This is a genomic window from Streptomyces sp. NPDC059917 (assembly GCF_042730635.1).
Taxonomy (GTDB): Bacteria; Actinomycetota; Actinomycetes; order Streptomycetales; family Streptomycetaceae; genus Streptomyces.
Genome location: NZ_JBHWLC010000016.1, coordinates 1 through 113,640, shown reverse-complemented (window position 1 = coordinate 113,640; position 113,640 = coordinate 1). Strand labels below are relative to the sequence as shown.

The following is a 113,640-nucleotide window of genomic DNA, read 5'->3' as shown; positions in this document are numbered from 1 at the left end:
CACCGCCCCGCTGCTCGACGTCTGCGGTCGCTTCGGCGTCAGCGACAACACCTGGGCGCTGCACCTGCTGGGACTCCAGCGCGAGTTGCCCACCACCTCCTACGTCTCCCTCACCGACGCGCTGCCCATGCTGCGCGCCGTCAAGGACGAGCGCGAGCTGGCCCGGCTGGCGGCGGCGGGCGCCGCGGCCGACGCCGCCTACGCCCGGATCCTCGGAGTCCGCTTCGCCGGGCGCACGGAGACCGAGGTCGCCGCGGACCTGGCCGCGCTGCTGCGCGAGTACGGCCACTCCCAGGTGGACTTCACCGTGGTCGGCTCCGGGCCCAACGGCGCCAACCCGCACCACGAGGCGGGCCCGCGGGTGATCGAACACGGCGACATGGTGGTGCTCGACTTCGGCGGCCTCAAGCACGGCTACGGCTCCGACATCTCCCGCACCGTCCACGTCGGCGAGCCGACGGCCGAGGAGCAGCGCGTGCACGACATCGTCCGGGAGGCCCAGCGGACCGCCGTCGAGGCGGTCCGCCCCGGCATCGCCTGCCAGGACGTGGACCGGGCGGCCCGCGCCGTGATCACCGAGTTCGGCTACGGCGAGCGGTTCATCCACCGCACCGGCCACGGCATCGGCGTCACCACGCACGAACCGCCCTACATGATCGAGGGCGAGGAGCGGCCCCTGGTCCCGGGCATGTGCTTCTCGGTCGAGCCCGGCATCTACCTCCCGGGCCGCTTCGGCGTCCGGATCGAGGACATCGTGACGGTCACCGAGGACGGCGGGCGCAGCTTCAACGCCGCCCCGCGCGAACTCGCCGTCGTCGAGTAGCGCCCGCGGCCCGGGTACGTCGCCGACCCGGCCCGGTCAGATCGTGACCGGGCCGTGGGCGGTGGCGAACTCGACGGAGACCAGGCCCGCTTCCTCGTCCTCGACCCAGGTCACGTCGATCTGGTCGAGGGGGTGGTCGGCCGGTTCGCCGAGGAATTCGGCGATGGAGGCGGCGTCACCGGCGATGGAGACCCCGTGGATGGTGCTGGAGGTGCGCGGGTCGGCGCTCGGGCGCTGCTCGGTGGGGGCCATCCACTGCAGGAAGTAGGGCAGCTGCGGGTCCTCCATCAGCTCCAGCAGGCCGATCTGCTTCCACCTCAGGTCGAACCCGTCGGGGCGGACCCGGTGGCCCTCGGTCGAGGTGCGGCCGAGGCGGGCCTCGACCGGGGCGATGTCGTCGACGGAGACCACCCAACCGAGCCAGCCGCCGCCCTCGGCGGCGCGGCGCGCGACGGCCTGGCCGAAGGGCGCGCGGTCGGCGGCGGGGTGGTCGAGCGTGGTGACGACCTCGACGTAGGTGCCGCCGCTCAGCGGGAGGACGAAGTTGCGCGTACCGAACCGCGGGTGCACGCCCCCGTCGACGAAGCCGGCGCCGAGGGCCGATCCGATCCACTGAACGGTCGAGACGAAGCTGTCGCGGGCCACCGCATAGGACACATGATCAAGTCGCACCGCGCCATCATCACCCGACCGCCCCCACACGTCCCGACGCCACGCCCGACGCCCCGGCCGCGTCCGCCGCGGATTCGGCCGCGCGGCGGACCGATCCTCGCCGACCCGGCCGGGCGGCCCCGCTCACGGGCCCAGCACGGCCGCCGACTCGCCCGCGAGGTGGAGGCGGCCGTCCGGACCCGGGTGCTCCAGCGGCTCCCACGAGGCCAACACCCGTACGCCGTTGCGGCCCAGCGCGATCGTCACCGGCTCGGCGGACAGGTTGACCGCGACCCGGACGTCCCCGCGCCGGAAGGTCACCCAGCGGCGCTCCTCGTCGCAGGCCACCCGGACCGCCGCCAGATCGGGATCCCGCAGGTCGGGCAGGGTCCGGCGGAGCGCGATCAGCGTCCGGTACCACTCCAGCAGCCGGGCGTGCGCGGCCGCCCGCGGCTCGGCCCAGTCCAGGCAGGACCGCTCCCGGGTCGCCGGATCCTGCGGATCCGGGATCTCCTCGGCCTTCCAGCCGTGCGCCGCGAACTCCCGGCGGCGGCCGGTGCGCACGGCCTGCGCGAGCTCCGGGTCCGGATGGTCGGTGAAGTACTGCCAGGGGGTCCCCGCCCCCCACTCCTCGCCCATGAACACCATCGGTACGAACGGCCCCGTCAGCGCCAGGGTCGCGGCGCAGGCCAGCAGCCCGGGGGAGAGGGACGCGGCGAGCCGGTCGCCGAGCGCCCGGTTCCCGACCTGGTCGTGGGTCTGGGAGTACCCGAGGAAGCGGTGCGCGGGGGTACGGCGCCGGTCCACCGGGCGGCCGTGGGTGCGGCCCCGGAAGGAGGACCAGGTGCCGTCGTGGAAGAAGGCCCGGGTCATGGTCTTGGCCAGCGCGCCGAGCGGGGCGTCGGCGAAGTCGGCGTAGTAGCCCTGGGACTCGCCGGTCAGTGCACAGTGCAGGGCGTGGTGGAAGTCGTCGTTCCACTGCGCGGTGAGGCCGAGGCCGCCGGCCGTGCGCGGGGTCGTCGTCCGTGGATCGCACTGGTCCGACTCGGCGATCAGGAACAGCGGCCGCGCGGTCTCGACGCCGAAGGCGTCGACGGCCGCCGCCAGTTCCTCCAGGAAGGTCAGCGCCCGACCGTCGGCCAGCGCGTGCACGGCGTCCAGGCGCAGCCCGTCGATCCGGTAGTCCCGCAGCCAGCCGAGCGCGCTGCCGATCAGGTACGCGCGCACCTCGTCGGAGCCGGGCGCGTCCAGATTGACCGCCGCGCCCCACGGGGTGTGGTGCGTGTCGGTGAAGTACGGGCCGAAGGCCGGGAGGTGGTTCCCGGAGGGGCCGAGGTGGTTGTGCACCACGTCCAGCACCACCCCGAGCCCGGCGACGTGCGCCGCCTCCACGAAGCGGGCGAGCCCGGCCGGGCCGCCGTACGGCTCGTGCACGGCCCACGGCGCGACCCCGTCGTAGCCCCAGCCGTGCCGCCCCGGGAAGGAACAGACGGGCATCAGCTCCACGTGCGTGACGCCGAGGGCGGCCAGGTGGGGCAGGCGGGCCGCGGCCGCGTCGAAGGTGCCCTCGGGGGTGAAGGTGCCGATGTGCAGCTCGTACAGGACGGCGTCCTGGAGGGAGGTGCGGGGCGCGGGGGCGGGCACCTCGGGGAAGAGCGCCTCGACGTCGACCACGGCCGAGAGCCCGTCCGGGGCGTCGGCGGCGGGGTCCAGGAGGAACCCGTACCGGTCCCCGTCGGCGGCGGGGGCCTCCACGCGCCACCAGCCCGCCCGCTCCGGATCGGGCGCCATGTTCCGCGTGCTGTCGTTCAGCCGCAGACCCACCTGTCCTGCCTGTGGTGCCCACACCTCGAACTGCATGGACGGTCCCCTCGTCTCGGGCGGCAACCGGCATCCGTGCCACGCCGGCGTCTCGACCCGGCCCATCATCGCGGGCCGGACGCGGGAGTTCTGGACACTTGGTGCACGACGGGCCGACAATCACCCTGTGACGTCCAGTTTCGAGTTCCCCGCCTATCCGGTGCCCCGGGTCTCCGACGCGGAGCGCGAGCGCGCGCTCGGCCGGCTGCGGGACGGCGCGGCGGACGGCAGGCTCTCGCACGACACCTTCGTGCGCCGGATGGAACTGGCGCTGGTCGCGCGCCGCTCCGAAGAGCTGGCCGCCCTCACGGCCGACCTCGGCGCGCGCGGCCCGAACGCGCTGGAAAGCCCCCTGACGCAGCGTCTGTTCGGCTGGGTCGGCAAGGTCTCGGCGGTCAGCTCCGGCGTGCGGCGCGCCTGGGCCGCGGAGAAGCTGCCGAAGCTGCTGCTCCCGCCGCACGGCGGCCTCGGGCAGGCGCTGACCATCGGTCGGGACCCCGGCAGCGGCCTGCGCCTCGTCCACGAGACGGTCTCCCGCCACCACGCCGAGCTCAGCCTGCGGGGCGGCCTGTGGGTGCTGCGGGACCTCGGCTCCACCAACGGCACCACGGTCAACGGCCAGCGCGTCACCGGCGCCGCCGTGGTCCGCGCCGGCGACCAGGTCGGCTTCGGCACCATGCAGTACCGGCTGTCGGCGAACTAGCGGCGAACTAGCGACGGCTCGCGACCGCTCGCGGCGGGCCGTGGGACCGGGGGTTACACGTCCGATTCCTGCCAGCCCGCGCCGGGGGCGGGGCCGAGACTGGAGCCATGACGACGACCTACACCCCCCTGCCCGTCCCGCCCGCCGCCCTGCGGGAGCTGCGGGTCACCGATGACGCCGGGCGGCCCGTGCGGCCGTTCACCGCGCACGCGGACGGGACGCCGATCGACTGCGTGGGCAGCCCGCTGCGCTGCTGCCTGCGGGGGATCGAAGCCGGTGAGCGGGTCGCCCTCGTCTCCTACGCGCCGCTGCGCCGCTGGGCGGCGGACACCGGGGCCCGGCCCGGGGCCTACGACGAGGTGGGGCCCGTCTTCATCCACGCCGAACCGTGCGCCGGACCGGCGGAGGGCCGCGAGTACCCGTTCGCGCGTGCGGGGGCCCTGCGCACCGTGCGGCGCTACGACGCCGCCGGACACATCGTCGGCGGCCGCCTCTTCGAGGTCCCGGACGACGCCGGGGCCGGGTTCGACCGGGTCCTCGGGGAGGCGTTCGCCGAGCCCGAGGTGGCACTGGTGCACGTACGGGCCCTGGAGTACGGCTGCTTCCAGTTCGAGGTCCGTCGCCCGTAGGCAGGCCCGGTGCCTGGACCCCGCGCGCGCGGCGCCGCGGGCCGGACCGCAGGATGGCGCCATGGATTCCATGGACCAACGGCCCGCGGTGCGCCCGGCGCGCCCCGAAGACCTTCCGCGCGTGGTGGAACTCATCCACGAGCACGTCGCCTACGAACGCTCCGCCCCCCGGCCGCCCGACCTGGCCGAGCGGCTCGGCCCGCTGCTCTTCCCCGGGGGCGACGCACCGGCGCCCCCGCTGTGGGTGCTGATCGCCGAGGACCCGACGGGGCGGGCCGTCGGATACGCCGCCTGCTCCCGGGAGTTCGCCTTCTGGGACGCGGCCCACTACCTGCACATGGACTGCCTCTACCTCGCCGAGGGCGCGCGCGGCCACGGCCTGGGCGCGGCCCTGATGGCCGCCGTCGCCGCCCTCGCCGCCGACCTCGGCCTCGACCAGGTCCAGTGGCAGACCCCCGACTGGAACGAGGGCGCCGTCCGGTTCTACGACCGCCTCGGCGCCACGGGCACGCCCAAGCGCCGGTACGGCTGGCCCGTCCCGGCCGCCGCGGACGCGGACCGGGCGGAGGTCACCCCCCGGTAGGGGGCGGACCGGCCGCCAGGAGGCGCTCGTACGTCGCCAGTACGGTGCGGGTCTGGTGCTCGACCTGGGTGGCCACCGGCACCCAGCGCGGCTGGAACCGGGCCGCGAAGGCCTCGCACCAGCCCGTCACCAGCCGCTCCAGCGCGGTCGCCGCCGGGTGCCCGGCCGCGCACAGCACCCGCAGCAGCATCGCGGCCGCCCGCAGCGCGAGACGCCGGGCGAAGGCGTCGATGCTCCCGATGTAGGCGGCCGTCGCCTCCGGCGGCGCGGAGCCGGCGGACCACTCCGCGGCGATCTGCGGGATCAGCGCGAGCGTCCAGTCCACCGCCCGCAGCAGCGGCCCCGACGCCGGGTCCCCGGCAGGCAGTTGGCCGCGCGCCCCCGCGAGCACCCGGGCCACCTGCTCGGCGTCCGCGGTGAGCCGCCGGGCCAGCGACCGCAGGGCGCGCCGCGGATCGGGGTGCGGGGCCGGATCGTCCACCAGGTCGCTGGCCCACATGGGGACCTCGACGATCGCGGTCGTCCCGTCGTAGGCATGGGCGTGGTACCAGGTGCTCAGCCGGGTGTCCTCCGGGTGGAACACCCCGGGGGCGTCGCTGTCCGGCGCGGGCATCACGAAGATCCCGGGCCCCGGCGAGGGCCAGCCCGCCGCGTCCGAGGCGCCGGTCTCCACCGGGATCCGCAGCTCGGCGGCCGACTTGGCGAACGGTTCGGCGAGCCCCGGTATGTCCCGGGTGAGCTGGACCCAGCTGCCGCCGAGGTCCGTCGCGTGCAGGGACACCTGGAGCACCGGACGCAGCTCGTCGATCAGCGCGGTGAGGGCCAGGGTCTCGGGCGGCAGCCGGTCCGGAGGCAGTAAGGACGGCGCCCACTCGGGCTGTTCGGGGCCGGGCGGGCGGAAGAAGTTGCGGTGGTAGTCCAGGATCGAGCGCGGGTGCGGGGTGCGGTGCAGGGCCGCGCCGTCCGGGTCGGCGCAGAGCAGGAAGTGCCAGCCGCACCCGGCGCGCAGGCCCGGGGCGTCCAGGACGCGGCGGGCGAGCGCGAGGGCGGTCGGCCCGCCGACGGGTTCGTTGGCGTGGGCCCCGGCCACGACCAGGACGTTGCGGCGCGGCGCGGCGTCCGGACCGGAGCCGGGGCCGGGGCCGGGCGGGGTGGCGGGCGACTGGACGGAGAGCAGCCACAGCGGGCGCCCGCCCCGGGAGGTTCCGGTACGGCGGAGCCGGACCAGCCGGGGGTGCGCGTCGGCCAGCGCGCGGGCCGCCAGGGCGAGTTCCTGCGGTGTGGGGTAGCACATGTCTCGGAGGAGGGTCACGGTCAAGCTCTGCCCGCCTGACGTGCGCCCCTACCGCACCGGAGGCTCCGGGTTGGCGCCCGCCGCCGCCACGGCGGCCCCCGCGCCCGGCTACTGCTGGTGCAGGCCGCGCCCGGCCAGGGTCAGGAAGACCTCGCCGACCGCCTCCGAGAGCGTCGGGTGGGCGTGCACGTGCCGGGCCACGTCGGCCGGTTCGGCGTCCCATCCCACGATCAGCTGGCTCTCCGCGATCATCTCCGACACGTGCGGCCCGACCAGGTGCACCCCGAGCACCCGCCCGCCGCGCTCGGCGACCACCTTCACCATCCCGCCCTGCCCGTGCACCATGCCCTTCGCCACGGCCGTCAGCGGCATCGAGTTGACCACCACGTCGTAGGACCGCTCCCGCGCCTGCGCCTCGGTCAGCCCGACCGCGGCCGTCTGCGGGGCCGAGTAGGTCACCCGCGGCACCGCCGCGTAGTCCACCGGCGCCGAGGCCACCCCGGCCAGGGTCTCCGCGACCAGCAACCCCTCCGCGAACGAGGCGTGCGCGAGCCCGAGCGACGGGGGCGGCAGCAGGTCGCCGACCACGTGGATGCCCGGGACCGCGGTCTCCAGCCGCGACCAGTCGGCGGGCGCGACGAACCCCCGCTCGTCCACGGCCAGTCCGGCCGCCTCCAGGCCCAACCCGTCCGTCACCGGCACCCGGCCGACCGCGACGAGCAGCCGCTCCGCGGCGATCGCGCGCAGCTCGCCGCGCGCGGTGCGCACGGTGGCCGTCACCCCGCTGCCGTCCGGGGCGCGCACCGCCCCCTCCAGCCGGGCCCCCGTCAGCACGTCGATCCCGCGCTTCTTCAGCCCCCGGGTCAGGTGCCGCGACACGTCCACGTCCTCCAGCGGGACGAGCCGGTCGGCCGCTTCGACCAGGGTGACGTCCGCGCCCATCGACCGGTGGAAGGAGGCGTACTCCACCCCGATCGCCCCGCCGCCCAGCACCAGCACCGACCCGGGCAGTCCGGGGGCGAAGAGCGCGTCGTCACTGGTCACCACCGTCGTGCCGTCCGGCTCCAGGCCCGGCAGGATCCGCGGCCGCGAGCCGGTGGCGAGCACGATCCCGCGGGTGGCGGTGAACTCCCGGCCGTCCTCGGTACGGACCGACCGCGGGCCGGTCAGCCGCGCCCCGCTGCGCACGACGGTGACCCCGGCGTGGCCCAGGTGGCCCTCGACGCCCTTGTGGTTGCGGCCGACGATGTCGTCGCGGGTGGCGGTCAGCGCGGACCAGTCCACCGAGTCCAGGGTCGCCTTCACCCCCCACCGCTCGCGGGCCTCGGCGATCCCGTCGACGAGTTCGGCGGCGTGCAGCATCGCCTTGCTGGGGATGCAGCCGCGATGGAGGCAGGTACCGCCGACCTTGTCCCGCTCCGCCAGGACGACCTTCAGGCCGAGGGCCGCGGCGCGCAGGGCGGTGCCGTACCCGCCGGTGCCGCCGCCTATCACGATCACGTCGGTCACGGTCACGTCGATCACGTCTGTGTTCATGGGGCAAGCCTGCGCGGCGGGGCCGGGGCGGGTCCAAGGCAATGATCTTGTCGGACCCATGCACGTCCTGCATGACACATGATGGCTGGTCATGAGCCTGCGCCAGATGGAGTACTTCCTCGCCGTCGTGGAGGAGTCCTCCTTCACCCGGGCCGCGGAGGTCCTGTACGTCACCCAGCCCGCCCTGTCCCACCAGGTCAAGGCGTTGGAGCGGTCGCTCGGGGGAGACCTGCTGGAACGGATGCCGCGGGGCGTGCGGCTCACGGCGATGGGGCGCGCCTTCCTGCCGCACGCCCAACTGGCCGTGCGCAGCGCCCGGCTGGCCGAGCGCGCCGCCCGCGCCGCCGCCGGGGCGAACGGCGGCGAGCTGCACGTGGCCACCCTGCACGCCCTGGCCGTCGGCCTGCTGCCCGGCGTGGTCGCCCGCTGGCGCGCGCTGCATCCCGGGGTCGGGCTGGTGCTGCGCGAGTACGCCTGCACCGACGCCCTGGAGGAGCAGCTGGAGCGCGGCGCCGCCGACCTCGCCGTGGGGCCGGAGCCGCAGGGCTGGAGCGGTCCGGTGCTCCCGGCGGGCCGGGAGGAGATCGTCCTGGTCGCGGCCTTCGACGACCCGCTCGCGGGGCGCGCCTCGGTCCGGCTGGCCGAACTCGCCGACCGCGACTGGATCCGGTGCGCGATGGAACCGCGCGTCGAGGGCGAGCCCTTCCTGGACCTGGTGTGCGGCCGGGCGGGGTTCACCCCGCGCAGCGTGCTCCACACGGAACACACCTCCACCGCCGTCCGGATGGCCGCCGCGGGCATCGGCGTCGTCGCGGCCCCCGCGCACCTGGTCCGCGGCGCGATCGGCGAGGACTGCGTCCTGCTCCCGGTCGACCCGCCGTGGCACCGCCCCCTGGCGGTCTTCTCCCGCCAGCCCCTCACCGGCGCGGCCCGCTCCTTCGCCACCCTCCTGACGCCCCCGCCCGGCTAGGCCGTCTCTTTCGGATCTTGCCGGGCCCGCGGCGTCTGGCACCGCGCCTGGCCGCACTGCCGGGGCGACCGAGTACGTCCAGTACACGAGCGCCCCGGCAGCACGGCCATGCACGGCACCAGACGCCGCGGGCTCGACCGACAAGATCCGAAAGAGACGACCTAGGCCACCGCCTGCGGATCCTCGCGGGTCCCCGACCGGCCCTCCGGGGGCGCCGCACACCCGGCTCGGTGGGACCGGGGGGAGCCGTGGGCTAGGGTGCGCCGAACCGGGGTGAGGGGGGATCGCGTTGGAGCGGCGCAGGGTGCTCGGGATCGGTGCGGGGCTCGGAGCGGGGGCGGGCGCCGTGTGGGCGTGGCGGGCCTTCGGCGGGCGGGAGGACGCCGGGGGCGGGGCGAAGTGGCACACCGACAGCGCCCCCGTCGAGGCGGCGTTCCCGGAGCTGGGCCCGCTCACCGACGCCGAGTGGGTGAGCAGCCGGGACAACGAGCGCGACCTGCCGTCACCGGAACTCAGCATCTCGGGCTTCGCCCGGCTGGCCCCGGGCAGGCTCGCCGAGCTGACGGCGGCCCACGCCTTCGTCCCCGAGGCGCCGACCGGCGGCTTCACCTCGTGGTTCGAGAAGCCGCTGGCCGGTCGGGGGCCGCAGCACCCGCGGTGGATCCGGATCCCCGGGCTCGACCGCGACGGCGGCGGCTCCTCCACCCGCCTGTGGTTCGACCGCGGCAGCGACACCGTCCGCTTCACGGCGCTCAACCCGTACGGCTAGGCCCCCTCCGGGGTCGCCTCGCTCTCCCCCGGAGGGCAGGTCGGGGACCGGCAGGATCCGCAGGAGGCGGCCTAAGGCGCCGCCGGCGGTTCGCGGACCAGGACCGTCACCGGGCCCGCCGACAGCAGGTGTGCGAGGGGGACCCGGCCGGTCAGGGGTGCGCGTCCGGGGTCCAGGACCGGGGTCCAGGCGCCCGGGGGCAGCGGCAGCAGGGCGTCGCCCCAGCCGCCCGCGACGTCGAGCAGGTGCGGCAGCCGGGTGACCGCGACCAGCAGCTCCGGGGAGCGGGTGTAGGCCAGGCAGTGCTCCGCCGCCGGGCCCTCGGCCGCCAGCGGGGCGTAGCCGACGAAGAGCTCCGGGCGCTCCCGCCGCAGCCGCAGCAGGGTGGTCGTCAGCGCCCGCTTCGCCGCGCCGGAGCCGGACCGCGCGGGGCCGGGGAAGGCCACCGGGCGGCGGTTGTCCGGGTCCACCAGGGTGCGGCACTCGTCCTCGCCGCCCTGGTAGAGCTCCGGCACGCCCGGCATGGTCAGGTGCAGCGCGGTCATCGCCAGGATCCCGTCCCCGGCCGCCGCCGAGACGTCCGGCAGGGCCGCCGGGCCGGGCAGGTGACCCGCGAGGGTCGCCTCGTACGCGGGGTCCGGGTCGGTCCAACTGGTGTGCAGGGCGCTCTCCTTGGCGGCCTTGAGCAGGGCCGCGGCGAGCCGCTCGGTGCGCTGCGGCGCGTCCCCCAGGCCCAGGGCGCTCTGGAAGGCCGTCCACGCCTGGCGCGGGTCCGGCGCCCCGGCGAGCAGGGGCATCAGGTCGGGGCGCTGGGAGAGCACCGCGATCCGCGCCCGGACGTCCGCGCTGCGCTTGGTGTCGTGCGTGGACAGCACCGTGCCGGAACCGGGCCAGTGCCGCTCCAGATGGGCGCAGTACGCGTGGAACTCCTCCGGGAGGACCGCCGGTCGGCCCGGGTCGCCGCCCACCTCCGTCGCCGACAGCAGCGGGGCGTAGCGGTAGAAGGCCCGGTCCTCCAGGGACTTGGCGCGCAGCGCGGCCGAGGTCTGGGCGAAGCGCGCCGCGAAGGCGGCGTCGGACAGCAGCAGTGCGCGCACCGCCGCGACGGCCTCCGGGGCGGCGGCCGACTCCGGCGGGTCGACGAGGCCGGGCAGGTCGTCCCGCCCCGGGTAGGTCCGGTAGACGGGACAGGCGACGAGGAGTTCCCGTACGGCCCGCGCCAGAGGGGGCCCGGCGCGCCGCACCAGGGTGGCCAGTTCGGCCGCCAGGTCCTGCGTGAGCACCTCGCGGGTGGCGTCCTCGGCCGTCCTCGCCCAGTCGGGCGCGCCGGTGGAGTTCCGGTAGCGGGCGGCGAGTTCGGCGGCCCCGGTGCCGCAGGTCAGTACCCCGTCCACCTGCCGCAGGGCGTCGTAGCCGGTGGTGCCGGCCACCGGCCAGTCCCGCGGCAGCCGTTCCCCGTGCGCCAGGATCTTCTCCACCACGATCCACGCTCCGGGACCCGCCGCGGCCCGCAGTCGGCGCAGGTAGCCCGCTGGGTCCGCGAGCCCGTCCACGTGGTCGATCCGCAGCCCGTCGGCGACCCCGTCGGCGAGCAGTTCCAGGAGCTTGCCGTGCGTGGCGGCGAACACCTCGGGATCCTCCACCCGCACCCCGATCAGATCGGAGATGGTGAAGAAGCGGCGGTAGTTGAGCCCGGTGCGGGCCTCGCGCCAGTGCGCCGGCCGGTACCACTGGGCCGCGAGCAGCTCGGCGGTGGGGAGCGCCCGCGTACCGGCCCGCAGCGGGAAGCGGTGGTCCCCGACGTGGAGCAGGTCGCCCGCCACCCGGACGTCGGCCGGATCCAACGGCCCGGCCAGCACCGGCAGCAGCAGCTGCCCGTCGTTCACCTCCCAGTCGATGTCGAACCAGCGCGCGTACGGCGATCCGGGACCTTCCCGGAGCACCTCCCACAGGGGGTGGTTGAGTTCTAAGGCCGCCGGGACCGCCATGTGGTTCGGGACGATGTCCAGGACCAGGCCGAGGCCGTGCGCGCGGGCCGTGCGGGCGAGCGCGCGCAGCCCCTCCTCGCCGCCCAGCTCGGCCCGGACCCGGGTGTGGTCGACGACGTCGTAGCCGTGGGAGGAGCCGGGCACCGCCTCCAGCACCGGGGACAGGTGCAGGTGCGAGACCCCGAGCGAGGCGAGGTACGCGGTGGCGGAGGCGGCCGCCGCGAAGGGGAATTCCGGGCTCAGCTGGAGGCGGTAGGTGGCGGTCGGGCGCGGGGTGGCTGGCTGCGGGCTCATGAGAACGTACGTACCCAGCCTGCCGGATTCCGTGCCATGACCCAATGCATCCGGGTGACTGCGCCGGGTTAACGTTCGTCGGGTGTTTGGAACCGTCGACACCTATCGAAAAGTCATCGCCCTCACCGGGCCCCTCCTGCCCGTCATATCCTTCTTCGCCCGACTCCCCGTCGCGATGTCGCAGTTCGGGAGCGTCCTGCTGGTCGTCCAGACCAGCGGCTCCCTGGCCACCGCCGGCATCGTCGGCGGCTCGCTCTCCGCCGGCCAGGTGGTGTGCGGCCCCCTGCTGGGCCGACTGGCCGACCGCCACGGACAGCGGCCGGTCGTGCTGGCCGCCGCCGCCGTCAACGCCCTCGCCACCGGCGCACTGGTCGCCGGGGCCCTCGCCGGCCTCGATACGGTCCCGCTCGCCGCGATCGGAGCCGTCACCGGGGCCTCCATCCCCCTGATCGGACCGCTCGCCCGGACCCGCTCCGTGGCCCTCGCGCACCGCGCCGGGGCCGACGAGGGCGTGATCGGCGCGGTCCACTCCCTCGAAGGCACCCTGGACGAGGTGTCGTTCGTCTTCGGCCCGGCCCTCGTCGGGCTCGCCGTCCTCGTCGCGCACCCGGCCGTCGCCCTCGCGGGCGCGGCCGTCCTCGTCGTCGCCTTCGGCAGTGCCTACGCCCTCCACCCGACCGCCTCCGTCACGGCCGGGTCGCCGGCGCCCACCGGCGCCGCGAAGGCCGCCCGCCCCCGCCACCCCGGGATCGTGCACGCGGTCCGGGGCTCGCTCGCCCTCCAGGGCGCCATGTTCGGGGCCTGCCAGGCCGGCATCGCCTCCCTCACCGACCGCCTCGGCGCCCCCGGCCAGGCCGGGATCGTCTACGCGGCGATGGGCGTGGTCAGCGCGGTCGTCGGCCTCGCCCTCGGCGCGCTGCCCGCCCGCTTCGGGCTGCGGCTGCGCTGGCGGACGGCCACCGGCGCCGCCCTCCTGCTCTCGGCCCCGCTGCTGTTCGTCGACAGCCTCTGGAGCCTGTACGCCGTCGTCACCGTCCTCGGCGCGGCCTACGCCCCCCACCTGATCACCGCCTTCGCGCTGACCGAGCGGGCGGTGGCCCCGGACCGGCTCGCCGAGTCGATGGCCTTCGCCGCCAGCTCCCTGGTCGCCGGGCAGGCCGTGGCGCTCGCCGTCTCCGGACGGCTCGCCGAGTGGTACGGGCCCGCCGGAGCCTTCGCGGTCGCCGTGGGCGCGGCCGCGCTGTGCCTGGTCCTCGCCCTCCTCGCCCGGGTGCCCGCCGCCCGCACGCACCCGGCCGCGGCGGACGGCGGGGCGCCCGCCGGACCCGCCGCCGCCGTGTCCGCGGCCCCGCGGGACGCCTACGCCGGGCGCTGAAGCACCACCAGGCTCCGCCCCGTCAGCGCCACCCGGTCGCCGGCCGCGTACTGCGGTCCGGTGCCGGGTGGCAGTACGTCCGCCCGCGCCGTGTCCACCACCAGCCGCCACTGCGCGCCGTGTCCCACCGGGATCGTGAAGTCCTGGGACTCCGCGCCCGCGTTGAACATCAGGAGGAACGAGTCGTCGGTGATCCGCTCGCCGCGGGTGCCCGGCTCGGAGATCGCCTCCCCGTTGAGGAACACCGCCAGGGCCTTCGCGTGCTGCGCCTGCCAGTCGCGCGCCCGCATCGGCTCGCCGTGCGGGGTGAACCAGGCGATGTCCGACAGCTCGTCGTCGGTCCCCTCGACCGGCCGGCCGTGGAAGAAGCGGCGCCGCCGGAACACCGGGTGGTCGCGCCGCAGCCACACCATCTGCCGGGTGAACTCCAGCAGGGTCGGCGCCGGCTTGCCCGGCTCCGGCCAGATCAGCCAGGACAGCTCGTTGTCCTGGCAGTAGGCGTTGTTGTTGCCGCCCTGGCTCCGGGCGAACTCGTCGCCGTGACTCAGCATCGGCACGCCCTGCGACAGCATCAGCGTCGCCACGAAGTTGCGCATCTGGCGGGCGCGCAGCTCCAGGACCTCCTCGTCCTCGGTGTCCCCCTCGACCCCGCAGTTCCAGGACCGGTTGTGGCTCTCGCCGTCCCGGTTCCCCTCCCGGTTGGCCTCGTTGTGCTTGTCGTTGTAGGAGACCAGGTCGTGCAGGGTGAAGCCGTCGTGGCAGGTGGCGAAGTTGATCGAGGCGAGCGGGCGCCGCCCGTCGTCCTGGTACAGGTCCGAGGAGCCGGTCAGCCGTCCCGCGAACTCGGCCAGCGTGCGCGGCTGGCCGCGCCACAGGTCCCGCACGGTGTCGCGGTACTTGCCGTTCCACTCGGTCCACAGCGGCGGGAAGTTGCCCACCTGGTAGCCGCCCTCGCCCAGGTCCCAGGGCTCGGCGATCAGCTTCACCTGGCTGACCACCGGATCCTGCTGGACGAGGTCGAAGAAGGAGGAGAGCCGGTCCACCTCGTGGAACTGGCGGGCCAGGGTCGCCGCCAGGTCGAAGCGGAAGCCGTCCACGTGCATCTCGGTCACCCAGTAGCGCAGCGAGTCCATGATCAGCTGGAGGACGTGCGGGGACCGCATGAGCAGCGAGTTCCCCGTGCCGGTGGTGTCCGTGTAGTAGCGGGCGTCCTCCCCGAGCCGGTAGTAGGACGCGTTGTCCAGGCCCCGGAAGGACAGGGTCGGCCCGAGGTGGTTGCCCTCGGCCGTGTGGTTGTAGACCACGTCGAGGATGACCTCGATGCCCGCCTCGTGCAGGGCCCGGACCGCCGATTTGAACTCCAGCACCTGCTGGCCCCGGTCTCCGGAGGCGTAGGCGTTGTGCGGGGCGAAGAACCCGATGGTGTTGTAGCCCCAGTAGTTGCTGAGCCCGTCGTTGAAGAGCCGGTGGTCGTTGACCGACTGGTGCACCGGCATCAGTTCGAGCGCCGTCACCCCGAGCTTGGTCAGATGGCCGATCACCGCCGGATGGGCGAGGGCGGCGTACGTACCGCGCAGTTCCTCGGGCAGGTCGGGGTGACGCATGGTCAGCCCCTTGACGTGCGCCTCGTACAGCACGGTGTGGTGGTACTCGGTGCGCGGCGGCCGGTCGTTGGCCCAGTCGAAGTACGGGTTCACCACCACCGAGGTCATCGTGCGCGGCGCGGAGTCCAGGTCGTTGCGCGAGTCGGGCCGGCCGAAGTGGTAGCCGTACACCTGCTCGCCCCAGTCGACCGACCCGCTGATGGCCCGCGCGTACGGGTCCAGCAGCAGCTTGGCCGGGTTGCAGCGCTGCCCGCGCTCGGGCTCGTACGGTCCGTGCACCCGGAAGCCGTAGCGCTGACCCGGCATCACCCCGGGCAGGTAGGCGTGGCGGACGAAGGCGTCCGTCTCGCGCAGCTCGACGGCGGTCTCCGAGCCGTCGTCGTGGAGGAGGCACAGTTCGATGCGCCGTGCGGCTTCGGAGTAGACCGCGAAATTGGTGCCCGCCCCGTCGTACGTGGCACCCAGGGGGTACGCCTGTCCTGGCCAGACCTGCATAGATGCGACTCTTCCAATCTGATCCGGCGTCGGACTACGTCCCCCAGATCTTCCCCGAAAGAGCGGAGGTACGCGGGGACTTGGGATGGTCCTACCGGGTGAAGGCGTAGAGCCGATATGCGGGTCAGTGGACTATGCGCGCATCGGATAATGGGTCAACGGCGGGCCGTTGTAAGGGCCATCCGGCTGCACCGGGCCGCGCGCCCGGGATACCCTTCCTTGATCGTTGGAGGCGGGGGCCAGGAGCGGGAGGCGGTGCGCGGGTGGGCTCGGGAGGTCTGGAGCTTCCCCCTGGTGACAGCGGTCACGAGGGCGGTCCGGCGGACACCCCGGGAGGTGTACCCGGCGCGGTGGCCGGGACGGTCTTCCTGGCGGGTCCGACGGAGACCGGAAGTGCGGGAAGTGCCCGGACCGGGGTGGAGCTGGACTGGGGCGCGGACGCGTGGAGCGAGGTCCGCACCAGGGCCCAGCGCGCCGGCCGGGCGTACATCTGGCTCAATCTGATCGAACAGCGGCTGCGGGCCGTGGTCGGGGCGGTGCTCCGGCCGATCTACGAGCCCGTGCACGGCCAGGACGACTGGGTGGTCGCGGCCGCCGGGCCCGCCGGGCAGGAGTGGGTGCAGCGGGCGGTCGCCGTCCGCGAGGTCAGCCGCCGCAAGGGCTACCTGCTGGACTCGGCCGACGACAACGTGCTGAGCTTCCTGACCCTGCCGCAGCTGCGGGAGCTGATGGTCCAGCACTGGCCCTGCTTCGAGCCGTACTTCGACGACCGGCGCGAGATCGAGCAGGCCCTGGACGAGCTGGAGGTCACGCGCAACGTGGTCTCCCGCAACCGCGCCCTGTCGCGCCCGGTGCTCGAACAGGCCGAGCGGGCCTCGGCGCGGCTGCTCGACGTCCTGGGCGGCGGCGCGGGCAGCCCCTCGGCCGACCGGCTGCCGATCGACGCCGTCGAGGACCTGGTCGGCGACCGGTACGCGGACGTCATCTCGGTCCACCCCGACCGGGTGCGGCTGCAGCGCCAGCTCCCGGCGGAGGACCTCTTCGGCGGCGCCCGCCGCCTCGACGCCATCGGCATAGGCCTGAACCTGCTCGTCCAGAACTACTCGGGGCGAAGACTCGTCCGGCTCACCGAGGCGGGCTGCCGGGTGCGGCTGCTGTTCCTCAATCCGGCGAGCAGCGCGGTCAAGCGGCGCGAGCGGGAGCTGGGGCTGCGCAAGGGGGAGTTGAGCCGCTCGGTGGAGATGAACATCCTCCACGTGCGGCGGGTCAGGGCGGGGCTGCGGGACCCCTCCCGCTTCGAGATCCACGTCTTCGACGAGACCCCGCGCTTCACGGCCTACCTGGTGGAGGGGGAGTCCTCGGGCATCGCGGTGGTCCAGTCGTACCTGCGCCGGGCCCGCGGGATGGAGGCGCCGGTCCTGGTGCTGCGCGGGGGCGGCCGGGGGGTGCCGCGCGACGCGGACCACGGCCTCTTCACGACCTACCGGGAGGAATTCGAATCGGTGTGGGAGGACTCCCGGCCGGTGTCGTGAGCGCGGGCGGAGCCGGCGCGGGGCGGGAGCGGGGTGGGCGCGGGTCGGGCGCGGGTCGGGGCGGGCCGGGTCGTCGGTCCGTCCGGTCGCCGGTCCGTCCGGCCGCCGTGCTGGCAGGATGGCGGCATGGAACGTGTGCAAGGCATCGGTGGACACTTCATGCGGGCCGCGGACCCGGCGGCCCTGGGCGCGTGGTACCGCGACTGCCTGGGTCTGGACGCGGACGAGAACGGCCTGTGGCGCCAGGAACCCGGGCCGACGGTCTTCGCGACCTTCGAGTCCGGGACCGAGTACTTCGGCTCCCGCACCCAGCAGAGCATGATCAACTTTCGGGTCCGCGACCTGGACGCCATGCTCGCGCAGTTGCGCGCGAAGGGGGCGGACGTGGCGGACGGGACCCAGGACATGGCGGGCGTCGGCCGCTTCGGCTGGGTCACCGATCCCGAGGGCAACCGGGTGGAACTGTGGCAGCCCGCATGAGCCGCCCGCCCGCCTGAGTCGCCGCGCCGATCACCCCGGGGGCCGGACTGTCAGTGCCGCGTGACAGGCTGAAAGCCGTTGACCGGATGTGTACGGGGGAGGGGCGCGTGATGGGGGACCGGCACGACAGCTGGATCAGTGGGCCGTTGGTGGCCTTCGACCTGGAGACGACGGGAACCGACGTCGAGACCGACCGCATCGTCACGGCCGCCGTGGTGCGGTTGGAGGAGGACGGAGCCGTCTCGGGGGAGCGGACCTGGCTCCTCGACCCCGGAGTGGCGATACCGGAGCAGGCGTCGGCCATCCACGGCATCTCGACGGAGCACGCCCGCGCGCACGGCGCGCCGGCCGCCGCCGCGATCGACGAGATCGCGCGGGCCGTCGCCGAGGGGCTGGGCCGGGGGACGCCACTGGTCGTGATGAACGCCCGCTACGACCTCTCGCTGTTGGACCGGGAGTGCCGGCGGTACGGGGTGGAGTCGGTGAGCGAGCGGCTCGGCGGGGTGCCCGCGCCCGTCATCGATCCGCTGGTGATCGACAAGCACGTCGACAAGTACCGCAAGGGCAAGCGGGCGCTGCACGCGCTGTGCGCGCACTACGGGGTGCCGCTCCTCGACGCGCACGACGCGCGGGCGGACGCCGTGGCGGCCGCCCGGGTCGTGCGGCGCATGGGGGAGAAGCACCGGCCCGTCGGGGTCATGCCGCTGGCGGACCTCCAGGACCTCCAGGTGCGCGCGGCGGCCGAGCAGTCGGTCTCCCTCCAGGCGTACCTGCGGCGCACCGCGGACCCGACCGCCGTGGTGGAGCCCGCCTGGCCGCTCATCCCCCGCGGGCCGCAGGACGAGGACGCGCTCAGCCGTTAGGGAGCCCGGCCCCCGTCACGCCGTGGGTCTCAGCCCGGTCAGGACGGGGCGGTGGTCGCTGCCCAGGTCGGGCAGGACACGGGTGGTCGTGGCCGCCAGGCCGCGCAGCAGCACGTGGTCGATCCGGACCACGGGCAGGGCGGCCGGCCAGGTGAAGCCGAAGCCCCGGCCCGCCTGGTCCTGCGCCGCTTCGAGGTGCCGGGCGAGGGGCGCCAAGCCCCGGTCGGCCAGGCTGCCGTTGAGGTCGCCGAGCATCAGCACGCGCGGGGCCGGATCCCGCGCCACGCGGTCGGCCAGCGCCGCCGCGGCCGCGTCGCGGGGCCCGACGGTGAAGCCCTCGGTCGCCCGGACCCGTACGGAGGGCAGGCGCACCGCGTACACGGCGGTGTCACCGCCGGGGGCGGCGACGACGGCCCGGATCGCGTGCGGCCAGGGGCCGCCCAGATCCATCGCCTCGACCTCGCGCAGCGGATGGCGCGACCACAACCCGAGCGTGTTGCGGGTGGTGTGGTGGGGGTAGGCCTCGGCCAGCGCCTTCTCGTAGGCGGGGACGGCCGATACGGGAACCTTCTCCAGGGCGACGAGATCGGCGCCGGTGGCGATCACCTCCCGGGCCACGGCCTGCGGCGCGGTGCGGGCCCCGCCGACGTTGAAGGACAGGGCCTCGAAGGCACTGGGCCCCGTCCGGGGCGGCGCCGTCAGGGCGGGCACGAAGAGGTGGCACCAGGCCACCAGGGGCACCAGCGCCGCGGCCACCGCCACCTTGGTGCCGCGCGCCGCGGCGCCGAGGAGGAGCACGGCTATCGCGACGCCGAACCAGGGCAGGACCGTCTCGACGAGGCTGCCGAGGTTGCCCGGGCGGTCGGGCAGCAGCCGGGGGAAGAACAGTGCCGTGGCGAGCAGCAGCGCCGGGACGGCGATGCGTGCGGTGTGGCGGGGGCGGCCCCCGGAGCGCTCCCGCCGTGTGCTGCGGGTCATGGACGATCACTTTCGCTCGGCGGACGCGGGATCGGATGCGAACCCGGCGCCTCGGGTGGGTGGACACGGCGACGCCCGAACCGCCACCGGGGCGGGGAAGGGTCCCCATTGACCCTGGTCCCAGGCGCTCGCCATGCGAATGTCGACCGAGATCTTCAGCTGGTCTTCAGCAATTTCCCGAATGTCTTTCCATTTCCTTGTCCGGCCCGCGGATCCCCCCATTGATTTCGCGTGATTTCGCGGAGCGGCGCCACCTTCCGCGGTGGTGGGCACCTGCTGGGCGCGACGGGGTGCGCGAAGAGCGCGGGTACGCGGAAGCCGCCGGCGGCCCCGGACCCGTACGAGGAGAAGCGGCCGCGGGGGAAGGCCACTTCCCCCGCGGGACGTCATCGCGGTGCGTCGAGCGGGATCGGTGGCGCATACGCCTCGGGGCTACTGCCACTGGGCACGCTGATCACCTCCCGCGGATTCGGACGCGCTGCGTGCCGCGTCTCCGTCACCGTAAACGAAAGACAATGCGAAAACAAAGCCGATGGAATTGAATATCGACCGGGCGGTCAGAAGGGGTACCAGCGGACCTCGGTATCGCCGTCGCGCAGCGAGGCGACCCGGCGGCGGAATTCCGCCAGCGCCTTCGGGTTGGTCGGGGCGTGTTGGGAGACCCAGGCGCAGCTCGCCGTCTCCCGCGCCCCGCGCAGCAGCGCGCAGCCGTCCCAGGCGCGCACGTCCCAGCCGTACGCCGTCACGAAGGCGTCGTAGGACTCCTCGGGCAGGCCGTACCGGTCGCGGGAGAGGGCCATCACCACCAGGTCGTGCTCCCGCAGGTCCAGGGCGAAGGTCTCCAGGTCGACCAGGACCGGTCCGTCCGGGCCCACGTGGACGTTGCGCGGCAGCGCGTCCCCGTGGATCGGCCCCGGGGGCAGGTGCGGGACGAGGGCGGCGACCTCGCTCGCGAAGCCGTCGCGGCGGGCGCGCAGGTAGGCCGCGTCCCGCGGGTCGATCGCGTCACCGGCCAGCCGCAGCCACCGTTCCACCCCGCCCAGCAGGTCCCGGCGGGAGAGGTCGAAGGGCGGCGCCGCCACGGCGTGCACCCGGCGCAGCAGGGCGGCCAGATCGGCCGGACCGGCCGGACGCACCGGCTCCGGGAGGCGGTGCCACAGGGTCACCGGGTGGCCGTCCACCAGCCGCGGTGCCGGCTCGGCCGCCCGTACCGCGGCGATCCCGACCTCGGCGAGCCAGCCCGCCACCGCCAACTCGCGCTCCGCCCGGGCCACGAGCGCGGGATCCCGGCGGCCGACCTTCACCACCAGGTCGCCGTCCGCGAACACCGCGTTCTCGCCCAGGGCGAGCAGCTCGGCCTTCCGGCCGAGGCCCGCCGCCGTCAGTAGGTCCCTGGCCCGTGCCTCGTCCATGCCGCTCCGCCGCTCTTCCCGTTCGGTCCGCACCGTCGTGAACGGGCCAAGTCTCGCATCCCGCCGTGCGGTGCCGTGACGCGCCATCAGGGGCCGCGCCCGCCGGTGCGGCGGGCCGCCCCGCCGCACCCCGCGCTGTCGGTGGCCGCCCCTATCGTTCGGGGATGAGCACACGGACGTACGCCGCCCTGCTGCGCGGCATCAATGTCGGCGGGCACAAGAAGGTCCCGATGGCCGAGCTCCGCCAGGTCCTGGCGGAGCTCGGCCACACCGGTGTCCAGACCTACCTGCAGAGCGGCAACGCCGTCTTCACCACTGACCGGACCGGCCCCGGCGCGGGGGCCGACGCGCTCGCCCGGGAGCTGGAGGCGGCCATCGAGGACCACTTCGGCTTCCGCGTCCCCTGCCTCCTGGTCGACGGGGCCCACCTGCGGGCCGTGGCCGCCGCCTGCCCCTTCCCCGCGGCCACGCTGGAGGGCAAGCAGCTGCACGTCACCTTCCTGTCCGGGCCGCCCGCCGCGGAGCGCTTCGAGGCGCTCGACGAGGACGCGTTCCTCCCGGAGGAGTTCCGGCTCGGCGACCGGGTGATCTACCTCTACGCCCCGGAGGGCCTCGGCCGCTCCAAGCTGGCCGAGGCGCTGGCCCGCCCGGCGCTGGTCAAGGGCCTGGACGTGACCACCCGCAACTGGAACACCGTCGCCAAGCTCGTCGAACTCACGGCGGAGCGCCCCTGACCGAGGGGCCCGGTCCGGCGCCACCGGGTGCGGGCCGCCGCGTGCGGCTACGGGTGCGGACCGTCCCCGGTGATCACTTCGTCCACCGAGCCCTCGACCGTGACGGACCGTTCCCCCCGGGCCCGGGACCCGGTGGCCGGGGTCCCGGCCGCCGGGTCGGGCGCGGGCGCGGGCGGGGCTGCGGGCGGCTGTTGAGGTGGGACCCGGTCGCCGGTGACGATGCGGCCCGCGTTCCCGCCGACGGCCACCGAGCGGGCACCGTCCGCGACGAGGCGGGGAGGGGGGACGGCGGCGGGGGGCGGCGGTTGCGGGGGGCGCAGGAGCGCGACGAGGGAGACGACCAGACCGGCCAGGCCGACGACGAATCCGCACACGCTCGCGAGCTTGTCGGCCGTCTCCAGGTCGCCCGTGATCACGAGTGCGCCGAGGCCCGCGGCCGTCACGGCGCCCAGCACCGCGACGCCCACCCACACGATGGTCCTCGTACGACTCGTCATGCGGGCCATCCTTCCACCGGACCCCCGCGCGCGCGGGACTTGCGCGGAATCGGATCCGTGCCCCCCGGCTCCCGACTACCGTGCGGGAAGCGTCGCCCGTACCGTCTGGAGGCCCCTTGACCGGGAACCGGGAGCCCGATCCGACCCCCCGCCGCTTCCGGTGGGGGGCGAAGGCGCCGAGCGCGGCGGAACCCGCCGCGCCGCCCCCGGACCCGGCGCGGGCGCAGGCCGAGCGGGCCGTCGCGGTGGCCGGGAACGCACACGAGGTGATCACCGGCGACGGCAACACGGTCATCCGGCTCACCACGGTCCACCACGGAGCGCCGCACCCCGGTCCGCACCCCGGCCCCACGGCCGAGCCGCCCTCCGAACGGGCCGTGGAACAGGCGGTGTCGCACTACGCGCGCCGGTTCGCCGAGGAGTACGGCGGCCTCGACCTGGAGGTCCTGACGCCCCGCAGGGAAGAGCACCTCGCGGTGGCGCTGGGCGAGGTGTTCGTGGCGCCCTCCGTGCGCGCGGACCCGCCCCCGCTGGAGCTGCCGAGGGAACTGCGCAGACGACTGGCCCTGTCCGGAGAGCTTCCGGCGGAGGACCTCCTGCCGCCCGGCGTGGACCCGGCGGACTTCGCACTGCTGCGCGACTCCTACCTGGAACGCCCCGAAGAGCCGGTGCTCGACGTCCTGGCCGGCCCCTCGGGCGGGCGGACCGTGCTCCTGGGCGATCCGGGGGCGGGCAAGTCCACCCTGGTGCGCCACCTGGTCCTCGCCCTGACCGGCGCCGGGAGCGCCGACGCTCCCGGGGCGCTGGCTGGCCGGGTCCCCCTCGTGGTGGAGCTGCGCCGGTACGCCGAGGACCCGTGGCGCCACGGCGACTTCGAGGAGTTCCTCGACCGGCAGCACCGGGCCTTCGGACTCTGCGTCCCCGGGCCCGTACGGGAACGACTGCTGTCCGAGGGGCGGGCCCTCGTGGTCTTCGACGGGTTGGACGAGTTGTTCGACCCCAAGGTGCGGGAGGAGACCGCCCGGCGCATCGCCGCGTTCGCGGCGCACCGGCCCTCGGCCCGGATCGTGGTGACCTCACGGATCATCGGCTACCGGCGCGCTCCCCTGGAGCGCGCGGGCTTCTCGCACTTCACCCTCCAGGACCTGGACGAGGAGCGGATCGAGGAGTTCGTCACCCGCTGGTACCTGCACGCCTGCCCGGACGATCCGGCGCGGGCCGCGGAACTGACGGAGCGGATCCTCCTCGCGGGCGCGGCGGACCCGGGACCGCTGCGGGAGGTGGCGGGCAACCCGCTGCTGCTGACGATCCTCGTGATCATCGGAGCCCGCGGTCCGCTGCCGGGCACCCGCAGGGGCGTGTACGAGCGCGCCGTCGAGGTGCTCGTCGAACAGTGGGACCGCGCCGCCAAGTTGCTCGGATCGACCGCACCGGCTCCCGCCGCGCGGGTGCTGGACGCGCTGGGTCCGGCCGATCGCCTGGCCCTGCTGCGCGTCTTGGCCCGTTCGTTGCAGGAGGGCGCCGCGGGGGTCGCCGGGAACCACATCCGGGCGCGCGATCTCGAACGGGTCTTCCGCGACCGCCTCGCCGGTGAGTACGGACTGGCGCCCCTGGACGCCGTGGCCGCTGCCCGGGGCATGGTCACGCAGCTGCACGAGCGCAACTTCATCCTCTCCCGCTACGGCGGCGACGTCTACGGCTTCGTCCACCGGGCCTTCCTCGAGCACTTGGCGGCGGCGGACATCGCCCACCGCTACCGGGAGGAAGGGGAGTGGACGCCCGAGGAGCTGGTCGAGCGGGTCGTGGCCGTCCGGGCCGACGATCCCGCCTGGCACGAGGTACTGGTCCTGCTCATCGGACAGTTGGACGTCACGGCGGCGACGGCGGCCGTCGACCACCTCCTGGACCTGCACGCCCGGCGCACGGACCCGGCCGACACGGGCCATGCCCTGACGGCGCTGCGGGCCCTGGCCGAGACCGGTGGGCGCGGGGTGGCCGCGGACCGCGGCGCCGCGGTCGTCGACGCCGTGACCGAGGCCCTGGACGTCCGGGGGTCCAAGGGCGGGTGGCTGCTCGCCGACGCGGCCTCCGCACTGACCTCCTTCGAGCGGTACTCGGCGGTCCGGGACCGGTTCCTGCGCTGGTACCGGCTGAGCGGCCAGTTCTCCGTGAGCGACGAGCCGGCCTGGCTGCTCGCCTTCTACCTGCGGCTCGACGAGGACGAACTGGCCCTCCTGGCCCACGGCAGCCACTACGGGGTCGACCGGGCGGTCCTCCTCTACGCACGCGGCCGCCGCCGCCCGGACGAGGGGGTCCGCGCGGCGGTCCTGCGCGAAGCCACGGGGGACGCGAACGGCCGGGGCGCCACCGAGGCCATCAGGGTGCTCGGCGAGCTGTGGCCGGACCGCGAGGACGTCCGGGCCTTCCTGAGCGACGGCGCGACCGGGGCGCCCGACCGCCACCGCCGCACCGCGGCCCTGGAAGCCCTGGCCGCGGGCCGACCCGACGACGAAGCCGTCCGCCGACTGGTCATGAGCGCCGCGGTGCACGACCCCCACCTGTTCGTCCGCAGCGACGCCCTGAGGCTCCTGGGCCGGCGCTGGGCCGACGACCAGGAGGTCCGCGCGCTGCTCGTCCGACGGGCCGGTGAGGAGGAGCCCGAGGAGAACACCCGGAGCGTGGCGCTCAAGGTGCTCGGGAGGCAGGTGCGCGAGCATCCCGACGCCCTCGCCTTCCTCCTGCGGTGCGCCGCCGACGAAGGGGATCCGGAGCGGTGCCGCGCGGCCGCGTTCTGGCTGGCCGATCAGCTGCCGGGCCATCGCGACGTGCGCGAGTTCCTGATCCGGCGGGCCGCCGAAGCCACGGACCCCGCCGTGTGCGCCGATGCCCTGACGGCGCTGGGTCGACAGGCGCCCGGCCACACCACCGTCGGTGCGGTGCTCCTGCGCGCCGCCGCGGCTCCTGCCCGGCCGCGGGCCCAGGTGGCCGCGCTGGGCGAGTTGGGCAACCACTGGGCCGGTCACGCAGGGGTCATGGAATGCGTCCTGGGGCGCGCCGACGGGGACCCCGACCCCGTGGTGCGCGTCGCCGCGCTGGGGGTCGTGGAGCGATGCTACGCGGGGCGCGAGGAGGCCCTGGAGGTCCTGCTGCGCTGCGCGGCCCCGGCCACCGAGCGGGCGGGGGCCGTGCCCGAAGCGGTCCGGGAGAAGGCCCTGGGCGTCCTGGCCGACCAGTGGGCCGCCCGGCCCGAGGTCCGCGACCTGCTCCTCGGGGCCTGTGCGCGGCGGCGCGACCCCTACCCCCACGCCGCCGTGCTCCGCGCGCTGGCGGTGCACTGGTCCGAGCGGCGGGACGTGCGCGAGCTGCTGCTCGCCGCCGCCGAGCACACGGACCGCGTCACCGCCTCGACGGCGCTGGACGTCCTGGGGAAGGACTGGCCCGACCACGCGGACGTGCGCGCCGCGGTGATGCGCGTGGCGGACCGCGACGGCGCCTGGATCGAGGGCAGTGCGGCCGTGAAACTGCTGACCGAGCGGTGGACGGACCGCCCGGACGTCGGTCCCTTCGTCCTCGGCATCGCGGCGGACCCCGCGCACCGGTACCAGGGCACGGCCCTGGAGGTCCTGGGCCGCTGCTGGGTCCATCGGGACGACGTCCGCGAGGTACTGGCGCGGGCGGCCGGCGGGAACTGCTCCGACGAGGTCCGCGGCGACGTCGTCCGGGCGCTGGGGCGGCGCTGGGTCGGGCATCCGGACGTCCGGGCGGTCCTGCGCCGGTGCGCCGGGACCGACCCGCTGCCCGACGTCAGGTTCGCGGCGCTGCGCTGGTGGGTGGTCCGGGCCCCCGACGACGAGGGGGAGGCGCTCGTCGCCGAGCGGGCCGTCGCGGAGCCCGATCCCGAGGTGCGGCGCCAGGTGCTCGGCATGCTCGCCCTGGGCTGGCCGGCGAGCCCGCGGGCCCGCGCCGTCCTGCGCGCCGGTGCCCGCGACGACGCGGACGAGCGGACGCGGGCGCATGCGCGCCGACTGCTCGGGCCGCCCCTGGCCCACGGCCCCGACGCGTGAGCGCGCGGTCGGCCCGGGAGGGGTGACACGCGCTAGGGCGTGTTTCGAAAGTATCGCCTGGCTCGCGACGCCTGGTACCGCGCCTCGCGGCGTTGTCGGAACGCCCGATTACGTCCAGTAGGCGGGCGATCCTCCGCCTTGCGATGCACGGCACCAGACGCCGCGAGCCGCGCCCTTCGGGCGCCCGGCGCTACTTTCGAAACACGCCCTAGGGGGCCAGTGCGTCCAGCAGGGCCAGCTCCGCCGGGGACAGGGTGATCGCGGCCGCGGCCAGGTTCTCCGCCAGGTGTACGGGCGAGCCCGTGCCCGGTGTCGGGCACAGCACCGGCGAGTGGTGCAGCAGCCAGGCCAGGGCGATCTGTCCGGGCCCGGCTCCGTGCGCGGCGGCCACCGCCGCCAGCGCCGCCGACCCGTCGCGGGTCAGCGCGCCGCTGCCCAGCGGGTAGTAGGGCAGGAAGGCGATCCCCTCGGCCTCGCACAGCGCGAGCACCGGCGCGGCCGAACGGTCCATCAGGTGGAAGGCGTTCTGGACGGAGGCCACCGCCTCCGTCTCCAGGGCCTGCGCCAACTGGTCGGCGCCCACGCTGTCGAGGCCGATGTGCCGGATCTTGCCCTCCGCGCGCAACTGCCCCAGCACGCCCAGCTGTTCCGCCTCCGGCAGCGCGGGATCGAAGCGGTGCAGCTGGTACAGGTCGATCCGGTCCACCCGCAGCCGCCGCAGGCTCGCCTCGCACGCCGCCCGCAGCTGCTCCGGGCGGCCCGCCACGTGCCACTCGTCGGGGCCGGTGCGCACCACCCCGCCCTTGGTCGCGATCACCAGGCCGTCCGCGTACGGGTACAGGGCCTCCGCGATCAGCTCCTCGGCCAGATCGGGGCCGTAGTTGTCGGCGGTGTCGATGAGCCCGACCCCGCCCTCCACCGCCGCGCGCAGCAGCTCCCGCGCCCGCTCCCGGTCCCCGCGCGGTCCCCAGTACCCGGGACCGACCAGGCCCCCCGTCCCGAAGCCGAGCCGGCGCACCGACAGGTCCCCGCCCAGACCGAACACCGTGTCCACCATGCCCTGACGGTAACCCAGGCGCGGCCGTGTGCCAGGCTCGTCCCATGCGTTACATCATCATCGGCGCGGGCGCGATCGGCGCCACCATCGGCGGACGACTGGCGGAGGCCGGTGGCGAGGTCGTCCTCGTCGCCCGCGGCCCGCACGCGGACGCCCTGCGGACGGACGGCCTGCGGCTCACCACCGCCGACGGCACCCGCACCCACCGGCTGCCCGTGGTCACCGGGCCGCAGGAGCTCGGCGAGCTGCGCCCCGACGACGTCCTGCTGCTGTCCGTCAAGACCCAGGACGCCCTCGCCGCGCTCGACGCGTGGGGCGACGCGGAGGTCGCCGGGGGCGGCACCGCGGCCCAGCGCCTCGCGCTGGTCTGCGCGCAGAACGGCGTGGAGGGCGAGCGCCTCGCGCTGCGCCGCTTCGACCGGGTCTACGGCCTGTGCGTGTGGCTGCCCGCCAGCTTCCTGGAACCGGGCGCGGTCTCGGCGCTGGGCAGCCCGCACACCGGGATCCTGCACCTGGGCCGGGCCGTGGGCGGCGCGGACGCGCGGGCCCGGCGGATCGGCGCCGACCTGGCGGGCGCCGGGTTCGAGGCGGTGGTCACCGAGGACGTGATGCGCTGGAAGTACGCGAAGCTGCTGGGCAACCTCGGCAACGCGATCCAGGCCACCACCGGCCCCGAACCGGACCCCGCCAAGGGCGCCCTGCTGCTGCGGGCGATCCGCGAGGCCAAGGCCGCCTTCGCCGCGGCCGGGATCGCCTACGCCCCGGAGGCCGAGGAGTCGGCGGCGCGCGAGGGCAAGGCCGTGCAGCCGCCCGGGGTGCGCGGCGGCTCGTCCTGGCAGAGCCTGCGCCGGGGCACGGGCAGCATCGAGGCGGACTACCTCAACGGGGAGGTGTCCCTGCTGGGGCGGCTGCACGCGGTCCCGACGCCCGTCAACGACGTGCTGCGGCGCGCGGCCAACATCTTCGCCCGCGAGGGCCTGCCCCCGGGCTCGATGACCATCGGGGACCTCACCGCGCTGGCCGACGAGGCCGAGGCCCGCGGATGAGCCGGTACGTCCTGTTCGACGTCGACGGCACGCTGATCGACGCGATCGACAACCAGCGGCGCGTCTGGGCCACCTGGGCCGAGCACTACGGACTGGACCCGGCCGAGACGTACCGGGTCGCGCTGCGCACCCGCCCGACGGAGACCTTCGCGGAGCTCGCGCCGGACCGGGACCCGGCGGCCTGCCTGGCCCTGCTGCACGCGCTGGAGGACGAGGACGTACGGACCGGGGCCTACGGCGCCTTCGAGGGCGCGGCGGAGCTGTTGGGCGCGCTGGCGCCGGGTTCCTGGGCGCTGGTGACCTCGAACTACGCGCACCGGGTGCGCGGCCGCTTCGAGCGGACCGGGCTTCCCGTGCCCGAGGTCCTGGTGGACGCGGCCGCGGTCGCCGAGGGCAAGCCCTCGCCGGTCCCCTACCTGCGGGCCGCGGAGCTGCTGGGGGCGGACCTCCGGGACTGCCTGGTCATCGAGGACGCCCCGTCGGGCGTGCGGTCGGGCCTCGCCGCCGGGATGACGGTCTGGGGGGTCAACACCCCGGCCCCGGTGGAGGGCGTGCACCGGCACTTCGTCCGCCTCGCGGACGCGGCCCCGCAGGTCCTCGACTTCGTGCGCGGCGCGGCTCAGGCCGACAGCGCGGGGAGCGCCGGGAGCAGGGCGGGCGCCGCCGCGTCGTAGCGGCGCAGCAGCAGCCGGGCCACTTCGGGGGCGTCGCCGAGCACGTCGGCCACCAGGTCCGCCCCGGCCGCGGCGGCGCCCGCCGCGATGCGGTCCGGGAGCCGGCCGGGGGCCAGGACGTACGGGGCCACCACGACCCGGCGGACGCCCTCGGCGCGCAGCGCCCGTACGGCGTCCTCGGTGCGCGGCAACGCCGCGGAGGCGAACGCAGGCCGCACGGCACACCAACCGGTGCGCCGCCACTCCCGCGCGGTTTCAGCGATCACTGCGATCGCCTCCGGGTCTGAGGAACCGGCGGACGCGAGCACCACGCCGGTGGTCGAACGGTCGGCCGGGTCCAGGCCGGCCTCCGCCAGCCGGCGCTCCAGGGCGCCGGTCAGCAGGGGCGAGGGACCGAGGACGTCGGCCACCCGCAGGGACAGTCCGGGCAGCGTGGCCCGGGAGCGCTCCAGCACCGCGGGGACGTCCGCCTTCGCGTGGAAGGCGCGGGTCAGCAGCAGCGGGAGGGCGACGACGTCCCGCACGCCGTCCGCGTACAGGGCCGAGAGGACCTGGGGCACGGACGGGGCGTTGAAGTCGAGGAACGCCGTCTCCACCCGCAGCCCCGGCCGCAGCGCCCGCACCCGCCCGGTGAGGGCGTGCACGGTCGCCGCGTGCCGCGGATCGCGGCTGCCGTGGGCGATGACCAGCAGAACGGGGGGCACGGCGCGGTCAGCTCTTGACCAGCAGGCCGCGGGTGCGCAGCACCCAGCGCTCCAGCGGGCTGAAGATGATCAGGTCGATCGCGATGCCCACCAGCAGGATCAGGATGATCGCGAGGAACACCCCGGGCATGTCGATGTTGTTGCGGCCGTTCTCCAGCAACTGGCCCAGGCCCAGGCCGAGGTCGGGCGAGGAGGCGATGATCTCGGCGGCCATCAGCGAGCGCCAGGAGAAGGCCCAGCCCTGCTTGAGACCGGCGAGGTAGCCGGGCAGCGCGGCCGGCATGACCACGTGCCAGGTGCCCTTGAGACCGGTGGCGCCCAGCGTGCGCCCGGCCCGCAGGAACAGCGGCGGGATCTGGTCGTGGCCCGCGACGAGGCCGTTGGCGATCGAGGGGACCGCGCCGAGCAGGATCACCGCGAACATCATCGAGTCGTTCAGGCCGAGCCAGATGACCGCGGGCGGCACCCAGGCCACCGACGGCAGGGACTGCAGGCCCTGGAGGATCGGGCCGATCGCGGCGCGCACGAACTTCACCCGGGCGACCAGCAGGCCGAGCGGGGTGCCGATGGCCAGGGCCAGCAGGAAGCCGAGCAGGCCGCGGGAGACGCTGGTCCAGATGACCTCCAGCAGCGTCCCCTTGAGCCACATGGCGGTCAGGCCGTCCCACACCGCGGACGGCGAGGGCAGCTTGGTCTCGTCGGCGACGTGCGTGGAGACCAGGATCTGCCACACGGCGAGGACCAGGCCGACGGCGATGACCGGCGGCAGGACCTTCTTGACGAGGACCTCGCGGACCGGGGTGCGGTGGGTCTGGACCGCGTCGAGCGCGTCCAGTCCGGCCTCCAGGCCGGCCAGGTCGTCGCTCGTGGGCTTGGCCGCGGCCTTCTCCGTGATGTCAGTGCTGGCCATGGCGGCGGATCTCCCCACGCAGGTGTTCAGTGATCTCGACGGACAGTTCCGCCACGTCCGGGTCCTCGATGCGGCGCGGCTGCGGAATGCCGACGGTCCATTCCTTGGCGACCCGGCCGGGCCGCGAGGAGAGCAGGACCACGCGCTGCGCGAGCCGGACCGCCTCGCGGACGTTGTGCGTCACGAAGATGACGGAGAGGTTGCCCGCGGCGGAGCCGCTGGTGTTCGCCGTCGCCCAGATGCGGGTCAGTTCGTTGTGCAGCACGTCGCGGGTGATGGCGTCCAGCGCCGCGAACGGCTCGTCCATCAGCAGCAGGCGGCTGTCCTGGGCGAGCGCCCGGGCGAGCGCCACGCGCTGGCGCATGCCGCCCGACAGCTCGTGGACGCGCTTGCCGTAGGCACCGCCGAGGCGGACCAGCTCCAGCAGCCGCTCCGCCTCCGGACGGCGCTCGGCCTTGGCCACCCCGCGCAGCCGCAGGGCGAGTTCGATGTTCTTGCCCGCGGTGAGCCACGGGAAGAGGGCGTGCTCCTGGAACATCAGGGCGGGCCGCCCGCCGGGGGTCTCGATCGACCCCGCGGACGGGGCGTCCAGCCCCGCGACCAGGTTGAGCAGGGTGGACTTGCCGCACCCCGAAGCCCCCAGGATGGTGACGAACTCGCCGGGTGCGACATCGAGGCTGATGTCGTCCAGCACGAGCTGCGAACCGGCCGGGCCGGAGAAGGACTTCGAGACGTGCTCGATCCGTGCGGCGTGCGTCGTCGACGCCGTCGCTGCGGTGCCCTCGGCAGCCTTGGCGAGCGTGGTGGCCATGGTCGTCACCTCCTGGGGATCAACTGCGCTGACGGATTACTTGGCGCCGAGACCGGCGTCGGAGACCTCGGGCTTGCCCGCGGCCTTGAGCACCTTGTTCAGGAGCGACAGGTCGTAGATGCCGGCGAGGTCGGGCTGCTCGATGAGCTTGGCCTTGACCGCCCAGTCGGACTCCGTCTTCAGCGTGCTCGCCAGCGGGTCGTCGGTGACCAGGATGCTCGGCCACGCCGGGTCGATGACCTTGGCCTCCAGCTCCTTGCCGCTCAGGGTCTTGAGGGCCGCGTTCGCGGACGCCTTCGCCTTGTCCTGGTTGGCGTTGATCCACTCGTTCGTCTTGACGGTGCCGCGCAGCACGGCCTCGACGACGTCCGCGTGCTCCTTGAGGAACTTCTGCGACACGATGATGTTCGTGATCACGAACTTCTTGTCGGGCCACAGGCTGGTCTCGTCCAGGAGGACGGAACCGCCGTCGGAGACGAGCTTGGAGGCCGTCGGCTCCGGCACCCAGGCGCCGTCGATGGAGCCCTGCTTGAAGGCGTCCGGGGTGACCTTGTTGTCCGTGCGGACGACGGAGACGTCGCCCTTGCCGGACTCCGGGTCGACCTTCCAGCCCTTCTCGGAGATCCAGTTGAGGAACGCGACGTCCTGCGTGTTCCCCTTCTGCGGGGTGGCGATCTTCTTGCCCTTGAGGTCGTCCAGGGTCTTGATCTTGTCCGGGTTCACGACCAGCTTGACGCCGCCGGAGGCGGAGCCGGAGATGATCCGCAGGTTCGAGCCCTTGGACTTCACGTAGCCGTTGATCGACGGGGAGGGGCCGATGAAGCCGATGTCGAGAGAGCCACCGTTGAGGGCTTCGATCTCGGACGGGCCGGCGTTGAAGGTCTGCGGCTTGATCGTGGTCGAGCCCAGCTCCTTGGCGATCAGCCCCTCCTGGATGCCGACGAGCGCCGTGGCGTGCGTCAGGTTCGGGAAGTAGCCGATGCGGACCTCGGAGGCCGAGAGCTTCTTCGCGTCGGCCGGGGCCGCGCTCGCCTTCGTGTCCGCGGGCTTGTCCTTCGCGGCCTCGGAGCCGTAGCCGCAGGAGGCGAGCGCCCCGATCAGCAGGGGCAGGGCGGCAGCGGCGACGACGCCGCGGCGAACGGTCTTACGGGTGGTACCGGTGGCAGGCACGGGAGGTGTTCCTCTCGTCGCGTCGTGGTCTCACGACGCGCGTCTTCGTCTATGGAGCAGGGTCGGGTACAACTCGTGGGGGGTGTGGGCGCGCATGCGGTGCGCGTACGTCATCACGCACATCGCGCCACCCCTCCCTGGCCGCTGCCGAGGGCGCCGCTGCCCACGCGGCCGCCCTCCTTCGCGAAGGTCGAGTAGATGTCGGTCTTCGGCATGCTCAGAAGTCCCACCCTTCCTCATCAGCGGGGGCCTGGTCGGCGGTCTCGGGCCGGGAGGCGAAGGCCGCCCCCGCCATGCCCGCCGCCAGTGTGGTTCCGTCGGCCGGGTCGATCAGCAGGAAGGACCCGGTACGGCGCGAGTCGGCGTAGGCGTCGAGCGCGAGCGGCTCGGCGGTGCGCACGACCACGCGGCCGATGTCGTTGGCCACCAGCCGCCCGGGCTCCGGGTGCTGGGACAGGTCGTCCAGGGTCAGCCGCGAGGGGATCTCCTTGACGATCGCCTTGACCGTGCGCGTGGTGTGCTTGAGCAGCACCCGGGCGCCCACGGACAGCGGCTGGTCGGCCACGTGGCAGACCGTCGCCTCGACGTCCTGCGTCGGGGCCGGGGCGCTCGCGCTCGGCGCGATCAGGTCGCCGCGCGAGATGTCGATGTCGTCCGCGAGCCGCAGGGTCACCGACTGCGGGGCCCACGCGATGTCGACGCTCTCGCCGAGCGCGTCGATCCCCTCGATGGTGCTCGTACGGCCCGACGGCAGGACGGTGACGGCCTCGCCGACGCGCAGCACGCCGGAGGCGATCTGGCCCGCGTAGCCGCGGTAGTCGGGGTGCTCGGCGCTCTGCGGGCGGATCACGTACTGCACCGGGAAGCGGGCCGGGCAGGCGGTGAGGTCGTGGCTGACCGGGACCGTCTCCAGGTGCTCCAGCACGGTGGGGCCGCCGTACCAGTCCATGTTCGCGGAGGGCTCCACGACGTTGTCCCCGGCCAGTGCGGAGATCGGGATCGCGGTGATCTCCGGGACGCCCAGGTCCGAGGCGTAGGCGGTGAACTCCTCCGCGATCGCCGCGAAGACCTTCTCCTCGTAGCCCACCAGGTCCATCTTGTTGACGGCCAGGACCACGTGCGGCACCCGCAGCAGCGCGGCGACGGCCGCGTGCCGGCGGGTCTGCTCGATCACGCCGTTGCGGGCGTCGACCAGCACCACGGCCAGGTCGGCCGTGGAGGCGCCGGTGACCATGTTCCGGGTGTACTGCACGTGCCCGGGGGTGTCGGCGAGGATGAACCGGCGGCGCGCGGTGGCGAAGTACCGGTACGCGACGTCGATGGTGATGCCCTGCTCCCGCTCGGCCCGCAGGCCGTCGGTGAGCAGCGCGAGGTCGGGGGTGTCCTGGCCGCGCTGGGCGGAGACCGCTTCGACGGCCTCCAGCTGGTCGGTCAGGATCGACTTGGAGTCGTGCAGCAGGCGTCCGACCAGGGTGGACTTGCCGTCGTCGACGGATCCGGCGGTCGCGAAGCGCAGCAGGGTGGTGGCCGACAGGTCGGCCAGCGGTTCGGTGGTGGCGGTCATCTCTAGAAGTACCCTTCGCGCTTGCGGTCTTCCATCGCGGCCTCGGACATCTTGTCGTCGGCGCGGGTGGCGCCCCGCTCGGTGAGCCGGGAGGCGGCGATCTCGGCGATCACGGCGTCCAGCGTGGTGGCGTCGGAGTCGACGGCGCCGGTGCAGGACATGTCACCGACGGTGCGGTAGCGGATCAGCCGCGTCTCGGGCTCCTCGCCCTCCTTCGGGCCGCCCCACTCGCCCGCGGTCAGCCACATGCCGTGCCGCTGGAACACCTCGCGCTCGTGGGCGAAGTAGATGCCCGGCAGCTCGATGCCCTCGCGGGCGATGTACTGCCACACGTCCAGCTCGGTCCAGTTGGAGAGCGGGAAGACGCGCACGTGCTCGCCGGGCGCGTGGCGACCGTTGTACAGGTTCCACAGCTCGGGGCGCTGGCGGCGCGGGTCCCACTGGGAGAACTCGTCGCGCAGGCTGAACACCCGCTCCTTGGCGCGGGCCTTCTCCTCGTCGCGGCGACCGCCGCCGAAGACCGCGTCGAAGCGCAGCCGCTGGATCGCCTCGGTGAGCGGGAGGGTCTGCAGCGGGTTGCGGGTGCCGTCGGGGCGCTCGCGCAGCTTCCCCGCGTCGATGTAGTCCTGTACGGACGCCACGTGCAGGCGCAGTCCGTGCTCGGCCACCGTGCGGTCGCGGTACTCCAGCACCTCGGGGAAGTTGTGACCCGTGTCGACGTGCAGCAGCGTGAAGGGGACCGGCGCGGGCGCGAACGCCTTGAGCGCCAGGTGCAGCATGACGATGGAGTCCTTGCCCCCGGAGAACAGGACCACCGGCTTCTCGAACTCGCCCGCCACCTCGCGGAAGATGTGCACCGCCTCGGATTCGAGGGCGTCCAGGTGGGACAGCGCGTAGGGCGCGTCGGCCTCGGTGTGGACGTGGGCGACCTTGGTGGTCATGCCAGACCCCTCTCGTTGAGCAGCGCGAACAGTGCCGCCGCGGACTCCTGCACCGACTGGGTGTGCGACTCGATCCGCAGGTCCGGGGCCGCGGGGGCCTCGTACGGGTCGTCCACACCGGTCAGGCCGGAGATCTCGCCCGCCGCCTGCTTGGCGTACAGGCCCTTCACGTCGCGCTCCGAGCAGACCTCGACCGGAGTGGCCACGTGGACCTCCAGGTAGGTCGTCCCCTCGGCGGCGTGCCGCTTGCGGACGGCCTCGCGGCTGTCCTCGAACGGGGCGATGACCGGGACCAGCGCCTTCACGCCGTTGCTCGCGAGCAGTTCGGCGACGAAGCCGATCCGCTGCACGTTGGTGTGCCGGTCCTCGCGGGTGAAGCCCAGCCCGGCGGAGAGGAACTCGCGGATCTCGTCCCCGTCGAGCACCTCCACCCGGTGGCCCTCGCCGCGCAGCCGCTCGGCCAGCGCGTACGCGATGGTCGTCTTGCCCGCGCTCGGCAGCCCGGTCAGCCACACGGTGGCGCCCTGGTCGCTCACGCTCATCTGTTCGTTCTCCGTCGGTTCCGTACGGTTCGTGGACTCGCTCATCAGCCGTGCAGCCCGCATTCGGTCTTGCCGAGCCCGGCCCAGCGGCCGGACCGGGCGTCCTCGCCCTCCGCCACCCGTCGGGTGCACGGCGCGCAGCCCACGGAGGCGTAGCCGTCCATCAGCAGCGGGTTGGTCAGGACCCCGTGCTCGGCGACGTACGCCTCGACGTCCTCCTGGGTCCAGCGGGCGATGGGGGAGACCTTGACCTTCCGCCGCTTCTCGTCCCAGCCGACCACCGGGGTGTTCGCCCGGGTCGGGGACTCGTCGCGGCGCAGGCCGGTCGCCCACGCGTCGTACGCCGTCAGGCCCTCTTCCAGCGGCTTGACCTTGCGCAGCGCGCAGCACAGGTCCGGGTCCCGGTCGTGCAGCTTCGGGCCGTACTCGGCGTCCTGTTCGGCGACGCTCCGGCGCGGGGTGAGCGTGATGACCTTGACGTCCATCACGGCCTCGACCGCGTCGCGGGTGCCGATGGTCTCCTCGAAGTGGTAGCCGGTGTCGAGGAAGACCACGTCCACGCCGGGGCGCACCCGGGAGGCGAGGTGGGCGACCACCGCGTCCTCCATCGAGGAGGTCACGGCGAACCTGGGGCCGAAGGTGTCGGCCGCCCAGCGCATGATGTCCAGCGCGGAGGCGTCCTCCAGGTCACGGCCCGCCTGCTCGGCCAGCTCCTTGAGATCGCAGGTACGGCTCTCCTGAGCGGTCGTCATATCTCTTCCCCTCCAGCGGTGTCGGACTGAAGTCCGCGGGCCAGCAGCCCGAGGTACTTCAGCTGGAAGGCTCGATTGCAGGACCTGCATTCCCAGGCGCCGTGACCCTGTTCGTTGGGGAACAGGTCCTCGTCGCCGCAGTACGGGCAGTGGAAGGGCGCGGCGCGCTCGCTCATGCCAGGCTCTTCTCGTCGGCGCGCGCGACCCAGGCGGCGAAGCGCTCGCCGTCCTCGCGCTGCTCCTCGAAGCGCGTGACGACCCGCTCGACGTAGTCGGGCAGACCGTCCGCGGTGACCTTGAGGCCGCGGACCTTGCGGCCGAAGCCGGCCTCCAGGCCCAGGGCGCCGCCGAGGTGCACCTGGTAGCCCTCGACCTGGTTGCCGTCGTCGTCCAGGACCAGCTGGCCCTTGAGACCGATGTCCGCCACCTGGATGCGGGCGCAGGCGTTGGGGCAGCCGTTGATGTTGATGGTGATCGGCTCGGCGAAGTCCGGCAGGCGGCGCTCCAGCTCGTCGATCAGCGAGGCGCCGCGCGCCTTCGTCTCGACGATGGCCAGCTTGCAGAACTCGATGCCGGTGCAGGCCATCGTGCCGCGGCGGAAGGGGGACGGCTTGACCCGCAGGTCCAGCGCCTCCAGGGCGGCGACGAGGGAGTTCACCTGGTCCGCCTCGATGTCGAGCACGACCATCTTCTGCTCGGCGGTGGTGCGCAGCCGACCCGAACCGTGCCGCTCGGCCACGTCCGCGATCTTGGTGAGGGTGGCGCCGTCGACGCGGCCGACCCGGGGGGCGAAGCCGACGTAGAAGCGGCCGTCCTGCTGCTCGTGCACGCCGACGTGGTCGCGCCACTGGCCGGTGGGCTGCGCGGGGGCGGGGCCGTCGGTCAGCTTCCGCTTCAGGTACTCGTCCTCCAGGACCTGGCGGAACTTGGCCTGGCCCCAGTCGGCGACGAGGAACTTCAGGCGGGCGCGGTTGCGCAGCCGGCGGTAGCCGTAGTCGCGGAAGATCGAGATGACGCCCTCGTAGACGTCCGGGACCTCGTCCAGCGAGACCCAGGTGCCCAGGCGGACGCCCAGCTTGGGGTTGGTGGAGAGGCCGCCGCCGACCCAGACGTCGAAGCCGGGGCCGTGCTCGGGGTGGTTCACGCCGACGAAGGCGATGTCGTTGATCTCGTGCGCCACGTCGAGCAGCGGCGAGCCGGAGACGGCCGACTTGAACTTGCGGGGCAGGTTGGAGAAGTCCTTGTTGCCCACGATCCGGCGGTAGATCTCGTCGATGGCGGGCGTGCCGTCGATGATCTCGTCCTTGGCGATGCCGGCGACCGGCGAGCCGAGGATGACGCGGGGGCAGTCGCCGCAGGCCTCGGTGGTGGAGAGGCCGACGGCCTCCAGCCGCCGCCAGATCTCCGGGACGTCCTCGATGCGGATCCAGTGGTACTGCACGTTCTGCCGGTCGGTGAGGTCGGCGGTGCCCCGGGCGAACTCCTGCGAGATCTCGCCGATCACGCGCAGCTGCTCGGTGGTGAGGCGGCCGCCGTCGATGCGGACGCGCAGCATGAAGTACTTGTCGTCCAGCTCCTCCGGCTCCAGGATCGCGGTCTTGCCGCCGTCGATCCCGGGCTTGCGCTGGGTGTAGAGGCCCCACCAGCGCATCCGGCCGCGCAGGTCGTTGGGGTCGATCGAGTCGAAGCCCCGCTTGGAGTAGATCGTCTCGATGCGTGTCCGCACGTTGAGACCGTCGTCGTCCTTCTTGAACTGCTCGTTGCCGTTCAGGGGCGTGTGGTGACCGACGGCCCACTGACCTTCGCCGCGGTGGCGTCCGGTCTTGCGGCGCGCGGCTGCGGGGGCGGCTGCGGGCGTTTCTGGGGTGGCGGCCATGGCGGTACGTCCTTCTGTGGCGGCTCGAAGCAAGGGCGGGCGGAGCGACGGTGCCCACGGCTTCGACCTGCGGTGATGCGCGGCAGTGCGCTGACAGGTGTGGCGGATCGCGCCCCCTTCGCCGGTGGGCGGGGGGCGTTCTTCGGCCTGCGGGGGCTTGCGGAATCGACGCGTCCGCGGGGCGGCGGCGACGAGGTGCGGCGGTGGCTGGTTCCGTCAGCGCGCCGGACAGATGGCGCTGGACATGCGGCCGAGGTCGACGTGCCGCCGACTCACCAAGGCAATTCCAGCTCCATTCATGGCGGAAGCGTGTCATGGCCCGATTGGAGGAGTCCACTACTGTCCACCATCCGGACGAAAGCGTCCCGCATCTTGGGACCGTGTGGCCCGAGTCACCTCCTGAGCCCCTCGCGCCCCACCTCCGGGGTGGCTGGATGGGGCGGGGCCGGAGGCCGATTCAGCCTCGCCGGCGGGGCTGAATCGGCCCCATCAAGCCCCGCCGGCGATTGAGGCGCGCCCGGAGGGGAGGTGGGCGGGTGGTCCCCGCCAGGGGTTACGCTCCGGGCCACGGGCCGGGGGTCGGGGTGTCGGCCTTGGGTTCCGTCTCCGTGTGGAAGAGCCGGAAGCCGCGCCGCCGGTAGTTGTCCATCGCCGTCGGCCCGTCCTGGCTACAGGTGTGCAGCCAGACCCGCTTCGTCTCCGCCCGCTCCGGCCACCGCGACGCGAGGTCCCACGCCCGGGCCACGCCCACCGACAGCAGGTGCCCACCGATCCGCCGCCCCCGGAAGTCCGGCAGCAGCCCGAAGTACACGATCTCCACCACGCCATCGTCCTGCGGGTCGAACTCCACGTACCCCGCGGGCGTCCCCCGGTCGTAGGCCACCCAGGTCTCCACCCCCGGGCGCTCCAACTGGCGCACCCACTCCTCCCGGGTCAGCGACAGCCGGTCCGTCCAGTGGATGTCACCGCCGACCGAGGCGTACAGGAAGCGGCTGAACTCGGGCGAAGGGACCTCCGCACGCGAGATCGTGATCTCGGAACCTGGAACGGCCGCCGGAACGAGGTCGTCCGGCGAGGTCATCTCCAGGGACCAGGTGGTGAGGGTGAGGATGCTCATGCAGGTCAGGGAATCACATCCCGCAATCGCGCCGCCCGCTCCGTCCGCTCCGTCCGCTCCGTCCGCGCCCTGAGCACCGCCGGCGCGCTCGAATGCGGCAGGAGGTCGGCGGGCCGCTCCGGCCGGACCACCTCCACCTCCACGTCCTCCGCGAACCGGTACGGCCGGTGCGTCAGCACCCCGGCCAGGTGGCGCCGTACCCGCGAGAGCTCGGCCCGCACCGTCACCGTCCGCGTCGCGTCCCCGAACAGCTCCAGCGCCAGCTCCGCCGCCGTGCGCCCCCGCGGGCTCTCCGCCAGCAGGAACAGCAGCTCCGCGTGGCGCGGGCTCAGCTCCTGGGTCCAGCTGCCCGCCGCCCCGAACACGGTCGCCGACCAGGTCCGCGCCCGGCTCAGGTCCAGCACCACCCGGCCCGCCGCCGCGCCCGTACGGACCTCCTCGATCCGCAGCAGCCAGCCGCCCGGCAACGGCTCCACCGCGCAGTGGCCCAGCTGCGGGACCCAGTACCGCCCCGGCCCGAAGGCCTTGGGCAGCGGCACCCGGTCGACCGGGGCCAGCCCGGTCACCGCCGCCGTCCAGCCGTGCGGGTCCACGGCCAGCGCCCGCCCCGGCAGCCGCGCCAGCAGCGGGGCCGCCACCGACCGCAGCCGCTCCAGGGACTCCAGGTGGCGGATCCGCAGCTCCCGCTCGGCGAGCCGGGCCACCGAGGCCACCCAGGTCAAGGTGGCCGGATGCATCGTGGCCAGCGGCCCGCTGACGTCCACCACGCCCAGCAGCTGCCCGTCGCGCGGATCGTGCACGGGCGCCCCCGCGCAGGTCCAGTCGTGGTGACTGGAGACGAAGTGCTCCGCCGAGAAGACCTGCACCGGCCGCCGCGTGACCAGGGCCGTGCCGACCCCGTTGGTCCCGACCACCGCCTCGTCCCAGTCCGCGCCCACCCCGAACCCGAGCCGGTCCGCCCGGCGCAGGATCGAGGAGGCGCCCTCGCGCCACAGCAACCGCCCGTCCGCGTCGGCGATCACCATGATGTGCAGCACCTCGTCCAGGTTGGGGAGCAGCCCCTCGCGCAACACCGGCAGCAGCGCCCGCAGCGGCGACACCTGGCGCCGTTCCTCCGTCTCGGCCGCCGACAGCATCCGCGAGCGGGTGTCCCGTTCCGGGTGCACCCCGCCGGCCATCATCCGCCGCCAGGACTCGGCGATCTCGGGGCGCGGCGCCGCCGGCGGCCGGTCCCCCGCGAGCGCGGCCGCCCGTACGCCCTTGAGCAGCCGGGCCGCGTCCCGCGCGTCCATCGCGGCGAGCCGCGCCACGTCGACCGCGGTACCCGCGCCACCTGCAGTGGTTGCCACCGGATCCTCCTGAATGAACCGGACCGTGCGTTGTGGATTGCCCATCGGACTCACAGGTTGCAACGGTCTGCAACTCTCGCCAAGCCCCGGTCGCCCGATCGAAACTGTGCGTCACGCCGACAGGCGGCGTGAAGGCTCCTCCTCGGGGCTGACCCGGAGCAGGTGTGGTGCCGAGTCGGCGCGGCGCCACCCTGCTGCCGGCAGACGGGCCCGGGTCCGGGCTCGGAGCGGTTTGGGGACCTCTCCTAACCCGTGATCCGCGCCCGTTCGACCACCGCACCCAGGTCCAGGCTGTGCGGCAGCGTCCCGAAGGCCGTCCCCCAGTCCCGGCCGAGCCGCGAGGCGCAGAAGGCGTCGGCGACCGCGGGCGGGGCCCAGCGCACCAGCAGCGAACCCTGGAGCACCAGCGCCATCCGCTCCACCACGCGCCGGGCCCGCGCCTCGATCCCCGCCAGGTCGGCCAGCTCCGTCAGCAGGTCCTTCACGGCCGCGTCCAGCCGGTGGTCGGCCCCCCGCGCGAGGCCCACCTCCTGGAGGAAGGCGTTCAGGGCCTGCGGCTCGCGCTGGAGCGCCCGCAGCACGTCCAGCGCCTGTACGTTGCCCGAGCCCTCCCAGATCGAGTTCAGCGGGGACTCCCGCAGCAGCCGGGGCAGCCCGGACTCCTCGACGTACCCGTTGCCGCCCAGGCACTCCAGCGCCTCCGCGACGGCGGGGGTGCAGCGCTTGGTCACCCAGTACTTCGCCGTGGGCACGGCGATGCGCAGGAAGGCGCGCTCCTGGTCGGTGCCCGCGTCGTAGGCGGCCGCCAGCCGCAGCGTCAGCACGGTGGCCGCCTCCGACTCGACGGCCAGGTCGGCCAGCACGTTGCGCATCAGCGGCTGGTCGATCAGCTTCGCGCCGAAGGCGGAGCGGTGCTCGGTGTGGTGCACGGCCTGCGTCAACGCCTGCCGGATCAGCGAGGCCGACCCGATCACGCAGTCGAGCCGGGTCGCGGCGACCATCTCGATGATGGTGCGCACCCCGCGGCCCTCCTCGCCCACCCGGCGGGCCCAGGTCCCGTCGAACTCCACCTCGCTCGACGCGTTCGACCTGTTGCCGAGCTTGTCCTTCAGCCGCTGGATCGCGAAGACGTTGCGGGTGCCGTCCGCCAGCACCCGCGGCACCAGGAAGCAGGTCAGCCCGCCCGGGGCCTGTGCCAGGACGAGGAAGCCGTCGCACATCGGGGCCGAGCAGAACCACTTGTGCCCGGTCAGCAGGTACTCGCCCGAAGCGTCCAGCGCCACCGCCCGCGTGGTGTTCGCGCGCACGTCGCTGCCGCCCTGCTTCTCGGTCATCCCCATGCCGAAGAGGACGCCCGACTTCTGCCCGGCCGGGCGCAGCCCCTGGTCGTAGACGTGCGAGGTGAGCCGCGGCTCCCACTCGGCCGCCAGCTCCGGATCCGTGCGCAGCGCGGGCACCGCCGCGTGGGTCATGGAGACCGGACAGCCGTGGCCCGCCTCGGCCTGGGACCAGACGAAGAAGCCGGCGGCGCGCCGCAGGTGCCCCGCCTCGCGCCCCCAGGCGTCGGTCAGCCCGCTCGTCACCGCGTGCCCGAGCAGCCGGTGCCAGGAGGGGTGGAAGTCCACCTCGTCGATCCGGTTGCCGTACCGGTCATGTGTGCGGAGCTTCGGCGGGTTCTCATTGGCCTGGGCGCCCCACTCCTGGGCCTGCGCGGAGCCCGCGGCGCGCCCGAGTTCGGTGAGTTCTTCCCTTGCGCGCGGGAGGAGTTCGGGGTCGAGGTGCCGTTCCACCCCCTCGGTGAGGGCGCGGTCGCCGCCGTAGACGTCGTGCCCGACCAGGGGCGGTGCCTGGTTGCTGACTGTGTGGGTGGTGGCTGCCATGCCGATACGGTAAGGAGGTGCAGCCAGCAAAAGAAACACCCGAGCGGCCTCCGGGTCGGCTCCACCGGGCCCGGGCCCTTTATCGCAACGTGTCCAAGCGCAAGATGTCCTGGCTGCTGCTCAAGGACACGGTCAACTCGTGCATCGAGTACCGGATCCTGGGGCTCGCGGCCGAAGCGGCGTTCTTCACGCTGCTCTCGCTGCCGCCGCTCTTCCTCGGCCTGCTCGGGCTCGTCGGCTACGTGGACGGCTGGAGCGGCACCACCTCGGTGCAGAGCATCGAGGAGAACATCCTGCGGGCGGTCGGCACCGTGCTCTCCGACCGGGGCGTCAACGACATCGCGAAACCGATGCTGGACGACGTGACCCGCCAGGCCCGCCCCGACCTCATCTCGCTCGGCTTCGCCTTCGCCCTGTGGTCGGGCTCGCGCGCCGTCAACGTCTTCGTCGACACCATCACGGTCATGTACGGCCTCGACGGCCAGCGCGGCATCGTCAAGACCCGGCTGCTGGCCTTCGTGCTGTACGTCGTCGCCCTGCTCGTCGGCTCCGTCGTGCTGCCGCTGCTGGTGGTGGGCCCGGACGCGGTGGTGCGGTGGGTGCCGGGGGGCACGGAAGTGGTGGCGGTCCTGTACTGGCCGACCGTCACCCTGCTGTCCATCGTCTTCCTGACCACGCTCTACCACGTCTCGGTGCCGGTGCGCTCGCCGTGGATCGAGGACGTGCCGGGCGCGCTGATCGCGCTGGCCATGTGGGTGCTGGGCTCGTTCCTGCTGCGGATCTACCTGACGAACACGGTGGAGGGGCCGACCATCTACGGCTCGCTGGCCGCGCCCGTCGCCGTCCTGCTCTGGATCGGGATCTCGGCCTTCGCCGTCCTGGTGGGCGCCGCCGTCAACGCGGCGATCGACCGCGTCTGGCCGTCGGTGGCGACCGCGGCGGCCCGCGAGGCCAACGAGCGGGTGCGGGAGGCCGAGGCGGCCCAGCTGGTCGCCCGGGCGGCCGCCTGGCGGGCCCTGGCCGAGGGCGAGTCGGAGGACGACGAGGACGCGGGGATGCCCTCGGAGTTCCCCGAGCGCTGGTCCAAGTTCCTCCCGCCCGAGGACTACTCCTCCCGGCTGCGCAAGCACTGAACCCCACCGACCCCGCGCACCCGGCGGGGTCGGTGGGGTCCGTGGGGTCCGTGGGGTCCGTACGGTGCTACGCGTTCGCGGCGAAGAGCGAGACCGCGCCGCCGTCCGGGTCCAGCACGATGGCGTAGCGCTGGCCCCAGAAGGCGTCCCAGGGCTCCCGGTGCGCCGTACCGCCGCCGGTCGTGGACAGCTCTGCGTACAGCGCGTCGACCTCGGCGGGGGAGTCGCACAGGAAGGCCAGCCCGACCCGGTCCGCGCCCGGTTCGGGACGCTTCCACTCCGGGTCGAAGGAGCGGATGACCTCCACCGTGTCCCATCCGATCCGCAGGCCCCCGGGGAGGCCGGCCTCGACGTGCGGTTCCTTGTCCGCCTCGGCCGGGACGTCCAGCCCGAGGCGGCGGTAGAAGGCGAGCGAGGCGGCCATGTCGGAAACGACCAGGCCGATCATGTCGAGTCGTGGCGTCATGCCGACCACCCTAGAACCCTTTGTACGGGACCGCCGCGCCTTGGATCAGTGCCCGGCGCCGCCGCCCCGGCAGCCGCAGCCGCGGGCGGCGGCGCGCGGCAGCCCGTCGGTGAACTCGCTCTGCGAGAAGACCGCGAGGACGGTGGCGTCGTCGGTCCCCTCGTTGACCAGGGTGATCTCCTTGCCGGCGGGCAGCATGGCGAAGCCGCCCGGCGCCACGGTCTGCGCACCGCAGCCGCAGGAGGCCACGACGGCGCCGCTGATCCCGGTCAGCAGCAGCTCCGACGCGCCGTGCGCGTGCGCCGGTACGGTCCCGCCCGCGGGCACCTGGATCCGTACGGCGGCCAGCGCGCGGAAGGGGCCGCCCGCCGGGTCGAGCCGCAGCGCGGGGCCGCTGCCGGGGGTGGTGTCGAGGGCGGTGTCGATGGTCATTGCGAACATGGTGTTCCTTCTGTCGCTCGTGTGGTCGGGGAGGGGTCGGGGGAGGGGCAGTGGTCGGAGGTCGTGGCGGGGGTGCGGGGGCGCAGCAGCGCGGCGCACGGGCCGGGCCCGACGGCGGGTCGGAGTTCCACCGCGGTGTCCGTGGCTTCCAACAGCCCCTCCAGCACCCCCTCGTGGACCGCGCACACCACTTCGGGATGGGTGTGCACCAACCAGCCGTACGGGCAGTGGAGCAGCAACCGCCGGGCGTCGCCCGGCTCCCGGTGGGGCCGGAAGCCCAGGCGCGCCGTCAGCGCGAAGACCCGCTCCGCGGCGGGCGCCGCGGGCCGGTCCGCGGCGAGCCGCCGCCCCCACGCCCGTCCGGCGGACCGGGGCCCGGCGCGGTCCCCGGCGGCCGTCTTCGCGACCGCCTCGGCCAGGGCGTCCGCCAGGTCGCGGTAGACCTCGCAGCGGTCCTCGCCGCCGGATCCCGTGGCGGCGTACCGCAGGCGCGGCCGGCCCCGCCGCCGCTCCGGGCCCCGGAAAGGGGCGGAGGTCACCAGCCCCGCCTTGCCGAGCACCGCCAGGTGGTGGCGCACGGTGGCGGTGGAGAGGCCGGTGGCGGCGGTGAGTTCGGGGACGCTCGCCAGCGTGCCGTCGGCCTCGCGCAGCAACGCCAGCAAGCGGCGCCGCGAGGGGGCGGCCAAGGCGTGCTCGGCAGCGGTCATGCTCCGAATTTAAACGGCGCGGATCACCGGAAATACCGCGAAAGGTCCCCTCGGAGGGGGCCGAAGAGCCCGAGAACCGGGCGGGCGGAAGAGCCCGGAAAAACAGTTGGCGCGCCGACGCGGGCGCGCGATACCGTGAGCTCGTTCACGCCGAGTGGACCGGAACCGCCGCGTGCGGATCCGTATTTCACAGGAGGTGAGTCCATTGATGACGGTCGTTGCGCAGGGCACTGCCCGCACCCAGCAGCTCATCAATCTCATTCCTGTGGTCTCCGGCTGACCTTCACCTCATCCTCCGCGCGCGGTGCGCGCGTTCTGCCGGGGCCACCCTGTGAAGGGTTCCCCTTGACTTCCTCTGCCTTCCCGCAGATCGCTTCGCTCCAGCTTCCGCTCCCGCACGCCCTCGCCCCGTTCGGCTGGGACGACGCCTGGGCCACCGCATTCGCTCCGTACGCCGAGCAGGGCCTCGTGCCCGGCCGGGTCGTCCGCGTCGACCGCGGCCAGTGCGACGTCATGACCGCGGACGGGATCGTCCGCGCCGACACCGCCTTCGTCACCCCGCACGACCCGCTGCGGGTCATCTGCACCGGTGACTGGGCCGCCGTCGAGGCGGTCGGCTCCCCCCGTTACGTCAAGGCGTACCTGCCGCGCCGGACCGCCTTCGTACGGTCCACCTCGTCCCAGCGCTCCGAGGGCCAGATCCTCGCGGCCAACGTCGACCACGCGATCATCGCGGTCTCGCTCGCCGTCGAGCTCGACCTCGGCCGCATCGAACGCTTCCTCGCCCTCGCCTGGGAGTCCGGCGCGCAGCCGCTGGTCGTGCTGACCAAGGCGGACCTGGTGCCCGACCCGGTCACCCTGGCCCATCTCGTCCAGGACGTGGAGACCGCGGCTCCGGGCGTCGAGGTGCTCACCGTCTCCTCCCTCACCGGGGAGGGCACGGACGTCCTCACCGCGGTCGTCGGCTCCGGGACCAGCGTGCTGCTGGGCATCTCGGGCGCCGGCAAGTCCACCCTGGCCAACGCGCTGCTCGGCGAGGAGGTCATGGCGGTCCAGGCCGCCCGCGAGGTCGACGGCAAGGGCCGGCACACCACCACCACCCGCAACCTGCTCGCCCTGCCGGGCGGCGGGGTCCTGATCGACACCCCGGGGCTGCGCGGGGTCGGCCTCTTCGACGCGGAGGTGGGCGTCGGCCAGGTGTTCTCCGAGATCGAGGGGTTCGCCGCCGAGTGCCGTTTCCACGACTGCGCCCACGAGGCGGAGCCGGGGTGCGCGGTGCAGCGTGCGGTGGCGGAGGGCGCGCTTCCCGAGCGGCGGCTGGAGAGCTACCGCAAGCTCCTGCGGGAGAACCAGCGGATCGTGGCCAAGACCGATGCCAGGCTCCGTTCGGAGATCCGGCGCGACTGGCGGATGAAGTCCGCCGAGGGCCGTGCCAACCATGCCGCGAAGCGGGGCGGCCGCGCCTGACCCGTGGCGCCCGGTGCCGCCCGGGTGCCCCCCGACCCACCCTCCGGGGGCGCCTCAATCGCCGGCGGGGCTGGATCTGGCCCCGCCGGTACTTGGCGTCCGCCCTCCGGGGGCGCCTCAAACGCCGGCGGGGCTGGATCTGGGTCCGGGTGCCGAGAACGCCGGGTGGGGCGAGGTTTCAGCCTCGCCGGCGTTTGAGGCGCCCCCGGAGGGGCTCTGGGGACCGGCTACGGCTACGGCCGCGTGCTCACCAGGTCGTCCACCACCAGCGACAGCCGCGGGTTGCCCTGGAGGTTGCGCCACTTCACAGCCCGCGCCGCCGACCACATCGGGCTCGCGCCCCAGGGCGTCAGCCGCCCGTCGCCACCACTCCCAGCCACGCCCCCGTCACCAGCAGGCACGCGAACAGCTCCACCAGCACGCTCGTGCCGACCGCCCGCATCACCGCCCGCAGCGAGGTCACCGCCTCGCCGTGGCCGCCCAGGCGGCGGCGCTCGCACAGGTAGATGCCGCCCATGAAGCCCGGTACCGCGCCCAGCACGGGGACCAGGACGAAGCCGAGGAGGGCGCCCGCACCGGCGTACACCGCCATCCGGCGGGTGACGCCCACGCCCCGCAGTCTTCGTGGCGGCAGCTGCCACTTCACCACCTGCACCACCAGCAGCAGCGCCGTCGCCGAGACCAGCAGGGACCACGCGGGCGCCGTCCGCTCGTGCATGGCCCACCACAGCAGGCCGGCCCAGACCAGCAGCGTCCCCGGGACACCCGGCACCAGCACCCCGAGCACCCCGAGCAGCAGCACCAGGCCCACCAGGAGCAGCTGAGGCAGATCCATCTGATCAGCGTGACCGACCCGGGGCTATCGGGCCACCCAGCCCCGTTCGTACGCGTGCCAGCCGAGCTGCATCCGGGTCGTGACCCCGGCGGCCTCCATCAGGCCCTTCACCCGCCGCTGGACCGTCCGCAGCCCCAGTTCCAGGTGCTTGGCCACGCTCGCGTCGGTCATCCCCACCAGCAGCAGCGAGAGGATCTCCAGGTCCGTGGCGTCGGGGCCGCCGTCCGCCTCGTCGACCGTGCCGCCCGCCCCCAGCCGCAGCGGCAGCGCCTCGCGCCACACCGCCTCGAAGAGCCCCATCAGGGATTCCAGCAGCCCCGACGCGTGCACGACCAGCGCCGCGGGCTCCGCCGTCCGGGCCGTCAGCGGCACCATCGCCAGGCTCCGGTCCGCGATCACCAGCTTCGTCGGCACCTCGTCCGTCGCCCGGACCCGCTCGCCGCGGCCCAGCGCCGTCGAGGCCTCCCGCAGCCCCCTCGGCAGGGTCAGCACCTCGCGCTCGATCACCACGCGGTAGTCCACCCCGCGCACGCTGGCGTGCTCCTCCGCCTCGTTCTCCGTGCCCGTCATCACCTGCGGCCGCCCGGTCACCAGGGCGCACACCTCCTGCGTCGCGCCCAGCTGGAGCTGGACGAAGCGGTGCGCCACCGCGCTCGCCCCCGTGACCACCTCGACCAGGTCGTGGACGGCCGGTTCCGCCGCCTCCACCCGGTACTCCTCGGCCAGCAGCGCCGCCGCCAGTTCGGCCTGTTCCAGCTCGTGCCGCTGCTGGGTCAGCAGCGCCCCCAGCGCCACCCCGGGCGGCGCGGCCACCCAGCGGCCGGGCCGGGCCGAGGACTGCGCGGCCAGCCCCTGGCGCTCCAGGTGCCGCAGCGCCCGCTCCGTCTGCGGCACCGGCAGGGTCAGCCGGTGCGCGAGGTCGGGGACCTCCGCCGCTCCCAGCGCCACCAGCACGCGGTACGCCGACTCCTGGCCCTCGTCCAGGCCTATCGCACCCAGCAACCCGTCCACCCACTCTCCACCCGGTCCGCGGACACCCGCTCGTGGCGGGAAGCGGCCACGGCACAAACCCGCCGTGGACATCATCACCGCACCCCCTGCCGCTCTGCCAAGGTGACGCCACCGCAGCACCAACATCCGCTGGCCAGAAGCCATTTACGCGGCAGCTTTGCCGTGCAATGCGACCGTTGGCCGGAATTCACCTGGGGAGAGCGATGCGCCCGATATCGCGCACGGCGCTGGGAGCGGCCACCGCGGCCGTCCTGGCCGTCACTGCCGTCGGAACCTCGGCGGCGCAGCCGAGCGACGGCGGGCCGGCGAAGAGACCACTGACCGGGAGCGCGGCGGCGGCCCGCCAGAGCGCCGGGGCGGCGACCGTCACGCTGGTCACCGGCGACAAGATCCTGGTGTCCACGGACGCCGCGGGCCGCACCGCGGCCACCGCGCTGCCGCGCGAGGACGGCTCCCAGCCGCTCGTGCAGACCCGGCAGTCCGGCAAGGACGTCTACGTCTACCCCGAGAGCGCGGTCAAGGCGCTCGCGGCGGGCACGGTCGACGCGGAACTCTTCAACGTCACCGGCCTGATCCGGCAGGGCTACGACGACGCGCACGCCAAGAAGCTGCCCCTGATCGCGGTCTACGAAGGCCTGGACACGGCCCGCAGCGCCCCGGTCGCCCCGCGCGGCGCCGAGCGCTCGCTCGTCCTCGGCTCGATCGGCGCGGTCGCCCTCTCGGCCGACAAGGCGCAGGCGGCCACCTTCTGGTCGGACGTCACCGCCAAGGCCGCCGCCCGCACGCGCGGCGCGGGCGGCCTGAAGAAGCTGTGGCTGGACGGCAAGGTCCAGACGAACCTGGAGCGTTCGACCAAGCAGGTGGGCGCCACCGCCGCCTGGGCCGCCGGATACGACGGCAAGGGCACCAAGGTCGCCGTCCTCGACACGGGCGTGGACCTCGACCACCCCGACCTCAAGGGCCGGATCGTCGAGTCGAAGAACTTCACCGACTCCGACACCGACGCCGACCGCCAGGGCCACGGCACCCACACCACCTCCACCGTCGGCGGCTCCGGAGCCGCCAGCGGCGGCGCCAAGAAGGGCGTCGCGCCCGGCGCCGGGCTGCTCAGCGGCAAGGTCCTCAACGACTCCGGGTACGGCCAGGACTCCTGGATCATCGCGGGCATGGAATGGGCCGTCGAGAGCAAGGCCGACGTCGTCTCCATGAGCCTGGGCGACCCCTCCCAGACCGCCTGCGACGACCCGATGAGCGCCGCCGCCGAGAAGCTCGCCCAGAACAGCGGCACCCTCTTCGTCATCGCCGCGGGCAACAGCGGCCCCGGCGACAACACCGTCTCCTCGCCCGGTTGCGCGCCGAGCGTGCTGACCGTCGGCGCCGTCGACCGCGACGACAGCACCGCCTCCTTCTCCAGCCGCGGACCGGCCGGCCTCCAGCACACCCTCAAGCCGGAGATCGCCGCCCCCGGCGTCGACATCTCCGCCGCCAACATGGGCGGCCGCGGGGTGTACGCCTACCAGTCCATGTCCGGCACCTCGATGGCCACCCCGCACGTCGCGGGCGCCGCGGCCATCGTCAAGCAGCGCCACCCCGACTGGACCTCCCAGCAGATCAAGGCCGCGCTCGTCGGCTCCGCCGAGACCGCGATCCCGGGCGACGTCCGGGAGACCGGCGGCGGCCGGCTCGACGTGAAGCGGGCCATCGACACCGCCGTCACCTCCGCCCCCGCCGTACAGGGCGGCGCGTACAACTGGCCGCAGGACCGCAGCGACCGGAGCACCGTGGAGGTCCCGTACACCAACGCGGGCAAGACGCCGGTCACCCTCCGACTCGGCATCGAGCACCTCGCCGGCAACGACGGCTCGGCCGTCCGCAGCCAGGTCGCCCGCCTCGACCGGACCGCGGTGACCGTCCCCGCCGGAGCCACCGTCAAGGTGCCCCTCGCCCTCGACCCCGCGGCGCGCCTGGAGCGCGCCCAGTACGGCGACGTCACCGGCCGGGTGGTCGCCACCGGCCCCGGCGGCCTGCGGGTCTCGACCCCCTTCTCGCTGTACGTGGAGCCGGAGACCGTCACCCTGCGCGTCAAGCTCCTCGACCGTTCGGGCAGGCCCGCGGCCGGGCCGTCCTCGCTCGACGTCATCGGCACCGACGACGCCAGCGGTGAGCGCCGCTTCAACGACGGCTCCGCCGACCAGATCTACCGGCTGCGCCCGGGCTCGTACTTCCTCTCCTCCTTCGTCGCCACCCCGGACGCCGGGAGCACCGGCGACAACCCGATGGTCGACTCCCTCACCTACCTCGGCCGCCCGCAGGTCGAGGTGAAGAAGGACACCACGGTCGTCCTGGACGCCCGCACCGCCGGGCGCCTGGCGATCGACGCCGACCGGCCCACCGAGACCCGCGCCGCCACCCTCGCCTTCGCCCGCGACTGGGACCCGAACTGGCTGCACGCCGGCACCGCCATGGGCGGTCGCACCATCCGCGGGTTCTACGCCTCCGTCGAAGGCCGCGCCTCCGAGGGCGGCTTCGAGTTCGGCAGCTACTGGCGCCAGGCCGCGCCCCTGCTCGCCGAACTGAAGGTGGCCGGCGGCCCGACCCTGCACCCCATCACCGCCTCCACCGGCAGCGACAACCTCGACGGCCGGGGCAGCGCCCCGCTCGTCGACGCCGGCAACGGCACCCCCGAGGAGTTGGCCGCGGCCGGTGCCAAGGGCGCGATCGTGCTGGTGAAGACCGCTGACGGCTCGCTCTACGACCTCGCGAACAACGCGAAGGCGGCCGGCGCCAAGGCCGTCCTCGCCCACCGCGACGCCCCCGGCCGCTGGGTCGGCTTCAACGGCTACACCGGCGGCTCGCTGCCCGCGCTGTCCCTCGAGAGCGGCGAGGCGAAGGCCCTGCTGGCGCGGCTCGCGCGGGGCAAGGTCGCGCTGAGCTGGACGGGCACCGCGAAGAGCCCGTACGTCTACAACCTCGCCCAGATCGAGCAGGGTCCCCTGCGGGGCGAGCGGACCTACCGGGTGCGCGACCGCGACCTCGGGACCGTCCGGGCCGGCTACCGCGCGATGGGCGCCGCCTCCGCCTACATGGACCTGACCGCTGCCCACCGGCCGGGCGGGACCGCCGTCTCCTTCGGTTCCCTGGACACCGTCGCGGTCCCGGGGGAGCGCACCGAGTACTACAGCGCCGGGGACACGGCCTGGGACCACGCGGTCTCCAGCAGCTTCCCCTGGGGCGAGCTGATGACCGACCAGCAGCGGACCTACACCAAGGGCGCCCAGCGCTCCGAGAGCTGGTACGACGGGGTCATCGGCCCGGTCGGCGTGCGGGACACGAGCGGCAAGCCGGTGCTGGCCGCCGAGCGGCAGGGCAACCTGATCGGCTTCTCCTCCGCCATGTGGGGCGACAGCGGGCACTACGCGCTGCCGGGCTCCTTCGGTGACATCGGGGGCCTGACCCTGAAGCGGGACGGGGTGGAGCTCGGCTCCAGCTGGTACCCGAACGCCGGTGTCTTCGAGGTCCCGGCCGAGCCGGGCGCCTACGAGCTGACCCAGACCCTGGAGAAGATCGGCGGCCCGGCCCGGGACTGGCAGCGCTCGCAGGGCGTGCGGACCACCTGGTCCTTCCGCTCCGCGCTCGACGCCTCGGCGTACTCGACCCCGCTGCCGATCCTGTTCCCGGCGCTGACCCTGCCCGAGGACGGCCTCAAGACCGTCGCCGCACGGGGCGGACAGCGCATCGGGATCGCCGTCACCGGGCACGCGGGCTACGCGCCCGGCGCCCTCAAGAGCGTCAAGCTGTCCTACTCCTACGACAACGAGCACTGGTCCGCGGCCGCGGTGGCCGAGCAGGGCGGCCGCCGGAGCGCGGTCGTGGACCACACCGGCGCGAGCGGCAGGCCGGTCTCGCTGCGGATCGAGCTGACCGACGCGAAGGGCGCCACCGTCACCCAGATGGTCGGACGCGCGTACGACGTCCGCTAGTCCGTTCGTCGTCACGGGCCCCTTTCGGCGCGTTCCGCGTTTTCCCCCGCCCCGGGCGGCCGACACTAGGGGCATGAGTCAGCAGGGGGACGCGGACGACTGGTGGCAGAAGCTGTACGAGGACCCGGCCGGGCCGGAGCCGGGATCCGGCGGCCCCGGCTGCGGCCCCGTACCGGCCGATCCCGCCGACACGCTCGACAGCCGGTTCAGCTCGGCGTCGGTGCTGGTGCGGGACGTGGAGCCGGAGCCGGAGGCGGTGGCAGCACCCCTCGCGGCGCTACCGGCGCAGGCGGTGCCCGCGGCGGAGCGTGCGGCCCCCACCGGGTACGCGCTCGGGGACGTGGCGGTGCCGCCCGCGCCCCCGGAGCCCCCGCCCCCGCCGTCCGTGGCGCCGCCCGTGCTGCCGGAGCCGCGCCGGGCCGAACCGCGGCACGCGGATCCGCGCCGCCCCGCCGCGCAGCCGCCGAGCGCCGTCGCACCGCCCGCCGCGGAGCCCGCGCAGCGCCCCGAGGTGCGCCATCTGGGGGACCGGGCGCCGACGTACGCGGCCGAACCGGGCCCCCTGCCCGTGGCGGACCCGGCGGCCCTCCACGCCCTCGTGCCCGACACCGTGCTGGAAGGCGCCCGGCACGGGACCTACACCCTGCGGGCCGCCTCCGTGCGCGGGGACTCCGCCCGCTTCCGCGGCGAGAGCCGCCGCGACGTCCTGCTCACGGCCCGCTTCGGCGGCGGGGACGACGCGCTGGTGCTGATCGCCCTCGCGGGCGGGGACCGCGCGGCGCCCGGCGCCCAGGACGCCGCCGCCGAGGTCTGCCACTGGGTGGCCGCGGCCGTCGGCCGCAGCCAGGGCCGCCTCGGCGACGACATCCGGGCCGGTCGGCGCGACGCGCTGCGCTCGGGGCTGCAACGGCTCACCGACCGCGGGTACGGGCGGCTGCGGGCCCGCGCCGCCGAGCTCGGGCTGCCCGACGAGGAGTACACGGCCGGGCTGCGCGCGCTGCTCCTGCCGGTGGACCCCGAGTGCCGGACCAGGGTCTGCTTCGGCGCGGGGACGGGCGGGCTGTTCCGGCTGCGGGAGGGGTTGTGGCAGGACCTGGAACCGGTGGGGACCACCCTCCCGACGGTCGCGGCGCTGCCCGCCCCGGCCGCGCCCGCGGGCCAGGGCGTCCCGGGCGGCTTCCGCTTCCGCGCCACCGTGGCCCGGCCGGGGGACACCCTGCTGCTGTGTTCCGGCGGGCTCGCCGAACCGATGCGCGAGGAGGCGGCCCTGCCCGCCGAGCTGGCCGCCCGCTGGGCCGGGCAGGACCCGCCGGGCCTCGCGGCCTTCCTCGCGGACACCCAGCTCCGGCTCAAGGGGTACGCGGACGACCGCACCGCCGCCGCGGTCTGGGAGGCGTAACCGGCCCGGCCGTGCGTGGATGGGAGGCGCACACCGCACACCGCACGTCCGGCATCGCCGGACCGGAAGGGGCGCCCCTCCATGGCCAAGCAGAACGTGGCGGAGCAGTTCGTCGACATCCTCGTGCGCGCCGGGGTGCGCCGGATGTACGGGGTCGTCGGGGACAGCCTCAACCCGGTCGTCGACGCCATCCGGCGCACCGGTGACATCGAGTGGATCCAGGTCCGCCACGAGGAGACGGCCGCCTTCGCGGCCGGTGCCGAGGCCCAGATCACCGGGCGGCTCGCCGCCTGCGCGGGCTCCTGCGGCCCCGGCAACCTCCACCTGATCAACGGGCTCTACGACGCCCACCGCTCGATGGCTCCGGTCCTGGCCCTGGCCTCGCACATCCCCTCCAGCGAGATCGGCCTCGGCTACTTCCAGGAGACCCACCCCGACCAGCTCTTCCGCGAGTGCAGCCACTACAGCGAGCTGATCTCCAACCCGAAGCAGATGCCCCGGCTCCTGCAGAGCGCCGTCCAGCACGCCATCGGCCGCGGCGGGGTCAGCGTGGTCGCCCTGCCCGGGGACATCGCCTCGCTGCCCGCCCCGGAGAAGTCGGTGGAGCACGCGCTGGTGACCACCCGGCCGACGGTCCGACCCGGTGACGGGGAGATCGACGCGCTGGTCCGGATGATCGACGGAGCCGACAAGGTCACCCTCTTCTGCGGCAGCGGCACGGCCGGGGCGCACGCCGAGGTGATGGAGTTCGCGGGCCGGATCAAGTCACCGGTCGGGCACGCCCTGCGCGGCAAGGAATGGATCCAGTACGACAATCCCTACGACGTCGGCATGAGCGGGCTGCTCGGCTACGGCGCGGCCTACGAGGCCACCCACGAGTGCGACCTGCTGATCCTGCTCGGCACGGACTTCCCCTACAACGCTTTCCTGCCCGACGACGTCAAGATCGTCCAGGTGGACGTGCGGCCCGAACACCTCGGCCGCCGCTCGAAGTTGGACCTCGCGGTCTGGGGCGACGTACGCGAGACGCTGCGCTGCCTGAACGCCCGGGTCAAGGCCAAGACGGACCGCCGCTTCCTGGACCGGATGCTGAAGAAGCACGCGGACGCCCTGGAGGGCGTGGTCAAGGCGTACACGCGGAAGGTGGAGAAGCACACCCCGATCCATCCCGAGTACGTGGCCGCCGTCCTGGACGAACTCGCCGACGAGGACGCGGTGTTCACCGTGGACACGGGCATGTGCAACGTGTGGGCCGCGCGCTACCTCTCGCCGAACGGGAAGCGGCGCATCATCGGATCCTTCAGCCACGGCTCGATGGCCAATGCCCTCCCGCAGGCCATCGGAGCGCAGTTCGTCGACCGCGGCCGCCAGGTCGTCTCCATGTCGGGCGACGGCGGATTCTCGATGCTGATGGGGGACTTCCTCACGCTGGTGCAGTACGACCTCCCCGTCAAGGTCGTCCTCTTCAACAACTCCTCCCTGGGCATGGTCGAGTTGGAGATGCTCGTGTCCGGCCTGCCTTCGTACGGAACGACGAACCACAACCCGGACTTCGCCGCGATCGCCCGCGCGGCGGGGGCCTACGGCGTCCGGGTGGAGAAGCCCAAGCAGCTCGCCGGGGCCCTGCGGGACGCGTTCCGGCACAAGGGACCGGCCCTGGTCGACGTGGTGACCGACCCCAACGCCCTGTCGATCCCGCCGAAGATCAGCGCCGAGATGGTGACCGGCTTCGCCCTGTCCGCCAGCAAGATCGTGCTCGACGGCGGCGTCGGCCGGATGCTCCAGATGGCCCGCTCCAACCTCCGCAACGTGCCCAGGTCTTGAGCCCGAAAGGGGCGGCCGCGTGCCTTCCCGCCGTGGAGGAGTGGCCGCCCGCGGGAATGGGCACGATGCACAGCGACAGGGGGTGTCGTGAGCGGAAGCACGGGCGAGCACGAGAAGACCGTCGAGATCATCGGCCTTCGGATGAAGGAGTACGAATCCCTGCGGTCCGAAGTGGTCCAGAGGATCGGGGCCCGGCAACAACTGGCCGGATACGCCGGCGCGGCCACCGCCATCGCGGCTACGCTGGGCAGCGGCCTCGGGATCTGGCGGATCGCCGTGGTCGCGCTCGTGCTCCTGATCGCCTACCTGTACCTGCGGGACAGCAACGACGGCATCCAGCGGCTGGGCAAGCACCTGCGGTCCGTCGAGGACGACGTGAACGAACTGGCCCGCCGCGTGTACGGGCGCGATGTCCTCACGTGGGAGTCCGGTCGGCAGGCCGAACGCAACGGTGAGAAGAAGTTCTGGAAGGCCCTCGGGCGCTTCGGCGGCTGGCACCGCGACGAACCGCAGCCGCGGGTACCCGACCCGCGCGCCGAATCCGAAGACTAGAACGACGCTCGAACCGCGCGTCGAAGCGGCCGGGCCGGGTGGTCCCCGCCGCTCGAAACCGCGTCCCCGCCCGCGCGGCGGCCGTGCCTATCATGCTGCCCATGAGCCAGTTGCTGAGCCTGGAAACCCCGGACCACGCGCGCCCGGTGCGGCTTCGAACGGAGCGGGGGGTCTTCGCCGCCCTGGACGTTCCGGCCGCCGAGCACGCCCGCCCGCGGGGGACGGCCCTGCTCGTACCCGGCTTCATGGGCAGCAAGGAGGACTTCCTCCCCCTGCTGGCGGACCTGAGCGCCGACGGCGTACGCGTCGTGGCCATGGACGGCCGGGGCCAGTACGAGAGCGCCGACGCCTCGCCGGAGCCCTCGTACTCCCGGGACGACCTGGCCGGCGATCTGGTGGCCGTCACGCGTTGCCTGGACGCGGGTCCGGTCCACCTGCTGGGTCATTCGTACGGGGGAAGTCTCGCCCGCGCGGCGGTCATCGCCACGCAAGGGGACCCCTCCCTCTGGGCGTCGGTGACCCTGATGAACTTCGGTCCCGGCGTCGTCTCCCCCTGGCAGCGAGAACGCCTGCACCTGCTGCTCTCCGTCGTGGAATCGATGTCCCTCGCCGAGATCTGGCCGTTCGTGCGGAGCAAGGACGACGCGGCGCCCGAGGACGTCGAACGCTTCCTGGAGCGGCGGTGGATGAGCAACGACCCGCGCCATCTGGCGGCGCTCGCGCGGCAGATGCTGGACGAGACGGACACCACGGCCGACCTCGCCCGCACCTCCGTACCCGTGTCGGTGATCTCCGGTACCCCCGACGAGACCTGGGACCCGGCCGGGGTGGAGCGGATGGCCCGTCGGCTCGGCGCCACCTTCGTCCGGATCGAGGGGGGCGGACATTCCCCCAACGTGCACAAGCCCGCCGAAGTGGCGTCCGCCCTGCTCGACTTCTGGCCCGCCCGGCGCGGCGCGGCGGTGCCGTCCGTTTCGGGTGGCTAGTGCCGTGGCCGGAGGAGGGGTCAGCGGGCGGTGGCGAGGGCCGAGACGTCCACCTTGTACGGGGCGAAGTCGGCGTTGTTCTTGCAGCCCAGCTCCTCCCAGGTGCTGACCTTGGTGACCGGGTCGGTGCGGGTCAGGCGGAACTTGCAGGCGCCCTTGATGTACTGGCCCTTCACCCCGCCGGGGAAGTCGACCTCCTTGTTCCACAGGTACGGCGAGTTGTAGTTGTTCAGCCGCGCCGTGGCGTTCACGTCGATGCCGCCGGGGGCGTAGATCTCGTAGACCCAACCCGTCTTCTCCGCGCCGTAGGTGGCGAACTTCTGCGCCACCCACTTCTCGCAACTCGTGCTCAGGTGGGCGCTGCTCTGCCCGCCGCCCTTGACGATGTACTCGGCGAGGGGCGTCAACTGGCTGCCGCGCGGGGTGAAACCGGTGCGGAAGATCTCCTCGACGCCCTCCCGCGTGTCACCGCGCCACAGGACGTTGGTGTCGCTGCGCCACTGCCAGCGCTCGCCGTCCGCACCCGCCGCGACGTCGCGGCCGATGGAGCTGTCGGTCGTCGTGCGGTACCAGTCCCAGGGGCGGTAGTCGACGGTGGGCCCGCAGGGCATGGTCAACTCGTCGGCGAGCGCGCCGGGGGCGCCGGGGGCGGCGACGGCCGGTGTGATGGAGACGACGGAGACGAGGGAGAAGGCGGCGAGGAACCGGATTGCGCTCTGCAGCATGGTGGGGCCCATCGGTCGATCAACGTGACGGGCCCCTTTATAGGCGCGCTCGCGGCGCCCGAACGGGACGGAGCTGCCGGTTCCACCCGCACGGGTGGAACAGTCGTACCGCCTAAAGGATTCGCCTCCGGGACGCGCGGGACGCGCGGGACGGCCGGGGCGGAGAGCGGTGTGTTCACCGCGGATACGGGCATGTGCAATCCGGGGGTCGCGCGCTATCTTTCCTCGAACGGCGCTGACGGCGTCAAGTGGTCCCGGTGTCGGGCGACGGCGGTTTCTCGATGCCGAGGGGAGATTTACTCCCCCCGGTGCAGTACGACCTCCCCGTCGAAGTGGTCCTGTTCGACAGGTCGTCCTCGGGCATGGTCGAGCGGGAGATGTTGATTTCCGGCCGCCTTCGTACGGAACGACGAATCACCGTCCGGACCGCGCCGCGAGCGCCCCGGCGGCGGGGGAGCGGCGGGGCGCACGCGTGTCGGGCGCGCGGTGCCGAGCAGCTCACCGGGGCTCCGGGGGCGGATTCCGGCACGAGGGGCCTGCTCCGGTGGACGGGGCGACCGTCTCCGGCGCCCTGTCGGTTCCACCGAGGACCCGTACCGAAATGGTCACCGCTCTCGCACGTTCCGCCGGAAAGATCGCGTGCACCGGCGGGATCCGCCGGCTGATCCGGGTGGCTCGATCCAACCTCCTCAAGGTGCCGCGGAGTCGAGCTGGAAGGAGTGCGGATTCCCCCGGTGGGAAGAAGCCCTTCCGTAGGCCTGTTCGAGAGGGACTTCGGGATACGGAGGGCTGTCGCCGTGCGGGTGGGGGCGAACACCGGAAAGCTGTCGAGAAGAGGACGGCCCGAACCTCGGGAACCGTCGTCCACGGGCGACGGGAACGCGGGCGACACGCTGTGGATATCCCGCCGCGTGCGCCGGGCGGACCTGAAGGCGGTGGGCGAAGTGCGCAGGGCGTTACGGGAACTGCTCCGGCACCGCTGCCGGGGCGACGCGGCCGATGTGGCCGAACTGCTCACGACCGAACTCGTGACCAATGCCCTCGTCCACACCGATCAGGGGGCCGAGGTCTTCGCGGGCCTCACCGCCACCCGGCTGCGGGTGGAGGTACGGGACTACGCCGCACGCCACCCCAGACCGTTCGTACCGACCGCCGACGACGGTACGCACGGCCGGGGGCTGGTGCTGATCCAGGCCCTCGCCGACACCTGGGGAGTGGACTCCCTGGGCGGCTCCACCGGCAAGGTGGTGTGGTTCGAGATCGACGGGGGCGCCGACGCGACGTGGGCGGCGGAACCGGCCTGAGCGCCGCGCGCCCGGACCGCTACCGCCGCCACGGTGGCCGGTCAGCCGAACTGCTGCTCCAGGTCCTTCAACTTGCGCTCCAACGAGTCGAGTCGGGGGATGGTCTGGGTGTCGTCCTCGGCGGTGAGGTCCACCGTCCGGGACGCCGTCTCGGACGGATCGGCCCCGCCCACGGCCTGGAGCGACGGCCGCCGCCGCAGCGGGAGTTGACCCGCGTCGGTCGGAGCCGGCTCCCCGCCGATGGCGGGTGTGGAGCCCGCGGCCGCACCCGGTGCGCCCGCGAGTTCGTGTTCTTCCATGATGGTCTCCGGCAGTTGTCGGCCCCGTGAGCGGCCGAAGGCCCGGCTCTGCCGTCCCAGCGCCTTGATACGGGCCCGGTCGAGCCGGTTCTGGTCCCGCCTGCGGTGCCGGTCCTGCGCCTTCTCCCGCTTGTCCTCCCGGACTTCGTCGACCGCCTCGTCGAGCGTGCGCACGCCCTCCAGCAGCATCAACGACCAGGCGCCGAAGGTCTCCCGCGGAGCCCGCAGCCAACGCACGATCCGGATCTGCGGCAACGGCCTGGGAACCAGGCCCTGTTCGCGCAGCGCCGCCCGGCGGGTCTGCTTCAAGGCCCGGTCGAAGAGGACCGCCGCGGACAGCGACATCCCGGAGAAGAACTGCGGCGCGCCGTCGTGGCCGAAGCCCCTCGGTGCGTGCACCCAGTTGAACCAGGCCGCGGCCCCGGCGAAGAGCCACACCAGTATCCGCGACCCGAGGGCCGCGTCACCGTGGCTGGCCTCGCGGACGGCGAGCACCGAGCAGAACATGGCGGCGCCGTCGAGGCCGAAGGGGACCAAGTACTCCCAGCCTCCGGAGAGGTTGAGGTTCTGCCGCCCGAAACCGACCAGCCCGTGGAAGGAGAGCGCCGCGGCGACGGCGGCGCAGCAGAAGAGCAGGACGTAGGAGGCGGTGCCGTAGACGGCCTCCTTGCGGCGGCGGCGGTCCTCGCTGCGTTCCCAGCTGTCGTCCGACGCGGCCTTCTCGCCCTCGCGCTTGCTCTTCGCCAGCACCGCCACTGCCGCAAGTACGCCCAGGATCAACAGGCTGCCGGGCAGCAGCCAGTCCAGCGATATGTCGGTCAGTCTCATGCGGTGTCCCTTGCCTCGCGTATGCGGCTTTCCGGGCGCCATAGTGGCGGATCGCGCGAGGGCCGCACGCGGGTTTCGGGGCAAGAGGACGCCAACGGGGGGCGGGGCCCGCCGGATAGGGTGTTGTGGGTCGAACTGGCTCGCGTTCAGGGCCGATTGAGTTCGAATAACCCCACCCGAACGGGTGGCTTCGCCAGGGGCATCACGCCGCGACGGCCGCCGTCAGCCGGGCGACCCGGTCCGCGTCGCAGGTCCGGGGGCAGGTCACGCAGGCGGCCTCGGCGTCATCCGGGTGGATCGTGTAGAAGAGGCAGCAGCTGGCCCGGTCCCGGGTGGGCAGCTCCTCGCCCGCGGGTCCCGTCAGCACGCGGAAGCCGCTGCCGCCCGTGTACGGGGCGCTCGCGCCCGGCAGGAGCAGCTCCAGCTCGGCCATCGTGCGGCGCTCCTCGTCGAGCAGGGCCCCGATGTACCAGAGGCTCTCGACGACCTCGTCGGTCACCATGCCCCACAGCGCCCGGCGGCCGCGCCGCATCCGGGGGCCGAAGCCCTCCAGCACCGGCCCGAGGTGCTCGGCCACCGCGACCCGCACCCGCGCGCGCAGCGCCTCCTCGTCGGGCACGACCAGGGCCCCGGGGAGCTGGGCGGCCGGATCGTCCGGCAGGCACGCGAACCGTTCGATGCCGACGCTCATCCGACCGGCGGTCCGGTGGAAGGCGACCTGGCCCGGGGGCAGGTCCGGCACGCGCCGCGCGAGCAGCCACGGCGCCGTGATCAGCAGGCAGGCGGGCCACGCGTAGCGGTGCAGGCCGAAGCTGGCGATCACGTCGGGGCGGGCCCGGCGGCCGTGGTCCCGCAGCACCTGGGCCTCGTCCCACGCGAGGAAGGAGTCCAAGGCCGCGCCGCCCAGGGCGAGTTCGTCGGCGCCGACCCATCCGGCGCCGCGGGGCGGGGGAAGGTGCGCGGCGCGCTCGGTGACCCGCAGTCCGGGGAAGGCCGCGGAGAGGCGGGCGTAGGCGTCCGTGAAGGGGGAAGGGGGTGCCGTGACGGTCATGCGGGCCATGGGTGGTCCACCGAATCGCGCGATCGTTAACAGGTTAGCCTTACCTTACCTGATCTCGTGCGGTCCGTATCGTCGGCGACCGGCACCCGTCACCTATTCTCGGGAGGAACCCGCAGGCGGGGAGCGGAGCGGAGGAGGATCGAGTGCAGGACGCGGCCCGTGCCGGGGTGCCCGAGCAGGCCCGTGCGGAAGCCGGCGGCGACGGCGTCTGCGCGCGCCGTCCGGTGCTGCGCCATTCCGTCCGCGGCCAGGTCCTCGACGCGCTGCGCGCGGCACTGGTCGACGGCGCGCTCGTGCCCGGCGAGATCTACTCCGGGCCCGCGCTGGGGGAACGCTTCGGGGTCTCGGCCACGCCGGTGCGCGAGGCGATGCAGCAGCTGGCGATGGAGGGGGCGGTGGAATGCCTCCCGAACCGGGGCTTCCGGGTGATCGCCCCGACGCCGGGCGAGCTGGCCGAGCTGGCCGAGGTGCGGGCGCTGCTGGAGGTCCCCGTGATGCTGGGGCTGGTCCGCACGGCCGAACGGGCGTCCTGGGTCGCGCTGCGGCCGCTCGCCGAGGCCACCGTGCAGGCGGCGGAGGCGGGTGACCTGCCGGGGTACGCGGAGGCGGACCGGGCCTTCCACCGGGGGGTGCTGGGGCTGGCGGGCAACGGGCAGCTGCTGCGGGTCGCGGACGAGGTGCATCGGCGGGTGCAGTGGGCCCGGAGCCGGCGGTCGCTGCTGTGCACCGACGCGGCGCAGCACGTGGCGTTGCTGGACGCGCTGATCGACGCCGACGCGAGCACGGCCGACACCCTGATCCACGCCCACTTCGCCTGGCCCCCCCACTAGCCCCGCCCCCACCGGGCAGGTACCGGTCGCCACGACCTCCGGCGCGCCCTCAATCGCCGGGCGGGCTGGGCTTGGCCCACCCCAGCCACGCCGGGCGTCCCGGGCTTGGCCCACCCCAGCCCCGCCGGTGTTCGAGGCGTGGGGCGGAGTCCCGGGTGCCGGTCGACGTGGCCTCCGGCGGGCCCTCAATCGCCGGGCGGGCTGGATGTGGCGGGCTGGGTGTGCTGGCCCACTCCAGCCTCGCCGGCGTTTGAGGCGCGGGTCCGGGCGGAGCCCGGGGCGGGGCGGAGCCCCGTTGGTTGGTGCCGGTGGGCGGGGCCTCCGGCGGGCCCTCAAACGCCGGGCGGGCTGGATGTGGTCGGGGTCGGTCCGTCGGCCCCGCCGGGCGGGCTGGATTCGGCGGGCCGAGAGGGGCAGGCGGGTGGGCGCGGTGGGGTCTACCAGGTCCAGCGGAAGCCTGCCGCGGCGTTCTCCAGCGACGGCAGGAAGCGGTGCACGGCGGTCGTGTCGTCGAAGTCCACCGGCTCCTCGAACAGCACCCTGCCCCCGCTGTGGTCGTCCCACACCGCCCACCAGAGCTTGCGGGGCGGCCGGCCGGGGTCGAACTCGACGACGATGTCGACGTTCTCCGCCCGGGCGTGGGCGACCCGGCGGTACTCCACCGCGGGATCACCGGGGTCGAACCGCACGTCGTACTCCAGCGAGGCGACCTGCCCCTGACGCAGCGGGCGCGGGAGCGTGATCTCCAGCACCGGGGTGCTCCAGTCCCGCTCGTGCCGGGCGGTGACCCGGCCTCCGCGTTGCACCGCCACCTCGCTGGCGCCCGGGCAGAGGCGGTGCGGGAAGCTGTCCACGCCGTCCTCGCAGGCGATGATCGCCTGGGTGGTCCGGTGCCGGACGGGATACCCGCCCAGGCCTATGGACCGCCGCTCGAAGACCGAGACCGTACGGTGTCGCTGCCGGAGGGGCAGCCGCTGCTCGTCGCGCAGGGTGTTGATCAGCGGCGGATCCCGGCGGGCCGGGTCCTGGAAGCGCTCGCCCCGGAGCACGGCGCTGTCCGCCGGGGTCATGCGGAAGGCTCCGATGAACCAGTCCAGCGTCTGCGGGCTCAACACCTCGCCGTTCAGGGCGCGCTGCACCCGGTCCTTCAGCGCACGGGGCAACGCCCGGTCGGTGTCCGGCCGTTCGCCGGTCTCCCACAGGTGGAGCGCGATCACCTCGGCGACGGCCGCCTGGCTCACCCCCGCCGTCGGCCCGCTGCGCCGGGCCAGCGGGGTCCAACGGTCCCGGTACTCCACCCGCTGGAGCAGCAGTTGCCGGAGTACGGCGGCGGTCGCACCGGCGTGCGTGGGTGAAGGGCCGGCCGGACGGGAACGCACGGGACGGTCGCCACTCATCGTCGTTCACCCCAGGTCGCCGTGCGACGTCGTTCACCTCTGGTCGCCGTGCGACACGAGTGCGACAGCCAGCTTCTCCAATGGCACCGGACCGGAACCTCGCAACCCCCGGTCCCACCGCTTCGAAGCGTACCGGCGCCCCGGTCACCCGGCGAGGAGTTCGTCAGGATCGGTGCCGCCGTACGGAGACCGGGTGAGGAGGAGGCGGGAGCGATGTACGACGGACCTCAGGTGCGCGCCGAGGAACTGCTGGAGCGGCTCGGTCGGCCGACCGGGGGCCGGGTCGGGCTCGTCCCGCGCGGTGCGCGCGTCACGGGCTCGTTCGACCTGACCGCCCTGACGGTGGACCGGCCGATCGTGATCGAGGACTGCTGGTTCGAGGCTCCGGTGGTGCTCACGGATGCCAGGCTGCGCGGGATCCGGTTGTCCGGCTGCCGGATGCCCCGCCTGGAGGGCGACCGGGTGGTGGTGGACGGACTCCTCGACCTGGAGCGGATCCGTTGCCCCTCGGGGATCCGGCTCGACGCCGCGCGCCTCTTCGGCGGCTTGCGGCTGGTCGGCGCCGCCCTGGGCCCGCACGCCGATGGTGACGGCGACGCCGGCGGGGCGACCGGGGCCGGGGCCGGGGCCGCGTGGGACGGTACCGCGTGGGCCGGTGCGGGGATCGAGCTGGTCGGCCCGCTGGAGGCCGCCGGGATGCGGGCCACCGGCGGGGTACTGCTCGGCGGGGCGCGGCTCGGCGCGGTGGTCGACCTGATCGGCGCCCGCATCGAGCGGGCGGGCGCGGACGCGCTGGTCCTGGACCGCGCGGTGCTCGGCGAGCGGCTGCTGGCCCAGCGCCTGCGCGTCGACGGACGGATGCGACTGTACGACGCCACCGTGTCGGGGAGCGTCCACCTCTCCGGGGCGCGGCTGCACAACCCCGGTGGGATCGCCCTCGGCGCGGCCGGGGTCACGGTGCGCGGCGGGTTCTGGTGCGAGGAGTCCTTCACCGCACGGGGGGAGGTCCGGCTGGTCGGGGCCGAGCTGCGGGCCAACCTCTCGCTGGTCGGGGCGAGCCTCGACCACCCCGGCGGGAACGCCCTGGACCTCGGCAACGCCGCGGTCGGCGAGGTGGACGCCCGCGCGCTGGAGGTCCACCGGGGCGGCGTGTCGCTGCGCGGTGCGGTGATCCGTCACCGGCTCGACCTGACCGGCGCCCGCTTCGCCCCGCCGGGTTCCGACCCGGCCGCGCCGCCCGACCCGATCACCCCGCTGGACCTGCGCCTGCTCCAGGCGGGCGAGGTGGCGCTGTGCCCGGAGGCACCGGTCCGCTGCGCCGTCGCCCTGGACCACGCCCGGATCGGGCACCTGCACGACGACCCGGCCGCCTGGCCCGCGGAGCTGGTCCTGGACGGCCTCGTCTACGAAGCCCTCAGTCCGGTGCTCCCGGCGGCCCGGCGGCTGGCCTGGCTCGCCCTCGACGGCCACGCGTTCCGCCCGCAGCCGTACGAGCAACTGGCCGCGGCCTACGCCCGATCGGGTCTGCCGGACGAGGCGCGCGCCGTCCAGTACGCGAAGCAGCGCCGGTCGGGCCGGGCGCGTACGGGCCCCGCCCGGATCTGGGGAGCGGTGCAGGACGCCCTCGTGGGCTACGGCTACCGGCCCTGGCGCGCGCTGTGCTGGCTGGTGCTGGTGGTCGCCGGTTGCGGAACGGTCTTCGCCGCCCGCCCCCCTGCTCCGCTGGAGCCGGGGAAGGGGCCCGGATTCAACGGCTTCGCCTACGCGCTCGACCTCGTCCTGCCGTGGGTGGACCTGGGCCAGGAGCAGGCGTTCGTACCGGTCGGGGCGACGCGGTGGTTGGCGTTCGCGCTCATCGGGACCGGCTGGATCCTCGCCTCGGTGATCGCGGCCGCGGTCGCTCGCTCCGTCGCCCGCGGGTGACCCCCAGGTGGTCCGGCGGCGGTGCGACGCAAGCGCGACAACCGTGGGCTGTCGTGGTCCCCCCAGGCGGCCCGTGGCCGACGGATCCCGTTGAGAGGACGAGATGCTCCCGACGTCAATCTCCCCCGGTGCGCAGCGCCCGTGGTACGAACGCCCGCCCGACGCACCGCTGGTACGCGGGGACCGGGTCGACGACCGGCCGGTCATCGGCATGGCTTGCACCCCGGACGAGCCCCGGCACCGCTTGCTGGTGAAGGGGGAGGAGTGCCTGTCCGCGCCCCCGCACCGCGCGGTGCCGGACGGCGACGAGGCCGACGGCCCGGTGATCGAACGTACGGGCCCCGCACCGGCCGACCGGATCGCCGCCGACGACATGCGCAGCGCCGAGGAGCTGGCGCCCGGCCTGTCCGAGGCGGTCGACCTGGCGCTCTCCGTGATGGGGGTCGAAGGTCGGTTCATCCGCGCCCTCCTGGACGACGTCGACTCCGCCCGGCACCATGCCTGGCTGGTCGGGGGCACCGTGCGCGACCTCGTGGGCGACGGGGCGGGAGCCACACCCAACGACTTGGATTTCGCGGGCACGATGGCGCCCCACGCGATGCGCGACGCGATGGATCGCGGTCTGCGCGCCGAGGGGCTGGGGGACTACTACCTGATGGAGAACGAGATCAGCATGGTGTGCTCGGTGGCTCCCGTGCTCGGCGAGCCCCGGATCGTGGAGTACAAGCCCCTGGAGGTCAAGGGCTTCGCGTTCCCGGTGCACGGGGGCGACCTCGTCGACGACGTCACCTGCCGGGACCTCACCATCAACAGCCTGTACTACGACCACCGCCGCAAGATCGTCCTGGATCCCAGTGGCTGGGGCCTGCCCGACCTGCTGGCCGCCCCGCGGCGACTCCGGACGCCGTACGACGGTGACGATCCGCTACGGCGGGTGGCCGTCGTCATCCGGTTCCTGAAGTTCGCCTTCCGCATGCCCGACGCCGACCGGACCCCGTTCGCGGCCTGGGCCCGCGCCCTGCCCCCGGACCTGGCGGACCGGGTACCCGAGGAGAAGTGGCGGGCCTTGACCGGATTCTGGCGGCACTGCCTGCCCGGGGACCTCTCGGCGCGCGCCGTCGAGCTGGCGACGGCCGACCTCGGACCGGGCGCCGGCCGGGTCGCCCTGGTCCTCCACGAACGGAGCCGATGATGGCGCACAGGCCCCTCAGCAACTGGGTGATCGCCGTACGCCGCGACGGCGACGGCTTCGACCGGGTCCCCGGCGCGCTCGTCAACGACGGCGACGAGCGCGCCGACGCGCGCCACCTGGCTCGGTTCGCGACCGGCTGGCGCCGCGCGGCCCTGCCCTTGCCTGGCGGGGGGAGCGCCCTGGGCCTCGTCCGCTCCGACCACCCCGACGCCGCCGACCGGACCGCCCCCGCCGAGGCGGTCGTGGAGCTCACGGGATCCGCCCGGCCCGTCCCCGTCACCGCGTCCGGGGCCGACGTGCTCTCCTCGATCGAGGACCACTGGCCGCCGCGCGCCTTCGATCCGCCGACGTTCGCCGCCCTGGCGGCCGAACACGAGGACCTGCGCCACTTCCTGCTCGCCCGGCTGGTGGCCGAACACGGCGCGGGCGCCGAACCCGTCGCCGAGGTGTTCCACATCCTTCCGTGGCACCGGGTGGACGCCCTCGCCCGGGCCGTGACCTCGCTGATCGAGGACGGAGCGGGCGGTCCGCAGATCCGGCTGGGCTACGTCTTCGCCCCCGCGGGGTCGCGGTTCACCGCCGCGCTCGAACAGTTCGACCACGGCCTGCGGACCGGGGACCGCGCCGCGGCACGGACCGGCGCGGGCGCGCTCTGCGCCCGGCTGCTCCTGCTCGACCCCGACCGCCTACCGGCGACCACCCGGGACCGGTCGCGGGAACTGCTCGGGGTCCTGCACCTGTTCGACCCCTTCCTGCGGGCCAGCGCGCAGCGCGCGGACGTACACCTGGCCGCGGCCGACGACGGGTGGGACCCGGCCGAACTCAGCTCGGTCTTCGACCTCACCGCCGGAGCCACCCGGGAGGTGCGCCGGGTCCATGCCGCACTCGACCGGGAGCCGTTCGCCCTCCGGATCGCCGTCACGTCCACCGGCATCGTGGAGATCGACGTGGAGGCCGTGCTCCCGGCGGACGAGACCGAGCGGGCGACCGCGCTGTACGGCGGGATCCTGCTGCCCCTGCGGGTGACGGGCCTGCGCTCCGGTTCCCTGCTCCTGGTGGCCCTCGCGTTGCGGGGCGGCCGGCTGACCAGCAGGGTCACCGCACCCCTCGCGGAGCGGGCGACCGTACGGGTGGAGCAGGACGGGCCGCCCTTCGGCGCCGACGACCTGCCGCTGTGCGAGCCGTCCGTCGTGGCCGCCTCGGTCCGGGCGGCCGACGGCCGCACCCCGCGGGCCACCTGGAAGCACCTGGCGGAGGGCCTGCCGGTCGGACACCCGGTGCGGGTGGCGGTAGAGGAGGCGCTCCGATGACCGGACCCGACCCCGGGTCGCCTGCCGAAGACGGCTCCCTCGCCCAGGTCGTCGCGGCGCTCGCCGACGCCCCGGACGTGGGGCGAGACGCCCTCGTGCGGCTGCGCTCGGACCTCGTCGGCTCCTCCCGCCCGGCCGCCCGGTGGGTGGTCGAGCTGGTCGCCCGCGCCGACGCTGTGTCGCTGCGACGGCTGTACGAGGACACGAGCGCCCTGCACGAGGAGTTCGAGGAGCTGCTCGGGGCGACCACGCCGAGCGCGGTCGCCGCCCGGCTCCGGTCCGCCTCGGGCCTCGACGACGCCTTCGGCGACGACCAGCCCGCCACCCTGCACGCCCTGCGCGTGCTGGCCGGACTCGGCCTGGCCCTGGTGGGCGAAGGAACGTCGCAGGGACCGCTGGCGGCCGCCCTCGTCTGGTTCGAGCAGGCATGCTCGTCGCCCGCCACGACCGAGGTCCCCTGGTCGCCCGCGGACCTCGCGGCCGGGGACGACCGGCTGCTGCGCATGCTGGAAGCGCTGCGCGGCGCCGCGGCCGGTTCGGCCTCCTCCCCGGCGTCCTACACCACCGCGGTCACCCTCACTTGGCTGGCACGGGGCAGCGTCGGCAGGCTCGCGCGGGACACGGTCGCCGCGGGCGTGCTCTTCGACCGCGGAACGACCGGCGAGAGCGGTCTGCTCAAGGCGACCTACCTGCCCGGTCTGCCCTCCGCCCTGGTGCCGCACCCGGACCGGGCGGTGCTGTTCACCGCCGACGGGGAGTTCGGCGCGTCCCTGGACCGGGCGTGGCGGCTGGCGGGCGGTGACCGGATCGACGGGACCGTCCTGTGGTGCGTCGAGGACACTGAGGAACCGGTGCTCCGCATCGAGGACGGCTCCCTCGGCGCCGCGTTCGCGGTCGTGCTGGACGAGGTGCGCCGGGTGCGGAGGCCGCTGCCGAGCTGGTCCGGAGCGCTTCCTTGGCTCTGGCACTGGCTGCTGTGGCTGTTCCTGCTGCTCCGGCGGCTGCGCCCGGCCAACGCGGTGACGGGGCGCCTCGACGAACTGGGCGTCCTGCAGTCGGTCTCCGGGTACGAGCGCAAGCTCCGGGCGCCCGGCAAACGGCACCGGGTGATCGTCCCCTCGTACGACCGGGAGGCGGCGGCGCTCGCCGGCCAGGGGCTGGAGGCCGAGTACTCCCGAGCTGACATCGTGCCCGTCCTCACCTGGCAGAAAGCGGCGAGCAAGGCCCGCCAGTACAACCGGCGGGTCTCGCTCCAACTGGCGGCGGTCGTATCCGTCCTCGGTCTCCTGGGTGGGGTGGTGTACGCGACGCTCGCCAACGCGGACGCCCGGCGGGCCCGGATCGCCCGCCAGGTCGAGAGCCTGCTCAAGGAGTCCGCGGACCAGCGGCCGGACGATCCGCTGCTCGCGCTGCGCCTGGCACTGGCCGCCGACCGGATCGAGTCCAGCCCCCGGACCCGGAGCACCCTCGCCGAAGGCCTGCTGACCACCCGATACCGCGGTGAGCTGCCCAAGGCGGCGAAGGTGCCGAGCGCGATCGCCTACACCGGCGGGGGGCGGGTGCTGGCGGCCCTGGACGACGCGCAGGTCACCCTCTGGGACATCGGCGGACGCCGGGCGGTCGGCCGGATCCCGGCCCGCGCGGCGACCCCGGCGGCGTTCGCGGCATCTGTCGACGACTCCGTGGTGGCCGTCGGTCCGGCCGGCAGCACCGCCGTCGAGCTGTGGGACGTGCGCCGCCCCGAAGCACCGGTGCGGATCGCGACGGCCCCCGTCAAGCAGGAACTCTTGGCCGTCCGCCTCAGCGGCGACGGGCGGCGCATGGCGGTCCTGAGCGGTAGGGACACCTCTGACGACGACGCGAATGACGTCACGGTGTGGGACATCACCGACCGGGCCCGGCCGGCGCGCCTGACCACCGTCCCGGTCACGAACGGCCGGGCGGTGGCGCTGAACACCAAGGGCGACAGGCTCGCCGTGGCGGGTTGGTCGCAGGTCGACGTCATGAACCTCTCGGCCCCGGACCACCCCGTGAAGGCGGGGCACATCTCACCCGGCGAGGTCAACCCCCTCACCGACGTCGCCTTCGCCGCGGACTCGGACGCCTCCGTCTACACCGCCACGACGAGGCCTCTGGCAGCCGGGATCGGAGCGGGCAACCAGTTCGTGGAGGGATGGCAGATCGAATCCCCGCCAGAAGCCACCTCATTTGGGAAATTCGAGGGACAGGGCCAGATCCAGGTGGCCCCCACGGGCCTGTTGGCCACCGTCGGATACGACGGATCCGTGATCGTCGGTAAGCAGCGGCTGCGGCCCGACGGTGCCAAGGCCAGCTCCCGGATCCCGACGGGGAGCGACGGCCCGCCCCCCACGCTCGTTGCGATGGGCCCGGACGGCCGGACGGTGGCCACCATGGGCGCCGGCGCGGTGGTCCGCTTCTGGGACACGTCCGACCTGGTCGGCTTCACGGAGGTGAATGTGCCGAGCGGGTCCGGGATAGAGGCCTACGACCCCCGGCACGGCGTTCTCGCCACGGTCACGGGCTCCGGTCCCGGTACGAACACCAGGACCATCGTGCTGACCGAGGCGGCCGAGGGAGGGGGCTATCGCGAGCTGGCACAGTGGCGCACCACTGCCGGGGCCATCTGGCAGATGTCCTTCAGCCCGGACGGGCGGACCCTGGTGTTCGACCGTGGGAACGGCACGTTCGGACGGCTGGACGTCTCGCAGCCGCGGGCCCCCAAGGAGCTGGCCGACCTCCCTGCCGCGCTGGGGCCGACCATCGAGGGTGACCTGAGCGCCGACGGCAAGGTGCTCGCCACGAGCAGCGGCAGCCAGGTCACGCTCTGGGACCCCTCGGGCGACGTACCCGTCCGCGTGCTGGCCTTCGACGCCCTCGGCTCCGTGTCGTCGGCGCCGACCGCCTCGGTACTCGAGCCGATGGACGACGACGGGGCGCCCCTCGGCCCCGATGACGTGCGCGAGGACGGGGCCGGGGACGACGAGATGGAGTCCGCTTCCGGTCCGGCACCGATGGGCGGGCTGGCGACGCCCACGACAGGGCGGGCCTCCGCGAGTCCCGGCCAGGATGCGACCGAGGGGGACTCGGCGAGGGTACGGATCGCCTTCGCCCCGCGGGGCCGGATGCTGGCCGCCGCCGGAGCGGACGGGAGGATCGCCCTCTGGGACGTCTCCGATCCCCGAAGTCCCCGCAGGACCGCCCTGATCGAGGGTGCCGACGCCGAGGTGAGGACCGGGCGCCTCCTGTTCGGCGAGGACGGCGGCGTGCTGTTGGCGGGCATGAAGCGGTGGACGGTCAGCGATCCCCGGCACCCCCGGGCCGCCGCCGACCTCCCGCTCCCGGCGGGTCTGAGCCGGGTCGACGTGCTCGCCTACGGTCCGCACGGGGCGTGGGCGACCAGCCGGGAGCACTACGACGTCACGGTCTGGTACCTCGCGGACGGTCTGACCCCGGTCAAGGTCGGGCGGCAGATCCACACCGCTGCGCCGCACGATCGCTTCCTGCCGAGCGGGCGGGTGCTCACGGCCAGTGCCGACCAGACCCTGGTCCTGGACGGGGCGTGGATCAACGCGATCACCGCCGACCCGGCCGCGGTGGCCTGCCGTGCCGTCGGCCGGTCCTTCACCCGGGCGGAGTGGGCCGCCCGCGTCCCGGACGCGGACTACGCCGACGCCTGCGGGTGATCCCGGCCCGCCGGATTCCGGAGTGCCGGTCATCTGACCTCCGGCGCGCCCTCAATCGCCGGGCGGGCTGGATGTGGCGGGCTGGGTGTGCTGGCCCACTCCAGCCTCGCCGGGCGTCCCGGGCTTGGCCCACCCCAGCCTCGCCGGCGTTTGAGGCGCGGGTCCGGGCGGAGCCCGGGGCGGGGCGGAGCCCCGTTGGTTGGTGCCGGTCGGTGTGGCCTCCGGCGGGCCCTCAAACGCCGGGCGGGCTGGATGTGGCGGGGCCCCGAGCCCTGGGCGGGCTGGATGTGGCGGAGCCTCAAGTGCCCGGCGGGCTGGGTGTGGCGGGCCCGCGGGCCCTGGGCGGGTTGGGTGTGGCGGGCCCGCAGGCGCCGCCGGGGTCAGGCCGCCGGGGTCAGGTGGGCGGCTAGCCAGGTGGGGATGCCGCCCAGGAGGCGGAAGAGGCGTAGGGCCTCGGCGCGCAGTCGGGCGGCCTCCGGCTCCGGCTCGGCCTCCGCGAGCGCGGCCAGGGCGGGCGCGGTGCCCACCAGGAAGCCCAGTTCCTCCCGGATCCGGAGGGATTCCGCGAAGCCGTGACGGGCCTCCGCCAGTTCCCCGTCCCGGAGGGCGAGGCCGGCCAGGTGGCGCCAGGTGAAGGACAGGAGGAGGGTGTCGCCGTGCGCCGTGGCCCCCGCGTGGGCGCGCCGGTACGCCGGTCTGGCCGATTGCGGGGCGTCGGCCAGGTGCTCCGCCACCAGCCCCCGCCGGAAGTCCAGCAGCGGCCGCGTGGGCGATCCCGGGGCCAGCAGCGCCGCCGCCCGCCCCAGCGCGGAGCGCGCCTCGTCGGACCGGTCCCGCACGCCCAGCACCGTTGCCGCGTAGGCCAGTTGGCCGCGCTCGCAGGCGGCCGCGCCGCGTTCGTCGTCGTCCTGGGCGACCGCCTCGGCGATCCGCAGCGCGTCCTCCGCCTCGGCCCAGCCCTGCCCGGTGAACAGGCACCGTTCGACCAGTAGCGCGGTGCGCTGCACGGCAGGCCCGGCGCGGCCCGCGTGCGGGTCCAGCAGAGCCGCCGCGTCCGTCCAGCAGCCCCGCGAACGAAGTCGCCATATCGCCCGCTGGAGGGGGTCGTCCCCTCCGGTCATTCCGGCACCCGACATGGCGGTGTCCGCCACATTGCCCTCCCCGAAGCAGCCAAGCCAGCGCGCCGCCCGCGCCCTGGGGCGAAATGAGAGCACGGATCCACTTGATCGGCCAAGGGGTCGGGTGAACCTTTTCACAAAGTCCGGACACCTCGTCAGTCGCCCCGGCCGCCCGGCCGCCCCCCGCGCCGGGCCGCTGATCAGCTCATCCGCAGCGCCAGGAAGAAGTCCAGCTTGTCCTCCAGCCGCGAAAGATCGCGCGCCGTCAACTGCTCGATTCGTCCGACGCGGTACCGCAGCGTGTTGACGTGCAGGTGCAGCCGGGTCGCACAGCGGGTCCACGATCCGTCGCAGTCCAAGAACGCCTCCAGGGTCGGGATCAGCTCCGCCCGGTGGCGCCGGTCGTAGTCCCGCAGCGGGTCGAGCAGCCGCGCGGTGAAGGCGCGGCGCACGTCGTCCGGGACGAAGGGCAGCAGCAGGACGTGCGAGGCGAGCTCGTGGTGGCCCGCCGCGCAGACCCGGCCCGGACGGGCGGCCGCGACGCGGCGGGCGTGCCGGGCCTCCTCCAGCGCCCCGCGCAGCCCCTCGGCGGAGTGCACCGCCGCGCTGACGCCCAGGGTGAGCCGCCCGTCCTCGGCCAGACCGGCCGCCAGGGGCTCCCGTACGGCCGTCAGGAGCACGTCGGCGTGCAGGGCGGTGTCGGGGCCCTTGTCCTGCGCGGGCTCCCCGGAGTCCGCCGACAGCGCGGGCAGCGGTACGAGCGCGATCGCCTCGTCGCCCGCGTGGGCGACGGCGATCCGGTCGGAGGGCTCCGGACCCGACAGGGACGGGTCGACCAGGATCTCCTCCAGCAGCGACTGGGCCACCGGCCCGCCGGGGATGTCCCCGCCGTCCCAGTCGACCCGGGCCACCACGACCTGCCAGTGCGGGGCGGTGCCCAGCCCGGGCAGCAGCACGGGGGCCGCGACCCGCAGGCGGGCGGCGATCTCGGCGGGCGGAGCGCCCGTCTGGACCAGCTCCAGCACCTCCTGGGCCAGGCGCCGGCGCACGGTGCGGGCGGCGTCGCGCCGGTCCCGCTCGACGGCGATCAGCTGGGTGACGCCCTGGAGCAGGTCCAGCCGCTCGGCGGGCCAGTCGCTCGCGTCGGCCTCGACGGCCAGCAGCCAGTCCGACAGCACGCTCTCGCGCACGTCGCGGGCGGCCGGGCCGGTGCCCCGCCCGTGTCCCCTGATCGGGAAGAGCGAGTAGGTAATACCCTGGATGGAGATCCGGTGCGGGCCCCTGCGGCCGGTCCGGACCGCCGCCAGGTGTTCGCTGGCCAGCGCCGCGCAGATGCCGGGCGCCAGCGGTTCACCCGCCCCGGCGATCTGCCGTCCCGTGGGGGACAGCACCCAGGCGCGCAGATCGAGGTCCGTGGTGAGCAGATCGAGGACCACGTCGGGGCCACCGCCGGCGGGACCCGACGTCATCAGGCGCCGGTGGCGGTCCACGACGGCCGCGAGGTCGCCCGCGCGCTCCCCGGAGACCTGCCGTACGACGTACTCGGTGATCGTGGCGAATGCAACGTCCTCGTTCACGGCGAACAGCGGGAGCCGGTTGCGCCGACAGGCTGAAACCAGATCGTCCGGGATGTCTCCCAGCTCGGCCTCGCCGGCGGCCAGGCCCGCCACCCCGGCGCTCGCGAGCAGTCGTGCGAACGGCTCGGAGTCGTCCGAATTTCGCCGCCAGGCCAGGCCGGTCAGCACGAGTTCCCCGCCGGAGAGGTACCGGCTGGGATCCCTCAGGTCCGTCGTCATGACGCCCCGGACCGTGCGGTCCAGCTCCTCCTGGCCGCCCAGCAGCCGCAGCCCCAGCGCCTCGGTTTCCAGCAGTGCGCGCAGCCGCATGATGTCGCCGCCGATCTGTCTCGATGTTGCCGTTGGAAATCGGGCAGGTCAGTGCATCCTGCCTTTCATACGAATCTACAAGACGAGGGAGGCCGTCAGCCAACTCCTTCATGGTTTCGGTGACTGCACCCGGGGGACGCGCGGCTTGTGTACTGACTCCACACCGCGTTAACAGCACGTGAACGACCAGTCGAGGGTCTTTGGGCCCGCTGGCTTGAAGTGATCGACACGATGAAGAAGAAGAGAGCCGCACATGGACTTCCTTCGCCCCGCCAGCTGGGAGGAGGCGCTCGCCGCTAAGGCCGAGTACCCCTCAGCTGTGCCGATTGCGGGTGGCACCGATGTGATGGTCGAGATCAACTTCGACCACCGTCGGCCGGAGTACCTTCTGGACCTGAACCGCATCGGCCTCCTGCGGGAGTGGGAGGTCGGCGAGGATGTGGTCCGGCTCGGCGCTTCCGTCCCGTACACGCAGATCATGGAGAACCTCCGCACGGAGCTTCCCGGTCTCGCCCTGGCCTCGCACACGGTCGCCTCGCCGCAGATCCGTAACCGCGGCGGCGTCGGCGGCAACCTCGGTTGCGCCTCCCCGGCCGGCGACTCGCACCCCGCGCTGCTCGCCGCGGGCGCGCAGGTCGAGGTGGAGTCCGTACGCGGTTCCCGCCTGATCCCGATCGACGAGTTCTACACCGGTGTGAAGCGCAACGCGCTCGCCGCGGACGAGCTGATCAAGACCGTCCACATCGACAAGGCGGACGGCCCCCAGCAGTACTCCAAGGTCGGCTCCCGCAACGCGATGGTCATCGCGGTGTGCGCGTTCGGTCTGGCACTGCACCCGCAGACCCGCACGGTCCGCACCGGCATCGGCTCGGCCGCGCCGACCCCGATCCGTGCGAAGGCCGCCGAGGAGTTCCTGAACGCCGCGCTCGAAGAGGGCGGCTTCTGGGAGTCCGGCAAGGTCATCACCCCGTCGATCGCCAAGCAGTTCGGTGACCTCGCCTCCGGCGCGGCCAACCCGATCGACGACGTCCGCGGCACGGCGAAGTACCGCCGTCACGCGGTCGGCATCATGGCTCGCCGCCAGCTCGTCTGGACCTGGGAGCAGTACCGCGGTACCGGAAACGGCCGCTCGCTTGAAGGGGCTGCGTAATCATGCGCGTCAATTTCACTGTCAACGGCCGTCCGCAGGAAGCCGACGACGTCTGGGAGGGCGAGTCCCTCCTCTACGTCCTGCGCGAGCGCATGGGCCTGCCGGGTTCGAAGAACGCCTGTGAGCAGGGCGAGTGCGGTTCCTGCACCGTCCGCCTCGACGGCGTGCCGGTCTGTTCCTGTCTGGTCGCGGCCGGTCAGGTCGAGGGCCGCGACGTCGTGACCGTCGAGGGCCTGGCGGAGTTCGCCAAGCAGCGCGACGAGCACGGCCACGGCGGTGCCTGCGGCACCGGCGGCGGCTGCGGCGGCAAGGGCGGCGTCTCCCTGGACGCGGCCAAGCAGTGGCAGGCCAAGCCCTCCGACTCGCAGACCGGCGAGGGCGTCGAGCTCTCCAACATCCAGCAGGCGTTCATCGACGCCGGCGCCGTCCAGTGCGGTTTCTGCACCCCGGGCCTCCTGGTCCAGGCCGACGCGCTGCTGGAGGAGAACTCCTCCCCGTCCGACCAGGACATCCGCGAGGCCCTGTCCGGCAACCTCTGCCGCTGCACGGGCTACGAGAAGATCCTCGACGCGGTCCGCCTCGCGGCCGCCCGTCAGTCAGAGGCGGTCTGACCATGGCCCAGAACACGCGCACGGTCCCGGCCGGTACGCCGACCAACGTCACGCAGAAGCACAACAAGGGCGGCATCGGCGAGTCCACGCTGCGCCCCGACGGCACCCTCAAGGTGACCGGTGAGTTCGCCTACTCCTCGGACATGTGGCACGAGGACATGCTGTGGGGCCAGACGCTGCGCAGCACCGTCGCCCACGCCGAGATCGTCTCGATCGACATCTCCGAGGCCCTGGCGATGCCGGGCGTCTACTCGGTGCTGACGTACGACGACCTGCCCGCCGAGATGAAGAACTACGGCCTGGAGATCCAGGACACGCCGGTTCTCGCCAACGGCCGGGTACGCCACCACGGTGAGCCGGTCGCCCTCGTGGCCGCCGACCACCCGGAGACCGCCCGCCGCGCGGCCGCCAAGATCAAGATCGACTACAAGGAGCTGCCGCTCGTCACGGACGAGGCCTCCGCCCTCGCCCCCGGCGCGCCGCTGATCCACGAGGGCCGCGACGACCACCACATCGGTCACGTCCCGCACCCGAACATCGTGCACCGCCAGCCGATCATCCGCGGCAACGTGGAAGAGGCCCGCAAGCGCGCCGACGTCATCGTCGAGGGCGAGTACACCTTCGGCATGCAGGACCAGGCCTTCCTCGGCCCGGAGTCCGGCCTGGCCGTCCCGTCCGAGGACGGCGGCGTCGAGCTGTACGTCGCGACCCAGTGGCTGCACTCGGACCTCGGGCAGATCGCCCCGGTCCTGGGCCTGCCGCCGGAGAAGGTCCGCATGACGCTCTCGGGCGTCGGCGGTGCCTTCGGCGGCCGCGAGGACATCTCGATGCAGATCCACGCCTGCCTGCTGGCCCTGGCCACGAACAAGCCGGTCAAGATCGTCTACAACCGGTTCGAGTCCTTCTTCGGTCACGTGCACCGCCACCCGGCGAAGCTCTACTACGAGCACGGCGCGACCAAGGACGGCAAGCTCACGCACATGAAGTGCAAGATCGTCCTGGACGGCGGCGCGTACGCGTCCGCCTCCCCGGCGGTCGTGGGCAACGCGTCCTCCCTCTCGGTGGGTCCGTACGTCCTGGAGGACGTGGACATCGAGGCGATCGCGCTCTACACGAACAACCCGCCCTGCGGCGCGATGCGCGGCTTCGGCGCCGTCCAGGCCTGCTTCGCCTACGAGGCGCAGATGGACAAGCTCGCGGCGAAGCTGGGCATGGACCCGGTCGAGTTCCGCCAGCTGAACGCCATGGAGATGGGCACGGTCATGCCGACCGGCCAGGTCGTGGACGCGCCGGCGCCGGTCGCCGAGCTGCTGCGCCGGGTCAAGGCCCGCCCGCTGCCGCCCGAGCGCCAGTGGGAGACCGCGGGCGAGGGCGCGGACGTCCGCGCGCTGCCCGGCGGCCTCTCCAACACCACGCACGGCGAGAACGTCGTCCGCGGCGTCGGCTACGCGGTCGGCATCAAGAACGTCGGCTTCTCCGAGGGCTTCGACGACTACTCCACCGCCCGCGTGCGCCTGGAGGTCATCAACGGCGAGGCCGTCGCGATGGTCCACACGGCCATGGCGGAGGTCGGCCAGGGCGGCATCACCGTCCACGCGCAGATCGCCCGCACCGAGCTGGGCGTCACGCAGGTGACCATCCACCCGGCCGACACGCAGGTCGGCTCCGCCGGTTCCACGTCCGCCTCGCGGCAGACGTACATGACCGGTGGCGCCGTGAAGAACACCTGCGAGGCCGTCCGCGAGGCGCTCCTGGAGATCGGCCGTCGCAAGAACGGCTCCTTCCACCCCGCGTGGGCCACCGCCGAGCTGCTGCTCGAAGGCGGCAAGATCGTCACCGACGGCGGCGAGGTCCTCGCGGACATCGCCGAGATCCTCGAGGACGAGGCCATCGACCTCGAGCTCGAGTACCGCCACCACCCCACCGTCCCCTTCGACCTGGTCACCGGTCAGGGCAACGGGCACGTCCAGTACACCTTCGCCGCGCACCGCGCGGTGGTCGAGGTGGACACCGAGCTGGGTCTGGTCAAGGTCGTCGAACTCGCGACCGCGCAGGACGTCGGCAAGGCGCTGAACATGCTCTCGGTGGTCGGCCAGATCCAGGGTGGCACCACCCAGGGCCTGGGCGTGGCGATCATGGAAGAGATCATCGTGGACCCGAAGACCGCGAAGGTGCGCAACCCCTCCTTCACGGACTACCTGATCCCGACCATCCTCGACACCCCGACCATCCCGGTCGACGTCCTGGAGCTCGCCGACCCGAAGGCCCCCTACGGCCTCCGCGGCATGGGCGAGGCCCCGACCCTCTCGTCCACCCCGGCCGTCATCGCGGCGATCCGGCAGGCGACGGGTCTGGACATCAACAAGACCCCCATCCGTCCCGAGATGCTCACCGGAACCCTCTAGGGATTCCGGTCCCCCTGGGACCACGACTCTCCGGGCGGTGTGACGAGGGAACGTCACACTTGCCGGTCGCACCGCCCGGAGTACGAAGTACCGCACCGCTCGCGGTCCGCTTCACCCGCAGTACCGGAAGTACCGCAGTACCGGAAGTACCGCAGCACCTGCAACAACAGCAGTAACCGCAGTACCAGCAGTTATAGGCAGTACCAGTGGTAACGAAGTAGCAGCAGTACAAGAGCAGCTCACTTGCTTCGTCTCGGGCCGTCCCCCGGGTCGTGCAGCCAAACGCACCATCCCAAATCCCGCGTCTCCAATCTTTTCTGCGGGTGCCCCTTTGAACCTTGGGAGTTAGGCACCATGACCCAATCGTCTGTGGAGCCCAAGACCACCGCGGAAGAGGCCGGCGACGGCTCTCTCAACCCCGCCGGGCGTTCTTGGCTCGACCGGTACTTTCACATAACGCACCGCGGATCCACCGTCTCGCGAGAAGTGCGCGGCGGCGTCACCACCTTCATGGCGATGGCGTACATCCTCCTGCTCAACCCCCTGATCCTTTCGGGCAAGGACGTCGCGGGCGACACCCTGAGCCAGAAGGCCCTGATCACGGCCACGGCCTTCGCCGCCGCCCTGACCACCCTCCTGATGGGCTTCATCGGCAAGGTGCCGCTGGCCCTCGCCGCCGGCCTCTCCGTCTCCGGTGTGCTCTCCTCGCAGGTCGTGCCCCACATGACCTGGCCGCAGGCCATGGGCATGTGCGTCATGTACGGCGTGGTGATCTGTCTCCTGGTCGTCACCGGCCTCCGCGAGATGATCATGAACGCGATCCCCCTCGCGCTCAAGCACGCCATCACCATGGGCATCGGCATGTTCGTCGCCCTCATCGGCCTCGTGAAGGCCGGCTTCGTGGGCCACGGCTCCGAATTCGGTCCCCCCGTGAGCCTGGGCGCGACCGGCGAGCTCGCCGGTTGGCCCGTCCTGATCTTCGCCGTGACCCTGCTCACCATCTTCATGCTGCAGGCACGCAAGGTTCCCGGCGCGATCCTGATCGGCATCGTCTCCGGAACCGTCCTCGCGGTCATCCTCAACGCCGTGGCGGACATCGACCCCAAGGCGTGGCGCAGCGGCGCCCCGGAGCTCACCGGCTCCGCGGTCTCCATGCCGGACTTCTCGCTCTTCGGCAAGGTCGAGTTCGGCGGCTGGGGCGACGTCGGCGTGATGACGGTCGGCATGATCGTCTTCACCCTGGTGCTGGCCGGCTTCTTCGACGCGATGGCCACCATCATCGGCGTCGGCACCGAGGCCAAGCTCGCCGACGACAAGGGCCGCATGCCGGGCCTGTCCAAGGCGCTGTTCATCGACGGTGCCGGTGGCGCCATCGGCGGCATCGCGGGCGGCTCCGGCCAGACCGTGTTCGTCGAGTCCGCGACCGGCGTCGGCGAGGGTGCCCGTACGGGCTTCGCCTCCGTCATCTCGGGTCTGCTCTTCGCGGCCTGCCTCTTCTTCACCCCGATCACCCAGATCGTCCCCGGTGAGGTCGCCTCGGCCGCGCTGGTGGTCATCGGCGCGATGATGATGCAGAACGCCCGCCACGTGGACTGGTCCGACACGGCCACCGCCATCCCGGTCTTCCTGACCGTCGTGCTCATGCCCTTCACGTACTCGATCACCGCTGGTGTCGCCGCCGGTGTCATCTCGTTCGTGGCCATCAAGGTGGCGCAGGGCAAGGCCCGCGAGATCGGTGGCTTCATGTGGGCGCTGACCGTGATCTTCGTGGTCTTCTACGCGCTCCACCCGATCGAGGGCTGGCTCGGCGTCAGCTGAGCCGTCCCGACCTGACGTACGACTCCTGAACCCTCCACGCAATCCCGTCACCGGAAACCGAACCTCCGAGGAGGCCGCAATGCTGGACATCGCCGAAGAACTCAACCGGTGGGTCGAGCAGGGACGTGACTTCGCCGTCGCCACGGTCGTGGCGGTCGGCGGCAGCGCGCCCCGGCAGCCCGGAGCGGCCCTCGCCGTCGACAGCGAGGGCACCGCGATCGGTTCGGTCTCCGGCGGGTGCGTGGAGGGCGCGGTGTACGAGCTGTGCCAGCAGGCGCTCGAAGACGGCGAAACCGTCCAGGAGCGCTTCGGTTACAGCGACGACGATGCCTTCGCCGTGGGTCTGACCTGCGGCGGAATCATCGACATCCTGGTCACCCCGCTCCCCTTGAACTCCCCGGCCCGCGCCGTCTTTGAGGCCGCGCTGGCCGCCGCCGCCAAGGGCGAGGCGGCCGCGATCGCCCGGATCGCCGACGGTCCCGCCGAGCTGATGGGCCGGGCGATCCTGGTCCGCTCCGAGGGCCCCTACGAGGGGACGCTCGGCGGACACCCCGAGCTGGACCGCACGGTGGCCGAAGAGGCCCGCGCGCTGCTGGACGCCGGTCGCACCGCGACCCTGGAGATGGGCGCCGACGGGCGGCTCTGCGGCCGCCCCATCACCGTCCTGGTCGAGTCGAGCGTGCCGCCGCCGCGGATGATCGTCTTCGGTGCCATCGACTTCGCCTCCGCGCTCGTGCGGGTGGGCAAGTTCCTCGGCTACCACGTCACGGTGTGCGACGCGCGGCCCGTGTTCGCTACGAAGAACCGTTTCCCCGAGGCCGACGAGATCGTGGTCGACTGGCCGCACCGGTACTTGGCGGACACCTCGGTGGACGCCCGTACCGTCCTGTGCGTGCTGACGCACGACGCCAAGTTCGACGTCCCGCTGCTCGAACTGGCCCTGAAGCTGCCGGTGGCCTACGTCGGCGCGATGGGATCGCGGCGCACGCACGAGGACCGCAACGCCCGGCTGCGCGAGGTCGGCGTCACCGAGCTGGAGCTGGCGCGGCTGCGCTCGCCCATCGGCCTTGACCTGGGCGCCCGTTCCCCCGAGGAGACGGCCCTGTCCATCGCCGCCGAGATCGTCGCCAGCCGACGCGGCGGCAGCGGGCGCGCCCTCACCGGCGCGCACACCCCGATCCACCACGACGGCTCGGCCGCCGTCGTCGGCCGGATAGGCGTCGTCGCTTGAAGCGGTGACCACTGATCCACGAACCGAGCGAAGGACGTGGCCCCGCGGGGGTTGCGTCCTTTTGCCGTTCCCCCTATTTTACCCGCCGGTAACAGCGCTTCCCCACACCGGAGTTGAGCGAATGTCTCGGACCTCCTCCTTACGCGTCCTGTCGGCCGTCTGCGCCCTGGCCGCGGCCCTGCTCGCGGCGGGCCCGGCACCCGCGGCCGCCACCGCCACCGCCGACCCCACCGCCCTGCGGGAGGTCCTCTTCGTCGGGAACAACTGGGAGGGGACCGCCGACGTGCTCGCCTCCACCGGGGCGCTCGACAAGATCGGCCGGATCAACGTGATCCCGGACAAGGAGGAGCGGCTCCGGGAGATCTACCTCAACCCGGTCAAGCTCGGCTTCTTCCTGGGGATCCGCAACACCGCGGGCGAGGGCCACGACCAGTTCGTGGACGACATGTACACCACCCCGGACGGCAGCGCCGTCGTCGTCTCCCGCCCCAGCTTCGCCGACGTCGTCTCCGTCGACGTGCGGACGGGCCGGATCAACTGGCGCTTCCCGGTCGCGGGCCACCGGGCCGACCACATGGCGGTGTCGCCGGACGGGACCCGGGTCGCGGTCTCCGCCTCCACCGCCAACACCGTGCACGTCCTGGACATCGCCACCGGACGCCAGCTCGGCTCCTTCGCCACCGGCGACAAGCCGCACGAGAACACCTTCACCCACGACGGCCGGTACCTGTGGAACAGCTCCATCGGGGACGTGACCTCCGAGCTGGACGCGCCCTGGCTGGACTGGACGAAGGGCGACCGGAAGATCACGGTCGTCGACGCCCAGACCTTCCGCACCGTCCGCGTGATCGACATGCGCGCGCGGCTCGACGCCTTCGGCCGCTCGGACCTCTCTGACGCGGTCCGCCCCATGTCCTTCAGCCCCGACGAGTCGAAGCTCTACTTCCAGGTGTCCTTCTTCAACGGCTTCCTGGAGTACGACGTGGCCACCGACCGGATCACCCGGATCAAGACCCTCCCCGTGAACCCGGCCACCAACGGCGACCGCACGACCTGGGTCAACGACTCCCGCCACCACGGCATGTCGATGAGCCCCGACGGCGCCAAGCTCTGCATCGCGGGAACCATGGACGACTACGCGACGATCGTGGACCGGGCGACCCTCACCGAAGGCCCCCTGGTCCCCGCCGACAAGCCGTACTGGGCCACGGTCGACGGGGACGGGACCGGCTGCGTGATCTCCGAGAGCGGCGCCGACCGGGTCACGGCCATCGACTTCGCCACCGGGACCAAGCGGGTCTCCGTCCCGGTCGGGGACCACCCGCAGCGCGTCCGGCTCGCCCACGTCCCGGCGCTCTGGACGGGCCCGGCCGCGCACTGACCGGAGCGAGCGGGGCGAACGGCGCCGAACGGGGCGGACCCACACGGGTTGCTCCGTTCGGCCGCCCGGGTAACGGCGCTTGACCCGGGCGCCGCGGCTGCGCGAGCGTCGTGGGGCATGCGCCACCGACACCTCGCCCGTACGGGCCTGCTCGTCGCCGTCCTCGCCGTGCTCACCGCACCGGCGTCCGCGGCCACGTCGTACGGCCCCGCCCCCTTCCTCCCGCCCGGCCCCGCCGCGTCCCCCGCGACCGGGCCGGTCCGGGCCGCCTCCGGTCCGGGCCGGCCGCTCTTCGCCCCCGCCGCCGACCCCGGGGCCGCCCGCCAGGCCCGGGAGCTGATCGCCGCCGGGCACCCGCGGGAGGCGGCCGGGATCACCGCGATGGCCGCCACCCCGCACGCCGTCTGGCTCGGCGACCAGAGCCCCGCCCGCGCGGAGGCCCGGGCGCGGGCCGTGACCACGCAGGCCGCCCGGCAGGGGGAGCTGCCCGTGCTGGCGCTCTACAACGTGCCGGGCCGGGACTGCTCCCAGTACTCCGCGGGCGGTGCCACCGACAGCGCGGCCTACCGGGCCTGGATCGACGGGGTCGTGCGGGGGATCGCCGACCGTCCGGTGAGCGTGGTCCTGGAGCCCGATTCCCTCGCCCTGTTGCCCCGCGAGTGCGCACCGGCCGCGGGTGGCGCGGGCGCGGGCCCGGCCGACGAGCCGGGCCGGACGCGGACCGCCGCCCGCTACGCGGAGATCGGGTACGCGGTCCGGGCCCTGGCGGCCGGGCCCGCCACCGACGTGTACCTCGACACGGGACACGCCGCCTGGCACACCGTCAACACCATCGTGCCCCGGCTCCGTCAGGCGGGCGTGGCCGGAGCCACCGGCTTCGCCGTCAACGTCTCCAACTACCACTCCGACGAGGCCGGCAGCTGGTTCGCCACCCTCGTCTCGGCCTGCCTGGTCCACGTCGAGGCGGGCGGCCGCGTCGCCGACTGCCCCGACCAGTGGCGCCCGCGCGCCGAGGCCCGGGCCTGGCTCGCCGCGCACCTCGACGCCGCCGCCCGGGCCCGGATGAAGCACTACGTCAGCGACACCAGCCGCAACGGCCGGGGAGCCTGGACCGCCCCCGCGGGCAAGTACCGGGAGCCGCAGGAGTGGTGCAACCCGCCCGGCCGCGGCCTCGGCGCCCGCCCGACCACGGACACCGGCGACCCGCTGGAGGACGCCCGGCTCTGGATCAAGACACCCGGCGCGTCCGACGGGAACTGCCTGCGCGGCACCGCCGGTCCGCTCGACCCCGAGCGCGCGGTCGTCGATCCCAAGGCGGGGGACTGGTTCCCGGATCAGGCACTCGAACTCGTCAGGCAGGCGAATCCAGCCATTTTGAGGTGACCAGTCCGCAATGAGCGATTAGTCTCCCGATCATGGTGGACATGCGTGCGGAGCGGAGCGGAGACAAGTCGGTGGAGATTCGTGAGGTGCCCGAGGCGGATCTCGACCGCGCCCTGGAACTCGCGTACATGGTCTTCCACGACCGCCCCGGGAAGGAGGTGCGCGAGCACCATCACACGATGCTGCTCGGGTGCGAGCGGCTCGCCGCCTACGACGGGGACGTGCTGGTCGGCTTCATGGCCGCGCACGACTTCCGGCTCTCGGTGCCCGGGGCGGACCTGCCCTGCCCCGGACTCACCTTCGTCTCCGTCGCCCCCACCCACCGGCGCCGCGGCGTCCTGACCGCGCTGATGGAGGAGATGCTGCGCCGCACGGCCGCCGCGGGGCGGCCCGTCGCCGCGCTGTGGGCCTCCGAATCCCTCATCTACGGCCGCTTCGGCTACGGCTCGGCGACCCGCGGCGCCACCATCGAGATCGACTCCACCCGCCCGCTCGCCCTGCGCATCACCCCCGACGGGCGCCCGCTGCGCCTGATCGACCCGGTCGACGCCCCGGCCGTCCTCGGCCCCTACCACGAGGCCTCCCGGGTCGCGCGGGCCGGACGCCCGACCCGGGACGCCTACCGCTGGCGCGAGGAGTGGCTGCGGGAGGAGGACGAGGAGGACGAGGAGCTGAGCCCGCCGCGGATCATCGGGGTGGGGGAGGCGGGGCACCCCCTCGCCGGGTACGTCCTCTACCGCACGAAGCCGGAGGACGACAGCGGTCCCCTCAAGGTCCCCGGACTGGTCCAGGTCTACGAACTGGAAGCGGACACCCCGGCCGTGGCCGCCGCCCTGTGGAGCTGCCTGGCCGCCCTGGACCTGACCGGCCGGGTGGTCGCCTGGGGCCGCCCGGTCGACGACCCGCTGCTGCACTTCGCCGCCGACCGCGACCAGGTGCGGGTGACCGGCGAGTTCCCGGCGCTGTGGCTGCGGCTCGTCGACGTACGGGCGGCGCTGACCGCCCGCAGCTGGGCGGCGCCCGTCGATCTGGTGCTGGAGGTGGCCGACGTACGCCTGCCCGCCAACGCGGGTCGGTTCCGTCTGGCGGCCGGGCCGGACGGGGCGACGTACGAGGCCACCGGAGCGGCCGCGGACCTGGCGCTCGACGTCCGCGACCTGGCGGCCTGCTACCTCGGCGGGACCCGGGTCGTGGAACTGGTCTGCGCCGGGCTCGCCGAGGAGCGGACGGCGGGCGCGGCGGCGGCCCTGGACGACGCCCTGCGCACCCGGTTGTCACCGCACACCGCCGACGAGTTCTAGCCCTCTCGGGCCCCCGGGATCAGGAGGTCGGGGCGGTCCTGAGCGAGTCGATCGCCCTGACCGCCGACATCCCGAAGTCCGGTCCCCACGGGGGGAGTCCACCGGTCGAGTGCGGCCCCTGCGGCTCCGCCGCGGGCCGGTCCAGGTCCTCCTCGCGGTAACGCCGGGCCTTCTGGTGCCAGTTCAAGATGCCCGCGAGCCAGTCCTCCAGCTCCCGCACGTAGTCCTCGAGTCCGGCCCGGGCCCGCCCGTCGAGCTTCCAGTCGTCGTAGAGGAGCGGCAGCTGGGTCCGCGCGATGTGCTCGAACTCCTCGGTGCGCTGGGTCTGGAGCGCGTGGCAGATGTGCAGCGCCCTGGCGTAGTCGATGTCGAAGAAGTTCCGGGTGACGAGCACGTAGTTGTGCACCTCGCCCTCGACCTCGATCTCCTTCTGGTAGGAGAAGATGTCGTTGATCAGGCAGGCCGCGTCGGCCGCCGCGTTCTCCAGGGAGCGGATGGTCCCCGACCGGTAGATCTCCTCGGGGATGCCGCGGCCGGCCCGCCCCAGGCGGCACAGGTACATCGTCAGGTTGCTGCCGAAGGTGGCGCGCCGCATCTCGGCGTAGTCGACGGGGTCCGGGATCCGGTTCAGGATCTGGTTCTCCACCTCCCACAGCCAGCTCTCCAGCATGTCGACGAGCGTGGCCCGGAACTCGCCGCGCACGGTGCGGTCCATGTCGGCGGCGGTGCGCAGCCACAGGTCGGCGAGCCCCCGCTCCATCGCCGTCACGGGCGCCGGCGCGTCGGCGGGGTCCAGGGCGAGCATGCCGATCAGCCGGGCGGTGGCCGCCTTGGCGGCGGCCAGGTTCTTCGGCCGGGCGAAGGCGACGGGGTAGTAGTCGTCCCCGTACGTCCCCCAGCTCAGCCAGCACGCGTTGAGGGCGAGGGCCTCGGGCGTCGCGTCCGGGTCGATCCCGGCGGAGCAGAGCGCGAAGTCGTAGCCCCGCAGCCGCTCTTCGGTCCAGATCGCGGAGGCGGGGTCGCCGGGCTGCGGGTCGAGCATGCCCATCCGGCGGCACCAGGCCACCGACTCCTCCAGCGCGTGCCCGTGATGGGGGCTCAGCGCCAGGGCGAAGGGCATGTGGAACTCCGGGATCACGGACGGCCCGGTGCGCTCGTGGGGGACGTGGGTGAAGGAGCGACGGCGCATCTCCAGGGCGCGTGGGGCGAGCACCGAGCGGACGTCGACGGCGGTGGTGCCGAATCCGGAGGGGAGGAAGGGCAGGGTGAGGGGCGCGGTGGAGCGCGCCTCCTTGTTCATGTAGCGGCTGGAGACCATGTGCCACTCGTGGCCGCCGGACTGCCAGTCCTGGAGGCCCTTGGCGTAGGCGAGGACCGCCGCGATCTCGGCGGGGTCCAGGGCGTGGTCGGCGAAGAGCTGGGGGAGTTCGGCGAGCGCGGTGTGCTCGAACTGCTGGAGCCGGGAGGTGAGCAGGTCGTTGGAGGCCTCGGCCGCCTCCTGGGTGCCGCACTCCAGGAAGGTCTCCAGGACGAGCACGGCGTTGGAGAGTTCGCCCTCGTCGGCCACCTCGCGCTGGTAGCTGAAGATGTCGTTCCTGATGTGCACGGCGTCCGAGAAGGCGTCGCGCAGCACCCCGAGCGGGCGCGAGTGCGCGATCCGGGCGGGCACCTCGGCGGACACGTACTCGATCAGGCCCGCGGACCAGGGGGCGCCGCCGACCTTGCGGCGCATCTCGATGTATTCCAGCGGGTTCGCGATCCGCCCGATGTTGATGTTGGCGAGCTCCCACATCGACTCGTTGAGCAGGTTCTTCGTGCTCAAGGAGAACCGTTCCCGCCAGTCCGTCGACATGTGGGGGACCGTCCGGGCCCAGAGGTCGGCGAGGCCGGCCTCGACCGGGTTCGTGGCCCGCGGGAAGCCGTCGGCCAGGTCCATGGGCATGAAGGCGGCGAGCCGGTCCAGGTACTGCTTGGCGCCGTCGCGGTCCTGGGAGCGCTTGAACATTTCGAGGAAGTGGTCGTCGAAGAAGAAGACCCAGACGTACCAGTCGGTGACGAGGGAGAGGGCCTCGCTGTCGCAGTCGGGGTGGGTGTAGGAGCAGAGCAGCGCGTAATCGTGCGAGTCGAGGTCGTGTTCCTCCCAGACCCCGGACCCCTCCAGCATCTCCAGGTCGCGCGCCCACCGCTTGGTGTGGGCGCGGGCCGATTCGAGGTGGGGGTTCAGGCGCGCCGGGTACGGCACGTAGAAGTCGGGCAGTTGGAACGGCTGCGTCACGGGAAGCTCGGCCTTTCGTCGGGGGCGCGGGGGCAGGCCCACGCGCGCCCCCTGCACGAGATCAGCACGGTCCTACCCGGGGCATGGTGAAGACAATGGGGAGTTCACTTCATCAGGTGATGGCGGGTCGTTCGACAGCGCGCCGGGGCGGGAATGTGATGGAGATCGGCGCGCGGACTTGGCAGAGTGCACCCATGATCCGACGAGGGCGGTTCGGGGGCCGGTCGGCTCCGGGCGCCACGGGTCCAGGGGGAAGGAGGACCGGATGCGACAGCCGCTGCGCGGGGCCGCCGGTGCGGTGTGCCTGACCGGGCTCGTCCTGCTCGGCCCGGTGGGTCCCGTGGGGTCCGCCCGGGCCGCGTCGTCCGCTCCCGCCCCGTCGTCCTCCCCGGCGCCGCCGTCCTCCCCGGCGACCACGGCGCCCGGCGCGTCCGCCACGCCCGCCGGGCCCCGGTTGGGCTTCTCCGGGCCCTTCCAGTTCGTCGAGACGGGCGGCCCGATCTGGATCGGCGTGGCCGGCATGCCCGAGGGCTGGACGGAGGCGGTCGTCTCCTCGCCCGCGCTGGCCGAGCCGGTCCCCCTCGTCCCCGAGCCGCCGGGGCTGCCCGGGGGCGAGCCGGGCAACGGCCGCCCCGCCGATCAGGCGCACACCTACCTCGTCCGCGCGGACATCGCCCCCGGGACCTACACCGTCACCCTGACCAGCGGGGGCCGTACGGTCGTGACCGCCCCGCTGACGGTCGTCGCGCAGGGCTCGGCGTACATCACGCGCTTCGTCCTGGGCCCGCGCGAGGAGTTCCTGGGCGGCGACGCGTCGGTCGCCGTCCGTCCGGGGGCCGAGGCCGTGGTGGTCCTCACCGACTACCGGCCCGCGGACGGCGAGAACTCCCTGCTGGTCAAGTCCCCCGTGTTCGAGCGGCCGTTGAAGATCGTGCGCAACGGTCCGGACGATCCGGGCTGCAAGTGCGACGACGGCGGCACCGTCTTCTCGGGACACGCCCGCGTCCGCCACGGCGTGCGACCCGGTACGTACGACATGACCGTGGTCAGCCACCGCGGCAAGGAGACCACCACCCGGCGGGTGACCATCGCGGGTGAGCCGGTGACGGACCCGAAGCCCTGGTTGATCGGCGGTGGGGCCGCCGCCGGGCTGCTCGCCCTCGCCGCGGTGGTCCGCACGGTGCTCGTGCGCCGCCGCCGAGGAGCGCACCAGGCGTAACGCCGCCCCGCGCCCGCCGCCCCGCGCCCGCCGACCCGAGCCCGTCGCGCCCGTCAGCCCGCCGGACTCAGCCGGGCGCCCGGGTGGGCCGTGCGCCAGGCCGCGATGGAGAGGTCCCACTCGTCGCCCGTCAGGGCGGTGAGGGAGGCCGGGAAGAGGCCGTCCTCCTCCTTCGCGATGTGCTGGTGGAGGTCCGCGACCGCGGTGCGCAACAGGGCTACCTGCTCCGGCGAGGCGAGGTCCAAGTCGGCCAGGAAGGCCGCCAGCTCCCGGTGTTCGAGGGTCAGGTCGGCGATGTAGGGCGCGTACTCGGGGTCCTGCGACATGACCGCGAACAAGCCGTCCTCCTCACCCTTCCAATGGGCGAGGAGGACGTCGGTCATCGAGGAGACGAGGGCGCGGACGCGGGGGAGGTCCCCCGCGTCCAGGGCGCGCATCGCGTCGCCCGCGGCGTTCGTCACCGCCTCGTGCTCGGCGATGAACTCCTTGATCAACGGGATCTCGCGGCAGCCGCAGTAGTGGCACATGCCTCCCAGGATGCGCCAGCCGCGAGCCGCTACTCGGCTTCCGCTTCCAAGTTGCCCTCCGTGTCCAGGTACACCTGGCGCAGGGCCTCCAGCGTCTCGGCATCCGGCTTCTCCCACATGCCGCGGGATTCCGCTTCCAGCAGGCGCTCGGCGATGCCGTGCAACGCCCAGGGGTTGGCCTCCTCCAGGAAGGCGCGGTTCTCCGGGTCCAGCACGTACGTCTGCGTGAGCTTGTCGTACATCCAGTCGGCGATCACGCCGGTCGTGGCGTCGTACCCGAAGAGGTAGTCCACGGTCGCCGCCAGCTCGAAGGCGCCCTTGTAGCCGTGGCGGCGCATCGCCTCGATCCACTTCGGGTTCACCACGCGGGCGCGGAAGACCCGGGAGGTCTCCTCCACCAGGGTGCGGGTGCGGATCGTCTCCGGGCGGGTCGAGTCGCCGATGTACGCCTCGGGGGCCGTGCCGCGCAGCGCGCGGACGGTGGCCACCATGCCGCCGTGGTACTGGAAGTAGTCGTCCGAGTCGGCGATGTCGTGCTCGCGGGTGTCCGTGTTCTTCGCGGCCACCGTGATGCGCTTGTACGCCGTCTCCATCTCGGTGCGCGCGGAGCGGCCGTTCAGACCGCGGCCGTAGGCGTAGCCGCCCCACACCGTGTAGACCTCCGCCAGGTCGGCGTCAGTGCGCCAGTCGCGCGAGTCGATCAGCTGGAGGATGCCCGCGCCGTAGGTGCCCGGGCGCGAGCCGAAGATACGGGTCGTCGCGCGCCGTTCGTCGCCGTGCTCGGCCAGGTCCGCCTGGGCGTGCGCCCGGATGAAGTTGTCCTCGGCGCTCTCGTCCAGCCCCGCCGCCAGCCGCACCGCGTCGTCCAACAGGCCGATGACGTGCGGGAACGCGTCGCGGAAGAAGCCCGAGATGCGCAGCGTGACGTCGATGCGCGGACGGCCCAGCTCGTCGAGCGCGATGGGCTCGACGCCCGTCACGCGCCGCGAGGCCTCGTCCCACACCGGGCGGACACCGAGCAGCGCGAGCGCCTCGGCCACGTCGTCGCCCGCCGTGCGCATGGCGCTCGTGCCCCACAGGGACAGGCCGACGGAGGCGGGCCATTCGCCGTTGTCCGTGCGGTAGCGGGTCAGCAGCGAGTCCGCGAGGGCCTGGCCGGTCTCCCACGCGAGGCGGGAGGGCACGGCCTTGGGGTCCACCGAGTAGAAGTTGCGGCCGGTGGGCAGCACGTTGACCAGCCCGCGCAGCGGCGAACCGGAGGGGCCCGCCGGGACGAAGCCGCCCGCCAGGGCGTGCACCGCGTGCGTCAGCTCGTCCGTGGTGGCCGCCAGGCGCGGCACCACCTCGGTCGCCGCGAAGGCGAGGATGTCCGCGACCCCGGCCGGGTGGCCGGCGGCGACCGCGGCGACGGCGGAGGGCGCCCAGTCGGCGGCCTCCATGGCCTCGACCAGGGCGCGGGCCGTGGCCTCGACCTCGTCGGCCGAGGTGCGGGTGGGCGCGGCCTCGTCCAGGCCGAGCGCCTCGCGCAGGCCGAGGAGCGCCGTCGTACCGCCCCAGATCTGGCGGGCGCGCAGGATGGACAGGACCAGGTTGACCCGGTCCGTGCCCGCCGGGGCGCCGCCCAGCACGTGCAGGCCGTCGCGGATCTGGGCGTCCTTGACCTCGCACAGCCAACCGTCGACGTGCAGCAGGAAGTCGTCGAAGCCGTCGTCGTCGGGCCGGTCCGCGAGGCCCAGGTCGTGGTCGAGCTTCGCCGCCTGGATCAGCGTCCAGATCTGGGCCCGGATGGCGGGCAGCTTGGCCGGGTCCATGGAGGAGATCTGCGCGTACTCGTCCAGGTGCTGCTCCAGGCGCGCGATGTCGCCGTACGACTCCGCGCGGGCCATCGGCGGCACCAGGTGGTCGACCAGGGTCGCGTGCACGCGGCGCTTGGCCTGGGTGCCCTCGCCCGGGTCGTTGACCAGGAACGGGTAGACGAGCGGCAGGTCGCCGAGCGCGGCGTCCGGCGCGCAGGCGGCCGACAGACCGGCGTTCTTGCCGGGCAGCCACTCCAGGTTGCCGTGCTTGCCCAGGTGGATCATCGCGTCGGCGCCGAAGCCGCCGTCCTCGGCCGAGGCCTGGATCCAGCGGTAGGCGGCCAGGTAGTGGTGCGAGGGCGGCAGGTCGGGGTCGTGGTAGATCGCGATCGGGTTCTCGCCGAAGCCGCGCGGCGGCTGGATCAGGATCAGCAGGTTCCCGCGGCGCAGCGCGGCGAGCACGATGTCGCCGTCGGGGTCGCCGCCGGTGGTGGTGCGGGAGCGGTCCAGGAACATGTTGCCGGGGGCCTGCCCCCAGTGCTCCTCGACGCCGTCGCGCAGCTCCGCGGGCAGGGCGCCGTACCAGCGCCGGTAGTCGGCGGCCGGGATCCGGACCGGGTTGCGGGCCAGCTGCTCCTCGGTGAGCCAGTCCTGGTCGTGGCCGCCCGCCTCGATCAGCGCGCGGATCAGCTCGTCGCCGTCGCCGGAGACCAGGCCGGGGATCTCCTCGACGGGCCCGAAGTCGTAGCCCTCCGCGATCAGCCGCCGCAGCAGCGCGACGGCGCTGGCGGGGGTGTCGAGACCGACCGCGTTGCCGATGCGGGAGTGCTTGGTGGGGTACGCGGAGAGGACCAGCGCGATCCGCTTCTCGGCGTTCGGGGTGTGCCGCAGCAGGGCGTGGCGCACGGCGATCCCGGCGACGCGGGCGGCGCGCTCGGGATCGGCGACGTACGCCGGCAGGCCGTCCTCGTCGATCTCCTTGAAGGAGAAGGGGACCGTGATCAGGCGGCCGTCGAACTCCGGCACCGCGACCTGGCTGGCCGAGTCGAGCGGGGACAGGCCCTCGTCGCTCTCCTCCCAGGCACCGCGCGAACCGGTCAGGCACAGCGCCTGCAGGATCGGTACGTCGAGGGCGGCGAGCGCGCCCGCGTCCCACGACTCGTCGTCGCCGCCCGCCGAGGCCTCGGCCGGGCGGGTGCCGCCCGCCGCGAGGACCGTGGTCACGATGGCGTCCGCCGTCGCCAGCTCGGCCAGCAGCTCCGGCTCGGGGGAGCGCAGCGAGGAGACGTACAGCGGTACGGGCACGCCGCCCGCCTGCTCGACGGCGTCCGAGAGGGCGTGCACGAAGGCGGTGTTGCCGCTCATGTGGTGGGCGCGGTAGTACAGCACCGCGATCCGGGGGGACCGCGGACCGGCGGCGGATCCCTCGGCGCGCTCCAGCCGACCCCAGGTGGGGGCGGCCGCGGGCGGCTCGAAGCCGTGGCCGGTGAGCAGCACGGTGTCGGACAGGAAGCGGGCCAGCTGCTCCAGGTTGGCGGGGCCGCCGTGCGCGAGGTAGGCGTGCGCCTCCGCCGCGATGCCGATGGGGACGGTGGACGCCTCCATCAGCTGGGCGTCCGGGGCCTGTTCGCCGGTCAGCACGACGACCGGACGGGTCTGGTCGGCGGCGAGGAGCAGGTCGAGCCCCTCCTGCCAGGCGCGCAGGCCGCCGAGGAGGCGTACGACGACCAGGTCCGCGCCGTCGAGCAGCGCGGGCAGGTCGTCGAGGGGGAGCCGGGAAGGATTCGCGAACCGGTACGGGACCGGCCCGGCGTCCGAGGCGCGGGCACTGAGCAGATCGGTGTCGGACGTCGACAGCAGCAGGATCATGCGGCGGCGGGCCTTCCTCGGGGTTTCCGCGCCCCGGGCAGTGAGGACGACGGGAGTTCCTGACTCACCCGGAGGCGCCGTGGGCAGCTGCCGGGTTCACAGTGGCGGGACCGCGCCGGAATCGCACCGGGCTTCCTCCCATGTCGCCGTCCTCGGCGATGACGGGCCGAATGGCCCGTCGAGGGGTCATCCTAGGTGCCCGCGCGGACGAATGGCAGGTGGGGGCCGGGGTCGGGTGCGGGAGGGGGCGCCGCACGGGGGGCACCGGGGGCGCGGGGGAGAGGCGTGACGGGGGCGGCGGCGGGTGGGAGCGGGACGTGGCGCAGGAGGGCGGGGGCGTGGTGACGGACACAGGTCGGGCGGCGCGGATCGTGGGTATGCTCGCCGCCATGCCCCCGCCCTCCTCCGCCGCGTCCCGGGACGAACCCGTCATACGGGACCGCGGTGACGCCTGCCCCGGTGCGCTGCGCCTGCACGCGGCGGACGACGGCCACCTCGCCCGGATCCGGATCCCCGGCGGTCTGCTCACGGCCGACGCGGCCGTCGCCCTGGCGGACGCGGCGGACCGGCTGGGCGACGGACACCTCGACCTCACCTCGCGCGGCAACGCGCAGTTGCGCGGTCTCGGCGCGGGCTGCGGCGGCGAACTCGCCGCCCTGCTGGCCGCCGCCGGGCTGCTGCCCGCCGCGGCCGCCACCCACGAACGGGTCCGCAACATCGTGGCGTCGCCGCTGTCCGGACTCGACCGGCAGCGGCGCACCGACGTCACGCCCTGGGTCGGCGAGCTGGACCGGCTGCTGTGCGCGAGCGGGGCGGCCGCGGCGCTCTCCGGACGCTTCCTCTTCGCCCTCGACGACGGTCGCGGCGACGTGAGCTCGCTCGCCCCCGACGTGCACGTCCTCGCGCTGCGCACGGGCAAGGCCGTGCTGTGGACGCACGACGACGCGGACGCGGTCGTCGTCGCCCACCAGGACGCGCCCCGGGCCGCCCTGACGGTCGCCGAACACTTCCTCGACGCGGTGCGCGCGGCCGGGACCAAGGCATGGCGGGTGAGTGAACTCCCCACCGAACACCGTCCGGAATCGGGCGAGTTGCTGACCCGTCTGCGGGCACGGGGGATCGCGGCCGAGCGCGCCGGAGGAGCCGTGTCGCGGTCCGGCCCCGGCCCCCGACCCGGGGTGGTGGCGGGCCCCGACGCGCGGCGCGCGGCGCTCTCGGTGGTGGCCCCGCTGGGGCGGCTGACCGGCGACCAGTGGCGCCTGTTGGCCGCCACGGCCGCCGCCGCGGCCGGGACCCTGCGGCTCACCCCCTGGCGCGGCATCGTCGTCCCCGGGGTCGACGCCGCCACGGCGTCCTCGACCCTTGCCCGACTCGCCGCGGCCGGGCTGGTCACCGCGCCGGACGACCCGTGGGAGAACGTGAGCGCCTGCACCGGCCGGCCCGGCTGCGCGAAGGCGCTGGCGGACGTACGGGCCGACGCGCGGGCCGTGTTGGCCCGGGCCGACGCCGTGGCCGGGGCGGCGCCCGTGCACTGGTCCGGCTGCGAGCGGCGGTGCGGACATCCGCGCGCGGCCGCCTGGGTGGACCTGGTCGCCGGGCCGCAGGGGTACGACCTCGCCGTGGTCGGCGGGTCGGGTCCCGGCGGGCGGCCGGTGCGCGTCGACGTACCGGCCACCGCCCAGGACCTGACCGCCGCCCTCGCGCACGCCGCAGCAGCGGTCACGGCCCGAGCGAACCCAGCAGATCCGACAGACTCAGCAGCAGACGTAGTGAAGAAATGAGCGAGTACACAGTGTTCGAGTACGAGAAGGACGGCGCCGCGATCTACCGCCAGTCCTTTGCCACGATCCGCGCCGAGGCGGATCTCGCCGGGCTGCCGGCCTCGGTGTCGCAGGTCGCCGTACGCATGATCCACGCGTGCGGGATGACCGACCTCACGAAGGATCTCGGATACACGCCGGACGTCGTGCTGCGCGCCCGCGCCGCGCTCCACGCCGGGGCGCCCATCCTGTGCGACGTGCGCATGGTCGCCAGCGGGGTCACCCGCAAGCGGCTGCCCGCCGACAATGAGGTGATCTGCACCCTGTCGGATCCGGCCGTACCGGACCTCGCCGCCAAGATGGGGACCACGCGCAGCGCCGCCGCCCTCGAACTGTGGCGCGACCGCGGCCTGTTGGAGGGCTCGGTGATCGCGGTCGGCAACGCGCCCACCGCCCTCTTCCGGCTGCTGGAGATGATCGAGGAGGGCGCTCCCCGCCCGGCCGCCGTCATCGGAGTGCCCGTCGGCTTCATCGGCGCTGCCGAGTCCAAGGACGCGCTCGCCGCCCACCCCTCGGGGCTGGACCACCTGATCGTGCGGGGGCGGCGCGGCGGTAGCGCCATCGCCGCCGCAGCCGTCAACGCGATCGCGAGCGAGGAAGAATGAGCACCACCGGCACGCAGACCGGGGCCGGACGGCTCTACGGCGTGGGCCTCGGCCCCGGCGACCCCTCGCTGATGACCCTGCGCGCGGTCCAGGTGATCGCGGAGGCGGACGTCGTCGCCTACCACAGCGCCCGCCACGGGCGTTCCATCGCCCGCTCCATCGCGGCCGCCCACCTGCGCGCGGACCACGTCGAGGAGCCGCTGGTCTACCCGCTCACCACCGAGAGCACCGATCACCCCGGCGGCTACCAGGGGGCGATGGAGGAGTTCTACGAGGAGTCCGCCGCGCGCCTGGCCGTGCACCTCGACGCGGGCCGGACCGTGGCCGTGCTCGCCGAGGGCGACCCGCTCTTCTACGGCTCGTACATGCACATGCACAAGCGGCTCGCCGACCGGTACGCGACCGAGGTGATCCCCGGGGTCACCTCCGTCAGCGCCGCCGCGGCCCGCCTGCAGACCCCCCTCGTCGAGGGCGAGGAGGTGCTGACGATCCTGCCGGGCACGCTGCCCGAGGAGGAGCTGACGGCCCGTCTGGCGGCCACCGACTCGGCCGTGGTGATGAAGCTCGGCCGCACCTTCCCCGCCGTGCGGCGGGCGATGGAGAAGTCCGGGCGGCTGCCCGAGGCGCGCTACGTGGAGCGCGCGACGATGGCCGGCGAGCGCACCGGCATGCTCGCCGACACCGACCCCGAGACGGTCCCGTACTTCGCGGTCGCCGTGCTGCCGAGCCGGATCGGCAACCCCGGCTCCCGGCCCGCGGTCGCGCCCGACGCGGTCGGCGAGGTCGTGGTGGTGGGCACCGGTCCGGCCGGTCCGCTGTGGTTGACCCCCGAGACGCGGCGGGCGCTGGCCGACGCGGACGTGCTGGTGGGCTACACGACCTACCTGGACCGGGTGCCCGTGCGGCCGGGTCAGGTCCGGCACGGCTCCGACAACAAGGTCGAGTCCGAACGGGCCGAGTTCGCCCTGGACCTGGCCCGGCGCGGGCAGCGCGTCGCGGTGGTCTCGGGCGGCGACCCGGGCGTCTTCGCCATGGCCACGGCCGTCCTGGAGGTGGCCTCGCAGGAGGAACACCGGGACGTCCCGGTCCGGGTGCTGCCCGGGGTCACCGCGGCCAACGCGGCGGCCGCCGCCGCGGGCGCGCCGCTCGGCCACGACTACGCCACGATCTCCCTCTCCGACCGGCTCAAGCCCTGGGAGGTCATCGCGGAGCGGCTGCACGCGGCCGCCGGGGCCGACCTGGTCATCGCGCTGTACAACCCCGGCTCGCGCAGCCGTACGTGGCAGGTGGGCAAGGCGCGGGAGCTGCTGCTGGAGCACCGCGGCCCGGACACCCCGGTGGTGCTGGCGCGGGACGTGGGCGGGCCCGAGCAGTCCGTCCGGATCGTGCGGCTCGCGGACCTGGATCCCGAGCAGGTGGACATGCGGACGCTGTTGCTGATCGGCTCGTCCCAGACGCGGGTGGTCCGGCGCGGTGACGGGCGGCAGATCGTCTGGACGCCGCGGCGCTACCCCGAGTAGGCGCCGTCGCCTGCGCCGTCGTGTCCGCGCAGCCAGGACGCGGCGGCGTCGACGGACGCGGCCACCGGTACTCCTCGCGGGACCGGTGGCCGGTCGACCACGAGCACCGGGATCCCGGCCTCGCGGGCGGCGGTCAGCTTCGCGGCGGTCGCCGAGCCGCCGCTGGCCTTGGTCACCAGGACGTCGATCCGGTGCTCGCGGAGCAGGGCGCGCTCGCCGTCGAGGGTGAACGGGCCCCGGTCCAGCAGGACTTCGGTGTGCCGGGGGACGGGGGCCGTGGGGGCGTCGACCGAGCGGACCAGGAACCAGGTCGCGTCGAGGTGGGCGAAGGCGGCGAGCCCCGTCCGTCCGGTGGTCAGGAACGCGCGGCTGCCCAGCGCGGGCAGGGCGGCCGCGGCGGCGGCCAGGGTGGGGACGTGGTGCCAGTCGTCGCCGTCGGACGGTTCCCAGGCGGGGCGGCGCAGGGCCAGCAGGGGGGTGCCGGTCGCGGCGCAGGCGGTGGCCGCGTTGAAGCTCATCCGCTCCGCGAAGGGGTGCGTGGCGTCGACCACGGCGTCGACGGCGTGCGCGCGCAGCCAGGCGGCCAGGCCGTGGGGGCCGCCGAAGCCGCCGATGCGGGTGGTTCCCGGGGGGTGGGTGGGGCGGGTGACCCGGCCGGCCAGGGAGTTGGTGACCCGGAGGTCGGGGGCGCCGGCGGCGAGGGCTTCCGCGAGGTGGCGGGCCTCGGTGGTGCCGCCGAGGATCAGGACGTGGTGCGGTGTGGTCGCCTGACGGGGCGGGTGTGACGGGGCCGGGGCCTGGGAGTCCGTGCGGGTCGGTGTGGCCTCCGGCGGGTCCTCAAACGCCGGACGGGCTGGATGTGGCGCGGCCGGGGCCGGAGTTGACTCGGCGGGGGTGGGATGTGGCGCGGCCGGGGGTGGTGCGGGTGGGGTGGGGTCAGCAGGCATGGCGGTTGCGGGTGGGGGAGTAGAGGTGGCTGTCCGGGAACTGGTCGGCGGCCAGGGTGCGGCCCACGATGATGACCGCCGTGCGGACCAGGCCCGCCGACTTCACCGCGTCCGCGATGTCCGCCAGCGTGCCGCGCAGGATCAGTTCGTCCGGGCGGCTGGCCATCGCCACCACCGCCACCGGGCACTCGGCCCCGTAGTGCGGCGTCAGCTCGTCGACCACGCGGTCGACGTAGCGCGTGGCCAGGTGCAGCACCAGGAGCGCCCCGCTGCGGCCCAGGGTCGCCAGGTCCTCGCCCGCCGGCATCGGGGTGGCCTGCTGGGCGATCCGGGTCAGGATGACCGTCTGGCCCACCGTCGGCACCGTCAGCTCCCGCTTCAGCGCCGCGGCCGCCGCGGCGAAGGCCGGTACGCCCGGGACGACTTCGTACGGGATCCCGGCCGCGTCCAGGCGCCGCATCTGTTCCGCTACGGCGCTGAAGACGGACGGGTCGCCGGAGTGCAGCCGCGCCACGTCCAGCCCGGACGCGTGCGCGGCGGTCAACTCGGCCAGGATCTCGTCCAGGTCGAGCTGCGAGGTGTCGACCAGCCGGGCGTCCGCCGGGCACTCGGCCAGCAGTTCGCGCGGGACGAGGCTGCCCGCGTACAGGCAGACCGGACTGGCCGCGAGCCGACGCGCGCCGCGCACCGTGATCAGGTCGGCGGCCCCGGGGCCCGCTCCGATGAAGTACACGGTCATGTGCGGTCCTCTCCTGCTTCCTGTGTCGACGGCCGCGCCGTCGGTTCGTGCGCCGCCTTCGTCACCGACCACTGGGTGACCGCCATGGCCTGGCGCCAGCCCGTGAAGCCGCCGACCGCCACCGCGTGCGCGACGGCGAGTTTGACCAGGTCGCCGCCGTGGCGCCGGTACCACCGCGCGAGCAGTGCCTCCGACTCCAGCGTGACCGTGTTCGCCACCAGTCGGCCGCCCACCGGCAGGGCCGACCACACCGCGTCGAGCAGCCCCGGCGCGGTCAGCCCGCCGCCGATGAACACCGCGTCGGGCACGGGCAGTGCGTCGAGGGCCGTCGGTGCGGCGCCGAGGACGACGTGCAGGGCCGGTACGCCCAGGGCGTCGGCGTTGCGGCTGATCCGCGCCGCCCGCTCCGGGTCGCGCTCCACCGACACCGCACGGCAGGACGGGTGGGTGCGCATCCACTCGATGCCGATGGAACCGGAGCCGCCGCCGATGTCCCAGAGCAGCTCCCCGGGCGCGGGCGCCAGGGCCGCGAGGGTCGCGGCCCGGACGTGGCGCTTGGTGAGCTGGCCGTCGTGTTCGTAGGCGGAGTCGGGCAGGCCCGGCCCGGCGCCCAGCCGCCGCGCGCCCGCGGCCCGGCGGCAGTCGACGGCCACCACGTTCAGCGGGTCGCCGGGGGCGTGCTCCCAGTCGTCGGCCACGCCCTCGTACGTACGCTCGTCGGCCGATCCGAGCCGTTCCATGACCCGCATCCGGCTCGGGCCGAAGCCGCGCTCCCGCAGCAGGGCGGCGATCTCGCCCGGGCTGCCCGCGCCGGAGCTGAGCACCAGGACCCGGCGGCCCTCGTGCAGGGCCGCGGCGAGCCGGGCCACCGGGCGGCCCACGACGGTCACGACCTCGGTGTCCTCCACCGGCCAGCCCGCGCGGGCGCACGCGTAGGACACGGAGGAGGGGTGCGGGAGCACCCGCAGGGCGTCCGCGCCCAGCTCCTCGGACAGGGCGCGGCCGATCCCGTAGAACATGGGGTCCCCGCTCGCCAGCACCGCGATCCGCCGCTCCGCGTACTTCTCCAGCAGTCGGGGGACGGCCGGGCGCAGCGGGCTCGGCCACGGGACCCGCTCGCCCCCGCACTCGGCGTCGGGCAGCAGCTCCAGCTGGCGCGGCCCGCCGATCAGCACCTCGGCGGCGGTCAGGGCGGACCGGGCGGTACCGGTGAGCCCGGCCCAGCCGTCCGCGCCGATGCCGACGACCGTGACGGGCGGCCCGGTCGTCGCGTGGGGGAGTGGCAGGGAGCTCATGGCGCGGTACCTCGGGGGAAGGGGGTGGAACCGCACTCTACTGGCCCGTGCCGGACCCCCCGGACCGGGGGTGACCACGGCGGATGCCCGGCCCGCCCGGCGCCGCGACGGGTGTGGGGGATAGGGTGCGGAACGAGGTGGTTACCTCAGGTAACTACGATGCTCCGGGAGGATCCGATGTCCCGGGAGAGAGGGGCGGGCATGCCGGGCTGGACAGCGAGGGACATCCCCGACCAGAGCGGTCGCACGGCCGTGGTCACCGGGGCCAACAGCGGGATCGGCTACGTCACCGCCCGCGAGCTGGCCCGGCGCGGGGCGCGGGTCCTGCTCGCCTGCCGCAGCGAGGTCCGGGGGCGGGCCGCCGAGGCGCGGCTGCGACGCGAAGTGCCGGACGCGCAGGTCGAGTTCGCCCCGCTCGACCTCGCCGACCTGGCTTCCGTACGGGAGTTCGCCGCGGGCTTCGGCGCCGGGCACGACAGCCTCGACCTCCTCGTCAACAACGCCGGGGTGATGGCCCTGCCGTACGGGCGGACCGTCGACGGCTTCGAGACCCAGATCGGCGTCAACCACCTCGGGCACTTCGCCCTCACCGGGCTGCTCCTGCCGCACCTGCTGCGCGCGCCCGGCGCCCGGATCGTCTCGCTCTCCAGCGGCTTCCACGCACTGGGCGACGTCGACCTCGGCGATCTGCACGGCGAGCGCGGCTACCGCCGCTGGATCGCCTACGGCCGCTCCAAGACCGCCAACCTGCTCTTCGTGCACGAGCTGTCCCGCCGGCTCGCCGCCGCCGGCTCCGACCTGGTGGTGGCCGCCGCCCACCCCGGCTACGCCGACACCAACCTGCAGGCGGCCGCCGCGAAGCAGGAGGGGCGCCGGGTGACCGAGCGGGTGATGGGCTTCGCGAACGCCGTCATCGCGCAGCCCGCCGCGTCGGGCGCGCTGCCCACCCTGTACGCGGCGACCGCGCCGGGGGTGCGCCCGGACGCCTTCATCGGGCCCAAGTTGGGCTGGCGGGGCGCTCCGGTCCCGTCGTGGCGGGCCAAGTGGACCCTGGACGACGCCTCCGGCGCGGCCCTGTGGTCCGCCTCCGAGCGGCTGACGTCCGTCTCGTACGGCCTCGGCGCGGCGCGCTAGGCCGGTCGGCGCCGGGGTGGGCCCGGCGCAGGTCAGGCGCGGTCGGCGGCGGCGGCGACGATCCAGTTCCTGAACTCGACGGCGTAGTGCCGAAGGTGGTGGTCCAGGACCTCGTCCGGGCAGGTGCGGGGGAAGTAGACCGTCAGGTTCGCGGTGAAGCCGTCGGCGGTGTCGCCGAACTGGATCAGCGCCCGCCCGACGACGGTGCCATCGGCCAGGAAGAGGTTCGAGGACATCTTGCGCGGAAAGTCCTCCTCCGGGAGGAGCTCGTCCGCGTCCGCCGCCCAGGCCAGCGCGTCCGTTCCCCAGCCGCCCATGTAGAAGTCGGCCACGTGGGGACCGATGTTCTCCACCACGCGCGCCCCGATGGAGTCGGTGCCCATCACGTAGTGCTCGGGGTGCGCCGCGAGGAGGGCGCGCTCGTCGCCCGCGAACGCCCGGTCCATCCAGGCGAGGAAGGCGCCCGAGGTGAGGCCCTTCGTCGCGAGCACGGTGGTGCCCCCCTTGAAGCGACCGTCGGAGGTGCGGGCGCACTCGCGGAGGAAGGCGTTGCCCTCCTCCCTGTCCGCGGCCAGGAGGTCGAGGAGCCCCTGGCGGCCCAGCAGCGTCCGGAAGCGGTCCAGCGCGCGGCGGGCGTAGAAGAGCTCGAAGTCGTCGATGCTCCCGCCGCCCGCGGGCCCGGTCTCCAGGGTCACGGAAACGGGCGGGAGCGGCCGGGGGGTCCGGTCGTCGGTCATGGTCGTACCTCCACTGAAATGTGAATGTGAATTCACGTTCGCATAATGAGGGTACGCCGAAGGGTGCGCCGGTTGTCAAAAGGGCCTGCTCGGAGCGGCGCGGCTACCATGCGGGACATGACCGAGGAGCCGGACCGCCCTGCGTCCTACCGAGAACCCCGGCAGGCACGCAGCGCCGCGACCCTGGCCCGCGTCCTGCGGGCGGCCGAGGAGATCGCCTCCTCCGTCGGCCTGGAGGAGATGACGATCGCCGCCGTCGCGAAGAGCGCCGGCGTCTCGGTCGGCACGATCTACCGCCGCTTCGAGGACAAGGAGCAGCTGATCGCCGCGCTGTCCGAGCGGATGCTGGAGCGGCGCGAGCAGTACGTGGCCGAGCGCCTGCGCACGGCCGAGCCCTCGCTCTCCGGCGTCCTGGACGCCTATGCGCACGCCCTGCTCCAGTCCTTCGCCGACAGCAGCGGCCTCTTCCCCGAGCTGCTGCGCGCGCGGGAGACCCGTTCGCTGGAGCGCGGGGCCCGTACCATCACCGAGATCCATCGCCTCCTGCTCGAAGCGGCGGCCCCCTACGTCGACCAGATCCGACGCTCCTCACCGCGGGCGGCCCTGGACACCGCGGCCCGCGCCGTCCTCGGCGCCTGCTTCCACAACTCCGTGCGCCCCGACCCCGTCACGGGCGAGGCGGCCAGGCGCCGGTACGCCGACGAGCTCGGCGACATGGCGATCGCCTACCTCCTCACCCCCGACCGGCACCGGCCCACCGGCTCGGCGCGCACCGCCCGAACCTCCTCCGGCGCGGCGGGGTAGCGCTCCCGCGGCGGCGCCCGCTCGGGGCGCGGCGCCATGAGCGCGCGCCGACGCCGAGGCCTTCGTGCGCACCCCTCGCAAACTGATCGCCCCGGGGCTACCTTGCTACCCGCCAGTCACATTACGGTGATGCAGCCCTAGGAGCGCCATGCGCCGTGCCGCCCGGACCCTGCCCCCCGCCCGGTCCGTCCTCCCCACCGGCCCCCTGCCCCATGCCCCGTTCGGCCCGCTCGCCCCGTTCACCCCGCTCGCCCTCGTTCTCGTCCTCGCGCTGATCGTCACGCTGCTGGCGGCCCCGTTCGCCCGCGCGGTGACCGCGCCCACCGCCGCGTCCGCCGCCGCGCCCACCGCCCAACAACGCACCCCCGTGGTCCTCGTGCACGGCTACGGGGACACCGCGGCCTCCCTCGACGGGCTGGAGGACTACCTCCACGCGCACGGCTGGCTCTCCGCCGACCTGGCCGAGTTCGGCTACGACTGGGCCGCCACCAACGCCTCCAACGCGGGACGCTTCGGCGCCTTCCTCACCGAGCGCTTCGGCGACCGCCCGGTCGACATCGTCGCGCACAGCATGGGCAGCCTGCTCACCCGCAAGTTCCTCAAGGACGGCGGGAGTTCGCGGGTGCGCTCCTGGGTCTCCCTCGGCGGCCCCAACCACGGCGCGGGCGACGCCTCGCCGTGCGGCCCCCTCGGCGCGTTCTGCGACGTCCACGCCGCCTCGCTCGCCGAGATGGCCCCCGGCAGCGACCTGCTCGACTCCCTCAACGCGGGCGACGAGACCCCCGGCGCCACCCGCTACACCACCTTCAGCTCCGCCTGCGACCAGCAGATCCCGCCGGGCGACAGCCGGGCCCCGCGCTCCACCGAACTCGCGGGCGCCGTCAACCACGTCCTCCCGGAGGGCGACAGCGGCTGCCCCTCGCACTTCGGCCTGCTCGACGACGACTGGGTGCGCCGACGCATCGTCGAGGAGTTCTCGATCGATCCCGCGCACCCGGTGGAGCTGCGGACCGGACCGTTCAGGATCACCGTCGACGAGGCGCGCTTCACCTCCTCCGGCGAGAGCGGCCCGGAGCTGTACGACGGGTTGACCCTCACCACGGACGGGGTCGACCGCTCCCTGTGGCACCGCGACCGGTCCGGCGCCACCGCCTTCCCCGCCCACGACCCCTGGTTCGGACTCGACGACGCGGCCCGGAGCCAGGTGTTCACCGACGGGGCCACCGTCACCGCCTACCTCACCGACGCCGACCGCACCGCGGGCAACAACGACGACGTGATGGCCGCGGGCCGGATCCACTGGGACCCCTCGCTCGGCTTCGGCCGCCGCACCGCCCGGTTCCTCGGCGTGGACGGCGGCGAGGCCACCGTCACCTACACGGTCACCCCCGCCGCGGGGGTGGCGCCGTGCCGGGTGCGCGTGGACGCGGCCGAGCTGACGTACTTCGACGACGGCACGACCCGCCCCGCGCTCTACGGCTCCCTCACCGTCCGCGCCGCCGACGGCGTCCGCGCCACCCCCTGGTCGCGGTCGGCATCCGATCCGTCCACCTTCCCCAACAAGGGCGCCCGCACCGATCCCGATCCCTACTTCTACCAACAGGTCGGCACGGGCGCGGCGTACGGCGGCCCGGCCCCGCTGGAGGTCGGCGTGTACCTCTGGGACCACGACGCCTCCTCGGCCGATGACCTGGTCGCCCGGGGCACGGTCGCCTGGGACCCCTACACCGACCGTCCCGGCACCCGGACCAGCGACTTCTACGGGGACGACGACGGGCACGTCAAGGTGACCTGGACGGTCACCTGCCCCTGAGGCGGGGCGCGCCCCGGGCCACCCCCGGGTCACCCGCGGTCCTCCCGTTCTTCACCCAACTCCCTTACTCTCCAGCCGACTTGCCGCCGCACCGGCGTCGGCTGGACCCGTAGGGGAGAAGCCCATGAATGCCCGCAACCGGACGGCCGCCGTCGTCACCGCCGCCCTCGTCGCCGTCCTCGCCCTCACCCCGGCCGCGGCCGGCGCCGCCCCCGCGCCGACCGCGGTCCCCGGCGCCGGCCTGCCCTTCGCCGGATCCACCGGCGTCGGGGTGCACAACGCCTACGAGAAGGCCAAGTACCCCTACTTCGCGGATGCGTTGGACTCCGGCGCCGCGATGCTCGAACTCGACGTGTGGACCAACTTCTTCGGCAGCTCCTGGCGGGTCTCCCACAGCAATCCGATCGGCAACGACAACAACTGCGAGAACGCCACCACCCCCGCCCAACTGCGCACCAAGTCCCGCAACCAGAACCTCGCGGGCTGCCTCGCCGACCTGCGCAGCTGGCACGACGCGCACCCCGGCCACCGCCCGATCATCCTCAAGATGGAACTCAAGGACGGCTTCGCCGCGAACCTGGGCCGCGGCCCGGCCGACCTCGACGCACTGCTCGGCGCGCGCCTGGGCGACGCGCTCTACCGGCCCGGCGACCTGGCCGCCGGCCACCCCGACCTGGACAGCGCCGCGCGCGCCGGAGCCTGGCCGAACCGCTCCGACCTCGCCGGGAAGTTCCTGATCGAGCTGATCCCGGGCACCGTGGAGGAGGGCAACGGCGCCGACACCCTCTGGACCGACCGCGAGTACGCCACCCACCTGCGCACCCTGGCCGCCGCCGGACGGCTCGGCCAGGCCGCCGCCTTCCCCGCGGTGCACCGGGCGGAGGCCGGTGATCCCCGCACGCGCTACGCCGATGCCACGCTGCGCCCCTGGTTCGTGGTCTTCGACGGGGACGCGAGCGCCTACACCGCGCCCGCCGTCGACACCGGTTGGTACGACCGCAACCACTACCTGCTGATCGCCACCGACGCGCAGGGCGTCGCGCCCGCCATCGACGGCACCCGGCCCACCGAGGCGCAGGCCCGCGACCGGGTCGCCCTGCTCGCCGGGCAGTACCACGCCTCCGTGGTCTCGGCCGACTGGTACCCGCTGCCCGCCGTGCTGGCGAGCGTGGTGCCGCGCGGCTGACCGCCCGCCGCAGGGCCGCCCGCGCGGACGGCCGGTCCGGCCCGCCGGGTCACGGACCGTCCAGCATCCCCGCGACCTGCTCCACGGTCAGGCAGGGCAGGGGGGCCAGGATCCGGGCGACCTGGGGGGCGAAGGTCTTCGAGGCCGCCAGCGCCTCGGCGGCCGGGCCGTCCGCGAGGATCTCGCCCCGCGCCATCAGCACCGCCCGGTCGGCCGCCCGCACGGCGAACTCCACGTCGTGCGTGGCGATCAGCACCGCCGTGCCCCGAGCCGCCAGCTCGTCGACGATCCGGATCAGCGCCGCCTTGGCGCGGTGGTCCAGGCCGCGCGTCGGCTCGTCCAGCAGCAGCACCCCCGGCGTCGCGGCGAGCCGGACGGCCAGGACGAGGGCCAGCTTCTGGCCCTCGGAGAGGTCCCGCGGGTGCATGGCGTCGTCGACCCCGGGCGCCAGCAGGTCCAGCAGCTCCCGCGCGGGTCTCGCGCCGGAGGCCGCCGACTCCGCGTCCGCCTGGCCGAGTTCCTGGCGTACGGTCACCCGGCTCAGCAGGTCGGTCGGCGTCTGGGTGACCATCGCGACCAGGTGCCGGACCTCGGCGGCCGGAAGGGTCCCCGGGTCCCGGCCGCCCTCGCCGCCGACCGTCACCGTGCCGGAGCGCCGCGGCCCCGACCCGTGCAGGGCGTGGAGCAGCGAGGACTTGCCGCAGCCGCCGGGTCCCATCAGGGCGGTGACCTCCCCGGCGCGCAGCACCAGGTCCACCTCGTGCACCGCGGGCAGCCCCATGTGCGTCACGGTCAGCCCGTCGGCCCGCAGGGCTTCGCCCCCGCCCGTCGGCGCGGCGGGGCGCACCGGCGCCGGTACCCGCCCGGCCAGCCGGGCCCGCAGCGGGGCCGCGGCCGGGCGCGCCTCCCGGTCCGACAGCGGCAGCGGGGACCAGCCCGCGAGCCGCCCCAGCTCGACCACGGGCGGCGCGACCGTCGACGTACGGAAGACGTCGGCGGGCCGCCCGGACACCACGGTCCCGTCACCGGGCAGGTGGATCACCCGGTCCGCGTACTGCGCGACCCGCTCCAGCCGGTGCTCGCAGAGCAGCACCGTCATCCGCAGGTCGCGCACCAGGCGGGTGACGACCGCCAGCACCTCCTCGGCCGCCGCCGGGTCCAGGGCGGAGGTCGGCTCGTCCAGCACCAGCACCCGGGGGTGCGCGGTCAGGACGGAACCGATGGCCACGCGCTGCTGCTGGCCGCCGGAGAGCTCGTGCAGCGGCCGGTGGCGCAGCCCGGTCAGGTCCAGCAGGGCGAGGGTCTCCTCGATCCGCCCGCGCCGCACCGCCGCGTCCACGGAGAGCTGTCCCATCGCGTAGGCCAGCTCCTCCTCGACGGTGTCGGTGACGAAGCCGTCGAGCGGATCCTGGCCCACCACGCCGACCAGGTCGACGAGTTCGCGCGGTGGATGCTCGGCCGTGTCCCGGCCACCGACGGTCACCCGGCCGTACAGGGTGCCGCCGGTGAAGTGCGGGACCAGTCCGTTGACCGTGCCCAGCAGGGTCGACTTGCCGACGCCGGTGCGCCCGACGACCAGGCACAACTCGCCTTCCTCGACGGTCAGGTTCACGTCCCGCAGCACTGATCGGGGCGCGTCGTCGTACTTCACACTGACGTTCTCGAAGCTGATCACGGGGATTCCTTGGCGGTGCGGACCAACTCTGGGGCTACAGAGGTCGGTTGAGGTAGCTCGGATGGTAACCGACACCCCTGACCGGGAGTACCCGGCAAAACCGACCGCTTCCCGCGCCGAAGGAATCCCCGTGGCCCACCGCTAGAAGGAGGTCCAGGTGAAGGCGACCTCGTCACCCGTCTTGATCTTGAACTGGCAGCCGCCGACCGGGGTGGAGACCCCGTTCACCGAGATGTTCCAGTACGCCGCGCCCCCGCCGGAGACGTTCTTGACGGTGTCCACGGAGAAGTCGTCGAACGACGCGTACCAGGTGCCGTCCCAGCCGAAGTGGCGCTGGCGGGCCGCGTCGTCGAGGGCGGCGGTGGGCGTGGGGACCGGGCTCGGGTTCTGCGCGCCGTTGGTGCCGTCGCACTTGTGGGTGCCGCCGGTCGCGGTCGTCACCTCGTGCCCCTTGGTCAGCACCAGGCCCTTGAAGAGGTTGCCGTCGGGGCCCTGCACGGTGAGCCGCACCAGGACCGGGGCGTTGGTGCGGGCGGCGGTCGTGTGGGCGACGGCCGGAGCGGCGGCCGTCAGTGCCAGCCCGAGGGCGGCGGCGGTGACGGCGGTACGGCGTATGAGCATGCTGCGCATGGCGGGGTGCCTTTCTTCGCGCTGTAGTCCATGACAGTGGAAGCTTTCGGCGTGCCGTGGCAGGTGCTCCGACTCGCGGCCCGCCGCCCCGAGGGGCGGCGGGCCGCACACGGTTGCAGGTCAGCGCCGGATTCGCACCGGCTTCCCCTGGTCACGCACGCATGAAGTTATCGGGGTCATCATAGGGGCACGCCGGGTCAGGGCGAGGGGCTCACCTGCACGGTGGTCAACGCCCCGCCCGAGGCCTCCTTGACCACCGCGATCCGGGTCCCGGTGTCCGGCACCTTCACCCCGACCTGCGGCAGATCGGCGTTCCAGTAACTGCCGTGCCGGTCGTCGAAGACGGACACGCCCGGCCGCGCGGGCACCACCAGCGGCGTCCCCGCCTTGTGCAGCACGATCCGGTCGCTCGGCCGCAGCGAGAAGGTCGCGTCGAAGGTCTGCGCCCGCGCGTTGACGAGCGATCCGTCGGTGAACCGCAGCGCCTCGGGCCGGGCGTCGACCGGCAGCAGCAGGCCCCCGCCGGGGTGGGCCTTGGTGGTGTTGTCGCTGTACGCGGTGTCCCACAGCCAGATCAACACGCCCTGCTGGTAGGGGTAGAACTCCACGGAGTCGTCGCCCTGCCCGAAGTTGTACGGTCCCGTCCTGAGGTACTCGCCGAAGCCGGTGTAGCGCCGGTTCTCCACCACGTAGGCGCGCGGGTGCTGCTCGGTTCCGTAACGGCCCTCGGTGCGCGACCACTTGATCGCCGTCCAGCCGTTCGCCCCCTGCTCCGCGCCGTCGCGCAGCAGCTCGCGGCCGTCCGCGGTGATCCGCAGGTCGTCGAAGGCCACGCCCTTGCCGTGGGTGTTGCTGTCCGAGGTCACCCGCAGCCGCAGCGAGACGCTCCTGCCCGCGAAGGCGCCCAGCGGCACGCCGAGTTCGGCCCAGCCGCCCGAGGTGCCGGAGATCCCCTTGGCGGGGATCGCGGCGCCGCCGATTGTGCCGGGCAGCGCCGCCCAGGTGGTCCCGCCGTCGGTGGAGGCCTCCACGGTCAGGAAGTCGAAGTCCTTCTCCACGTCGTACCAGACCCGGGCGTCGAGCCGGGCGGGCGCGCCCGCCGGGACCCCGGTGAGGTCGACCGTGCGCGTGAGCGTGTTGTCCATGAAGTCGCCGGTGCCGCTCCACCACTGGGCCGCGCCCTCGTAGGGATCGGCCAGCTCGGTACGGGTCACCGAGGGCGGCAGGTGCACCAACAGGGCCTGTGGATCATCGGTGTTGTAGCCGGAGACGCCGAGGACGGCCTTGGTCCTGCGGCCCGCGTCGGCCTCGGTGTACTCGAGCCAGCCCAACTGGAGCTTGCTCCAGGCGTCCAGGTCCCCGGGGAAGGCGCCGGTGGTGCCCCGGCCCTTGCCGAGGTAGGAGGCCGAGGACATCAGCGACCAGAAGTTGACGCTGTTGTCCCCGTCCGAGCTGTACATGTCGGGCAGGCCCAGGTCGTGGCCGAACTCGTGGGCGAAGAGCCCGACCCCGCTGTTCTCGCCGCCGGTCAGGTAGTCGCCCGCCCAGATCCCGGTGTCGCCGACCGGGGTGCCGCCCGCCTTGTTGCCCGCGGGGCCCGCGGTGCCGGCCTGGTCGTAGTACGCGAACCAGCGGTGCGCCCAGACGGCGTCCTTGCCCTGGGCGCCGCCGCCCCAGGTCTGGTCCTTGCCGGCGTGCACGATGACGAGGTGGTCGAGGTAGCCGTCGGGCTCGTTGAAGTTGCCGTCGTGGTCGGCGTCGTAGCGGTCCCACACGTCGTACTCGGCCAGCTCGGCCTTGATCTGGGCCGCCGTGCGCCCCTTGGCGACCTCGCCCCGGTACCAGGCGTCGGTGGCGTCGCGGACCAGGTCCCAGTTGGTGCGGCACTGGCCGGGCTCGGCGCAGTTGTCCGTGCCGTAGCGGGCCTCGTTCCAGGGGAGCTTGACCCAGCCGCTGACCTTGCCGTCCATGTCGTAGCGGCCGGAGGACTGGAGGCCGTAGTAGGAGCGCAGGCTGACCGCGCCGGGGGCGTCGGAGAAGAACTGCTGCTGGTAGGAGGCCTGGCTGAAGTCCTTGCGCCACAGGGTGTGGTTGTCGCTGGCGCCGGGCTTGGGGATGGTGTTGTGCCGGGGGCCGGGCGTGCCGCCGAAGCGCGGCTTGCCCTCGTACTGCGTGGTGGTGTCCACCTGGTCGCCGAACTCGGCCAGGATCACGAACACCTTGTCCTTGCGCTCCTGGGCCAGCTCCACGTAGCGCTTGCCGACCTTGGCGGTGCGCGGGAGGGTGCCGTCCGGCTCGGCCCGCAGGGCTCCGGCCCCGGCGCCGGGGCCCGCCGCGATCTCTTCGAGGGCCTGGCGGCGCAGGGCCTGGCGCTGGAGTTCCAGGGGTGCGGGCGGCGGGGCGGCCGCCTGCTCGGCGGCGGTGATCCGTGGTCCGGGGGCGGGTGGGACCGCGGCGAGCGCGGTGGGGGAGAGCGCGGGGGTGGCGAGGAGGGCGAGGGCTATCGCCGCTCCTGCCGCGACGAGTCTGCGCAACGTGGCTGACCTTTCTGGGAGTTCGGCCGGGGCGCAGGTAATATTTCACATGTCACAGGTCACGCATAGGGGTCGCGTGGTCCCGTTCCCCGCCGCCCGGCGGCCACCCCGCTTGCGCCCTCACCCGCTGCGCAGCGCCACCGCCGCGCAGTGCCCCTCCGGCACCAGGACGTCCGTCAGCGCCCAGTCCGCGAGCCGGGCCGGAACGGGCCCCGAGCCCACGTAGTCGGCCGCCGGGTCCTCCGAGAGGCCCACCCCCAGCCCCTTGAGGTACGCCTCCTTGCGCGTCCAGACCCGGGTGAAGGCCAACGGCCGCTCCGCGGCGGGCAGCACCGCCAGCTCGGCCGCCTCGCGCGGGTGCAGCACGTCCGCCGTCTCGGCGATCGTGCGCGCCGAGGGCACCTCCTCCACGTCCACCCCGACCGGGACGGTCGCGAAGGCCAGCAGGCTCAGCCCGTGGCAGTGCGAGAGCGAGAAGTGCAGCGCCCCGCCGGGCAGTACGGGCCGCCCGTGCGGCTCCTGGCAGTGCGCGCAGGGCGCCCGGTCCACCGTCACCGCCCGCGGGGCGATGCCGAGGTAGGCACCCAGCAGGCGGCGCAGCGCCACATGGGCGCAGACGTACGCGTCACGGTCCGCCGCCCGGACGAACTCGGCGGCCCGGGCCAGCTCCTGCGCGTCCAGCGTGCCGGGCGCGTGCCGGGCGGCGTGCGCCCGGTATCCGGTGGTGTCCACCAACCACAGGTCGGGGCCCGCGGGCAGCAGCGCGGCCCGTGCCGGACCGGGATCCGACAGCCGGGACGGCACCAACAGGCCGACCGAGGGCGGGGATTCGGTGCGGGTCGTCATCATCGTCATCGCTCCTCCTCACACGGACGCGGGGACGGGAGCGGCGGCGGGGAGGGCGGCGCTCTCGGCCGGCTCCCCGGTCTTCGCCGGGGTCCGCAGCGCCATCACCGCGGCGACCGGCGAGACGAAGGCGATCGTCCCGCACACCAGCCAGGTGGTCTGCACCCCGAGCAGCAACGACAGGCTGCTGAAGACCGCGATCGAGATCGGCGCGGTACCGATGCCCGCCAGCGACAGCGTGGACATCGCCGCGCCCATCCGGTCCTCCGGCGCGGACTGCTGGTAAAGGGTCACGATCGCGGGACCGTTGAGCCCGGAGAGCAGACCGACCGCGGCGGCCACGACGGTGAGCGAGAGCACCGACGGCATCAGCGCCATCACCAGGATCCCGGCCGCCAGACCCACGCCGGTCACGACCAGCCGTACGAACATCGAGATGCGGTGGGCCAGTACGGCGCCCGCGGCGCTGGAGCCCAGCGCGCCCACGCTGAAGGCGGCCAGCACCACGCCCACCGCGCCGACGCCCCACCCGCGCTGGTGCACCAGCAGCGGCAGGGCCACCTCGGCGGGCCAGCTGAAGGCCATGTCCAGGCAGAGCGAGGCGATGAACATCCAGCGCAGTCGCGGGTGCCGGGCCAGCAGGCGGAATCCGTCACCGGAGCGCTTGAGCAGCGAGACGCCGGGCTCGCGGACGGGACGGGTGAACCCGTGCGTGACGTGCAGCAGGCAGCCGAGCCAGATCGCCCCGGTGACCGCCCCGACCACCATCGCGACCCACAGCTCGCCGACCGTGATCAGCCAGGCACCGGCCGGCGCGCCCAGGATGGGTGCGACGCGCAGGACCATGGCGTAGAGGGAGTTGGCGCGGGCCAGCTGGTCCCCGCGGGCGAACATCGGCAGCAGCACCCCGGAGGCGGGACCGGCCAGACCGAGCAGGACGCCCTCGATCAGCGCCATCGTCACCAGCGGCCACAGCTGTTGCGCGGTGGCGGTGACCACGGCCCCGGTCGCGAGCAGGACGACCCGGGCGCTGGTGGTGCGCAGCAGGACGAAGCGCGGGCCGAGGGTGTCGGCGACCGCCCCGCCGAAGATCAGCATGAGGGCCCGGGGCACGGTGGCCGCCAGCATCAGGAGGGTGACCGCCCGGGTGCCGCCGAGCTGCACGGCGGTCCAGTTCATCGCGATCAGCAGGGCGAAGCTGCCCAGCTGGACGGCGGCCTGGCCGCCGACCAGGGAGCCGACCCGGCCCCACTGCACGGCGGGGGCGGGGGCGGGTGTGGTGTTCGTATCCATCAGGCACCGCTTCTGTGAGGGGTGGAGGGGAAGGGCGAGGGGGCGGCGGCCGGGGCGCTCCGGCCGCCGCGCAGGGCGAGCGCCACGGCCCGCCGGGCGGCGCGCGCCAGGGCTCCGGGCCGGGGCGCGCGGTCGTACGTACGGACCTCCAGGCGGCCGCCGAGATGGCCGAGGCCCGCTTCGGCCAGGGCC

General features: G+C 73.9%; 92 protein-coding genes, 1 pseudogene and 2 riboswitches (1 of these 95 only partly in view). Of the genes and pseudogenes, 44 read left to right on the top strand and 49 right to left on the bottom strand.

Annotated elements, in window-relative coordinates; genetic code table 11:
• Window positions 1-823 carry the 3' portion of a M24 family metallopeptidase gene (locus ACFWAR_RS12305; protein WP_385775946.1) on the top strand. It extends 329 nt beyond the left edge of the window, so 823 of the gene's 1,152 nt are visible here — the last part of the coding sequence; its start codon lies off the left edge, out of view; its stop codon occupies window positions 821-823.
• A 36-nt stretch (window positions 824-859) separates the two neighbouring features.
• Here the strand turns inward: ACFWAR_RS12305 and ACFWAR_RS12300 are convergent, their stop codons facing one another.
• Both ACFWAR_RS12300 and treZ read right to left on the bottom strand, forming a co-directional pair.
• On the bottom strand, window positions 860-1,495 hold the full coding sequence (locus tag ACFWAR_RS12300; protein ID WP_385775944.1) for a VOC family protein: 636 nt from the start codon (window positions 1,493-1,495) through the stop codon (window positions 860-862).
• A gap of 123 nt (window positions 1,496-1,618) precedes the next feature.
• Window positions 1,619-3,334: a malto-oligosyltrehalose trehalohydrolase gene (gene treZ / locus ACFWAR_RS12295; RefSeq protein WP_385775942.1), complete on the bottom strand. Its 1,716-nt coding sequence runs from the start codon at window positions 3,332-3,334 to the stop codon at window positions 1,619-1,621.
• A gap of 127 nt (window positions 3,335-3,461) precedes the next feature.
• Between treZ and ACFWAR_RS12290 the strand changes: the two genes are divergently transcribed.
• From ACFWAR_RS12290 to ACFWAR_RS12280, 3 genes are all read left to right on the top strand, one after another.
• A complete protein-coding gene (locus ACFWAR_RS12290; RefSeq protein ID WP_385775940.1) occupies window positions 3,462-4,037 on the top strand; it encodes an FHA domain-containing protein in 576 nt (191 codons plus the stop codon).
• Between the two features lie 107 nt (window positions 4,038-4,144).
• The gene (locus ACFWAR_RS12285) at window positions 4,145-4,666 is read left to right on the top strand and encodes a DUF1203 domain-containing protein (protein ID WP_385775938.1); all 522 of its coding nucleotides are present in this window, start codon (window positions 4,145-4,147) and stop codon (window positions 4,664-4,666) included.
• Window positions 4,667-4,727: 61 nt separating this feature from the next.
• Window positions 4,728-5,249: a GNAT family N-acetyltransferase gene (locus ACFWAR_RS12280; protein ID WP_385775937.1), complete on the top strand. Its 522-nt coding sequence runs from the start codon at window positions 4,728-4,730 to the stop codon at window positions 5,247-5,249.
• On the opposite strand, the gene ACFWAR_RS12275 is transcribed toward ACFWAR_RS12280, so the two are convergent.
• Window positions 5,236-6,561 (bottom strand): M14 family zinc carboxypeptidase, encoded by a 1,326-nt coding sequence (locus ACFWAR_RS12275; protein ID WP_385775935.1) that lies wholly within the window; start codon window positions 6,559-6,561, stop codon window positions 5,236-5,238. The two genes, ACFWAR_RS12280 and ACFWAR_RS12275, sit on opposite strands and share 14 nt — an antisense overlap.
• A gap of 90 nt (window positions 6,562-6,651) precedes the next feature.
• Complete coding sequence (lpdA, locus tag ACFWAR_RS12270) at window positions 6,652-8,079, bottom strand: dihydrolipoyl dehydrogenase (protein ID WP_385775933.1); 1,428 nt, start codon at window positions 8,077-8,079, stop codon at window positions 6,652-6,654.
• Between the two features lie 91 nt (window positions 8,080-8,170).
• Here lpdA and ACFWAR_RS12265 point away from each other — a divergent pair, with 91 nt between their 5' ends.
• On the top strand, window positions 8,171-9,049 hold the full coding sequence (locus ACFWAR_RS12265) for a LysR substrate-binding domain-containing protein (protein WP_385775931.1): 879 nt from the start codon (window positions 8,171-8,173) through the stop codon (window positions 9,047-9,049).
• A 289-nt stretch (window positions 9,050-9,338) separates the two neighbouring features.
• Window positions 9,339-9,818, top strand: a complete 480-nt coding sequence (locus tag ACFWAR_RS12260) for a hypothetical protein (protein ID WP_385775929.1) — start codon at window positions 9,339-9,341, stop codon at window positions 9,816-9,818.
• A gap of 71 nt (window positions 9,819-9,889) precedes the next feature.
• Here the strand turns inward: ACFWAR_RS12260 and treY are convergent, their stop codons facing one another.
• On the bottom strand, window positions 9,890-12,100 hold the full coding sequence (treY, locus tag ACFWAR_RS12255; RefSeq protein WP_385775927.1) for a malto-oligosyltrehalose synthase: 2,211 nt from the start codon (window positions 12,098-12,100) through the stop codon (window positions 9,890-9,892).
• Window positions 12,101-12,182: 82 nt separating this feature from the next.
• Here treY and ACFWAR_RS12250 point away from each other — a divergent pair, with 82 nt between their 5' ends.
• The gene (locus ACFWAR_RS12250; protein WP_385775925.1) at window positions 12,183-13,475 is read left to right on the top strand and encodes an MFS transporter; all 1,293 of its coding nucleotides are present in this window, start codon (window positions 12,183-12,185) and stop codon (window positions 13,473-13,475) included.
• Here ACFWAR_RS12250 and glgX read toward each other — a convergent pair.
• Entirely contained in the window at window positions 13,460-15,574 is a 2,115-nt protein-coding gene (glgX, locus tag ACFWAR_RS12245) for a glycogen debranching protein GlgX (RefSeq protein ID WP_385775923.1), read from the bottom strand. The genes ACFWAR_RS12250 and glgX overlap by 16 nt on opposite strands.
• A gap of 263 nt (window positions 15,575-15,837) precedes the next feature.
• Here glgX and ACFWAR_RS12240 point away from each other — a divergent pair, with 263 nt between their 5' ends.
• From ACFWAR_RS12240 to ACFWAR_RS12230, 3 genes are all read left to right on the top strand, one after another.
• Complete coding sequence (locus ACFWAR_RS12240; protein WP_385775921.1) at window positions 15,838-17,106, top strand: SAV2148 family HEPN domain-containing protein; 1,269 nt, start codon at window positions 15,838-15,840, stop codon at window positions 17,104-17,106.
• 126 nt (window positions 17,107-17,232) lie between these two features.
• Window positions 17,233-17,586 (top strand): VOC family protein, encoded by a 354-nt coding sequence (locus ACFWAR_RS12235; protein ID WP_385775919.1) that lies wholly within the window; start codon window positions 17,233-17,235, stop codon window positions 17,584-17,586.
• Window positions 17,587-17,696: 110 nt separating this feature from the next.
• Entirely contained in the window at window positions 17,697-18,449 is a 753-nt protein-coding gene (locus ACFWAR_RS12230) for an exonuclease domain-containing protein (RefSeq protein WP_385775917.1), read from the top strand.
• 15 nt (window positions 18,450-18,464) lie between these two features.
• Here ACFWAR_RS12230 and ACFWAR_RS12225 read toward each other — a convergent pair whose 3' ends face one another.
• Together ACFWAR_RS12225 and ACFWAR_RS12220 are read right to left on the bottom strand one after the other, a co-directional pair.
• The gene (locus tag ACFWAR_RS12225; protein WP_385775915.1) at window positions 18,465-19,427 is read right to left on the bottom strand and encodes an endonuclease/exonuclease/phosphatase family protein; all 963 of its coding nucleotides are present in this window, start codon (window positions 19,425-19,427) and stop codon (window positions 18,465-18,467) included.
• A 557-nt stretch (window positions 19,428-19,984) separates the two neighbouring features.
• Window positions 19,985-20,839 (bottom strand): phosphotransferase enzyme family protein, encoded by an 855-nt coding sequence (locus ACFWAR_RS12220; RefSeq protein WP_385775913.1) that lies wholly within the window; start codon window positions 20,837-20,839, stop codon window positions 19,985-19,987.
• Window positions 20,840-21,003: 164 nt separating this feature from the next.
• On the opposite strand from ACFWAR_RS12220, the gene ACFWAR_RS12215 reads away from it, so the two are divergent.
• A complete protein-coding gene (locus tag ACFWAR_RS12215; protein WP_385775911.1) occupies window positions 21,004-21,573 on the top strand; it encodes a DUF1697 domain-containing protein in 570 nt (189 codons plus the stop codon).
• 47 nt (window positions 21,574-21,620) lie between these two features.
• Here ACFWAR_RS12215 and ACFWAR_RS12210 read toward each other — a convergent pair whose 3' ends face one another.
• Window positions 21,621-22,070, bottom strand: a complete 450-nt coding sequence (locus tag ACFWAR_RS12210; protein WP_385775909.1) for a hypothetical protein — start codon at window positions 22,068-22,070, stop codon at window positions 21,621-21,623.
• A gap of 116 nt (window positions 22,071-22,186) precedes the next feature.
• Between ACFWAR_RS12210 and ACFWAR_RS12205 the strand changes: the two genes are divergently transcribed.
• On the top strand, window positions 22,187-26,134 hold the full coding sequence (locus ACFWAR_RS12205; RefSeq protein ID WP_385775907.1) for a HEAT repeat domain-containing protein: 3,948 nt from the start codon (window positions 22,187-22,189) through the stop codon (window positions 26,132-26,134).
• A 208-nt stretch (window positions 26,135-26,342) separates the two neighbouring features.
• On the opposite strand, the gene ACFWAR_RS12200 is transcribed toward ACFWAR_RS12205, so the two are convergent.
• Window positions 26,343-27,191 carry an aldo/keto reductase gene (locus ACFWAR_RS12200; RefSeq protein WP_385775905.1) on the bottom strand — a complete coding sequence of 283 codons (849 nt, stop codon included), beginning with the start codon at window positions 27,189-27,191 and terminating at the stop codon, window positions 26,343-26,345.
• Between the two features lie 44 nt (window positions 27,192-27,235).
• Here ACFWAR_RS12200 and ACFWAR_RS12195 point away from each other — a divergent pair, with 44 nt between their 5' ends.
• Both ACFWAR_RS12195 and ACFWAR_RS12190 read left to right on the top strand, forming a co-directional pair.
• Window positions 27,236-28,237 (top strand): ketopantoate reductase family protein, encoded by a 1,002-nt coding sequence (locus ACFWAR_RS12195; RefSeq protein WP_385775903.1) that lies wholly within the window; start codon window positions 27,236-27,238, stop codon window positions 28,235-28,237.
• Window positions 28,234-28,911, top strand: a complete 678-nt coding sequence (locus tag ACFWAR_RS12190) for an HAD family hydrolase (RefSeq protein ID WP_385775901.1) — start codon at window positions 28,234-28,236, stop codon at window positions 28,909-28,911. Before ACFWAR_RS12195 ends, ACFWAR_RS12190 begins: the two co-directional genes overlap by 4 nt.
• Here ACFWAR_RS12190 and ACFWAR_RS12185 read toward each other — a convergent pair.
• The 14 genes from ACFWAR_RS12185 to ACFWAR_RS12120 form a co-directional block, all read right to left on the bottom strand.
• Window positions 28,857-29,615 carry a sirohydrochlorin chelatase gene (locus ACFWAR_RS12185; RefSeq protein WP_385775899.1) on the bottom strand — a complete coding sequence of 253 codons (759 nt, stop codon included), beginning with the start codon at window positions 29,613-29,615 and terminating at the stop codon, window positions 28,857-28,859. The genes ACFWAR_RS12190 and ACFWAR_RS12185 overlap by 55 nt on opposite strands.
• A gap of 7 nt (window positions 29,616-29,622) precedes the next feature.
• On the bottom strand, window positions 29,623-30,525 hold the full coding sequence (locus tag ACFWAR_RS12180) for an ABC transporter permease (protein ID WP_385775896.1): 903 nt from the start codon (window positions 30,523-30,525) through the stop codon (window positions 29,623-29,625).
• Window positions 30,512-31,336 carry an ABC transporter ATP-binding protein gene (locus ACFWAR_RS12175; protein ID WP_385775894.1) on the bottom strand — a complete coding sequence of 275 codons (825 nt, stop codon included), beginning with the start codon at window positions 31,334-31,336 and terminating at the stop codon, window positions 30,512-30,514. The genes ACFWAR_RS12180 and ACFWAR_RS12175 overlap by 14 nt, the downstream gene beginning before the upstream one ends.
• 36 nt (window positions 31,337-31,372) lie before the next feature.
• Window positions 31,373-32,506 carry an aliphatic sulfonate ABC transporter substrate-binding protein gene (locus ACFWAR_RS12170; protein ID WP_385775892.1) on the bottom strand — a complete coding sequence of 378 codons (1,134 nt, stop codon included), beginning with the start codon at window positions 32,504-32,506 and terminating at the stop codon, window positions 31,373-31,375.
• A gap of 217 nt (window positions 32,507-32,723) precedes the next feature.
• Window positions 32,724-34,070, bottom strand: a complete 1,347-nt coding sequence (locus ACFWAR_RS12165; protein WP_385775890.1) for a sulfate adenylyltransferase subunit 1 — start codon at window positions 34,068-34,070, stop codon at window positions 32,724-32,726.
• Between the two features lie 2 nt (window positions 34,071-34,072).
• Window positions 34,073-35,011, bottom strand: a complete 939-nt coding sequence (gene cysD / locus ACFWAR_RS12160) for a sulfate adenylyltransferase subunit CysD (RefSeq protein WP_354379239.1) — start codon at window positions 35,009-35,011, stop codon at window positions 34,073-34,075.
• A complete protein-coding gene (cysC, locus tag ACFWAR_RS12155) occupies window positions 35,008-35,553 on the bottom strand; it encodes an adenylyl-sulfate kinase (protein ID WP_385775888.1) in 546 nt (181 codons plus the stop codon). The genes cysD and cysC overlap by 4 nt, the downstream gene beginning before the upstream one ends.
• Window positions 35,554-35,597: 44 nt before the next feature.
• Window positions 35,598-36,305, bottom strand: coding sequence for a phosphoadenylyl-sulfate reductase (locus ACFWAR_RS12150; protein WP_385775886.1), 708 nt, complete (start codon window positions 36,303-36,305; stop codon window positions 35,598-35,600).
• Window positions 36,302-36,481: a hypothetical protein gene (locus ACFWAR_RS12145; protein WP_385775884.1), complete on the bottom strand. Its 180-nt coding sequence runs from the start codon at window positions 36,479-36,481 to the stop codon at window positions 36,302-36,304. The genes ACFWAR_RS12150 and ACFWAR_RS12145 overlap by 4 nt, the downstream gene beginning before the upstream one ends.
• Window positions 36,478-38,181: a nitrite/sulfite reductase gene (locus ACFWAR_RS12140; protein ID WP_385775882.1), complete on the bottom strand. Its 1,704-nt coding sequence runs from the start codon at window positions 38,179-38,181 to the stop codon at window positions 36,478-36,480. The genes ACFWAR_RS12145 and ACFWAR_RS12140 overlap by 4 nt, the downstream gene beginning before the upstream one ends.
• Window positions 38,182-38,397: 216 nt before the next feature.
• Window positions 38,398-38,481, bottom strand: coding sequence for a putative leader peptide (locus ACFWAR_RS12135; protein ID WP_312847410.1), 84 nt, complete (start codon window positions 38,479-38,481; stop codon window positions 38,398-38,400).
• 253 nt (window positions 38,482-38,734) lie between these two features.
• A complete protein-coding gene (locus ACFWAR_RS12130) occupies window positions 38,735-39,298 on the bottom strand; it encodes a GNAT family N-acetyltransferase (RefSeq protein WP_385775880.1) in 564 nt (187 codons plus the stop codon).
• A 5-nt stretch (window positions 39,299-39,303) separates the two neighbouring features.
• Complete coding sequence (locus ACFWAR_RS12125) at window positions 39,304-40,590, bottom strand: GAF domain-containing protein (protein ID WP_385776003.1); 1,287 nt, start codon at window positions 40,588-40,590, stop codon at window positions 39,304-39,306.
• 302 nt (window positions 40,591-40,892) lie between these two features.
• A complete protein-coding gene (locus ACFWAR_RS12120) occupies window positions 40,893-42,527 on the bottom strand; it encodes an acyl-CoA dehydrogenase family protein (RefSeq protein ID WP_385775878.1) in 1,635 nt (544 codons plus the stop codon).
• Between the two features lie 17 nt (window positions 42,528-42,544).
• Between ACFWAR_RS12120 and ACFWAR_RS12115 the strand changes: the two genes are divergently transcribed.
• Window positions 42,545-43,660 (top strand): YihY/virulence factor BrkB family protein, encoded by a 1,116-nt coding sequence (locus tag ACFWAR_RS12115; RefSeq protein WP_385775876.1) that lies wholly within the window; start codon window positions 42,545-42,547, stop codon window positions 43,658-43,660.
• A 67-nt stretch (window positions 43,661-43,727) separates the two neighbouring features.
• On the opposite strand, the gene ACFWAR_RS12110 is transcribed toward ACFWAR_RS12115, so the two are convergent.
• The 3 genes from ACFWAR_RS12110 to ACFWAR_RS12100 are packed head-to-tail and all read right to left on the bottom strand — an operon-like array spanning window position 43,728 to window position 45,274.
• Window positions 43,728-44,126, bottom strand: coding sequence for a VOC family protein (locus tag ACFWAR_RS12110; RefSeq protein WP_385775874.1), 399 nt, complete (start codon window positions 44,124-44,126; stop codon window positions 43,728-43,730).
• Between the two features lie 45 nt (window positions 44,127-44,171).
• Window positions 44,172-44,558, bottom strand: a complete 387-nt coding sequence (locus ACFWAR_RS12105; RefSeq protein ID WP_385775872.1) for a cupin domain-containing protein — start codon at window positions 44,556-44,558, stop codon at window positions 44,172-44,174.
• On the bottom strand, window positions 44,555-45,274 hold the full coding sequence (locus ACFWAR_RS12100) for an ArsR family transcriptional regulator (protein ID WP_385775870.1): 720 nt from the start codon (window positions 45,272-45,274) through the stop codon (window positions 44,555-44,557). Before ACFWAR_RS12100 ends, ACFWAR_RS12105 begins: the two co-directional genes overlap by 4 nt.
• A 345-nt stretch (window positions 45,275-45,619) precedes the next feature.
• Between ACFWAR_RS12100 and rsgA the strand changes: the two genes are divergently transcribed.
• Window positions 45,620-46,741 (top strand): ribosome small subunit-dependent GTPase A, encoded by a 1,122-nt coding sequence (rsgA, locus tag ACFWAR_RS12095; protein ID WP_385775868.1) that lies wholly within the window; start codon window positions 45,620-45,622, stop codon window positions 46,739-46,741.
• Window positions 46,742-46,974: 233 nt separating this feature from the next.
• Here the strand turns inward: rsgA and ACFWAR_RS12090 are convergent, their stop codons facing one another.
• The 3 genes from ACFWAR_RS12090 to ACFWAR_RS12080 are packed head-to-tail and all read right to left on the bottom strand — an operon-like array spanning window position 46,975 to window position 48,578.
• Window positions 46,975-47,121 (bottom strand): hypothetical protein, encoded by a 147-nt coding sequence (locus ACFWAR_RS12090; RefSeq protein ID WP_385775866.1) that lies wholly within the window; start codon window positions 47,119-47,121, stop codon window positions 46,975-46,977.
• Window positions 47,091-47,576 carry a DUF456 domain-containing protein gene (locus ACFWAR_RS12085; protein ID WP_385775864.1) on the bottom strand — a complete coding sequence of 162 codons (486 nt, stop codon included), beginning with the start codon at window positions 47,574-47,576 and terminating at the stop codon, window positions 47,091-47,093. Before ACFWAR_RS12085 ends, ACFWAR_RS12090 begins: the two co-directional genes overlap by 31 nt.
• 24 nt (window positions 47,577-47,600) lie before the next feature.
• Entirely contained in the window at window positions 47,601-48,578 is a 978-nt protein-coding gene (locus ACFWAR_RS12080) for a helix-turn-helix domain-containing protein (protein ID WP_385776001.1), read from the bottom strand.
• A gap of 212 nt (window positions 48,579-48,790) precedes the next feature.
• On the opposite strand from ACFWAR_RS12080, the gene ACFWAR_RS12075 reads away from it, so the two are divergent.
• The 5 genes from ACFWAR_RS12075 to ACFWAR_RS12055 all read left to right on the top strand — a co-directional run bounded on the left by ACFWAR_RS12075 (window position 48,791) and on the right by ACFWAR_RS12055 (window position 57,328).
• Window positions 48,791-52,567, top strand: a complete 3,777-nt coding sequence (locus ACFWAR_RS12075; RefSeq protein ID WP_385775862.1) for a S8 family serine peptidase — start codon at window positions 48,791-48,793, stop codon at window positions 52,565-52,567.
• A gap of 73 nt (window positions 52,568-52,640) precedes the next feature.
• A complete protein-coding gene (locus ACFWAR_RS12070) occupies window positions 52,641-53,966 on the top strand; it encodes a protein phosphatase 2C domain-containing protein (RefSeq protein WP_385775860.1) in 1,326 nt (441 codons plus the stop codon).
• An 81-nt stretch (window positions 53,967-54,047) separates the two neighbouring features.
• The gene (locus tag ACFWAR_RS12065) at window positions 54,048-55,790 is read left to right on the top strand and encodes a pyruvate dehydrogenase (protein ID WP_385775858.1); all 1,743 of its coding nucleotides are present in this window, start codon (window positions 54,048-54,050) and stop codon (window positions 55,788-55,790) included.
• Between the two features lie 87 nt (window positions 55,791-55,877).
• Window positions 55,878-56,342: a hypothetical protein gene (locus ACFWAR_RS12060; RefSeq protein WP_385775856.1), complete on the top strand. Its 465-nt coding sequence runs from the start codon at window positions 55,878-55,880 to the stop codon at window positions 56,340-56,342.
• A gap of 101 nt (window positions 56,343-56,443) precedes the next feature.
• Entirely contained in the window at window positions 56,444-57,328 is an 885-nt protein-coding gene (locus ACFWAR_RS12055; RefSeq protein ID WP_385775854.1) for an alpha/beta fold hydrolase, read from the top strand.
• 20 nt (window positions 57,329-57,348) lie between these two features.
• On the opposite strand, the gene ACFWAR_RS12050 is transcribed toward ACFWAR_RS12055, so the two are convergent.
• The gene (locus tag ACFWAR_RS12050) at window positions 57,349-58,053 is read right to left on the bottom strand and encodes a hypothetical protein (protein ID WP_385775852.1); all 705 of its coding nucleotides are present in this window, start codon (window positions 58,051-58,053) and stop codon (window positions 57,349-57,351) included.
• 281 nt (window positions 58,054-58,334) lie between these two features.
• Between ACFWAR_RS12050 and ACFWAR_RS12045 the strand changes: the two genes are divergently transcribed.
• Both ACFWAR_RS12045 and ACFWAR_RS12040 read left to right on the top strand, forming a co-directional pair.
• The gene (locus ACFWAR_RS12045) at window positions 58,335-58,718 is read left to right on the top strand and encodes a hypothetical protein (RefSeq protein ID WP_385775999.1); all 384 of its coding nucleotides are present in this window, start codon (window positions 58,335-58,337) and stop codon (window positions 58,716-58,718) included.
• A gap of 246 nt (window positions 58,719-58,964) precedes the next feature.
• Entirely contained in the window at window positions 58,965-59,357 is a 393-nt protein-coding gene (locus tag ACFWAR_RS12040) for an ATP-binding protein (protein ID WP_385775850.1), read from the top strand.
• Window positions 59,358-59,398: 41 nt separating this feature from the next.
• Here ACFWAR_RS12040 and ACFWAR_RS12035 read toward each other — a convergent pair whose 3' ends face one another.
• Both ACFWAR_RS12035 and ACFWAR_RS12030 read right to left on the bottom strand, forming a co-directional pair.
• Entirely contained in the window at window positions 59,399-60,484 is a 1,086-nt protein-coding gene (locus ACFWAR_RS12035) for a DUF2637 domain-containing protein (protein WP_385775848.1), read from the bottom strand.
• 202 nt (window positions 60,485-60,686) lie between these two features.
• Window positions 60,687-61,535: a (2Fe-2S)-binding protein gene (locus ACFWAR_RS12030; protein WP_385775997.1), complete on the bottom strand. Its 849-nt coding sequence runs from the start codon at window positions 61,533-61,535 to the stop codon at window positions 60,687-60,689.
• Window positions 61,536-61,639: 104 nt separating this feature from the next.
• On the opposite strand from ACFWAR_RS12030, the gene ACFWAR_RS12025 reads away from it, so the two are divergent.
• Entirely contained in the window at window positions 61,640-62,374 is a 735-nt protein-coding gene (locus ACFWAR_RS12025; RefSeq protein WP_385775995.1) for a GntR family transcriptional regulator, read from the top strand.
• 437 nt (window positions 62,375-62,811) lie between these two features.
• On the opposite strand, the gene ACFWAR_RS12020 is transcribed toward ACFWAR_RS12025, so the two are convergent.
• Window positions 62,812-63,771, bottom strand: coding sequence for a hypothetical protein (locus ACFWAR_RS12020; RefSeq protein ID WP_385775846.1), 960 nt, complete (start codon window positions 63,769-63,771; stop codon window positions 62,812-62,814).
• 213 nt (window positions 63,772-63,984) lie between these two features.
• On the opposite strand from ACFWAR_RS12020, the gene ACFWAR_RS12015 reads away from it, so the two are divergent.
• The 4 genes from ACFWAR_RS12015 to ACFWAR_RS12000 all read left to right on the top strand — a co-directional run bounded on the left by ACFWAR_RS12015 (window position 63,985) and on the right by ACFWAR_RS12000 (window position 71,900).
• Window positions 63,985-65,694, top strand: a complete 1,710-nt coding sequence (locus ACFWAR_RS12015; protein WP_385775844.1) for an oxidoreductase — start codon at window positions 63,985-63,987, stop codon at window positions 65,692-65,694.
• A 103-nt stretch (window positions 65,695-65,797) separates the two neighbouring features.
• Window positions 65,798-66,886 (top strand): hypothetical protein, encoded by a 1,089-nt coding sequence (locus ACFWAR_RS12010; protein ID WP_385775842.1) that lies wholly within the window; start codon window positions 65,798-65,800, stop codon window positions 66,884-66,886.
• Window positions 66,886-68,196: a hypothetical protein gene (locus ACFWAR_RS12005; RefSeq protein ID WP_385775840.1), complete on the top strand. Its 1,311-nt coding sequence runs from the start codon at window positions 66,886-66,888 to the stop codon at window positions 68,194-68,196. The genes ACFWAR_RS12010 and ACFWAR_RS12005 overlap by 1 nt, the downstream gene beginning before the upstream one ends.
• On the top strand, window positions 68,193-71,900 hold the full coding sequence (locus tag ACFWAR_RS12000; protein ID WP_385775838.1) for a WD40 repeat domain-containing protein: 3,708 nt from the start codon (window positions 68,193-68,195) through the stop codon (window positions 71,898-71,900). The genes ACFWAR_RS12005 and ACFWAR_RS12000 overlap by 4 nt, the downstream gene beginning before the upstream one ends.
• Before the next feature lie 380 nt (window positions 71,901-72,280).
• Here ACFWAR_RS12000 and ACFWAR_RS11995 read toward each other — a convergent pair whose 3' ends face one another.
• Together ACFWAR_RS11995 and ACFWAR_RS11990 are read right to left on the bottom strand one after the other, a co-directional pair.
• Window positions 72,281-73,021, bottom strand: a complete 741-nt coding sequence (locus tag ACFWAR_RS11995) for a hypothetical protein (RefSeq protein WP_385775836.1) — start codon at window positions 73,019-73,021, stop codon at window positions 72,281-72,283.
• A 197-nt stretch (window positions 73,022-73,218) separates the two neighbouring features.
• Window positions 73,219-74,904 (bottom strand): PucR family transcriptional regulator, encoded by a 1,686-nt coding sequence (locus ACFWAR_RS11990; protein WP_385775834.1) that lies wholly within the window; start codon window positions 74,902-74,904, stop codon window positions 73,219-73,221.
• Between the two features lie 253 nt (window positions 74,905-75,157).
• On the opposite strand from ACFWAR_RS11990, the gene ACFWAR_RS11985 reads away from it, so the two are divergent.
• The 8 genes from ACFWAR_RS11985 (at window position 75,158) to ACFWAR_RS11950 (ending at window position 86,184) form a co-directional block, all read left to right on the top strand.
• The gene (locus ACFWAR_RS11985) at window positions 75,158-76,054 is read left to right on the top strand and encodes a xanthine dehydrogenase family protein subunit M (RefSeq protein ID WP_354379267.1); all 897 of its coding nucleotides are present in this window, start codon (window positions 75,158-75,160) and stop codon (window positions 76,052-76,054) included.
• 2 nt (window positions 76,055-76,056) lie between these two features.
• Window positions 76,057-76,665, top strand: a complete 609-nt coding sequence (locus ACFWAR_RS11980; protein ID WP_385775832.1) for a (2Fe-2S)-binding protein — start codon at window positions 76,057-76,059, stop codon at window positions 76,663-76,665.
• Between the two features lie 2 nt (window positions 76,666-76,667).
• Entirely contained in the window at window positions 76,668-79,070 is a 2,403-nt protein-coding gene (gene pucD, locus ACFWAR_RS11975; protein WP_385775830.1) for a xanthine dehydrogenase subunit D, read from the top strand.
• A 354-nt stretch (window positions 79,071-79,424) separates the two neighbouring features.
• Window positions 79,425-80,888, top strand: coding sequence for an NCS2 family permease (locus ACFWAR_RS11970; RefSeq protein ID WP_385775828.1), 1,464 nt, complete (start codon window positions 79,425-79,427; stop codon window positions 80,886-80,888).
• Between the two features lie 79 nt (window positions 80,889-80,967).
• Window positions 80,968-82,119 carry an XdhC family protein gene (locus tag ACFWAR_RS11965; protein WP_385775826.1) on the top strand — a complete coding sequence of 384 codons (1,152 nt, stop codon included), beginning with the start codon at window positions 80,968-80,970 and terminating at the stop codon, window positions 82,117-82,119.
• Window positions 82,120-82,240: 121 nt separating this feature from the next.
• Window positions 82,241-83,500 carry a YncE family protein gene (locus tag ACFWAR_RS11960; protein ID WP_385775824.1) on the top strand — a complete coding sequence of 420 codons (1,260 nt, stop codon included), beginning with the start codon at window positions 82,241-82,243 and terminating at the stop codon, window positions 83,498-83,500.
• Between the two features lie 117 nt (window positions 83,501-83,617).
• Window positions 83,618-84,883: a glycoside hydrolase family 6 protein gene (locus ACFWAR_RS11955; RefSeq protein ID WP_385775822.1), complete on the top strand. Its 1,266-nt coding sequence runs from the start codon at window positions 83,618-83,620 to the stop codon at window positions 84,881-84,883.
• Window positions 84,884-84,915: 32 nt separating this feature from the next.
• Entirely contained in the window at window positions 84,916-86,184 is a 1,269-nt protein-coding gene (locus ACFWAR_RS11950) for a GNAT family N-acetyltransferase (protein WP_385775821.1), read from the top strand.
• A 19-nt stretch (window positions 86,185-86,203) separates the two neighbouring features.
• Here ACFWAR_RS11950 and ACFWAR_RS11945 read toward each other — a convergent pair whose 3' ends face one another.
• On the bottom strand, window positions 86,204-88,459 hold the full coding sequence (locus ACFWAR_RS11945; protein WP_385775819.1) for a germacradienol/geosmin synthase: 2,256 nt from the start codon (window positions 88,457-88,459) through the stop codon (window positions 86,204-86,206).
• Between the two features lie 265 nt (window positions 88,460-88,724).
• Here ACFWAR_RS11945 and ACFWAR_RS11940 point away from each other — a divergent pair, with 265 nt between their 5' ends.
• The gene (locus tag ACFWAR_RS11940) at window positions 88,725-89,678 is read left to right on the top strand and encodes a hypothetical protein (RefSeq protein ID WP_385775818.1); all 954 of its coding nucleotides are present in this window, start codon (window positions 88,725-88,727) and stop codon (window positions 89,676-89,678) included.
• A 53-nt stretch (window positions 89,679-89,731) separates the two neighbouring features.
• On the opposite strand, the gene ACFWAR_RS11935 is transcribed toward ACFWAR_RS11940, so the two are convergent.
• Together ACFWAR_RS11935 and cobN are read right to left on the bottom strand one after the other, a co-directional pair.
• A complete protein-coding gene (locus ACFWAR_RS11935; RefSeq protein WP_385775816.1) occupies window positions 89,732-90,205 on the bottom strand; it encodes a hemerythrin domain-containing protein in 474 nt (157 codons plus the stop codon).
• Window positions 90,206-90,234: 29 nt separating this feature from the next.
• Window positions 90,235-93,870, bottom strand: coding sequence for a cobaltochelatase subunit CobN (cobN, locus tag ACFWAR_RS11930; protein ID WP_385775814.1), 3,636 nt, complete (start codon window positions 93,868-93,870; stop codon window positions 90,235-90,237).
• A gap of 53 nt (window positions 93,871-93,923) precedes the next feature.
• Window positions 93,924-94,008: riboswitch (cobalamin riboswitch) on the bottom strand.
• 251 nt (window positions 94,009-94,259) lie between these two features.
• Here cobN and cobG point away from each other — a divergent pair.
• The 3 genes from cobG to ACFWAR_RS11915 are packed head-to-tail and all read left to right on the top strand — an operon-like array spanning window position 94,260 to window position 97,815.
• A complete protein-coding gene (cobG, locus tag ACFWAR_RS11925) occupies window positions 94,260-95,651 on the top strand; it encodes a precorrin-3B synthase (RefSeq protein ID WP_385775811.1) in 1,392 nt (463 codons plus the stop codon).
• A complete protein-coding gene (locus ACFWAR_RS11920) occupies window positions 95,648-96,295 on the top strand; it encodes a precorrin-8X methylmutase (protein WP_385775809.1) in 648 nt (215 codons plus the stop codon). The genes cobG and ACFWAR_RS11920 overlap by 4 nt, the downstream gene beginning before the upstream one ends.
• The gene (locus tag ACFWAR_RS11915) at window positions 96,292-97,815 is read left to right on the top strand and encodes a precorrin-2 C(20)-methyltransferase (RefSeq protein ID WP_385775807.1); all 1,524 of its coding nucleotides are present in this window, start codon (window positions 96,292-96,294) and stop codon (window positions 97,813-97,815) included. The genes ACFWAR_RS11920 and ACFWAR_RS11915 overlap by 4 nt, the downstream gene beginning before the upstream one ends.
• Here the strand turns inward: ACFWAR_RS11915 and ACFWAR_RS11910 are convergent.
• The 3 genes from ACFWAR_RS11910 to cbiE all read right to left on the bottom strand — a co-directional run bounded on the left by ACFWAR_RS11910 (window position 97,803) and on the right by cbiE (window position 100,796).
• Window positions 97,803-98,561: a cobalt-precorrin-6A reductase gene (locus ACFWAR_RS11910; RefSeq protein WP_385775993.1), complete on the bottom strand. Its 759-nt coding sequence runs from the start codon at window positions 98,559-98,561 to the stop codon at window positions 97,803-97,805. The two genes, ACFWAR_RS11915 and ACFWAR_RS11910, sit on opposite strands and share 13 nt — an antisense overlap.
• A gap of 190 nt (window positions 98,562-98,751) precedes the next feature.
• The gene (gene cobM, locus ACFWAR_RS11905) at window positions 98,752-99,501 is read right to left on the bottom strand and encodes a precorrin-4 C(11)-methyltransferase (protein WP_385775805.1); all 750 of its coding nucleotides are present in this window, start codon (window positions 99,499-99,501) and stop codon (window positions 98,752-98,754) included.
• A complete protein-coding gene (gene cbiE, locus ACFWAR_RS11900) occupies window positions 99,498-100,796 on the bottom strand; it encodes a precorrin-6y C5,15-methyltransferase (decarboxylating) subunit CbiE (protein ID WP_385775803.1) in 1,299 nt (432 codons plus the stop codon). The genes cobM and cbiE overlap by 4 nt, the downstream gene beginning before the upstream one ends.
• 177 nt (window positions 100,797-100,973) lie before the next feature.
• Between cbiE and ACFWAR_RS11895 the strand changes: the two genes are divergently transcribed.
• On the top strand, window positions 100,974-101,930 hold the full coding sequence (locus ACFWAR_RS11895) for an oxidoreductase (RefSeq protein ID WP_385775801.1): 957 nt from the start codon (window positions 100,974-100,976) through the stop codon (window positions 101,928-101,930).
• A gap of 32 nt (window positions 101,931-101,962) precedes the next feature.
• Here the strand turns inward: ACFWAR_RS11895 and ACFWAR_RS11890 are convergent, their stop codons facing one another.
• A complete protein-coding gene (locus ACFWAR_RS11890; RefSeq protein WP_385775799.1) occupies window positions 101,963-102,667 on the bottom strand; it encodes a hypothetical protein in 705 nt (234 codons plus the stop codon).
• Between the two features lie 117 nt (window positions 102,668-102,784).
• On the opposite strand from ACFWAR_RS11890, the gene ACFWAR_RS11885 reads away from it, so the two are divergent.
• The 3 genes from ACFWAR_RS11885 (at window position 102,785) to ACFWAR_RS11875 (ending at window position 106,470) form a co-directional block, all read left to right on the top strand.
• Window positions 102,785-103,471 (top strand): TetR/AcrR family transcriptional regulator, encoded by a 687-nt coding sequence (locus ACFWAR_RS11885; RefSeq protein ID WP_385775797.1) that lies wholly within the window; start codon window positions 102,785-102,787, stop codon window positions 103,469-103,471.
• A 148-nt stretch (window positions 103,472-103,619) separates the two neighbouring features.
• Complete coding sequence (locus ACFWAR_RS11880) at window positions 103,620-105,284, top strand: esterase/lipase family protein (RefSeq protein WP_385775795.1); 1,665 nt, start codon at window positions 103,620-103,622, stop codon at window positions 105,282-105,284.
• Between the two features lie 124 nt (window positions 105,285-105,408).
• Window positions 105,409-106,470 (top strand): phosphatidylinositol-specific phospholipase C domain-containing protein, encoded by a 1,062-nt coding sequence (locus ACFWAR_RS11875; protein ID WP_385775793.1) that lies wholly within the window; start codon window positions 105,409-105,411, stop codon window positions 106,468-106,470.
• A gap of 49 nt (window positions 106,471-106,519) precedes the next feature.
• On the opposite strand, the gene ACFWAR_RS11870 is transcribed toward ACFWAR_RS11875, so the two are convergent.
• The 6 genes and pseudogenes from ACFWAR_RS11870 to ACFWAR_RS11845 all read right to left on the bottom strand — a co-directional run.
• The gene (locus tag ACFWAR_RS11870) at window positions 106,520-108,145 is read right to left on the bottom strand and encodes an ABC transporter ATP-binding protein (protein ID WP_385775791.1); all 1,626 of its coding nucleotides are present in this window, start codon (window positions 108,143-108,145) and stop codon (window positions 106,520-106,522) included.
• 141 nt (window positions 108,146-108,286) lie between these two features.
• Window positions 108,287-108,775, bottom strand: coding sequence for a DUF4430 domain-containing protein (locus tag ACFWAR_RS11865; protein ID WP_385775789.1), 489 nt, complete (start codon window positions 108,773-108,775; stop codon window positions 108,287-108,289).
• Between the two features lie 40 nt (window positions 108,776-108,815).
• Window positions 108,816-108,965: riboswitch (cobalamin riboswitch) on the bottom strand.
• Between the two features lie 7 nt (window positions 108,966-108,972).
• Window positions 108,973-111,309, bottom strand: coding sequence for an immune inhibitor A domain-containing protein (locus ACFWAR_RS11860; protein ID WP_385775786.1), 2,337 nt, complete (start codon window positions 111,307-111,309; stop codon window positions 108,973-108,975).
• Window positions 111,310-111,429: 120 nt separating this feature from the next.
• Window positions 111,430-112,164, bottom strand: a complete 735-nt coding sequence (locus ACFWAR_RS11855) for a 4'-phosphopantetheinyl transferase family protein (protein ID WP_385775785.1) — start codon at window positions 112,162-112,164, stop codon at window positions 111,430-111,432.
• 9 nt (window positions 112,165-112,173) lie between these two features.
• Entirely contained in the window at window positions 112,174-113,448 is a 1,275-nt protein-coding gene (locus tag ACFWAR_RS11850; protein ID WP_385775783.1) for an MFS transporter, read from the bottom strand.
• Window positions 113,448-113,640, bottom strand: a pseudogene (locus tag ACFWAR_RS11845) (hypothetical protein); the annotation flags it as partial. The pseudogene ACFWAR_RS11845 and the gene ACFWAR_RS11850, both read right to left, overlap by 1 nt.

Bases quoted from the DNA above. Each gene is read 5' to 3' on its own strand.
- ACFWAR_RS11850 (WP_385775783.1), bottom strand. From the start codon at position 113,448: ATGGATACGAACACCACACCCGCCCCCGCCCCCGCCGTGCAGTGGGGC.
- ACFWAR_RS11965 (WP_385775826.1), top strand. From the start codon at position 80,968: ATGCTGGACATCGCCGAAGAACTCAACCGGTGGGTCGAGCAGGGACGT.
- ACFWAR_RS12010 (WP_385775842.1), top strand. From the start codon at position 65,798: ATGCTCCCGACGTCAATCTCCCCCGGTGCGCAGCGCCCGTGGTACGAA.
- ACFWAR_RS12180 (WP_385775896.1), bottom strand. From the start codon at position 30,525: ATGGCCAGCACTGACATCACGGAGAAGGCCGCGGCCAAGCCCACGAGC.
- ACFWAR_RS11985 (WP_354379267.1), top strand. From the start codon at position 75,158: ATGGACTTCCTTCGCCCCGCCAGCTGGGAGGAGGCGCTCGCCGCTAAG.
- ACFWAR_RS12100 (WP_385775870.1), bottom strand. From the start codon at position 45,274: ATGACCGCTGCCGAGCACGCCTTGGCCGCCCCCTCGCGGCGCCGCTTG.
- cobG (WP_385775811.1), top strand. From the start codon at position 94,260: ATGCCCCCGCCCTCCTCCGCCGCGTCCCGGGACGAACCCGTCATACGG.
- glgX (WP_385775923.1), bottom strand. From the start codon at position 15,574: ATGCAGGTCTGGCCAGGACAGGCGTACCCCCTGGGTGCCACGTACGAC.
- ACFWAR_RS12005 (WP_385775840.1), top strand. From the start codon at position 66,886: ATGGCGCACAGGCCCCTCAGCAACTGGGTGATCGCCGTACGCCGCGAC.
- ACFWAR_RS12210 (WP_385775909.1), bottom strand. From the start codon at position 22,070: ATGACGAGTCGTACGAGGACCATCGTGTGGGTGGGCGTCGCGGTGCTG.
- ACFWAR_RS11995 (WP_385775836.1), bottom strand. From the start codon at position 73,021: ATGACCGGAGGGGACGACCCCCTCCAGCGGGCGATATGGCGACTTCGT.
- ACFWAR_RS12030 (WP_385775997.1), bottom strand. From the start codon at position 61,535: ATGACCGTCACGGCACCCCCTTCCCCCTTCACGGACGCCTACGCCCGC.
- ACFWAR_RS11865 (WP_385775789.1), bottom strand. From the start codon at position 108,775: ATGCGCAGCATGCTCATACGCCGTACCGCCGTCACCGCCGCCGCCCTC.
- ACFWAR_RS12075 (WP_385775862.1), top strand. From the start codon at position 48,791: ATGCGCCCGATATCGCGCACGGCGCTGGGAGCGGCCACCGCGGCCGTC.
- ACFWAR_RS11950 (WP_385775821.1), top strand. From the start codon at position 84,916: ATGGTGGACATGCGTGCGGAGCGGAGCGGAGACAAGTCGGTGGAGATT.
- ACFWAR_RS12285 (WP_385775938.1), top strand. From the start codon at position 4,145: ATGACGACGACCTACACCCCCCTGCCCGTCCCGCCCGCCGCCCTGCGG.
- ACFWAR_RS12225 (WP_385775915.1), bottom strand. From the start codon at position 19,427: ATGACCCGCAGCACACGGCGGGAGCGCTCCGGGGGCCGCCCCCGCCAC.
- lpdA (WP_385775933.1), bottom strand. From the start codon at position 8,079: ATGAACACAGACGTGATCGACGTGACCGTGACCGACGTGATCGTGATA.
- ACFWAR_RS12070 (WP_385775860.1), top strand. From the start codon at position 52,641: ATGAGTCAGCAGGGGGACGCGGACGACTGGTGGCAGAAGCTGTACGAG.
- ACFWAR_RS12015 (WP_385775844.1), top strand. From the start codon at position 63,985: ATGTACGACGGACCTCAGGTGCGCGCCGAGGAACTGCTGGAGCGGCTC.
- ACFWAR_RS11955 (WP_385775822.1), top strand. From the start codon at position 83,618: ATGCGCCACCGACACCTCGCCCGTACGGGCCTGCTCGTCGCCGTCCTC.
- treZ (WP_385775942.1), bottom strand. From the start codon at position 3,334: ATGCAGTTCGAGGTGTGGGCACCACAGGCAGGACAGGTGGGTCTGCGG.
- ACFWAR_RS11970 (WP_385775828.1), top strand. From the start codon at position 79,425: ATGACCCAATCGTCTGTGGAGCCCAAGACCACCGCGGAAGAGGCCGGC.
- ACFWAR_RS12050 (WP_385775852.1), bottom strand. From the start codon at position 58,053: ATGCTGCAGAGCGCAATCCGGTTCCTCGCCGCCTTCTCCCTCGTCTCC.
- ACFWAR_RS12265 (WP_385775931.1), top strand. From the start codon at position 8,171: ATGAGCCTGCGCCAGATGGAGTACTTCCTCGCCGTCGTGGAGGAGTCC.
- ACFWAR_RS11875 (WP_385775793.1), top strand. From the start codon at position 105,409: ATGAATGCCCGCAACCGGACGGCCGCCGTCGTCACCGCCGCCCTCGTC.
- ACFWAR_RS12175 (WP_385775894.1), bottom strand. From the start codon at position 31,336: ATGGCCACCACGCTCGCCAAGGCTGCCGAGGGCACCGCAGCGACGGCG.
- ACFWAR_RS11980 (WP_385775832.1), top strand. From the start codon at position 76,057: ATGCGCGTCAATTTCACTGTCAACGGCCGTCCGCAGGAAGCCGACGAC.
- ACFWAR_RS12150 (WP_385775886.1), bottom strand. From the start codon at position 36,305: ATGACGACCGCTCAGGAGAGCCGTACCTGCGATCTCAAGGAGCTGGCC.
- ACFWAR_RS11920 (WP_385775809.1), top strand. From the start codon at position 95,648: ATGAGCGAGTACACAGTGTTCGAGTACGAGAAGGACGGCGCCGCGATC.
- cobM (WP_385775805.1), bottom strand. From the start codon at position 99,501: ATGACCGTGTACTTCATCGGAGCGGGCCCCGGGGCCGCCGACCTGATC.
- ACFWAR_RS12085 (WP_385775864.1), bottom strand. From the start codon at position 47,576: ATGGATCTGCCTCAGCTGCTCCTGGTGGGCCTGGTGCTGCTGCTCGGG.
- ACFWAR_RS12200 (WP_385775905.1), bottom strand. From the start codon at position 27,191: ATGGTGGACACGGTGTTCGGTCTGGGCGGGGACCTGTCGGTGCGCCGG.
- ACFWAR_RS12235 (WP_385775919.1), top strand. From the start codon at position 17,233: ATGGAACGTGTGCAAGGCATCGGTGGACACTTCATGCGGGCCGCGGAC.
- ACFWAR_RS12035 (WP_385775848.1), bottom strand. From the start codon at position 60,484: ATGAGACTGACCGACATATCGCTGGACTGGCTGCTGCCCGGCAGCCTG.
- ACFWAR_RS11885 (WP_385775797.1), top strand. From the start codon at position 102,785: ATGACCGAGGAGCCGGACCGCCCTGCGTCCTACCGAGAACCCCGGCAG.
- ACFWAR_RS11895 (WP_385775801.1), top strand. From the start codon at position 100,974: ATGTCCCGGGAGAGAGGGGCGGGCATGCCGGGCTGGACAGCGAGGGAC.
- ACFWAR_RS12220 (WP_385775913.1), bottom strand. From the start codon at position 20,839: ATGGACGAGGCACGGGCCAGGGACCTACTGACGGCGGCGGGCCTCGGC.
- ACFWAR_RS12000 (WP_385775838.1), top strand. From the start codon at position 68,193: ATGACCGGACCCGACCCCGGGTCGCCTGCCGAAGACGGCTCCCTCGCC.
- ACFWAR_RS11990 (WP_385775834.1), bottom strand. From the start codon at position 74,904: ATGCGGCTGCGCGCACTGCTGGAAACCGAGGCGCTGGGGCTGCGGCTG.
- ACFWAR_RS11890 (WP_385775799.1), bottom strand. From the start codon at position 102,667: ATGACCGACGACCGGACCCCCCGGCCGCTCCCGCCCGTTTCCGTGACC.
- ACFWAR_RS12165 (WP_385775890.1), bottom strand. From the start codon at position 34,070: ATGACCGCCACCACCGAACCGCTGGCCGACCTGTCGGCCACCACCCTG.
- ACFWAR_RS12120 (WP_385775878.1), bottom strand. From the start codon at position 42,527: ATGGCAGCCACCACCCACACAGTCAGCAACCAGGCACCGCCCCTGGTC.
- ACFWAR_RS12190 (WP_385775901.1), top strand. From the start codon at position 28,234: ATGAGCCGGTACGTCCTGTTCGACGTCGACGGCACGCTGATCGACGCG.
- ACFWAR_RS11935 (WP_385775816.1), bottom strand. From the start codon at position 90,205: ATGTGCCACTACTGCGGCTGCCGCGAGATCCCGTTGATCAAGGAGTTC.
- ACFWAR_RS12215 (WP_385775911.1), top strand. From the start codon at position 21,004: ATGAGCACACGGACGTACGCCGCCCTGCTGCGCGGCATCAATGTCGGC.
- ACFWAR_RS12195 (WP_385775903.1), top strand. From the start codon at position 27,236: ATGCGTTACATCATCATCGGCGCGGGCGCGATCGGCGCCACCATCGGC.
- ACFWAR_RS12140 (WP_385775882.1), bottom strand. From the start codon at position 38,181: ATGGCCGCCACCCCAGAAACGCCCGCAGCCGCCCCCGCAGCCGCGCGC.
- ACFWAR_RS12045 (WP_385775999.1), top strand. From the start codon at position 58,335: ATGCCGAGGGGAGATTTACTCCCCCCGGTGCAGTACGACCTCCCCGTC.
- ACFWAR_RS11915 (WP_385775807.1), top strand. From the start codon at position 96,292: ATGAGCACCACCGGCACGCAGACCGGGGCCGGACGGCTCTACGGCGTG.
- ACFWAR_RS11855 (WP_385775785.1), bottom strand. From the start codon at position 112,164: ATGACGATGATGACGACCCGCACCGAATCCCCGCCCTCGGTCGGCCTG.
- ACFWAR_RS12125 (WP_385776003.1), bottom strand. From the start codon at position 40,590: ATGGACGCGCGGGACGCGGCCCGGCTGCTCAAGGGCGTACGGGCGGCC.
- ACFWAR_RS12110 (WP_385775874.1), bottom strand. From the start codon at position 44,126: ATGACGCCACGACTCGACATGATCGGCCTGGTCGTTTCCGACATGGCC.
- ACFWAR_RS12230 (WP_385775917.1), top strand. From the start codon at position 17,697: ATGGGGGACCGGCACGACAGCTGGATCAGTGGGCCGTTGGTGGCCTTC.
- ACFWAR_RS12105 (WP_385775872.1), bottom strand. From the start codon at position 44,558: ATGACCATCGACACCGCCCTCGACACCACCCCCGGCAGCGGCCCCGCG.
- ACFWAR_RS12145 (WP_385775884.1), bottom strand. From the start codon at position 36,481: ATGAGCGAGCGCGCCGCGCCCTTCCACTGCCCGTACTGCGGCGACGAG.
- cysD (WP_354379239.1), bottom strand. From the start codon at position 35,011: ATGACCACCAAGGTCGCCCACGTCCACACCGAGGCCGACGCGCCCTAC.
- ACFWAR_RS12280 (WP_385775937.1), top strand. From the start codon at position 4,728: ATGGATTCCATGGACCAACGGCCCGCGGTGCGCCCGGCGCGCCCCGAA.
- ACFWAR_RS12130 (WP_385775880.1), bottom strand. From the start codon at position 39,298: ATGAGCATCCTCACCCTCACCACCTGGTCCCTGGAGATGACCTCGCCG.
- ACFWAR_RS11880 (WP_385775795.1), top strand. From the start codon at position 103,620: ATGCGCCGTGCCGCCCGGACCCTGCCCCCCGCCCGGTCCGTCCTCCCC.
- ACFWAR_RS11940 (WP_385775818.1), top strand. From the start codon at position 88,725: ATGCGACAGCCGCTGCGCGGGGCCGCCGGTGCGGTGTGCCTGACCGGG.
- ACFWAR_RS12065 (WP_385775858.1), top strand. From the start codon at position 54,048: ATGGCCAAGCAGAACGTGGCGGAGCAGTTCGTCGACATCCTCGTGCGC.
- ACFWAR_RS12055 (WP_385775854.1), top strand. From the start codon at position 56,444: ATGAGCCAGTTGCTGAGCCTGGAAACCCCGGACCACGCGCGCCCGGTG.
- ACFWAR_RS12020 (WP_385775846.1), bottom strand. From the start codon at position 63,771: ATGAGTGGCGACCGTCCCGTGCGTTCCCGTCCGGCCGGCCCTTCACCC.
- treY (WP_385775927.1), bottom strand. From the start codon at position 12,100: ATGAGCCCGCAGCCAGCCACCCCGCGCCCGACCGCCACCTACCGCCTC.
- cysC (WP_385775888.1), bottom strand. From the start codon at position 35,553: ATGAGCGTGAGCGACCAGGGCGCCACCGTGTGGCTGACCGGGCTGCCG.
- ACFWAR_RS12135 (WP_312847410.1), bottom strand. From the start codon at position 38,481: ATGAATGGAGCTGGAATTGCCTTGGTGAGTCGGCGGCACGTCGACCTC.
- ACFWAR_RS11960 (WP_385775824.1), top strand. From the start codon at position 82,241: ATGTCTCGGACCTCCTCCTTACGCGTCCTGTCGGCCGTCTGCGCCCTG.
- pucD (WP_385775830.1), top strand. From the start codon at position 76,668: ATGGCCCAGAACACGCGCACGGTCCCGGCCGGTACGCCGACCAACGTC.
- cbiE (WP_385775803.1), bottom strand. From the start codon at position 100,796: ATGAGCTCCCTGCCACTCCCCCACGCGACGACCGGGCCGCCCGTCACG.
- cobN (WP_385775814.1), bottom strand. From the start codon at position 93,870: ATGATCCTGCTGCTGTCGACGTCCGACACCGATCTGCTCAGTGCCCGC.